Consider the following 110,943-nt stretch of genomic DNA (forward strand, 5'->3'; position numbering starts at 1 on the left):
GGGGCCGGCCGGCTGCCGGGGCGTGGACGACTGGGCGCCCAGGCGCGGGTCGGGCGGGGCGGCAGGCTGCTGCCGCGGCCGATCGGCGGGCGGCCCGCCGTAGGGCGGTGGGCTGTACACCGTCGTCGAGTCGTCGAAGTCGGGGGTGTTGGCGGCAGGGGATCCGGCGCTCGGTCCGAACCGGCGCGGTCCGCGTCGTGGATCCGGGACGTCCGAATTCGCCATGCGACTGCCTTCCTCCAAGGTTGCCCGACAGCCTGTACGGCCGTGCCGGTGTCCGTGACACGCCGATGATTCCGGTCCGCCGCCGGACCGGGTTCACCGCTGCCGGACCGTATTCCCGGTCGAACCGCGTCGACTGCCACTCAGGACGCACACAAGACGCGGTTCGGACATACCCGGTTGCCTGACTCCCGATGCCGACCTCATCGGGGTACCGGAACGCTGCCCAGGGTAGCCGCGGGCCTCCGCCGATCCGGTGACAAAGGGACGGCGTGTACCCCCTTTCCAGCATCTGACCAATGCAAGGGAACCGGTTCGGGTACGGCACAATGGCTACCCATGCGCATTCTCGTGACCGGCGGTGCCGGGTTCATCGGGTCGGTCTTCACCCGACACCTTCTGGCTGACGACTTCCCGGGGCTGGAGGGCGCCGAGGTCACCGTGCTGGACAAATTGACCTACGCCGGCAACCTGGCCAACCTTCGGGAGGTCGAGGACTCCGATCGCTACGACTTCGTCCAGGGCGACATCTGCGACGCGGAGCTGACCAGCAAGCTGGTCGGCCGGGCTGACGCCGTGGTGCACTTCGCCGCCGAGTCGCACGTCGACCGGTCCATCCTCGGCGGTGCCGATTTCGTGCTCACCAACGTCCTGGGGACGCAGACGCTGCTGCAGTCGGCGCTCGACACGAAGCTGACGAAGTTCGTGCACGTCTCCACCGACGAGGTGTACGGGTCCATCGACAGCGGCTCGTGGGACGAGAAGCAGCCGCTGGAGCCGAATTCGCCGTACTCCGCGTCGAAGGCGTCGTCGGATCTGATCGCGCGGGCGTACGCCAGGACGCACGGCGTCCCGGTCGCGATCACCCGCTGCTCGAACAACTACGGGCCGTACCAGTTCCCGGAGAAGGTCATCCCGCTGTTCGTCACCAACCTGATGGACGGCGACACGGTGCCGCTCTACGGCGAGGGTTCGCAGGTTCGCGACTGGCTGCACGTCGACGACCACTGCCGCGGCATCGCGCTCGTGCTGGCGGGCGGCCGGACCGGCGACGTCTACAACATCGGCGGCGGCACCGAACTGACCAACGCCGAACTCACGATGAAGCTCATCGAGGCCACCGGCCGCGACGAGTCGTACATCGAGCGGATCATCGACCCGCGCGGCGGCGGGCACGACCAGCGGTACTCGGTCGACCACAGCAAGATCTCGAAGGAGCTCGGCTACCAGCCGCAGGTTCCGTTCGACAAGGGCCTGGCGGACACCGTCTCCTGGTACCGGGACAACCGCGACTGGTGGGAGCCGCTCAAGGCGCGCTCGGCGATCGACCGCTGACACTGCCGGCGGCCCGCCGGAATGGACCGCGCATCGCCGCCCGAACACCTGCACCAATCGAGGGAGTTGCTCTGTGACGTCGGTGCTCATCACCGGGGCCCGCGGCCAGCTGGGTTCGGACCTGGTCGCGGCGGCCGCGGCGGCCGGAATCCCGGCGCAGGCGTTCGATTCGTCGGGGCTGGACATCACCGATCCGGACGCCGTCGACGCCGTGTTGACCGAGTTCCTGCGCTGGTCGCACGAGGTGGGCACGCGGACCGACGACGTCACGGGGCGGGCCGTCGTGATCAATGCCGCCGCATACACGGCGGTCGATGCGGCGGAGACCGATGTCGACGCCGCATACGCGGTCAACGCGGCGGGCCCGACCCATCTCGCGCAGACGGCGAGCCGGCTGGGTCTGGGCCTGATCCATGTCTCCACCGACTACGTGTTCCCGGGCGACGGCACCCGGCCGTACGAGCCCGACGACGCCACCGGACCGCAGAGCGTGTACGGCGCGTCCAAGCTGGCCGGCGAGCAGGCCGCGTTGGACGCGTGCCCGGAGGCGCACATCGTCCGTACCGCCTGGGTATGGGGCGCCACCGGCTCGAACTTCGTCAAAACGATGGCCAAGCTCGAGGCGACCAAGCCCACGATCACCGTCGTCGACGACCAGCGGGGTACCCCGACCTACTCGGCGGACCTCGCTGCGGGGCTGCTCGAGCTGGCCGCCGCCGACCTTCCCGGCGGGGTGCTGCACGCCACCAACGGCGGGGAGACGACCTGGTTCGGCTTCGCGCGGGCGATCTTCGAGGAACTGGGCGGAGACCCGGAGCGGGTCGAGCCGACCACGTCGGCCGCCTTCCAGCGCCCCGCGCCCAGGCCCGCCTACTCCGTGTTGTCCCCGGCGGCCTGGATGGCGGCCGGGCTGACCCCGTTGCGGCCGTGGCGGGATGCGCTGCACTCCGGCATCTCGGAGAACCGGGGCGCGTTCGCCGCCGAATGACGCCGGAACCCAGGTCCGGCCCGGTATCTCGATGCGCTGATCCGAGGTGCTGACCGCCTCGGCAGCCCAGTCGGTGAGCGAAGCTCACCAACCCCCGGTTTATACTGTCAGTAAGCGTCAGCGACTCACAGTGATATTTCCGTTTCCTCCCCGATGAGTCGCGCTCATCAGCGCCCTCGTCCAGGAGGCTTCATGGTGCTTGACCGCATGTCCACATTCTCTCGTCGCCGGGCCCTGCAACTCGGCACGTTGACGGCGGGCGCGGTCGCCCTCGGCGTGGGCGGCGTGTCTCACGCCGCCCCGAGCGGTGATGCCGGTGCCGACGGTGCGCCGGCGGAAGATCCAAGGTTCGCCGGCAAATTTGCCCAGAGCCTGGAAGCGAACGCCCTGTCAGCCACGTCCTACAACGGGTGGCCGGTCGGATCGCCCGCGTCGGCCATCGGCGTCGGGTCCTACCCGGTGCCGGGGACGTCAATCCGGCTGCAGCTCAAGGGCGGCGACGTGGCGACGGTGCTGACCTACGTCGCGGGCCGCTTCAACGCCGAGGTCGAGAAGCTGATCTCCTACCAGAGCGGCGGCTACAGCTACCGGATGAACGTCAACAATCCCAGCGTGTGGTCGAACCACGCGTCCGGTACGGCGATGGATCTGAACTGGGAGCTGCACCCCAACGGTGCCCCGGTCAGCCGCGGCTTCACCTCCGGCGAGGTGGCGGCGATCCGCAGGATCCTGGCCGACTGCAACGGCGTCGTCTACTGGGGCGGTGACTACCGCGGCACGGTGGACGCCATGCATTTCGAGATCGACGTCCGTCCACCGGATGTCAAGCTCTCCGCGTTGGCCGCGCGCATTCGCGGCGTCAAGACCGGATCGACCCTGCGGTCCCGCGCGAACAACCGGTTGGTGTGTGCCGAGACCCATGGCACTCTGCCGCTCATCGCCAACCGGACCGCGGTCGGGCCGTGGGAGCGATTCGAGGTGATCAATCGCGGTTCAGGTCTCGTCGCGCTGCGCTCCTACGCGAACAACAAGTACGTCTGTGCAGACAGCTACGGCAACAAGCCACTGATTGCCAACCGCGGGGCCATCGGCCCGTGGGAGACATTCACCCTGATCCGAAACACTGACGGGACGGTGAGTCTCCGCGCTGGGGCGAACGGTCGGCTGGTCTGTGCCGACAGCTACGGCAACCGGCCGCTGATTGCGAATCGAACAGTGATCGGTCCCTGGGAGAAGTTCGATCTGGTCGTGAAGTAGGCCTGTCTGCTCTGCGCATCAGCGCAGCGAATCGACTGCCAGATGCCGGCGAAAGTACTCCACAGTCGCCTCCAGCCCCTGCTGCAGTTCGACGGTCGGCACCCAACCCAGCACTTCCTTCGCCCTCGTGATGTCGGGCTGACGCTGGGTGGGATCGTCGGACGGCAGCGGATGGTGTTCCACCGGCACGTCGGATCCGACCAGCGACCGGATCGTCGAGGCCAACTCGGACATCGTGAACTCGTGGGGGTTGCCGAGGTTGATCGGGCCGGTGACCTCGTGCGGGGTGTTCATCAGACGGACCAGACCGTCGACAAGATCGTCGATGTAACAGAATGACCGCGTCTGCGAACCGTCACCGTAGATGGTCAGCGGCTTGCTGGTGAGCGCGGACACGATGAAGTTCGAGACCACCCGTCCGTCATCGGGTCTCATGCCCGGCCCGTAGGTGTTGAAGATGCGCGCGACCTTGATCGACATGTCGTGCTGGCGGTGATAGTCGAAGAAGAGGGTCTCTGCGCAGCGCTTGCCCTCGTCGTAGCACGACCGGATGCCGATCGGGTTGACGTGCCCCCAGTAGGACTCCTCCTGCGGGTGCACCTCCGGATCGCCGTACACCTCGGACGTCGAGGCCAGCAGTATTCGAGCCTTCGTACGCTTGGCGAGACCGAGCATGTTGATGGTCCCGACAACCGATGTCTTGGTGGTCTGGACGGGATCCCGCTGGTAGAAGACGGGTGACGCCGGGCAGGCCAGGTGGTAGATCTCGTCGACCTCGACGTAGAGCGGGAAGGTCACGTCGTGCCGCATCACATCCAGTCGGGGATGCGACAGCAGGTGCGACAGATTGGAGCGGCTTCCGGAGTAGAAGTTGTCGACGATGAGAACCTCGTGTCCCTCGTCGAGCAGGCGCTCCGTGAGGTGGGAGCCGATGAAGCCGGACCCGCCGGTGACCAGGACCCTGCTGCCTACCATCGCTGGCCAACTTTCGCGTTGTGGTTGCAGAACCCGGGGGCGCGCACACCAACGACGGTGCGCGCCGGTGCGGGAGGCACTGTATCCCGATGGGGCGGGAGCCAATCCCGCGCCGTTGGGACCAGAAACCAGAGGACCGGGCGCCACCTGGCTATCGTGATCCGGACCTGTGCATTCAGCACCTGGGAGTCGTGAACGGTCAGGAGGGACGCAAGTGAGCGAACCCCGCGCATCGGCCGCTGATCCCTTGGAGGTGGGTTCCCCCGCATCGTCGGTGCCTCGGTTGCCCAGCGACGCTCTGCTGGCGATCTCGGTCACGGTGGCCGGTGCGGTGATTGCGTGGTTCCGGATGCCCGGTTCGGTCTTGGGCCAGCTGTATGCCGAGGACGGGCGCACCTTTTTCGGGGATTGGCTGACCCACGGCGGCTGGTCTCTGTGGATAGAGCCGTACGCCGGCTACCAGCACCTCGTGCCGCGGGGCATCGCCTGGTTCACCATGACCTTCCTACCTGTCACCTGGTGGGCGACGGCGGTCAACCTGCTGACCTGCCTGGTGGCGGGCGCAGTCGCCGGCCTGGTGTTCGTCTTCAGCCGGGATGTCGTCGTGTTTCTCCCGTCCCGGATGGCGATCGGGCTCGTCGCGGTGTTGACACCGGTCGTCGGCGTCGAGGCGGTGGGAAATCTGGCGAACCTGCATTGGTTCCTGCTCTACCTCGGCCTCTGGGTGCTGCTGACCAGCCCGCGGTCGGCCTTGGGGGCGGTCGGAATGAGCGTGGTGGCGCTGCTCTGCACCGCTACGGAGCCGCAGTGCGCGATGTTCCTGCCGGTCGCGGTCTGGAAGCTGATCGAGTCCCGGCGGAACCTGCCGGTGGTCATCGCTTGGTTGATCGGCGTCATCGCCCAGGTGATGACTACGCTGGTCTCGCCACGGGCCGTTGCCACCGACTACCCGCCGATCGCCTCCACGATCGAGGGGTACGTCCTCAACGTCGGGATGTCCCTGGCTACGAACAGGACTGCGCGTCTAGGCGCTGTGCTCCGGGACATCGGGTGGTGGGTAGGTTTCGTCGGCGTCGCGATCATCCTCGGATTCGCCGTGTACGGGTTCGCACGGGGCCGGCTGAACGCGAAGGTGGCACTCGGTGCCCTGCTCTTCGGGTCCGCGGTCAGCTGGACCGCATCGTTCGTCCTGGGATCCAACCCCGCCTTCTTCTACAGCGAGATGACGCCCGAGCGACTTGCGGATCCACCGCTCGTCCGGTGGGCCACCGCGGCGTCGATCATGCTGGTGGCGACCATCCCGGTGACGGTGGGAATCCTCGCCGACCGGTCGACCCGCTGGCGAGCTCCCGGCCTGGGGATCATCGTCGTGCTGCTCGCCGTCATGGCCTTCAGCATCCGGTCGACCAATCCGGTGAATTCGATCGACTGGGAGTCGACGGTCGACGGCAGCAGCGCGGTGTGTGCGCTCAGCCCTGACGCGGTCGTGAAGGTCACGACACCACCCGATCCCACCTGGGTTGTGCAAGTGCCATGTATCCGGATCACCGGGTAGCCGGATCTAGGAGACCGCCAGCCGATACGCGCGCACGGTGGCCTCGGCGCAGGCACCCCACGTCCAGGCCCTGGCGTAGGCGGTCCTCGCGGCACTCGCGGCTGCGGGATCCGACCCGGCGGCCGCCGCCAGAAGGCCGGCGAGGGCGACCGCGTCGCCGATCGGGAACACCTCCGCCATCCCGCCGGTGACCTCCAGCAGCGCGGGAACGTCGCTCACGATCACCGGCGTTCCGCAGGCCAGGGCTTCCAGTGCGGGAAGCCCGAAACCCTCGTCCCTGGACGGCATCACGAGTGTTCGCGCGCCCGCGGTCACCCACCGGAGGTCCGGCTGCGAAAGATAATCCATGACAACGACGCCCGGTTCCGGCGCTTCCTGCGGTCCCCAGCCCTCCGGACCCACGAGCAGCAGGGCCGGTGCGGCGTCACCGAGGTCCGCGCGCAGCAGCCGGTACGCGGCCAGCAGGGTGGCCAGATCCTTCCGCGGCTCCCGGGTACCGACGAACAGGAAGTAGTCGTCGGGCAGCGGGATCCGGCCGGTCGCGGCCGGGTCCGGTGTGAACCAGTGCTCGTCCACCCCGAGCGGGGTGACGATCAGCTCGGGGACCGACGGGCCGTACGCATCGCGAACCTGTTCGGCGACCACCCGGGTCGGGGTGCAGACCACTGCAGCCCGCCGCAGACCCCGCGGCACGAGGTCGACGAGCGCGCGGCTGGTCCGGTCGACGGTATCGGGATTGGCCAGGTAGGCCAGGTCGTGGATGGTCATCACCCCGCCGGCCCGTCCGGTCGGCGGGAGGACGAAGTTGGTGCCGTGGAAGACGTCGGCCCGGCCGCCGAACAACGTCACCGGCGGTAGCTCGGCATGGCTCCACACGAACCGCAGGGCACGGGCGGGGACCGGCACCGCCCGCGTGCGGACACCCGGCGGAACACTGGAAGGCAGGCTCCGCCAGCCGCGGGCGGTGAAGGCCGTCACCCGTGGTGCGACGTCCGCACGGGCGGCCAGGGCGGCGAGCAGGTTCTCGGTGTACCGGCCGATCCCCGTCCGCCTGCCGAGCAACGGTGTTCCGTCGAGCAGCGCGTCGATCATCGGGTTGTGCGGCCCCGCCCGCTCACGACGCCGCCGCTCATGACGCCGCCGCTCACGACGCGGCCGGACGGCGGAGGCGGGCCCGCAGGCCGGCGGGTAGCAGGCGGGCGATCGGCCGGCCGAGCGCGACAACGGTCCGCCTGGCCCCCACGGTCAGCAGTCGCCCGATGCCGTTCACCCGCAGGTACTCGCGGGCGAAGGCCAGCCGGTCGTCCAGCCGGCTGCCGACCATGCTCAGGCTGCCGACCGGCCGCTGCGGTCCTTCGGTGTCCGCGGCCCGCCACGGGTCGGCGCAGTACCGGACCAGCGGCTCTAGCGTGCGCTCCCAGTGGAACCGCTCGGCGGTCGCCGCCACCGCCTCATGGCATCGGGCCAGCTCTGCCGGGTCGGCCAGCACTGACCTGATCGCCGCCGCGAGGCCGTCCCGGTCGCGTTCCCCGACCACCCGGCCGAGCCGTTCCCGTTCCACGATGCCGGCGAACTCGTCGCCCTCGGTGCAGATGATCGGCAGGCCGGCCCACAGGTAGTCGAGCATCCGGGTGCGGAACGAGAACGCCGTCTCGACATGCAGCACGTGGGTGGACACGCCGATGTCGGCGTCGGCGAGGAAGGCGCCGCGTTCGGCATACGGCACCCAGCCCTCACGGAAGAAGACGTGCGTGCCGAGCAGGCCGCGTTCTTCGGCGCGGGCGACGCCCTGCCTCAGCACCGTCGTCGAAAGGTCATCCAGGGACGGGTGTTTCGTTCCCATGAACAGCAGCCGGAGGTTCGGGAGCTCGTCGGCGAGATCACCGACGGCATCGATCAGGGTCACCGGATCGAACCAGTTGTAGACGCCGCCGGCCCACAGCAGGACGGTGTCGTCGGGCCCGATCCCGTCGATGACGCCTTTGATCGCCCCGCGGGCACCGGGCGGCAGCGGGGGCGCCGGGTCGATGCCGAACGGTGCGAGGTCGATCAGCTTGCGCAGCGTGCTGTCCTGCGCGTAGGTCGCGAAGTTGACCCTGCCCAACGCGGAGAGGTAGCCCAGCCAGAGGTCGCGTTGGCGCTCGGAGGCGCACAGGAAGAAGTCACCGTGCACGAACTGCACCCGCAGTGCCTCCAACCCGCCGGCGAGTTCGCGTTGCCGCTGGGGGTGGCCGGAATCCTGTGCACCCTCGAGGATCTCGAGATGGATGGGGTCGTACATGTCCATCACGAGGTGTGCGCCGAGACCCGCCAGCCACGGGTGGGCGCGCAGCGTGAAGCCCTGCAGGACGATCACGTCCATGCCCCTGGCGAGACCGGCCAGCATTTCCCCGGAGCCGTCGCACACCGCGAACCGCGGGCTGGAGGCCTCCGCCTTACGGGTCGACGCGAGCCGGACGTCGTGGTCGGCGGCGAGCGCCTCGGCGATGTTCCATGCCCTGATCGCGGGCCCGGCCATCCGCTCGCCGAGCGTGTCGTCGGTGACGATCAGGATCTGCTGCCGCCTCATCCGGTCGACCCGGCAACCGCGGCGCTTGCGGCAGTGATCTTCCTGCTGCTGTCGAACGACATGGTCGGGATCCTCCTCGTGGCCGGTGAGCAGCCTATGGGACCGTCCGCGCCCGTCGTGCAACCGCTCGGCGGGTGGCGGCGGTGCCCGGCCGCGCGCCGAGAACCCGCGGGACGCGGCGCAGTGCGGACGCCAGCACCCGCACCCGCAGACCGATGCGGAAGTTTGCATGGTCCGGGACGCCGCGCCCGGCGAGCCGGGTGGCCGCCAGGGAGCCGGTGGTCAGGACGAACCGCAACAGCTGGCCCAGCGCGGTCGGCAGCGGCGCGCAGCGCAGCAGCGTGAGCAGCCGGTTCCGCTCGTTATGAAAGTGGAACATCTCCGAGCGCCGGTCGGAGCTGGCCGCGTGCCGGTGCCGCACCGTGGCCGACGGCACGGCCCTGATCGCCCATCCGGCGAGCTGCAGCCTCCAGGACGTGTCCAGGTCCTCGTAGTACATGAAGTAGTCGGCAGGGAATCCGCCGACCGCCCTGATGGCCGCGGTTCTGAGCAGGGCCGCGCCGCCCGAGAATGCGAAGCTGTCGGTGATCCTTCCGTCGATGTCGGCGGGGGCCGCGCCGGCCGCGACATCGGTTCCGTACCAACGGCTGTCGAGAGCACCGCCCAGGTTGTTGACCCGCCCCGGGTCGTCCGCCAGCAGCATCAGTGAGGTCCATGCGGCGGCGTCCGGGTCGTCGACGGCGGCCGCCGTCAGCTCGGCCAGCCAGCCCGGGGCGGCGATCGCGTCGTCGTTCAGCAGTGCGACGAACCGGGTCGTGACCAGCGGGAGCGCGGCAGCAACACCGCCGGCGAATCCGGCATTGACCGGCAACCGGAGAACCTGCCCCGGGGGCAGCAGGTCGCGGAGCAGTTCTCCGGTGCCGTCCGACGAGGCGTTGTCGATCACCAGCAAACGGTGCGGCAGGGTCTGCGCTGCCAGCGATGACAGGCACTCCGACACCCACTGCGCCCCACGGAACGTCACCACGACGACCGTGACGTCCGGGTGACCGTTCCGCGCTGCGCCGCTGCTCATCCCACCGTCCCTGCGCCGCCGTGTCGTCCACCGTGTCGTCCACCGTGTCGTCCACCGTGTCGTCCACCGTGTCGTCCACCAACGGGAGCGGCACGGGTCCGAGAACCACCGGTGACCTTACGGGTCGCCTCACCGGCCCGGACTGCGCGACCGCGGCGCGGCGCGGCGGGCCGGGTGACGGATAATTCGCGCTCATGCCCGACCAGCAGACCGCCCCGACGCCTCGACCCGCCTCGGCGCGGACCAGTTCCGGCGTGCTGAGTGTGGTGGTCGAACAGTGTCTGGCGCCGGTGCCCGGGGGCACCGGGCGGTACGCATCGGAGATCACCGCGGCGCTGGCCGCCGGCGCGCCTTCCGGGTGGACGGTCCGCACAGTGACGGCCTGGCACCGCGACGTAGCGGCGGCGCACATCGCCGGCGCGAACGGTCCGCACCGGTTGCCCGCCGGCCACCGGGTCCTCAATCGGCTCTGGCGACGCGGTGTGCCGCCGTGGGTGAGCGGAACAGCGGTGCACGCCACCACCCCGCTGGCCCCGCCGGCACTGGGCCGGACGGTGGTCACCGTGCACGATGCTGTCGCCTGGACCCACCCCGAGACGTTGAGCCCGCGGGGAGTCGACTGGCACCGGGCGATGATCGGGCGCGCGATGAAACACGCCAAGGCGGTGGTGGTGCCGTCCTGTGCGGTCGCCGACGACCTGGCCGGCATCTTCCCGGCCGCGTCCGACCGGGTCCACGTCGTGCCGCACGGCGTCACGGCGTTGGTGGCACCGCCGGATGCGCAGGCCAGGCGGGATCGGATGGGCCTCGCCGAGCCCTACTTCCTGAGCGTGGCGACCCTGGAACCGCGGAAGGGTCTGGACGTGCTGATCGATGCGCTGGCGATGCCGGCAGCCCGGCGGGCCCGGCTGGCTGTCGCCGGGCAGCCGGGCTGGGGCGGCGTCGACCTGCCGGCGCTGGCCGCCGCTGCCGGTATCTCTCCGGACCGGCTGGTGCTGCTGGGCCGGCTGCCGGACGAGGATCTGGCCGCAGCGATGCAGGGCGCGACCGCGCTGGTGGCGCCGTCGCGCTCGGAGGGATTCGGGCTCCCCGTGCTGGAGGCGTTCGCAGCCGGGACACCGGTCATCTGCTCGGACGCGCCGGCACTGGTGGAGCTCTCGGGCGGGGCGGCGATCGTGGTCCCGTGCGAGGACAGGGCCGCGCTGGCCGATGCGTTGGAATCGTTCGACGGGGTGGACGGGCCGTCGGCGGAGCTGCGCAGGCGCGGGCTGGAAAGGGCGGCGCTGTTCAGCTGGGCCGCGGCGGCGGACGCGCTGTGGCGCCTGCACACGAGCTGACCCGGAAGGGCCGCGAGCTCACCCGAGGAAGGGCGCGAGCTGAGCTGGGTACAGCAGCCAGGTGCCGAAGCTAACACAGGCGCGAGCTGACCTGGGAAGGCTCGGAGCAGACCCTCTACCGGAGCCGGCCCGCGACCTTCGCCGGCACCCGAGCGGCGACCGTTGCGGCCTTCAGCGCCGTGCCGGCCACCCCCTGGGTGCGGAGGTGGTTCCGTCCGCTATCCACGTAATCCCTGGTGATCCTGCGCAGCGACCGGGCCTCCCCCCCGCGATCGATCCCCTGGGGGGCGCCGTAACCGTCCGGCACCTGCAGGATGTACGCCTCCGACAGCACCTCGGGCTGCCAGTTCTCGAACAGCGGGCGGTGCCCGTTCTCGATCACCGACCGACGGGCACTTTCCAGGATTTCGAGGTAACGATGCCCCTGCTGCGCCGGCGAGAGCGTCAGTAGTGCCTGCTCACGCGCGGTGTAGCCGATCCGGTGGCGCAGCGGGGCGTCGTCGATGAGTTCGAGCAACAACCGGGTCCAGTCGTCGAGGCCCGCCGCGAGCATCCCGGACGACCCGTGCTCGATGGACTCGCGGAACGGCTGCGACGGGCTCGCGACGGTCGGCGTCCTGGTGAGTGCCGCCTCCAGCCACTTGATCGAACTCTTCGCCTCGTTGAAGACCTTGCCCGGTTCCAGTGGTGCCAGGTTGATGTCGAGGTCGCGCAGCACTGCCGGCAGTTGGCTCCACGGCTTGAGCGGCAGCCTGCGGATCCGCCCGGAGAACTCGGCGAGGGCGGGTGACGGCTCCAGCAGCCCACCGATCCACAGCTGGACATCGGGCCGGCTGCGGAGCACCTCCCGGATGGCCGGTTCGACGAAGGCCCAGTCCTCGTTGTGGGTGTTGGTGCCGGACAGGTAGCCGATCCTGACGGGTCCCGCCCGCCGTTTGCGGTGCAGTTCCCGGTCGGAGATGCGCGCCGTTTCCCGGCTCACGCCGTTCGACCACCGGTGCACCGGTATCCCGGTGAGCCGGCTGACCTGATCGCACAGCATGTCCGTGGAGCCGATGTAGGCGTCGGCCGCCTCGAGGGTGGTGCGGTACCGCCGGATTCCCTGCCAGTACAGCTCGAGATCGAGCCCGGCGACCTTCTCGAGCATCGGGTCCAGCTCGGTGCGCAGCCCGGGATCGAAGATCAGGTCGTCGACGTCGAACAGGATCGGGACCGGGTCGGGGCGGCGCCGGATCATCTCGATCAGATCGAGGATCTGCTGGGTCGCCGGCACCCGGTAGAGGACAACCGCATCGGCCTCGCGGGCGTCGTGGAACACCTGCACGTCCCGGTACATGTGCACGTCCGCCTGCACGCCGACGGTGGACAGCGCCTCGCGGGGCAGATGCCCGCGATAGCGGAGCGGCGCACCGGTGATCCCGCTGGCGATCAGCACCCGCCGGATCGGCCGGAGCTCCCGGTCGACGACCGTCATCGCCGGCGCCGAGCGACGGGCGGCGACCAGGTCGGCGTAGCGCTGTTCCAGCCCGTCCAGTTGATCCTCCAGCGAGCGCAGCGGCAGTTCGCCCGGAGTCGGCTGCAGGGACGCCAACAGCCCCGGTTCGGTGACCAGCCGGCGCATCGCGTCGCCGAACGCCTCCGGGTCCCCGCGCGGAACCACCAGGCCGTTCACGCCGTCCTTGACAACCTCTGTGGGACCGGGGTTGTCGCCGGTGATGACGGCGCAGCCCGCGGCCAGCGCCTCCCGGGTGAGCAGCGAGTACGACTCCAGCATCACCGACGACATCAGCAGCACGTCATACCGGCTGAGCACGCGGGCCACCTCGTCCGCCGGGTACGGCGGCAGCGACCTGACGTGCTCTGGGAGGTCGGTCTCCTCGTCGCCGTACAGGTCCAGCGACCATCCGTCGAGCGCGTCCAGCGACCTCGCGGCCTCGACGGCGACCCCGGCGCCCTTGACCGCGTGCTTGCCGCCCGCGAACACGAACCGGACCGTGCCGTCACCGGGCTCCCTGCTGACGGCGGCACGGACCGCGTCGGGGGAGGGGTTCTCGTCGAGGGCCAGTCGCTGCGGGTCGACCCCGTTCGCGGACAGCAGGTCGATCATCGTGGACGACGGGGCGAGCACCAGGTCGGCGTTCTGCAGGTGGCTCGCCAGTCGCTGGTTGCGCTCCACCAGCCAGGTGTTGGTCCGCTCGCAGGGGCAGACGCCGCAGTCGACGACCGTCGAGCAGGGGCGCAGGTTCCGGGTCACCAGGAACTGCCGCGCACACCACCACCACATGTCGTGCATCGTGACGACGACGACCGCCCCGGCCGCCGAGGCCAAGGAGACCAGCGCACCTCCGAACCCCTGCAGGTTGTGGAAGTGCACGACCCGCGGCCGGGTCCGCGCGAGCCAGCGGGCGAATTCCGCCTCGATCTCGTCATTGGCGTAGTTGACCTGGTCGGTCCAGGCCAGCATTCCGGTGATCGTCGTCCACTGGATCGCCACGCCACCCGCGGTCAGTTCCTGACGAACCGTGAGGTCGCGGTGGCCGTCGTCCATCGAGCCGGCGAACACGCTGACCCGGTGACCACGCCGGGCCAGGCCCTCGGCGATGCGTTGCGGGACCAGCGTTCCGCCGGAGACGAAGTTGGGTGGGTAGTGGGCCGACACCAGGGCAATGCGCACCGACAGATACTAGGTGCGGCGGACCACCGACTCGGAATCAACTTCGGACTGCGAGACGGGCACGGGGACAGAGGCGGGGCGGGTAGCGTTAGCCGGGTTGGCGTGGCCACCGGCCGCTTCGGCGGTCGGCAAGCCGCCGCCGGGCGCCGACGTCGCCGGGTCGATCAGTCCGGGTGGTTGCAGGTTCTCCCACGAGCTGTGCATGACGATGACACCGCCGGACTCGCGCGGGACGCCCTGCACAACGTCGAAATGCACCGCCTTCACCCACTGGTCGAAGCTGTGCGAAAGTGATTCATCGACTACGGACGTGTTGATGGTGAAGGTTCCCGGCTGTAACGGCAACGCCGGAATACGGACGTCGATACTGCCCTTGCCGTTCAGCGCGGACGGGATGTACTCGGCGTCCCAGGTGTGATGGGACCACAGATGCTGACCGTCCAGTGAGTGAAGGGAGGCGGCGAACACCGGACGCTCAATCCTCGCAGCGGCCTGATAGTGGAGCCGAAGCGTCACCTCGGCACCGGTGGCAAACTGTCGCGTGTCCTCGCCTTTGCGGTTCAGCATCTCGATCCGTTCGACGAGAATCTCGCCGCTGCCGTGCCGGGTACCACCGGAAGCGACCGGCCGCGCGAGGTGGCCCGCCTCGATGTAGTTGTCGACGATCTGGGCGGCCGGGCCGACCTCGACAAGCTTGCCGTGGTCGAGCCAGGCCGCCTTGTCGCAGAGCGTCCGCATCTCGCCGAGGCCGTGGCTGACAACGATGACGGTCTTGCCTTTGTCCTTGAACTCGGCGAACTTTTCCCGACACTTCTCCTGGAACTGCATGTCGCCGACCGCAAGGATCTCGTCGACTAGCAGGATGTCCGGGTCGACGTGGATGGAGACAGAAAACCCTAAACGGACATACATTCCGGATGAATAATTCTTCACAGGCTGGTCGATGAAATCGCCGACGCCGGCGAATTCCACGATGGTGTCGAACTTCCGATCTATCTCGTTACGGCTCATGCCGAGGATGGAGCCGTTCAGGTAAACATTCTCCTTGCCCGAGAGTTCCGGGTGGAATCCTGATCCGACCTCCAGCATCGCTGCCATCCGCCCCCGAGAAGTGATCGAGCCTTCATTCGGTCTCAGGATCTTGGCAATGCACTTCAGCAGCGTCGATTTGCCAGAGCCGTTGTGGCCCATCAGTCCGAAAGTCTCGCCTTCCGGAATCTCCAGGGACACATCACGCAACGCCCAGAACTCGACGAACTCCGCGCGCTTACGACGCAGGATGGTCGCCTTCAGTGACTGGTTGCGGTCGTGGTAGACCCGGAACGACTTGGAGACGCCTTGAACGGACACAGCCGTGCGTGGAGGCACCTTGGAAGTCGGACGTCCAAAGACAGAGCCGGTCATAGTTCCTCCACCACGCGGGCCGAGAATTTGTTGAAGACTAGCGTTCCAACGCCCAACGCGATGGCCACCCAGACCGACACCACGAGCCAGTCCTGCCAGCTGGGCCACACGTAGTCGTACAGCATCAGCCGAAAGGCTCCGGTGATGCGTGCGGCGGGATTGAGGTTGTACAGGAAGAACAACGGGAACGGCTCGCCGAATAATGTCCAACCTCGCGCCCGGACCTTCTCCTGCATTTGCAGGATGAGCGTCTCCGAATAAATGATTGGAGTCGCGTAGAACCACAGCTGAATGAAGATGTTCATGAAGTGCTGCGTGTCGCGAAAATATACCATTGCGATCGACAGCATCATCGCGATACCGACGCAGAACAACACGGTCAGCGCCATCATGACGATCAGTCCAGGCAAGAATACCAGGACCTTCGGGCCACCGACGAACGCCATGATCACTGTGAGAAGGCCGAGCTCGATGCAGAACGTCACCGTCATTGCGAGGATGGTCGACACCGGCAGGATAAAGCGAGGAAAATAGACCTTGGACAGAAGGCCCGCATTGTTTACAATCGAACCCATCCCGGCCATGATCGCGCCGGAAAGGAAGCTCCAAGGTATCAGCGCTGTCGCGAGGAACAGGGCGAAGTAATGGATGCCGCTGTTCACCCCTGGCGAGATCGGGGACTGGAGGATGTAGCCGAAGACGATCGAGTAGATGGCGATGGTTGCCAGTGGGTTGATGAAAGACCACGCCCGACCCAATGCAGTTCTCTTGAATTGTGACCGCACTTCACGCATGGTCAGGTTTCCCAGCAACTCCCGGGTTCCGGAACCTTTGCGGGTGCCAGCCACCATGGCATCCGGAAAATCCTCTGGCCCTTCCTGGACCGGTACCGCGTAGCTCATCGGTCGGACACGCCTCCAGAGGTCGTTGGTCGCCGCACTAGGCGGACCGGCCCGGTCGCGGGCCAGTGGTCATGGTAAGCCGGGCGGTGATGCTCCGGGGCGCGCTCGACGACCAGGCCGAGCATCTATGATGCTCTCGGCCCGATCCGGGCTGAGAACTGCAGGTGACCGATGGAGGATCGACCACACATGCCCTCGACCAGTCGCCCCGGCAGGGACGCCAGGTGACCGACCACCCCGCAACCGGAGATCCCCTGGTCGTCCTTGCACAAGTGTCACGGGACGCCCAACTGCTGCTCCGCGACTATATTGCCGGCCTCGAGGCACAGGCTGGCGCAGCTCGGGCGGCCGCGGAGCGCGAAGCGCGTCTAAGGAAGGCCAGCACAGATCGGTTGCTGCAGCTATTGGCCGGTGCGCGGGCGGAACGGGACCGGGCCATCGCGGAACGTGACGCTACGTTCGTCAGGCGGATCAGACGGCTGGCGGCAACGGCAACTCACGGCCGCGCCCAATGACGTCGGCGGCGCTGGTGGCGGTGCTGACACCGGCGGCCACGGTCGATGGCCTCGGCAGCACCCTTGAGTCGTTGCAGGCGCAGTACGACGGAAGTTGGCAGTGGTGCATCGCCGTGCCGGCGGACGCGGCGCCCGGAACCTTGGCGGCCGTCAAGGATCTCATTGCCGACGAAACACGCGCCATCGCAATTCCCGGTCCCGCAGACCCAGGGGAGCTGGCCGTCGTGGCTCTCGCACTCGCGAGGGCCAGCCATCTGTGCTGGGTCGACTGCGGTGATCGACTGGACGCCGACACCTTCCGCGTCGTCCGGTCGCGGCTCTCGGAGGCTCCCTGGCTGTACACGGACGAGGCGGTGGCGGGCGACGAGGGGGGCGCGGAAGAGGTCTGGTTCAAACCCGACTTCTCGCCCGAAAGACTCCGGTCACAGCCCTACGCCCTTTTGCTCGCTGTTCTGCCGCTCGATGTGGTTCGCGAGGAAGGTGGTTTCCGGCCGGAGTTCGGTACCGCTGTCTGGTACGACTTGGTCCTGCGCATGGCGAGCCGGCTAGGCGCGCCGTCCCATCTGGCTGGGCCATTCTATCTGCATCGTGAGCGGGGTCACGGCGCGCCGTTCATCCTCGGCGACCCCTTCGATCGTTGCCGCACGGTCGCCCGGGTGATGGCCGAGGCCGGGGAGTCCGCCAGCGTCTCCCCGATAGAGATGGCCGGCCGGCCGGTCGGCCAGCGCGTTCGGCGTCAACTCACCCGGCACCCCAAGGTCAGCCTTGTCATCCCGACCAGAGCGAGCTCGTCGGTAATCCATGGGTTCCCCCGGTGCCACGCGGTCGAATTCATACGCAGCATTTGGAAGCCCAATAGGTATCCGAATCTCGAGATCGTTGTGGTCTACGACACGTCAACACCGGCGGCGGCGCTGCGCGAGATAGAGGAGGTCTCCGGCGGAGAAGTGGTACTCACGCCGTTCTACGGTCCGTTTCATTTCTCCCGGAAGTGCAACGCCGGAGCGGTGGCGGCAACCGGGGAGTACGTCTGCTTCCTGAACGACGACATGGAAGTCGTTACATCGGATTGGCTGCACGAGATGGTCGGACTTCTGAATGACCCTGAGGTCGGTGCCGTCGGCGCCCGACTGCTCTTTGCTGACGGCACTCTGCAACACGCTGGTCACGAATACAACGGAGGTTACGCCGGGCACACGATGTTCCGGTATGCGGCGGACGACGCCAGCGAGGGCGGCGCCGCCATGGTGACCTCGGAGAGGTCGGGAGTCACCGGCGCCTGCATGCTGGTGCGCGCCTCGGATTTTCTCATGGTCGGTGGTTTCTCGGAGGAGTTCCCGCTCAGCTACAACGACGTCGACCTTTCGCTAAAAATCCGAGCAGCGGGCCTGCGCATCCTGTACACGCCGCACGCGACGTTGCTTCACTACGAATCGCAGACCCGTGATCCGCACGTGACCGACGCGGAAATTCGGCGAATCCGCTGGCGGTGGGCAGTGCAGTTGGAGAACGATCCCTACGTCAACGAGCTGCGGCGCACCTCGTTCGACGGGCCTGCTCCCGTATTCGATTGACGGCTTCCAATGACTGAGTTCCAGCACGACGAGAGGACCAGTGTGACCCTGCCCGCGATGGATGCGACGACCTCTTCAGCGGATTATTCGACCGCCTACTTCCACGATTACTCGGGTCCGCCGTACACCTACGAGGAACCTCATTGGCGGAGTTTCTTTGGGGGAATCGCCGACTCGCTGATCGAGCTGTTCGCACCGGAGACGACCTACGACGCAGGGTGCGCGAAGGGCTTCCTTGTACGTGCACTCGCCGAGCGGGGCGTCGACGCCAGGGGTGGCGACATCTCGGAATACGCAACGACGGGCGCGCCTCCGGAGCTAGCGGACCGGCTCGAAGTCAGGGATTTGGTGCAGCCGCTGGACCGGCGCTACGACCTGATCACCTGCATCGAGGTCCTCGAGCATATGTCCATCGAGCAGTCACGGCTTGCAGTGGCGAATCTTTGCGCCGCAACGGATCTCATAGTGTTGTCCACCACCCCAGATGATTTCGACGAGGCGACCCACATCAACATCCGCCAGCCGGCGGCCTGGGCGCAGGACTTCGCAGTGCATGGCTTCTTCCGGCGAACCGACATCGACGCGGGCTTCATCTCGCCGTGGGCCACCGTCTTCGCACGGGCGCGAACGACCGCAACGGAACTCGTCACCCGGTACGAGGCCATGCTCGCGCCGTTGCTCCGTGAGGTGGATTCCAAGCGTCGCGCCCTGCTTCAAGTCCGTCGTGAATTGGACGAGTCGCTGTCGCCGGTGATCGAGGAACGTGACCGGTTGGTCGCGGAGGTGGCGTCCCTGCACGACCGCCTTGCCGCCCAGGGCGAACCCGAACTGAGCGATCGGGCCGCCCGGCTCGCCATGGTTGACGAGCTGATCGTCCTGCGGAGCTCCGTTGCCCGGCTGGAGTCTGAAGCGGAGCGCGGCGCCGCCGCCATCGAACGCGCCGGCCTACAGGCGACGATTGCCTCCCTGGTGGAGGACCTCGCCCAGGCCAGGGAGCGGCTGGCCGGCGGTGCCGGAGACGCAACGGTGGCTCAGGTGATGGCCGAGCGCGACCAGCAGATCGCCGAGTTGAAGCAGGCCACCACTTGGCGGGTCGGGCGTGCAGTGCTCGCTCCTTTTCAGCCCTTCCGGGGGCTGCTGCGCAGGTCGAGGCGGTGACCGCGGCGCCAGCCGAAACCCCTGTCACTCGGCCCGCTGATGCGCCGTTCCTTTCGATCGTGGTGCCGGTCTACCGCACTGCGCCGAACTACCTGGCCGAGATGATCGGCTCGGTCCGCGCCCAAAGTGACCCGGACTGGGAGCTGGTGCTGGTCGATGACGGCTCGGGCGATCCTGACCTCACTGCAGCGCTGACCGGGGCGGCGGCCGCGGACATCCGGATCCGGCATGTCGCTTTGACGACGAACTCCGGCATCGTTCGCGCGTCGAACCGTGGCCTCGAGATCGCCCGTGGAGAATTTGTGGCACTGCTCGATCATGACGACATCGTCGCGCCGGACGCCGTTGCCAGCTGCCGAGCGGTGGTCGAGAGCGACTCCGATGTCGATGTTCTCTATTCGGACGAAATCATCATCGGGCCGGCGGGCGAGGTACTCGGGGAGTTCCGCAAGCCAGCATTTTCCCCGGAGCGCCTTCGCGGACAGATGTACACCGGCCATCTCGGGGTGTACCGACGGTCACACCTCGACGACATCGGCGGTTTCCGCGAGGGGTTTGATGGCAGCCAGGACTACGATCTTGTCCTGCGCGCAACCGAACGCGCACGGGCGGTGCGGAGCATTCCCCAGTCGTTGTACCGGTGGCGCACACTCCCAACGTCGGTCAGCCATTCGGTCGGTAACGAGTATGTCTTCAGCGCGGCTCGGCGCGCCCTGGAGGAGCACCTCCAGCGCACCGGACTAGCGGCGACGGTAACCCAGACCGACGCGACCGGACGGTACCGGATCGACCGCGCCATCCCCGACGACGTCGAGATCTCAGTGATCATGCCAAGCACCGGCGGCCGGCAAATGGTGGGCGGCATAGATCAGGTGGCTCTGACGGCAGCGTTGCGGCGCGTCATTGACGACGCTGGTGACCAGGTGGCCGACATCACAGTGATCGGCGGCAATAGACTGGCTCTAACCGGTGCTGAGGCCGAAGTGGCGGAGATCCTGCGCAATCATGGTCGGCTGGTTCGGCTGCAGGGCGACCCGTGGTCGGTGGACGCCATCAACCGTGCTGTGCTCGCCAGTCGTGCAGATCTCGTGCTGTTGATCGGGGATTCTGTTCGTCCTATGACGCGCTCCTGGCTCGCGGTCCTGATGGGACTGGCCCAGGATCCGACTATCGGCGCAGTCGGACCCAGAGTGCGCCGCTGGGATGGCAGGGTGGCCGCCGCGGGAATGGCGGTGGAAGGTGCGCAGTTCCATCCGATCGGCGCCGGGTCGTGGCCGGACGATGCCGGACCGTTCGGGGCGTGGCAGCTGGATCGCGAAGTGACCGGACTGCCGGCGGAGTGTGTGCTGTTCAAGCGGTCTTTGTTCCTCCGGGCGGGCGGACTGTCGCCGCGGTTGGGAGTGCCGTCTGCCGTCGTCGACGTATGTCTGAAGCTGGCCGAACTAAGTAGTCGCACCGTGGTGTCCGTATCGGCGGACGTCGAGATCCCACGGGACCTGCTCGGACCATCACCCCTTGATCTCGCTCGATTGCGCGAGCGCTGGGGCTCGCGACTCGCCGCTGATATGTATTGGCGCGACATCTGACGTTCCGACCGGTGTCACCGCATCCTCCAGGTTTCGCGGTCGCGTCGCTCGGGTGGACGGCCGGTCACAGTGAGGGGCCCGCCCGTAGCATCGATGGGCAGCTGCCAGCATCGATGGGCAACTGTCGCCGCGCCGGCCGCTATGACAGCCGCCGCCACAGCGAGGCCCCACGGGCCCGCAGCGGCGAATGCCAGGGTTCCCGCGGCAATGAGCTGGACCGCCACGGCCGCCCTGAGCGACCAACGGTCGAACCGGTCGAGAATACGGTGCAGGCGGCGGAGCCCCGCCGGGTCGGTCGCCCCGGCGCTGAGCAGGACGGCCGCGCCGCGGACCGCTCCGAAAACTGCGCCTGCGGTCAGCGCGAAGGCCGGCGAGCCGCTCAGTGCGCCGAGCACCGGGACCAGGTAGACGGCCGCCGTCATGATGTACGTCGCCAGTCCGGCCCCGATCTGGGCGCCGAAGCCGGCCGCGTAGACCCAGCGCCGGTATCGGCCGATCCACCGTTCGTTGACCTGCCGGGGATGCAGCGGAAGCCGGAAGCCGAACGCCCGCACATCACTGGCCGAGGTGACCAGGCAGCAGGCCGCGGCGACGGCGGCGGTGATTCCGGCCGTGGCCGCGAGGTCGCCGGTCGTGAGGTCACCGGTCACGAGGTCGCCGGCCACAAGATCGCCGGTCAGGGGCTTCAGCAACACTGCACCCACCGCACCGACGGCGCCGAACACCAGCCCGCCGAGCACCGACCCGGCGATGAACCAGGCGGCGGTGAGCCAGTAGCGGTGCCCCTGCGCGCGTTCGGTGAACGGGTTGATCGCCGACACCATGGAGAGACCGCACGGCGACCACACGCCGCGGATGGCCGCGGTCACCGCCACCAGCAGGGTGAGCGCGACGAAGGCGGTCATCACGGGACCACCACAGACCCGGTGCCCAGCAACGGGTTTGCCCCCGATGGGCCGACGTTGATGCCGTACACCGCGACGGTGTGCGGGCCCGCGGCGATCCCCGGGATGGAGATGCTGAAGCCGTGGGTGCCGGTGATGCCGTAGATCCTGTTGACGTCCGATCGCAGCACCGTGGTCGGGTAGCGCGAGATGCCCTTGCCGTCCACGTACACGGCGACGTCGATCCGCGCGCCGGGGCTGTCCGGGTCGTAGGCCCAACCGCGCAGCCGGATCGTCCCGCTGCTCGCGCTGACCACGTCCAGGTGCCCGCGCGGGGGTGAGCCGACCACGGTGGTGCCCTGGCCGATCTGCGGGTTGCCGCTGCCGCCGCCCACGTTGATGCCGAACACCGACACGGTGTGCCGTCCGGGCGGCGAGCTGATGGTGATGTCGAACCCGTGGTCGCCGGTGATGCCGAACGCCGTGTTGACGTCGCGGCGGGCCCGGCCGGTCGGGTACCAGCTGACGCCGACGCCGTCCCGGTAGACCGCCACCGAGATCTCGGTCGCCGGCAGGTCCGGGTCGTATGCCCAGCCGCGAAGCCGGATGCCGTTGCTCAGCGGCACGACGCTGTCCAGGTGACCGACCGGACGCCGGCCGACCTTCACCGAGCCGCCGCCGATCACCGGGTTGCCGGACCCGCCGCCGACGTTGATCGCGTACACCTTGATCGCGTGGGTGCCCGGGTTCATCGGGATGGTCAGATCGAACCCGTGATTGCCGGTCGCGCCGAACTTCCGGTTCACGTCGGACCGGGCCCTGGAGGTGGTGAACCGGCCGATGCCCACACCGTCCACGTACACCGACACGGGAATCGAGGTGGCCGGCTGGTCCCGGTCCAGTGCCCAGCCCGCGATCCGGGCGGCATTCCCCTTCGCGGCGATGATGTCCACGCTCCCGATCGGCGGCGAGCCCGTCAGGCACGGCGCGGAGTGGGTCGCGGTGCGGTTGTCCGTGGCGCTGGAGTTGCCACAGACCCCCGCGAACTGCTGCCACGGCGGCGTGCACGAGACCATCCGGCAGACCACCGGCCCGGTCTCTGAGGCCGGGATGTCCGTCCGGCACTGGCCGTAACGGAACTGGTTGCAGGCCACCCGCCGTTGGTCGCAGGTTCCCTCGGCGCACCGGCACTGCCACGGACCGCCCTTGAAGGCGTTGCAGTCGATGTAGTACCGCGCCGCGCCGCCGCAGAAGGAGGAGTTGTCCGCCTTCCACCACCCCCCGATGAACGAATTCGGCGGGCAGGTGTTGCGGCCGTTGTTGATCGTGCAGCAGAACACCGAATAGCCGTCGGCGCAGCCGGCGTCCGTGCCGCAGACCGATGCGTAGGCATTGGCCGGGCGGACCAGATAGCCCCACGGATCGACGGCCAGCGCGGCACCGACGAGTGCGGCGCCGCCGAGGAAACCGCGCCGCGAACTGCCGGTCCGGGCGGCCGCTGGCTTCCTGCTGATCCGGTTCACCAGTCGCTCGGTGAGGGTCGTCGTCATGTCGCATCCACCGTGATTCCGTCGAGGACCTGGTTGACCTTCGCGCTCAGGGCGGCGGCGTCACGGTGCGACCCGATGACGACGTAGAGGCACATCGGACGGTCCTTCTCGGTGAAGAAGAACTGACAGCCGGCCTGTCCGGTGATCCGCCGCTGCAGCCCGTTCGGGTTGAACAGCCGGGCCTCGGTCCGCGGTATGCCCTGCGCCCGGTAGAGCGCGGTCCCCAGACATTCCGGGCCGAACTCCAGGATGGCGACGAAGGTGTTCCGGGACGCCATGCGCTCCACGGCGCCGGATCCGTAATCGCCGCGGTCGGCCGGCAGCGCGAAGTCGGCCAGGTGGACGACGGCCCGGGTCTCTTCGCCTGACAGACCGCGTCCGGTGTCGGTGGCCGATCCGGTGATCCGGCTGTCGGGTGCGAAGGCGGAGCCCGGGGTCGGCCGGCGGTAGATCCGGCCCTCCCAGCTGGCCGGCAGCCGGACCAAGAATCCGTGCCCGTCCAGCGGTGCCGGCGCGGTCACTCCGCCACCCCGCGCGGGGCTGCCGCGGCCTGGGAGTACGGGTGGTCTGCGGCTGAGTCGGTGCGGGAGTCGTGTGTGGTGAGGTCGGAACGGGGTCCGTAGAGGCTCGGATGTCCCGGCCCGATGCCCGCCGCCAGCAGCGCACGATCGACGTCGACCTCGCGTTCCGCGTCGGACCTGGGTTTGTCCACCGGATCGTCGTGATGCCGGGTGCCGCGCCGGCCGTCACCGACGGCCTGGTGGATCAGCCCCGACACCTGACGGAGCGAGGTCCCCGACCCCTCGCCCTTGACCCGGCCGGTCTGCCCGTCGACCACCACGACATACGGCGAGCCCGGCACGTCGTAATCGGCCCACGCCGCGCTGGACATCACCAGGTCGAGCCCGGCCGGCCGGAGCTCGGAGAGCAGCGTGACGCTCTCCTCCCCGGCGTCCTTGGTGATGACCAGGACCCTGCTGCCGCCCAGCGGAGTCGACCCGCCACGCTCGGCGAAGTCCTCCCAGAACCCACCGCAGCCGGCGCACCCGGAGGACAGGAAGACCAGCACGGTGTCGTGCGGGACGGCGACCGTCCGGACGGAGATCACCTCACCGGACAGCCCGACGCCGGTGATGTCGTGCGCAGCGGCCCATTCCTCCCGGCCGGTGATCGGGCCGATGTCCGCCGGGCCGGGGCTGCCGGGGCCGCGGGCGCCCGGTGCGATGACGCCGTCCGCCGTCCGGAACGGTGGGGCCACCGCAGCGGCGGGTCCGCCGTCGAGTTGGTGCAGTCGTTGCAGCACCGTCGCGTAGGCCCGCAGCAGACCGACGACGAGCACGGTCAGGACGAGGAGTACCGCGGTCTCGACGGCGATCAGGATGGTCATCGTGGCGTTGCCACCTTCGCTCGGAGTTGCAGCAGGGCAGGCAGCACCGTCATCAGCAGATAGCACAGCCAGGTCAGCAGGGCGGTGAGCACGACCAGCAGGACACTTTCGGCGCCGCCCAGCGACGTCACCTCGATCACGAACGATGGCTGCGGCCAGATGGCGGCGGCCGCCCCGATCACCACGCCCGCGCCGTTGACCGCGAGATGCGAGCGGCTGATCGGCTCGGAGGCGCGTCCGAAACAACCGCAGTCCTGTTGCGGGGCCACCCGGATCATCCGCCAGGCGACCGCCGTCAGCAGCAGGTAGGCGACGCTGAGCAGGACGGCGGGGATCGACCCACCGAGGACCAGCACCGCGACGGCGATCAGCAGTTCGGCCAGCCCGAGCAATCGGATCATCACCGGTGTGGCGACCGAACCGGCGCCGGGAATCCTCGCGGCAGCCCACGCTTTCGCCGCGGGACGCGGCGCGGCGACCTTGCCCACCCCGGCGACGGCCAGCAACAGCGACATGGCAGCGAGCAGGCCGACCATGGCTCCCCTCCCGGTGTCGCGAGTGGGGGGAGTGTAACCAGGCGGCTGCCCCGGAAGGCCGGTTTTGCGGCGTTCCCGTGCAGATCCGGGCCCGTCGGAGCGCGGCTGAGCCGGCCAGGGCGGCTACGCTCCGACCGGGCGCCGGCGTCCTGGACGGTGTGTTCCGGACGATGCCCGGTCCCGTTGGGCCGTACCCCGGGGAAGTCGCCCCGGGACTGAAACCGGAAGGGCGCCATGGGGAATCCGAGCGGCGCCGGCCGGGCCAGGACGACCGCGGCCGGTGGAATCCGGCGCAGCGCCGTGACGCTGGCCGCTGCGGCGATGATCCTGACGTCGGGCTGCAGCGGCACCGACGACACGGCGGGATCGGCAACGCCGTCTTCTGTCGTCGGGACGGCGAGCGCGGCGGATCGGGAGACGTCGTCGTCGTCCGAGCCGGCCCCGGCGTCGATGACGACAGTGAGGTCGAGTTCGCCGGCACCGTCGACATCGCTGCCGCCGCCCCCGGCGTCGACCGTCCCGCCGGCCAGCGGCTCACCCGAGGCGCCGACCACCGCCGGAAGTCCGGCGGTTCAGCCCCCGGCGTCGACGGCCGAACCGTCGACGGCTGCCGCACTGCCGAACTGCACCCCGGCGACGCTGGCCACCGGAACGCCCGGTGTGCTGATTGTCGCGACTGCCGCGCCGCCGCGGGCGCCGTGGTTCGTCGGCAAACTGCCGGCGGCCGGTGCCTCGGACGGCGGCAGGGGGTACGAGGCAGAGCTGGCCCGGGCCGTCGCGGAGACTCTCGGCTTCGCCGCCGGGCAGCAGACGTGGGTGATCGTCGACCGGGCCGCGGCGCTGCAGGGCACCGCGCGCGGCTTCGACGTCTTCCTCGGCCAGGTCACCGACTCGGAAGGCGCCACCGCGGACGCTGACCTGTCGACCGGATACTTCCCGATCACCGACGCGGTCGTCGTGCGCGAACCGGACGCGGCGACCGGCCCCCCTGACTTCTCCGGCAAGCGGGTGGGCGTTCTCAGCGGCAGTACGGCGCAGGCGGCCATGCTGGAGCGCGGTGTCAGCAACCCGCTGACCTTCGGCTCACCGGCGGCACTGGCGTCCGCGCTGGCCGGCGGGGCCGTCGACGTCGCCGTGCTGCCGACGCCCGATGCGCTGCAGGTGGCGCAGCCGGCCGCCGGTCTCACGGTCCTCGGTCAGTTGCCGAGTGGCCGCTCCCAGCCCGACCAGTTCCATCTGGTGCTGGCCGCCGATTCGCCGCTCACCCCCTGCGTCAGCGCCGCTGTCGACCGGCTGAGAATCCAGGGGACCCTTGATGACCTCGCCGATCAGTGGATCGGCCTGCCGACCCTGCGGTGACCATGAACCCCCGGTGCCCGCCGACGAGTAGTGCTGCGGACAAACTGGTGTGGACAACTGCTGGTGCCGACGACTACTGCTCCGACAACTACTGCGGCACAACAGCTTCCGGATCAGCGAACGCCGAGCAGATGGTTGTAGTCGCCGCCCGTGCCGGCCCGGTCGATCGTCGGTTGGTTGACCGGCGTGAACGGCTGCGGGCCACCGAACGGGTCCCAGGACGGCACGAAGACGGCGACACCGCCCTGCACCCGGTAGGTACGGGTGCCGGGAAGGCCGCGCAGGAACGTCCCATCCGCGGGCGTCATTCGCAGGTGGTTGTATGAGCCACCGGCGCCGGCCCGGGTGGTGGCGGCGTAATCGACATCCACCACGGGCTTTTCGCCGCCGAAAGCCGACCACGACGGCACATAGAGCGGCGCGCCGCCGGCTACCCGGAACACGGCTCCGGTACTGGTCCCGCGCAGGAAGGTCCCATCGAGCGGATAGCGGCGCAGGTGATTCCAGTTGCCACCCGATCCGGCGTGGTTCAGTGCGGCCGCGTCGACATCGGTGGTGGGCTGCCGGCCACCGAACGCCGTCCAGGTGGACACATAGACCGGCGCCTGCCCCGCCACCCGGTACACGGCCCCGCCCTGGAACCCGCGGAGGAACGTGCCCTCTGCCGGGTAGCGGCGCAGATGATCCCAGCCGCCACCGGTTCCGGCATTGTCGATGGCCGCCGAGTCGATGAGCACGAAGGGTTTCGTGCCGCCGACCGCGCTCCATCTCGTGACGACGATCGGTGCCCCGCCGGCCACCCGGAACACGGTGCCGTCGCGGCCCCCGCGGACGAACGTGCCGTCCGCCGGGACAGCGCGCAGGTGGTTCCAGACGCCTCCCGAGCCCGCCCGGCTCAGCGCCGCCGGGTCGACGATGGTCGTCGGCTGTCTGCCGCCGAAGGGATCCCAGGTGGACACCCGGAGCGGTGCGCCGCCGGCGACCCGGTACACGGCGCCGTCGGTGCTCCTGATGAACGTGCCTTCGATCGGGAGGGCGCGCAGGTGCTTCCAGCGACCCGCTGCACCCGCGTTGTCGATGGCCGCCGAGTCGACCGCGAGTGCCGGCTGCTCGCCCCCGTAGACCGCCGAGCTGGAGATGTAGATCGGTGCGCCGCCGGCGACCCGGAACGCAGCGCCGTTGCGGGTGCCCCGGATAAACGTGCCATCGGCCGGGTAGGCGCGCAGATGATTGAAGTTGCCGCCGGACCCGGCCCGGTCGATGGCCGCCGAGTCCACGGTGACGGCGGACTTCTCACCGCCGAAGGCTGCCCAGCTGGACACGTAGATCGGTGCGCCGCCGGCGATGCGGTACACGGCCCCGTTGTGACCCCGGATGAAGGTGCCGTCCCGCGGGTGGTCGGGTAACTGGCCGATGGCCGACGGTGTCATCGTGCGGCACGGCTTCGGTCCGCCCATTGCGCTCCAACTGGAGACGTACACGGGTGTCCCGCCGGCCATCCGGAAGACGGCACCGCTCGCCGAGTCGCAGATGAAGGCGCCGTCGACCAACGGCAGTGTTGATTGCTGGATCAACCGGGCCGATGTCGTCGCGGTCGAGCGCATCGGGTCCGGGTAGCCGCCCAGTTGCAGCACTGCAACGAAGTAGCGATCGGTGTACCCAACGGAGTGCACGGCGCACTGGGGTGTCGTCCAGAAACTGTCGCAGCCCCATCCCTGCTTGGACCCGTGCACGCCGGACAACGCGTTGAGTCCGAAGTACTGGTTGAAACCGGCGTCGTCGGCCGATCCCGTCCTGGCCGTCTGCGCCATCACCGGGATCAGCCACGGACCGATCTTCGGGTCCTTCGAGGCGCGGTACAGGAACCTGGTCATGTCGCTCGCGGTGATCCGGGCGGCACCCCAGTGACCGACCCGGTCGGTGGCGTTTCCGGTGGACCCGAGCCCGTAATTCGCGGCCACCGTGGGGATTGCCGATGCGGTGAACAACGCCGACGCGATGTCGTTGTCGCTGTACCGCAGCATGAAGGAGAGCCGGTCCAGCACCGATTGCGGCGTGCTCGAGTACCCGCCGTAGGACCACAGGTAGTACGTGGCCAGGAACAGCTTCATGATCGACTCGGAGGCGACCTGGGCGCCGGCGTTGGCGGTCTGGCTCAACACCGCTCCGGTCTCCCGGTCCACGACGCTGATGAACGACGTCACCCCGTTGTTGGCCGCGTTCGTGCGTGCGGCGACCACCGCCTGAGACGGTGTCTGCGCGGCCACCGATCCCGCCCCGGGACCCAGCATCGACGCCAGCATGGACGTCGTGACGATCACCAGGAGCCGCGCGGCGCGCGCCGATCGCGATCCGTCCCCGTGCACCGCCCGGCCGCCCACCGGGCAACTCAACCACAGACACCGTTGTTCGGTCGCACGGCGCGATCACTCGAACACGTTCGGCTTATCAGGACGTCGGCGCTGCCGTGTCCTCCGCGGTCGCGACGTGGTGGCCCGCGAGGATCTGCTCCGGGCCGGCAGCGTGCTCCGGGCCGGCAGCGTGCCCCTTGCCCACCTGCTCTGGACCCACCTGCTTCTGGCCTGCCTGCCGGTCGCCTCCCGGTGACGCAACGTTCGTGAACACGAAGCGCCGGTAGGCCCAGAACCTGAACAGCGTGCCGGCTGCCAGCCCGACCACGTTGGCCGCGATGTTGTCGGCCAGCGGCGAGGTGAACCCGAGCACGTAATGGGAGAACCAGAGCACGGACAACGAAATCCCGAGCCCGATGGAACACATCAGCACGAAGATCCCGAACTCCCGCGGTGCATGCGTCCTGCGGGTCTGCGGGAAGGTCCAGTAGCGGTTCCCGAGCCAGGACACGACGGTGGCCACCGCCGAGCTGGCGATCTTCGCGGCGAGTGGCAGGCCATCGAACAGGGGATCGGCCCCGGCGTAGAGCAGGACGTTGAACACGGTGACGTCGACGACGTACGCAACGGCGCCGACGACGCCGAACTTGGCGAACTGCCGGGCCAGGGACATGCCGGCGCCGCGCAACCACGTGATCATTCCGCCTCCTCGCCCATGTGCCGCACTGAGGGTAGCCCGGTCACCGGATTCAACTGGCGCGACCGGGCGACCGAGCGCGCACCGGTCAGCGCAAGCGGGTGGCCGACCGCCGTCCGGCGCGCGGCATTCGCAGCCGCATCCGCAGCACCATGCCGAGCATGCCGAGCCCGAGCCTGATCGTCTTCGGCAGGTCGCCGGTCACCGAGGAGACGCCCACCCTCTGGTGGTAGTTCACCGGGACCTGGACGATCTTCGCCCGGCCGACGACGGCCAGCATCAACATCTCCAGGCCGAACGATGACCCGTCAACCCGCGCCTTCTCGACGATATCGGCCACCCGGCTCCGGCTGACGACCCGGAAGGTACAGCCCACGTCGCTGAGATACGAGGTGTTGAAAAGGATCTCGATGACCTTCGCGACGGCCCAGTTCCCCCACTGCAGGAACCAGCCCATGTTGGCGCCGTCCCAGATGAAGTTGGACACGGTGCGAGATCCGACGACGAAGTCGCATTCCTCGGTGAACGGCAGCAGCTTGTTCAGGTCGCTGGCCTTGAACGTGCCGTCCGGCTCGCAGATGCAGATCAGGTCGGTGTCCACCTCGACCAGCCCACGCCGGATCGCGGCACCGTAGCCCTGCGTGGTTTCAAAGACCTCGCGTGCAGAGGTTCTGGCCACCTCCTCGGAGGTGCCGGGTGCCGCGTTGTTGTTGACGACCAGGATGTCGTCTACGATGCCGAGTTTGTCGAAAGCCCTGATGGTGTCGGCAATGCTGTCCTTCTCGTTGTACGTCGGCAGCACGACTGACAGGGACTTACCGTTCCACATTCTCTGGCTCCGAACTGGCGGGTGGGGCATCGCTCGCAAGCGCGATGGTCGAAGTATGCAGTGCAGGCAGGGCGACGGGCCGCCGGCCAGCGACGACGGTCATCGCACCAAGCCACACCGCCGCGACGGTGGCCATCACGATCCAGGGCCATGAGCCACCGGGCGGCGACCATTCGGCGGTGGTGAGGAACCAGATGGGTCCATTGGTCCCGACTGCATACCGCCGGGCGTTGACCAGCGGCGAGAGCAGCTGAAGGAACGACATCGTCACGCCAACCATTACGGCTAGCCGCCGCGAGAGCGGTGCGGTAGTGGATTCTTGCAGCTGCTCCGCCAGCACGACCCCCGCCAGGAGGGGGACGATCATGAACATCGGGAGCAGATGACGACCCTGCACACTGGCCCCAATGGGAAAGAAAACCGTCGCGTACGTCACGTAAGTGACGACAAGGATGGCTACCGAGGCGCCGATGATGGTCCAACGATCGGCGCGCCTGCCGACAAGGAGCGCTCCGCCGATGACGATCACTGCAGCGATGATCCACATCGCGTAGGCGGGTCCGGGCAGCGACGTATCGAGCCATCCGAAGCGGCCGACTCCCATCAGGACATAGCTCAAGGTGGAACCGACGAATCGCCCAAAGGCGTCCGGCGAATATACCGGTCCGGTCAGTGCGGGATGGTCGTAACGCAGCTCCCACGCGACAACCGCGACTCCGCTCATACCGACCGCAGCCACCGTGGCGATCATCGGCCAGCGGCGATGACGTAGCTCGTCCCACACCACCCTGGCGCCGCCGCGCAGCAGAGCGGTCACCGCGAGCAAGAGCAGCGCAATGGCGCCCAGCTGGCGGGCCAGGACAAGCGCGGACCCGGCAACTGCCACGATCGCGAGCGTGCCCGGGTCGGCAAGAGTCGACGGGCACCTCGTACTCACCACGACCACGCACGCCACCGCTGCCGCCGCCATGATCTCGATGCCGCTGGTGGAGACCGACGCGGAGGCGAAAACCGCCATCGGGGTCACCGCCAGTGCGAGCCCGACCGCGGCGCCCCGATCCAGCCAGCGAGCGAGGTGCCAGACGCCGAGAAACAGAAGTGCGATGGACTGCGCTAGGGCTGCTAGTCGGGCTAGGTAAAAGGCCTGTTCCGGCGTGCCGGCGAGAAGTGCGGCTACTCCGATCGGTAGGTACCCGAAGACCGGGTAGGCGCCGACGGCGGTGGTCACCTTGATCTGCGCCGTCCTGATCTGCGCCGTCTTTCCAGGTGGCGGCAGGTATTGGCACGAAGCGCTGAGGTCCGGGTGGAAGGCGGTGCAGTTGAATTGTGCGCCGGGAGCGATATCGGCCGGGATTTGCACAGTCCGTGATATCGAAGAGTTGCGGATGGTGCCAGGCTTCGTGCCGACCGGCCCGCCATACGGCTCACCGATGTGGAGCTGCCCCGCGGCGATCGCCTTGATCAGATGGTCGGACTCGTCGGGCGCGGCGCCGGGAGGGTTACTGAACACCCACACGATGCCCAACAGCAAGTAGGGCAACACCCACAGCGCGGCCCATCGGGCCGCCCCCGGGTGGCCCCGGAAGCTTCGATGGGCGTCTCCGGTGTCGGCATTCGGTTCTGCAGCCACCGCGTTGGACCGGTCCACATCGGTCATCGCGTCTGGGGCCGAAGTATCGGGCATGTCAACAAGATGTGCCGGGAGTGGCAACGACGACCATCTGCCCGGCCAGTGGCTTGACCGGCGACCGCAGGTACCACGGTACGAGGAAGGTCAGCGCGGAGGTCCTGCTCTTCATCGTCAGCGGCAGGAATCGCGGCTTCACCTCCGTCACCCGCCAGCCTTCGGACGTCAGGTAATCGGGGAGCGAGCGGTCGGTGTAGATCGCGACGTGGGTGTAGTCGTCGAAGTAGCCGCCCGGGTTCAACCGGAAGTTCGGCTGCAGCAGGATCAGCTTCCCGCCCGGCGAGAGGACCCTGGCGGCCTCGGACAGCAGCCGATGGGTCGGCTCCCGCTCGAGGTGCTCCAGCAGGTTCGAGGCGAACACCACATCGAACTCGCCATCGGCGAACCGGGACAGGTCGGTGCAGTCGCCGATCACCGCCTGCACATGGTCGGCGGCGCTCCGGGTGACAGTGGCATCCAGATCCATCGCGACGATCCGCCGGGCCCTGACGTTGTTGGCGAAATCGCACCACCCCGCCCCGAGTTCCAGCACGGCGGCGTCGCCCGGTATCCACCGCTGCATGTAACGGCAGATGTGCTGCCAGACCGCGGTGCGGTGCGGATTGGCCGCCAGCCTGGTCTGGAAGTATCCCGAGACGTCGGGTCCCGCCGCAGCGTCCGGGGCAGGGCCGTTCGACACTCGGCGACTCCTCGGCTCGTGGACTGCGGCGCCTGGAAAACTACCACCGGAACTGCGCGGTCTAGATCCGGCAGAGGACCCGACGGGGACTCGAGAAAGGACCCGGCGGCAGACCCGGCCAGCGACCGTGTCAGTCTTCCGGGACAATGGAGGACCACCACAGCTGCGCTCCGCCGGTGCCCGGATGGCCGGATGGCAGCGATGCCACCCGGCCGGCGCGGTGGTGCCGACGATGTCGGCTACCGGGATGTGCCGCTCGGTCCGCGGTGGACCGGAGGGGATGACGCGGGAGGGGCGGGGTCTTGCGCACCGAACCGCGCGTCCTGCTGGACGCGACGGCCATTCCCGCGGAGCGCGGCGGCGTGGGCCGATATGTCGACAACCTCACCGAAGCGCTGGACGCAGCGGGTGCGGCCCTGTCGGTGGTCTGCCAGCACCGCGACGCAGAGGGCTTCGCGAAGCGGGCGCCGCACAGCAGGATCATCACCACCGCGGAGGAACTGGGCAATCGGCCGGCCAGGCTGGCCTGGGAGCAGACCACGTTGTCCCGGCTGGCCAAACGGCTGCCGGTCGACGTGATCCACTCGCCGCACTACACGATGCCGCTGGCCGCGTCGGTGCCCGTCGTCGTCACCCTGCACGACGCAACGTTCTTCTCCGACCGCGGTCTGCACCTCGGGATGAAGGGCAGCTTCTTCCGGGCCTGGACCCGGACGTCGCTGCGGCGGGCGGCGGTCTGCGTCGTGCCGAGCAAGGCGACGGCCAGAGAGCTGGTCAGGTTCGCACACGCCGACTCCGAGGCGATGGTGGTGGCCTACCACGGCGTCGACCACGGCCTGTTCGGCGTGCCGAGCGCCGAGCAGGTCGCCGCGACGGCGGAGTACCTGCAACTGGGCGAGGAGGGCTGGATCGCGTTCCTTGGCACCCTCGAACCGCGGAAGAACGTGCCGGCCCTGGTTCGCGCCTACATCAGGGCGATGACGCCCAGGACGGACCGCCCCGCGCTGGTGCTGGCCGGCGCGCCTGGCTGGGATTCCGGCGTCGAGCCGGCGGTGGCCGCCGTTCCCGACGGCATGACGGTCCTGCGGCCGGGTCACCTGCCCATCGATCTGCTGCCCGGCCTGCTGGGCGGGGCGCGGATGGTGGTCTACCCGACGCTCGGCGAGGGCTTCGGGCTGCCCGTCCTGGAGGCGATGGCCTGCGGCGCGGCGGTGCTGACCACGAAGAAGCTGTCACTGCCCGAAGTGGGCGGGGACGCGGTCGCCTACACCGGGACCGGGGCGGGAGACATCGCCGCGGCGCTGTCGGAGTTGCTGGACAACCCTGCGCGGCGGGCCGAACTCGGCGCGGCGGCGGCGGCGCGGGCCGCATCGTTCACCTGGGCGGCGAGCGCGCAGGCCCACCAGGTCGCCTACGACCGGGCCGCTGCGATGGCGTCCGAATGACCGCCGGCGACCGGATCGGGCTGGTCACCGTCACGTACTCGCCCGGCGAGACTCTCGATGCCCTGCTTGATTCGCTACCGGCCGCGTCGACCCGGGCCATCGACGTGGTGCTGGCCGACAACGGTTCCACCGACGGCAGTGTCGAGCGGGCGGCGGAGCGGCCGGGGGTCCGGCTCGTTCGTACCGGATCGAATCTGGGGTACGGCGCCGCCGCCAACGCGGGCGTGGCCGTGCTCGACCCGGCCATCGACTGGGTGATGGTCATCAACCCCGACGTCGTGCTCGGTCCCGGGGCCATCGACCGTCTGCTGGAGGTGGCTGACCGGTACCCCACGGCCGGTGCGTTCGGGCCGCTGATCACCACCCCGGACGGCATCGTCTACCCCTCGGCCCGACACCTGCCGTCCATCGGGACGGGCGTCGGGCACGCGCTCTTCGGGTGGTGGTGGCCGAGGAACCCGTGGACGAGGACGTACCGCCAGGACAGCGCCGAACCGGTCGAGCGAACGGCGGGTTGGCTGTCCGGTTCCTGCCTGTTGCTCCGTCGGCCGGCGTTCGAGGCGGTGGACGGCTTCGACCCCGGCTACTTCATGTACTTCGAGGATGTCGACCTCGGTCAACGGCTCGGCGAGGCCGGCTGGTCGAGCATCTACTGCCCGTCGGCGCACGCGGTGCACGTGGGCGGGCATTCGACGGAGCGGTCGCCCGGGGCGATGGCGAAGGCCCACCACCGCAGTGCATACCGGTACCTGTCGCGGCGCTACCCGGCGTGGTGGCAGGCACCGCTGCGTTGGGTGTTACGTGCGGGCCTGGCGGCACGGGCGCAGCTGTCCCGGCGTTCGGCGAAGATGGCGGCCGGTGCGACCCTGCCGGATCGCCGGGTGGGCTGACCGGCGAGGAAGGCTGACCTGACCTCAGTCGACGGTGGCCGGTCCCACGCCTGCGTCGCAGGCCGTGATCAGCGACCGCGGCACGGTGATCGTTCCGTCCGCATCCATCGGCGACGTGGCGTCGCCGGGGCAGATTGCCCGCGAATTGCGTGCCCTGGCACGGTCGATCGCCGCTTGGGCTCGCACAAGTGGACCCATTCGCGGCTCCCCCGCGCTTCCGGCGCCTGGGGTGGCGTGACGTACGTCACGCCACCCCGAAGGGTATGCGGGTGACGGACCCGGCTGCCGGAGGCGCACCGGGTGGCACCTTCGGCGTATCGGGCTCGGGTAGGGTCGGCACACCCAGCCGTGGTCCGCCCGAGCCGTGGGCCGCAGAGCGACGACCGACAGGACTGGAGTGGCCGACAGCCGATGAAGGGCATCATTCTCGCCGGCGGTGCCGGTACCCGCCTGCACCCGATCACCCGCGCGGTGTCCAAGCAACTGCTGCCGGTGTTCGACAAGCCGATGATCTACTACCCGCTCTCGGTGCTGATGCTGGCCAGGATCCGCGAGATCCTGGTGATCACCACCCCGGAGGACAACGCGGGATTCCGCCGTTTGCTCGGGGACGGCAGCGAGTGGGGCCTGCAGATCACCTATGCGGAGCAGGCAGCGCCCAACGGGCTCGCGGAGGCGTTCATCATCGGCGCCGAGCACATCGGCGACGATTCGGTGGCGCTCGTGCTGGGCGACAACATCTTCTACGGGCAGGGCTTCTCCCAGACGCTGCACCGGGCCGTCGACAACGTGGACGGCTGCGTGCTGTTCGGGTACCCGGTCCGCGACCCGGAGCGGTACGGCGTCGGGGAGAAGGACGCGAACGGCAGGCTCGTCTCCATCGAAGAAAAGCCCGCGAAGCCGCGGTCGAACCTTGCCATCACCGGGCTCTACATCTACGACAACGACGTCGTCGGGTACGCGGCTGACCTCCGCCCCAGCGCCCGCGGCGAACTCGAGATCACCGATCTGAACAACATCTATCTCGAGAAGGGCAAGGCCTCGCTGATCGACCTGGGCCGCGGGTTCGCGTGGCTCGATACCGGAACCCACGACTCGCTGCTCGAGGCCGGCGAATTCGTCCAGGTCCTCGAGCACCGGCAGGGCGTCCGTATCTCCTGTCTCGAGGAGATCGCCCTGGTCGCCGGCTTCATAGACGCCGAGCAGTGCCTCACGCTCGGCAAGGCGCTGGCGAAGTCGCCGTACGGCCAATATGTGATCGCCGTGGCCGAAGCCGCCGGCGCCCGCGGCTGACGGCAGCAGCCGGCTCGTCGTCCCAATCCGAGTGCGAACCCCGACGCCCCGGCACGGCCACCGTCGACGACCGGGACGCCGCACCTGCAGGCGGTCCCGTCGGGGCCCGACCGTTAGGAGTGACAACCATGTCCGTACCCAGCTCGTCGGCATCCGACAGGCCGACATCCAGCTCGTCGACATCTGACAGGGCCGACCGGAACGTGGACGCCGTGGTGCTCGTCGGTGGCCACGGCACCCGGCTCCGGCCGTTGACCCTGTCCGCACCCAAGCCCATGCTGCCCACCGCCGGCGTGCCGTTCCTCGAGCACCTGCTGTCCCGCATCCGCGAAGCAGGTATCCGGCATGTGGTGCTCGGCACGTCGTACAAGGCGGAGACCTTCACCGAATACTTCGGTGACGGCGCGGCCTTCGGCCTCGACATCGAGTACATGGTCGAGGACGTCCCGCTCGGCACCGGCGGTGGCATTCGCAACGTCGCCGACCGGCTGCGCGCCGACACCGTGCTGGTGTTCAACGGCGACGTGCTGTCCGGGTGCGATCTCACCGCGCTGCTGGACACCCACGAGCGGCAGGATTCCGACGTGACGCTGCACCTGGTGAAGGTGCCCGACCCGCGCGCGTTCGGCTCGGTCCCGACGGACCAGGACGGCCGGGTGCAGGCGTTCCTGGAGAAGACCGACAACCCACCGACGGATCAGATCAACGCCGGCTGCTATGTCTTCCGCCGCAGCGTGCTGGAGGGCATCCCGGCCGGCCGGGTCGTCTCGGTGGAGCGTGAGACATTCCCCGGCCTGCTCGAATCCGGAGCCCGCGTGCAGGGCCACGTCGACTCCACCTACTGGCTGGACCTGGGCACGCCCGCTGCCTTTGTCCGCGGGTCGGCCGATCTCGTCACCGGCGTCGCTCCGACCGGGGCGCTGCCCGGCCCGACGGGCCCGGCCCTGCTGCTGCCCGGTGCCAATGTCGACGCCACCGCGACGGTGACCGGCGGCAGCACCATCGGCCGGGACGTGACCGTCGGTGCCGGCGCCGTGGTCGACGGGTCCGTCGTCTTCGACGGGGCGCAGATCGGTGAAGGCGCGACGGTGGCCAGGGCGGTCATCGGCACCGGAGTCGTCTTGGGCGCGGGAACGGTCATCATGGATGCGGTGATCGGCGACGATGTCGTCGTCGGCGACAATTGCGAGCTCGTTGCTGGGATCAGGATCTGGCCCGGGTTGCGGCTCCCGGCAGGGAGCGTGCGGTTCTCCGCCTGACCCACCCGCCCGTCGGCAGGGCGGGAGCCCCGCCCGTCGTCGAGGGCTCCCGACGACGGTTTCAGCCTGCTGACGTGCCCGTGGGCCGCCGCCTTCGGCGGGCCAGCGGTGGGATCACCAGCGCGAGCACGGCGACGGCGAGGCTGACCGCGGTGATGACAAGTCCGCGGACGTTCCCCAGACCGTTGTATCGGAACTCCACCTGATGCGCACCCTGCTCCACCCAGACGGCGCCGAACGCGTGGTCGGCGGCGCTGATGGTGGCTTGTTGTCCGTCGACGAGCACCTCCCAGCCCACCTGGATCGGGTCGGCGAGCACGAGATATCCCGCCCCGGCGGCGTCGACGTCGACTGCCACCCGGTCACCCGAGTCTTCGGCGGTGGTCAACACCGCTGCGCCACCCGACGGCACCGGGCCAGGCTTGTCGAGCACCACCGTAGACGATTGCAGGGCAGGGTCGGCCAGCAGGTTCAGCCGGGCACGGGCATCAGGCTCGACGACCGATGCGGACGCCCATCGGATGCGGGGCAGCGCGGAGGGCCGCTCCCACACAGTCGCCGATGCGTCAGCGAACACCTCGCGTAGCCCGTCCTGCTGGCTTGCCATCACTTGTGCCTGAGGCTGCCCGGCGACCTCGGCCAGTTGCGCCGGGACGGGGGCCCCGTCGGGGTCGACGGCGGAGATGGTGAGCGTCACCGGGCCGCGCTGTTTTCCCAGATCCTCGCCGGCAACCGGGATTTGCACCCAGCCCGGACCGTATCCGGCGCTCGTGGTCACCCCGCGGGCAAGCGGCGAACCGTCGCCGTCGGCGATCTCGGCGACCAAGCTGATCCCCTGCCGTTCATCATCCTTCACCTCGGCAACCAGCTGAACCCGGACACCGCGAAGATTCTGCGCGGTCATTGTCAGTGTCTGCGGCAGCGGCAAGGAGGCGGGCTGTCCGACGGCCTGCTGCCACGGGCCCCCCGTGAGGTCGACGATCTGTGCCGGCACCTGGTAGCCCGGCGCCACGGCCACGGTGGAGGCAGCCATTCGATCGAAGAGCGGTGACCTGATGGCTTCGTCGGTCAGGGTGATGTCGGTGCGCGGGTTCGTGCCGCCCGCCTTCTCGGGCGCTGCCCGGCGGAGCAGGTCCTGGAACTCCGGGTTCGGGAATGCATGGCCGGTGACGGTCCGGATCCCATACGCACCGGCCGATGACCCCTGGAAGGTGCGAAGTGTGATGACGCGGTCCGATCCCGCTTGCTCGGCCGTTGCGGTGATGCTCGGATTGAGGGGGTAGAAGTCCTCGGTCGGTGTCAACGGCCAGAAGAGGCTGACCGATTGGAACACCTGGGTGCCGGTGACGCCCACGATGAGCACCGCAAGAACCGACATCGCGATGGCACGCGGGCGGCGACGCCGAGTCCGGACGAACCGTGCCTCCGGATGGGCATCAGGTCGGGATCCAGGATCTGAGCCCGACTCAGACCGGGATTCTGTCTCGGTCTGCGGCTCGCGATCCGAAGGCGTGGCGACGGTGGTTCGCGGGTCGGACGCCCTGGAGAGCGTCATGGCGACCGCGACGAGCAACATAGAGCCCAGGCCCAGGATCACGTCCCTGCGGAACAGTTCGGGGTCGAGGCCGGGGAAGCGGCTCCACACCAGCACGACACCGACGGTGGCAGCCGCGAAGGTCAGCCAACCGCCGAAAAGCAGCCGGATCCGAACCGCACGCGGAACGCCGGTTCGAAGCAGAACATGGAACCCGATACCAGCGAGCGCACACCCGGCGAGCCCCACCAGGTCGCGCAACCGGCCCGAGCTGTTGTTGGCGAATGCCGGAAAGTGCCGTAGCCAGTCCGTCCAGAAGCCGTGCCGCCAGACGAGTGCGGCAGATAGCAGCCCGATGACCACGAGCGCGGGTACCGCTCCCTTGGCGACTCCGCTCCACCGCCCCGCCAGGATGGCTAGGACCGCGAGCGCGATTGTCCCCATCCCGAGGAAGGCGTAGCTCTCGATCACGTTGGTTCGCGGGAACCCCAGTGGATTGATGGATTGCGGAAAGAACACCGTCAGGAACGACTTGAACGGCATCTGCGCTTCAAACGCCGTCGAGCGGCGGCCGATGACAATTTCACCCAGGCGGTTGACCATCGGCAGAACCTGCAAAGCAGACAGTCCGATACCAAGCAGAACAGCAGCGGCGCCGCCGGCCAGCGTCCCGACGTTGCTGCGGCGGGAGTGAGCCGGTAGTTGCACGGCCCAACGGATGATGAAGTAGAGCGCGCCGGCATACAGTGCGTGGCCGGCCACGGCGGGGAACCCGCTGAGCAACAGCAAGGCGACCGCGGCGCTGATCACCAGTCCGGACCGGGTGGTGCGCTGGACCACGAACCGTTCGATTGCCCAGAAGGTCGCTGGCATCAGTGACGCCACTCCGGTCTGTCCCTGCCAACCGGACCAGGCGACGAAGAATCCGGAGCCGCAATAGAGGAGCCCGGCAAGTGCCCCAGCGGCCCAGCTGGTTCCGAGGCGCCGCAGCCAGAGCATCATTCCGCCGACGGCCAGCAGGAGCTGGATCAGCTTCGCCAGGCCCGCCGCCCACCAGGTGGGAAAGAGGAGGAACACGACCGAACTCGGCGTCAGGGTGGGATTGAACGGGGCCGCCATCAACTCGATGCCGGCACCATTCAGGCTCGACCACAACGGCAGGTCACCCGAGAAAAGCCGCTGGTGGATCTGTAGATATGACGGCAACACATGGTCGACGGTGTCGCCGACGTAGGCATTGTGCGGCTCGACAACAGAGGCGTGATCTAACCAAGGGGCCTGAGCGGCGAGGACATCGACGCCGGTGAACGTCTTGGCGCCGATCAATGCCGGGCCTAGCTTGATCCCGATCAGTAAGGCCAGGATGGCCAGCACGACCGCGAGCAGGACGCCGCCACGAACGATCGATCGATCCGCCGTCGTCGACCGTACGGACGCTTCACCGCCGGTCGGGACACCGGCGGCTGGCGGCTGCCGCGACGTGTCGGCGGACGCTCCGTCGTCGACGGTGACCGGACCGCCGGCGCGTTCACCGTCGGCAGTAGTGGTCATCGAGCGCCATCCTTTCGGCTTCCGCACGGCGTTGCGGGTCACCTGCTGTGCTCGCACACAATTTCATTGTCGAGTAATGACGCACCGTCACTGCGTATGGACGGGTGGTGTCAGAGCGGGAGGAGGCCGAAGACAGTGCCGCCCAGGATCAGCACGCCCAGCGTTGCGACCACGATGGTGGTGCGACGCAGGCGCAAGGTATCGGCCACCGTCGCCAGGCAGAAGACAGCGATGGGCACGAGCGATATGCCGTAACGCGCGGAGATGCCGGGAAAGTACTGCGGAACCTCGCCCATCCCGAGCGCCTGCACCTCGACGATCAACGGGAACAATGCGCACCCGGCGAACAACAGGATCGCCGGCCAGCGGCGCCGGTTGCCCCGTCGATGCAACACCAGCGCGAGCAGTGCGGCGGCGATCAGTGGAATCGTGACGGCGGTGTTCCACGCCACCAGGTACCTCGAACGGAGTTCCGGGACCAGGTTGACGTCGGCCAGTAGGTCAAAGCCCTTGACCAGCGAGGTGATCCAGGAGGTGAGAGGGTCACGCACCAGTGTTTCGGTATTGACCCCGATCACTGGATTGACCCAGCCGGGCTGCGCCCGCAGCGCCTGGAAATGGGACCAGACCAGGTACATGGCTGCGGAGGGGCCGACCAGCACCACCGATGCGCGCAGCCGCAGCCAACCGGTCCGCGGCTGTCGGCGGGCGAAGGCGGTGAGCGCGAACCAACCGAGGCCGGCAGCGATCATGAACATCGGCAGGGCGTTGAGCACCTTCGTGGCAGCAAACAACGCGGTGAGGAGCGCGGGAACCAGGAGGTGGACTGAACGGGAAATCCGGAACCGGCCGAGGTAGTACAGCGAGTAGGCGCCGGCCAGCATGGCCGGCGCGTCATCGGTGACGATGGTGGAAGCCGTGATCACCCGCGGCAGGCTCATCAACAGCAGGGGAGCCGCGATGGCGTAGAGCGTGCGGACCCGCCAGACACGGCAGGCGACGTACATCATCACCAGTCCGGCGGACAGCCACAGCGCTCCGGTGAGCTGGGCAAGCGTGACAAAGCGCTGATCTCCCACGAAGAGTTGGCCGAACTCGACCAGGCCGGCGGTGATCAGGTAGTAGAGCGGCAAATGGAATGCGTTGTACTGCTGCCCGCCGTTGGGGAACTGGCCGGCGTCGACCGCCTGGCCGCACGGCGGCAATTGAGCATTCCATTGACCCAAGCAGGCCCAGTCCGCGAGCACCTTGGGGGCGACGGTGTCGCCATCGGCCGGCAGATTGCCGTGCATCAGCTGATAGACCCAGTCGAGGTGGGTGTATTCGTCGATCGCGGATAAGCCACGAACGCGCGCCACGGCGACGATGACGAACAGCACAGCGATCGTGGTCAGCAGCAGCGAAACGACGATCAGCTTCCCCAGGGTGTCGCCGGTGCGGTGGTGCACCGCCCGCTGGATCCGGCGCATGACCGCATGCTCTCTGGCAGCCATCTGCGTGCGCTGGGTGCCGACGCTCGTCGCGTTCATCAAGCCGTCAGTTTCCGGACAAGCCAGCCGGCGTCGACCCGCGGGCGGCGGATCGGAAGAGGATGGACGTCTGATCGGGGTAAGGCAGGGTCGGGGTCAAGCCGGGCAGTCGGCGCTCGACGAGATTGCTCGCTGCGATCGCCTGGCGGTACCGGGCACGGTGAGAATTGTCGAACACGATGAGTCCGTCCGCGGCCAGTCGGTCGGCGGCAATGGCGAGGCAGGCCTCGCGGGCGCGGCCGTCGATCACGATGATGTCGAAGAGGCCGGGCTCGGCATTGATCGCGTGGACATACGCCGCGAAATCCATACCTTGATGTCCGGGCTTCTCCGACCCGATGGCCGGCGATGACGTCATCTCCGGTTCGACGACCCGGAAGGTGATCGACGGGTTCCCGGCGAGCGCGGGGCCGATGACCCCCGCGAACCCGGCGTGGTGCTCGATGGAGATGACCTCGTCGGCCCGTTCGGCCAGCCATAACGTCGACGCACCCGAGCCGTACTCGAAGACCCTGATGGGTTTGGGCCGGTTCACCAGCCACGCGTCCACCACGTCGATCGCGCGGTAAGTCCACCACGGGACGCCGAGTTCGGCGATGGCCAGCGAATCGTGGACCTTGGTAAGGCTGGTCACCCAGTGTTTGAACCTGCGGTCCCGGTCCGGCGGCTCGACGGGGAGCAGGCCGACCTTGGTGAGCACCTGGCCGGCCCCCTTCGCGGTTCGGGCATAGGTCTTCTTCGCCGCCCAGGAGAGCCGTCCCTGCAGATCGGGAGTGTTCGACCCAGCTACCTCGTTATTGGTCACCAACGACAACGCTCCGATCGACTGACGTGGTCGTCCCGGTCGCCCTGATGACCAGCACGCTGACAATTCCGAACACCGCGTCGATGGCGACAAAGGCCAGTCGCGACACCGCGGCCACCGCAACCGCCGGGCCGCCGGCGACACCGCTGGCGACCAGGAACATCAATTCCCGGACGCCGGCCCCGGCCGGGACCGGCACGATCAGAAATCCGACGATCCAGGCGGAGACGGCTGCGAACGCTACGCGAGCCGGCTGCTGCTCAAAACCGAGACCCTTGGTGATCAGTGATGATGATGCCCCGACCAGCAGCCAGGCGGGGGTGGACACGGCGATGAGCCCGATCATCTGCCCCCACCGAGGCGCCTGCACGACGACGCGACCCTTCGAGAGCCGGTCGACCAGCCGCAGCACCCTGCTGAGCACAGCGGGATGGACCAGCACGATCCCGAGCGGGATCAGCAGCAGGATGAGCGACTCCCAGCCGAGCCTGAGCCCGTCACCGGACAGGAACGGCAGGAAGATGACGCAGGCCACAGCGCTGCCGACACACATCAGGCCGAGCGACATCAGGGTGGTCGTATAGGCGAGCGAACGGCTGACACCGCCGCGGTGCGCGAGTTCACCCCGGCCGACGACAGGCCAAATCCCGCCCGGCAGGTACTTGCCGAGTTCTCCCGCGAAGTACCAGGTCGTCGTCCTGCCGAGGCCGGTCCGCACGCCGAAGACCCGCAGACACCGGAACCATTGCAGAGCCAGGAACCACATGCCGAGAGCGGCACACAGCACGCCCGCGCCGATCCAGCGCAGATCGGCCGTGCGCAGGGCCGCGGAGACCTCGGACCATTGGTCGACCAGTGCGCGCACGCACAGGGTGATCGCCGCCACGGCGATCGCGATCCCGAGAATCCGCAGCAGCAGGGCCCGGCGTCGATTCCCGCGGGGCGCGTCGGAATCGGCCTTGACGTCCATCGCCGTCGAACGTAGCAGTCCTGCGGGGCCTCGATTTGCGGGGACGGGCCGGTCCGCATGTTGGGACGGAAGGCGAAAGGTTGATATTTTGGGCACCGGCCTCGCCCGCTTGTGCTGCTTCCGGGCACCAGGTCGCCACCACCGAGTCGACCGTCACGCTCGGTGGTCTCCGAGATTTCCGTCGTACGCCGTCGCTGGAGAGTCATGAAACTGGTCGTGCAGGTCCCCTGTCTCAACGAGGAGGAGACGCTTCCGGCCGTCCTGGGTTCGATTCCACGACAGATCGACGGCATCGATTCGATCGAGCTGGTGGTGATCGACGACGGGTCCACCGACCGCACCGTCGAGGTCGCGCAAAGGTTCGGCGCGCACGTCATCAAGCACGCCCGGACGATGGGCCTGGCCCGCTCGTTCCGGGACGGCGCGGACTACGCGCTGTTCCGCGGGGCGGACATCGTGGTGAACACCGACGGCGACAACCAGTACCCGCAGGCCGCCATCCCGGATCTTGTCGCACCGATCGTGCAGGGCAGGGCCGACATCGTCATCGGCGACCGCCAGACGGACAGCATCGAGCACTTCTCGCCGTTCAAGAAGGTCATGCAGCGGTTCGGCAGCCGCGTGGTCAACAAGGCGGCCAATACCGAACTGCCTGATGCGGCCAGCGGCTTCCGGGCGTACTCCCGGGCTGCGCTCTACCGGCTCAACCTCATCACGCAGTTCAGCTACTGCATGGAGACGATCATTCAGGCGGGCAACCGCCGGCTGGAGATCATCAGCATCCCGGTCGTCACCAACCCGAAGACCCGCGAGTCCCGGCTGTTCAAAAACATCTGGCACCACATGTTCAAGTCGGGGGTGGCCATCACCCGCAGCTATTTGATGTTCCGGCCATTCGTGATCCTGGTGACTCTGGGGACGATTTTCGGCCTGCTGGGTCTCATTCCGTTCGTCCGGTTCGGCTGGCTGTGGCTCACCGAAGACGGCACGGGGCACATCCAGTCGCTGATCTTCGGCACGTCGATGTTCATCGCGTCGTCGCTCTGCTTCGCCCTGCTGATCATCGCCGACCTGCTCAGGACCAACCGCATCGTGCTGGAGGAGACTCTGGAGCGGACCAAGCATCTGCAGTACGACCGGCCGGAGAGCTACCCGCGGTTGATCAGCGCCGAGCCGGTCGAGGGGCGAGTAAGCAGGCTGGATCCGCAGGTCGACGCGATCACCGAAGTGGGTGGCTGGACCGCAAGCGCGGGTCGCGCCATCTGATCTGACCGAGTTTGCCGGTGTCGATGTCGCCCGCCGTCAACTCCCGCCGCTCCCACCCCTGCAGTTCAGGGTCGACAGTCAGTGGGTATTTGGGACAGTGAGCAGTGCCAAGACATCGGGGATGACGTCGGTGCCCATCAGCCCCGCTGCGTCGGTCGCAGCGGCGTATTGCGCCAGTTCATCGCGCCTGGTGTGGTCGTGGATGACCCAGATGCGGCCACTGGCGCCAGGCTGTAGCGCATTCTCCAGGGCGCGTGCCATGACTTCATCGACCGCAGCCGGCGTTCGATCCCAAGCGACCAAGATACTTGGCTGGTCGGGATACACGGCGACGAACTGCTGCAGGTTGCTGCTGACCGGCGCGATTCTGGGTGACCCCGTCGGCCAGTGGTACGCGAAACCCCAGCTGCTCAACATGCCGATGACGATGGTGTCCCCGGGCTGCGCATGCGACGCGATGTACGCAGTGGGAGTGGCCAGGTCCTCATCCGGAATCGAGTGGATGAGGATCCTGCTGGTAACCGCGGGGTTGGTGGCGAAGGCCAGCAAAGACATGACGGCGATGACGGCCGCGAGGGCGACATGCGCCCGCGCGGCGAGGGCGGCAATCCCGGCCGCCCCGATCGCGGCTGTGACCACGATCGCGGTGGACAGGAAGTGTGACGTCCGCACGTCATACAGCGGGTATTGCCGTGCTGCGGACAGAATCACCATCATCACGAGCAGGACGGGCAACAGCAGGGCGCAGGCGATGCGCCGCAGCAGTACCAAAGTGGTCACGCCGATCGCGAGCAGGACAACCACCACGATCAGTGGGCCGAGACCCAAAGCGTCGACCATGCGCCGTTGGGCTTTCTCCAGGAATGTTAACGCTGTCGGCCACCCCTGATCCAGCGGCAGGTAGTAGCGCCGCCAGTACTCGTTTAATTCGGGCGGCGCACCAGGTCTGTAGAGGGTTAGATAGACCCCCGCCAAGACTGCCCCGCACACAGCGCCTACCACCGCTGACTCGGCCAACCTGCGCCACTGACGCCGTATCAGCTCCGCAATGATCAGAGAACCGAACGCCGCAGTGCCGACAAAGACGGCCGCCGCACTGAATAGGAACCCGGTCGCGACGAAAGTGGCGAGATGGAGAAGTCGCCGCCGTGACCAGTCCGATTCCAGTCGGGACACCAACCACAACACGGCAAGGGTGAAACAAGCATCGGCCGTGTACTGTTTGAGATCGTTTCTGATCAATGCCGACGGCACGAGCAGCGCCGCAATACCGGCCATGGTGGCTCCCACCCGTCCGAGCAATACAGTGGGCCACGGCAGGCTCCGAACATAACCATAAGCGGCGATAACCGCCATTGCACTGAAAAGCAATGGAACGATGCGCAGCCCTTCCGGATAGCCGAACGGCACAAACCGCAGCGATAGCGTCCAGCCCGGCGGAGACGAAGCTGTTACTCTGAGCAAGTCTGCCAACGGCAGTTTCGTTGATATTGCCACCCAGGTTTCGTCGTTCCAAAACGGCTGGGTCAGCATGTACTTGACGTCGTGGACGAAAAAAGTTGCGAGCGCGAGGAAAATGGCAACAGCCACGTCAATGCTGCGTCCGACAAACACTTCCCGGCGACGACGACCGAGCAGACCGTGACCCCTGCTGTCTGGCGGCGGATCGAGGTCAGCGCCCGCACTTTCTGTGACCGACATCATTTCACTCGACCGGCTTTCGCAGCCGTTCCTTGCCCAGGATCCAGATGGCTTCGACGCCGTCCTTCCAGGTCAGCTTCTTGCCCTCCTCGCGGGTCCGGGCTTTGTAGCTGATCGGGACCTCGTAGGGCCGGTAACCGCTCCGGAGCAACTTGCCAGTGATCTCCGCTTCCATCCCAAACCCGTCCGACCGGATGTTCATCTTGCGGTAGAGCTTGAGCGGCATCAGCTTGAAGCACGTCTCGAGATCGCTGATGTAGCAGTTGAACAGGATGTTTGCGGCCGTGGTGACTCCTCGATTGCCCAAAACGTACAAGTAGGAGTAGGCGTTGTGGCTGCCGAAGGTGCGGGTTCCGTACACCACGGTCGCCTGCTCCTCGATGATCGGCATGACCAGCGACGGGATCTCTTCGGGTGCGTACTCGAGGTCCGCGTCGCACATGATGAGGTAGTCGCCGTTGGCCAATTCGGCGCCCTTCTTGATGGCCGAGCCCTTACCGCCATTGGCGAGCTTCTCGTGAATGATGACACGCGGCTCGTCGACCCATTGCGAATACAGACTTCGGGTACCGTCGGTGCTGCCGTCATCGACGATCACCAACTCCATCTCGACCGGATAGTCGACGTTCAGGACGCGTTTGACGGCGGATTCGAGCGTGGCGATCTCGTTGTAAACAGGCATCACAATCGAAAGTTTCACGGCGGGAGTATACGGGCGCAGCCCTTGCTATTCGTCATGGTGCGGCCGAGTGTGGGGAAGTCATTGGTCCGACGATCAATCGGGGAGCCGATTTCATGATCAATCCTTGATCCCGGCTCCGGTTCGGTCGCCGGTTGACGCCGGGCGCAACTGCTCCGTCGGTGCCCGCGTGCGCAGCGCTGCGCCGACGGCATTGGTCAGGTCACCGGTCCCCGGCGGCAGTGCGCTGACCGGCCAGAATCGCAGGTCATCGGACTCCGAGGAGATCGCCGGAACCGCACCCGCGGGTGCGATGACCCGGAAGATCACGTCGAAATGACGGGTCGGAATCCCGAGCGAGCAGGTGACCGGGTGGACGTCGAGATGCACCGGGCTCGGGTCGATCACGAGCCCCTCGATGCCCGACTCCTCGGTCGCCTCGCGGAGCGCTGCGGCGGAGATCGAGTCGTCCTTCTTCTCGCAGTGCCCGCCGAGTTGCACCCAGCGCTTGACCCTCGGGTGCAGGGTCAGCAGCGTCTGCGACAGGTCGGCGGAGAGCACCACCGCGCTTGCCGTGACGTGACCCGGCACGCAGGATCGCTTGGTGGCGTCCGGCCGAGCCTCGAGGAACCCGAGGAAGGCCTCCCGCAGTGCACTCTGGCCGAGGTCCGGAGCGGCCCAGCCCCGGAGCATCGCAGTGGCGTCCCGATGGGTCTTCACCGGAGCACCAGCCCACCGGCGGCGGGTGGGCGCGGGGCCAACGGCTCGAGTGGGTGCCCGACCCCGACCGCCCCCAACGGTTCCCAGTCGTCCGGAAGCTGCAGCACCGACCGCACCACGGCCGGGCAGAAGATGGTCGAGGAGATCCAGGCGGATCCGAGGCCCTCGGCGGCCAGCGCCACCAGCAGCGCCTGCACGGCCGCGCCGCCGGCCACCGTGAACATGGTGTGTTCGGCCGCCCGCCGACGGGGGTCGGGGTACTCGTGCCGGCCGTCCCCGGTGATCAGCGGGACGATGATCTCGGTGGCGTCCCGCAGCACCTGGCCGCGCGCAGTCCGGCGGGCGATCCGGTCGGTTGTCCAACCGTCGTCGGCGAGGTCCGCCTCCCAGGCCGCCTGCATCGCCTCCAGCAGTGCCTGACGGTGCTCGCGCACCAGCACGAAGCGAACCGGCCGGGTGTGATGGGGTGCCGGTGCGGTCAACGCGATGTCGGCGCAGCGGGCCAGTACGGCGTCGTCCACCGGTTCCCCGCTGAATGTTCGGACGGTCCTGCGTAACAGCACAGCCTCTCGCCGGCCCTGTTCGACTGCGAGATCGGTGCCGAGCCGGAAGAGGTCCTCGTCCCGATCCCGGATCAGCGACTGTGCACCGCCGGTGGCGGCCGGCCGCGGAACCTGCACACCCCGCGCGACGGCCACCGGAACCGCAGCGAGTTTTCCCTTGACCAGGTCGCCGGCGGCCGCGAGTTCGTCGCCGACGGCGACCTGGGTGACGACCAGTTCGTTGCCGTGCGCGTCGACGTCACCCCGCAGATCGGCGAGCACCTCGACCCCGGCTGCGCCGATGGCCACGTCGGTCACCCCGAGCCGCCAGGCCCGGCCCTGGGTGTCGGTCACGATCACCCCGACATCGAGCCCCCGGCGGGCGAAGTCGGCGCGCAGCCGGGCGGCCGAGGCATCCGGATCGACGGGCAGCAGGGCAATCTCGTCCGCGTGAACGTTGGAGGCGTCGACCCCGGCGGCGGCCGCGACGATGCCGAGCCGGTTCTCCACGATCTTGGTCCGGCCCACCTGTGCGACGAGCCGCACGGACTCGCCGTCGATCAGCGTGCGGCGCAGGGCATCCCGTGCTTCCGGGTCGGTCGGCGACGCCACCAGGCGGCCCTCGGTCTTGGACAGCACCTTGGACGTCACCAGCAGGACGTCGCCGTCGGCCAGCCACGGGGCGGCGGAGGTGATCGCGCCGGCCAGATCATCACCCGGCCGGAACTCCGGCAGACCGGTGACCGGAAGGATCTGCAGGCCGGCCGGAGCGGGAGCGTCCGGTGCGGCCGTGGTTGGTTCGGGGCCGGTCAGGTCAGCGGACACCGGCCACCTCCACGCACGCCGCGACCATCACCGCAGTGGCCTTGGGGTCGGACATCAACAGCGGCCGCGGGACCACCGTCACCCCGGGGATGTCGGCGGTGTCGTCCTCCGCGATCAGGAACGCGTCCAGGATGCCGCCTGCTGACCGTGCGCCGTAATGCCGGCCGATCCCCTCCGCGCTGCATTCGACACCGAGCGCCTGCAAGCATTTGTCGGCGTGCCCGCGGACGGGGCGGCTCCCGATCACCGGCGACACCCCCACCACCGGTGCGGACGTCGCCCGGAGTGCGTCGGCGATCCTTGGGACGGCCAGCACGGTGCCGATCGACACGACGGGGTTGGACGGTGCGACCAGCACGACATCGGCGTCCGCGATGGCGGCCAGCACGCCCGGCCCCGGGACCGCGTCCTCGGCCCCGATCGGTTTGATGGAGAGGGCAGGCAGGGCTGCCTGGTACCGGATCCACCACTCCTGGAAGTGCAGCGCGACCAGCGGGGGAGCGCCGGTGGCCTGCCCGGCCGCGACCGACGCCTGCGACGGCTCGGGGTCGGCGACGACGACGTGCGTCTCGATCCGGCTGTCGGTCATCGGCAGCAGCGTCACGCCCGGCTGCCATCGGTCGCACAGCGCCCGGGTCACCTCGGAGAGCGGGTAGCCGGCGTCGAGCATCCGGGTGCGGATCAGGTGGGTCGCGATGTCCCGGTCGCCGAGCGAGAACCAGGGTGCCTCTGCGCCGTAACCGGCCAGTTCTGCTGACACGGTCCACGTCTCGTCGGCCCGGCCCCAGCCCCGCTGCCGGTCCGAGACGCCGGCCAGGGTGTACATGCAGGAGTCGAGATCGGGACAGATCTGCAGGTTGTGCAAACGGATGTCGTCAGCCGTGTTGACGATCGCGGTGACCTCGCTGGTCGGCCCGGAGGCCGGGTACTCCCAGGGCAGTCCCTCCGGCGGGGCGCCGAACGTTGTCGGAGCCGGCCCGTAGGCCTGCCAGCCGAGGTATTCCTTCACCCCCAGCAGGAACTTGGCTCCGCCGATGCCACCGACCAGGACCGCGATCTTCACAGGCGCCCATCCTTCCAGACGTCCGGGCAGCGTCCTCGCACTCGCGCGGCGATCGACAATCCGCACCGTACGGTCGGCCGATGAAGCCTCACCCCCAGAACCGGAACAACCCACCGCCCACGGCAGCCAGCCGTTCGTTGCCACCCGCCAGGCCCAGCAGCGAGTAACCGGCGTCGAACAGCCAGGCGCCGGCGCCGGGCACCGAGATCAGGATGGCGAACACGCCGAGCGGAAGCCATGGCCGGAGCGGCCTGATGCGCTCCTTGAACCGCGGTGAGAGGTACGGCTCGAGGATTCCGAAGCCGTCGAAGCCGGGAATGGGCAGCAGGTTGAGCACGCCCGCCACGAACTGCAGCAGCGCGAGGTAGGCGAGCGCGGCACCGAGAGCGGAGTTCAGCCCGGCGGACACGATGGCCAGCAGCACCCCACAGACCAGGTTGGTCGCTGGGCCGGCGGCCGAGACGAGACTCGCGTACCAGTACCGGCGCAGCCGGCCGGGCTCGACGAGCACGGCACCGCCGGGCAGTGGGATGCCGCCGACGGCCAGCAGGATGAGCGGGATCATCACGCTGTAGGTGACGTCGGTGTAGCGGGCCGGATTCAGCGTCAGGTAGCCGCGGGCCCGGACGGAGATGTCGCCTCCGGCGAGCGCCACGGCGGCGTGCGCGAACTCGTGCAGGCAGAGGGTGATCACCCAGCCGCCCAGCACCACGAGGAACACCCAGACGCCCACCGGCAGGCCCAGCGGTGATGTCGGTGACTGCGCAGCCACCGCCGCGGCAGCCGTCGCCGCCACCACCGCGGGGAAGATCCAGGTGCCGCCGGTCGTTTTCGCCATACCCCAGTGTGACCGTGCCTCATGGGGAGTGACGGACAGTGACCAACCACTCCGAGGTGTTGCCGGGCGCGGCACGAAAGAAGCAAAGTTCGCCGACCGGGCTGTATAGCACCCTTCCGAGCTTGACGAGGAGCGGGACACACGGGTGTAATCACATCGGTGTTATTCGCCGGTCGAGCGTCGTCGAGATTCGCGGCAGTGCGATACCCGCAGATCCCGAACAACGTCCGGCACAGGGCTTTCGCCCCGGTGAACCGGTCGCCGGCCGCTTCGAACCCGGCACCACGAGAGGACAGCACGTGACCGATCTGGGGGAGCTCTCCCTGCGACAGATTCCAGTGACGCTGGTCGACAGCGCCGAGCCGGAATGGCACGAACGTGCACTGTGCGCCCAGACCGACCCGGAGGCATTCTTCCCCGAGAAGGGGGGATCGACCCGGGAGGCCAAGAAGATCTGCACCGGCTGCGAGGTGCGGTCCGAGTGCCTGTCGTACGCCCTGGCGCATGACGAGCGCTTCGGCATCTGGGGTGGACTGAGCGAGCGCGAACGTCGCCGGCTCAAGCGCGCCGCGGGCTGACCGCACCGGTCGCCCGCAGCACCACCGGCAATCGGGGAGTTCGATGGTGAAGCGCGGAGCAGCGGACAATTCGCCCGTTCCGGCACGCTAGGGTCGGAGTATGCGGCTGATCCTGAACATCATTTGGCTTGTCCTGTGCGGCTTCTGGATGGCGATCGCGTACGTCATCACCGGCATCATCGCCTGCATCCTGATCATCACCATCCCGTTCGGCATCGCGTCGTTCCGCATCGCCGGATTCGCGCTCTGGCCGTTCGGTCGCACCGTCGTGAACAAGCCGGGGGCGGGTGCACCGTCCTTCATCGGCAACGTGATCTGGTTCATCTTCGCCGGCCTCTGGCTGGCCATCGCGCACCTGGTGACAGGCGTCGCGCTGATGATCACCATCATCGGGATCCCGCTGGCGCTGGCCGATTTCAAGCTCATCCCGATCTCACTGGCCCCACTGGGCAAGGACATCGTCCCGCTGGACGACCGGTACCGGCTGCAGACGGTCGCCTGACGGGCAGCGAACAAACTCAGTCGACCGGGCCGCCGTCGCCGGACTCACCGAGAACTGCGCTGACCTGTTCGCCCAGCACCTCGGCAATCAGGTCTCCTAGGTCGAGCGCGTCACTGGACCTGACCTCGAGCGGCCGCCGGTAGACCACGATCCGGGCCTTCGTCGGCCGACCGCGCACGTCGATCCCCGGCGGCTGGAACCGGGTCAGCGGCACCCCGCCGTCCAGGACCACCGCATCCGACGGCAACTCCGGACCGTCCGGGGGCAACGCGGGAACCTCGTCGACCGCGAATTCGAAGGCGTCGAGGCGGCCGGGCCAGCGTTCCTCGAGGTCGGCCACCGCTTCCAGCACCGCTTGGTCGAAACGCTGCGCCCTGGTGCGGGAGGCCGGCACGTCGCCGGGCAGCAGCGGCGCCCGCAGGCCGCGGCCCCGTCGGTCGCGGCGCTGCCGGCCGGGCTCCGCGGCACCCACGGGCGGCCGGCGGGCCAGGAACGGGCGGGGGGCGCGGGCCGGCCGCCCGGGGACGGACGCGCGGGTGCGCCGGGACGGATCTGGTTCGGTGCCGGCCATGACGGGGCCAGTGTAGGACCGGCGTTCGGCGCGCCGCCGCCGCTGCTGCGGACGCGCCGCGTTATCGTGCCGCAGTGGCCAGACTGCGACGGTGTTCGAGGAGCGGTTGCACCAACCCTGCCGTCGCCACCCTGACTTTTGCCTATGCCGACTCGACCGCCGTCGTCGGCCCGTTGGCCACCGCCGCAGAACCGCATTCGTACGACCTGTGTTCCGTGCACGCCCAGGGCCTGACCGCGCCCAAGGGATGGGAGGTCGTCCGGCCGGACGAGGAACTGGCCGACGCCGCCGCCCGCACGGACGATCTCGAGGCGCTGGCCAACGCGGTCCGGGAGGCGGGCCGCGCGGAACGCTCGCCCGAGCCGATTCCGACGGGGACCGGTCGCCGCGGGCACCTCCGCGTGTTGCGCACGCCGGACGAGTGAGCCCGGTCCTATCGCCCTCCACGGGCGATGGGACTGTCGGGCGGCGCAGGTAGGGTCTGGTCGTAGTCGGGACCTCGATCGGGCTCAGCAGCCCCGGCCGTGGGGAGCAAAGGCGCCCGTGCCGGCACGTACCGGCAACGCGTCGCCGGTACTGCAGGACCTGCTGTACCGCAACCGGTTCGCTGCTGGGGGACTACCCTGCTCCGGCCAGGACCGGGCGACATCACCGCGACATCAATCGCCACCCCGGTGGCGATCGGGGTGATGCGCGCACAGCGTGGCTGAGCAGTGCGTCACAGGGCAAGCGTCACAGGAGAGTGCGCCGAACGCTGGCGTCGCGAACGAGAAGGAGTGATCAGTGGGCGAACCGGCCACCACAACCGCAGGCTCGGCAGGTGCGCAGGCGAACGAGGCCGCCCGGTTGACGTCGTTCGTCAAGGCGTACGACGTCCGCGGCCTGGTCGGCAGCCAGCTGACCTCCGATGTCTGCCGGGCGCTCGGTCACTCGTTCGCCCGGTTCGTCGCCGGGAGCAGTTCGGCCGTCGTCATTGCCTACGACATGCGCGAGTCGTCGCCCGAACTGGCCGGTGCCTTCGCGGAGGGCGTCACCGGTGCCGGGCTCGACGTCGTGATGGCGGGCCTCGGATCTACCGACCTGCTGTATTTCGCCTCCGGACTGCTCGACCTGCCGGGCGCGATGTTCACCGCCTCGCACAATCCGGCCACTTACAACGGCATCAAGATGTGCCTGCCCGGCGCGGTGCCGATCAGCGTGGACACCGGGCTCGCAACGGTGCGCGACGAGGCGCAGCAGATGCTGGACGACGGCATGGTCGCGCCCGGCGCGGAGCCCGCGCGTCGCGGCACGGTCAGTGAGCGCAACCTGCTGGTCGAGTACGCCGAATACCTGCGGACCCTCGTCGACCTGCGCGGCATCCGCCCCTTGCACGTCGTGGTCGACGCCGGCAACGGGATGGCCGGTTACACCGTCCCCGCGGTCTTCGAGGGACTGCCGCTGCGGGTGGAGCCGCTGTACTTCGAGCTGGACGGCACCTTCCCCAATCACGAGGCGAATCCGCTGGAGCCGGCCAACCTGGTCGACCTGCAGCAGGAAGTGCGGCGGACCGGCGCGGACATCGGCCTGGCGTTCGACGGCGACGCCGACCGCTGTTTCGTCATCGACGAGCGAGGCGAGCCGGTCTCGCCGAGTGCCATCACGGCGCTGGTCGCCACCCGCGAGCTGGCCAGGCACCCCGGCGCGACCATCCTCTACAACCTCATCTCTTCGCACGCCGTCCCGGAGATCGTCACCGAAGCCGGTGGGGTCCCGATCCGAACCCGGGTCGGGCACTCCTTCATCAAGGCCGAGATGGCCAAGACCGGCGCGGTTTTCGGCGGTGAGCACTCCGCGCACTACTACTTCGCGGACTTCTTCCGCGCCGACACCGGCATGCTCGCCGCCATGCACGTGCTCGCCGCCCTCGGCGGTCAGGATCAGCCGCTCTCCGAGTTCGCCGCGGAGTACGAGCGCTACTCCGACTCGGGCGAGATCAACTCGACGGTCGTCGACGCCCCGGCCAAACTCGATGCCATCAGGGCCTGGGCCGCCGAGCACGGCGCGGACATCGACGAGCTCGACGGCGTGACGGTCACCCTGCCGGACGGGGAGCGCTGGTTCAATGTGCGGTCCAGCAACACCGAACCGTTGCTGCGGCTGAACGTCGAGGCGCCGGACCGGGATCGGATGACAGCGCTGCGGGACGAGATCCTGGCGCTGATCAGATCTTGATCCGGTCCTGATCCGCTGACGATTGCCGCTCGAAGAGGAAGATTGGGACGATGACGACTCCGCACGACCCGTCCACCGGTTGGGGCCTTGATCCTGTGTTGCTCGAAGTGCTCGCCTGCCCGGCCGAGCATCATGCACCGTTGACGGCCGGCACGCCGACCGATCCCACCGCGCCCGCGCTGACCTGCTCAGAATGCGGTCGGGTCTTCCCGATCCGGGACGGCATTCCGGTATTGCTGCTCGACGAGGCGACCGGTGGGCCAGGGGTGCGTGCACTCCCGTGACCGGCCAGCGGACCGTCGACCTGCACGACCAGCAGTCCCTGATCGACGCGGACACCGCCGCCCTGCTGCCATCGGCGGCGCTGGCCGGCGCCCAGGTGCGGTCCGGCGCCGAACAGGTCGCCGGACTCTCCCCGTTCGACCGCCCCAGGGCCCTGGTGGTCGTCGGCGCCGGCGCCAACGTCGATGCTGCGCTGCTGACCGCACTGATCGGTGATCGGTCCGCGGCGCCGGTCGTGGCGTCGCCGACGCTGCCCGGCTGGGTCGGCCCGCTGGACATCGTCGTGGTGTTCGCCGCCGCTGTCGACGACATGGCCGCCGCCGAAGCCGCCGCACAGGCATCCCGACGCGGCGCCCGGCTGATCGTCCGCGGGCCGCAGGAGGGGCCGGTCGCCGCGGCGGCCGGTGCCGCACTGCTCGACCCGCAGCTCTCGGTGACCGAAGCGCTGGCCGCGCCCGGCAGACTCGCCCTGCTGGCCGCCGTCGCGGCGGCCGCCGGCCTCTACGTGCGACCCGACTTCGCCGCCGCCGCAGAACAACTCGACGCGATGGCGATGGCCTGCCATCCGTCGTCCGAGTTCTTCGTCAACCCCGGTCTGACGCTCGCCGAGCACCTGACGACCGGGACGCCGCTGTTCATCGGCACCGACCCCGTCGCGGACGCCATCGCGGCACATGCGACGCGCTCGCTCGCCGGGCTCGCCGGCTTTGCGGCGGGCTGGCTCGGCTCGGGTCAGGCAGCGGGCTCGCCGCCCGTCCTGGCCAGGGCCAGCAGCCGGGGTGGTGCGGCGGCCGGCCGTTCGGGACCCGAGGGTGGCGACCTGTTCTGGGACCCCTACGACGACGATCAGGCGGGTGGAACCGCCGGTCAGCAGATCGCCCCCGTGCTGGTGATCGGACCGGCCGCGGCGTCGCCGGTCCCGGGGAGCCTGGGCGGCGGGCTGATCGGCGCGGGCCTGGCCGGCTCCGCGCCACCGTCCGGCGATTTCCCGTTCGGCTCCGGGCCGCCCGCACCGCGGTCTCCGCTGGCGGCGGCGCTGGAAGCCGCCCTGCCGCGGGCGATGTGCATCGGACCGGACGAGTTGCCGCTGACCGGGGACGCCGGATCGGGATTAGAGCAGCCCGCACCCGGTGTGCCGCAGCGGGATGCCTTCACCTGGACGGTGTCGATGCTCAACCGGATCGACTTCGCGGCGGTGTACCTGGGCCTGCTGACGATGGCCAGGGCGCCGCTCGACTCGCCCGACGGACTCGGCCGCCGTGGCCGTTCCGCGTCCCACCTGCCGGGGGTCGGCCGGGCCGTGACCCCGCGTGACGACGCAACCGAGGAAAGCGAGTTCGGTTCGTGGAGTTGATGCGCAACCGGATCAGGCCGTACGCCTGGGGCTCCCGCACCGCCATCGCCGAGCTGATGGGCGAACCCAGCCCGTCACCGCACCCGCAGGCCGAGCTCTGGCTCGGCGCGCACCCCGGTGATTCCTCGGTGCTGCTCGGTGAGCACGGCGACCGTCCGTTGATCGATGCCATCGCCCAGGATCCGGTGGCGACGCTGGGCCGGCGGGGCCACGACGCGTTCGACTCCCGGCTGCCGTTCCTGCTCAAGGTGCTGGCCGCCGCGGAGCCGCTGTCCCTGCAGGCGCACCCGTCCGCGGACCAGGCCCAGCGTGGGTTCGCCGCCGAGGAGGAGGCGCAGATCCCGCTCACCTCGGCCCGGCGGAACTACCGGGACAGCTCGCACAAGCCGGAGCTGATCTGCGCCCTCACCCCGTTCGATGCGCTCTGCGGCTTCCGCCTGCCGGCCACCACCGTGCGACTGCTGGCCGCGCTGCAGGTGCCGCAGCTCGACCATTACCTGGGCCTGCTGTCCGGGCAGCCGGATGTGCACGGAACCCGCGCGCTGTTCTCCTCGCTCATCACGATCCCGCCGGTGACACTCGGCCCGCTGCTCTCGGCGGTGCTCACCGCGTGCATCGACAAGGTCCGGCGCGGCGACGAGTTCACCCCCGAGTACCGCACGGCGCTGGAACTGGGGGAGCGGTACCCGGGCGATCCCGGTGTTCTGGCGTCGCTGCTGCTCAACCGGGTCACCCTGCAGCCGGGCCAGGCGCTGTACCTGCCGGCCGGGAATCTGCATGCCTACCTGTCCGGGACGGGCATCGAGATCATGGCGAACTCCGACAACGTGCTGCGCGGCGGTCTGACCCCCAAGCACGTCGACGTGCCGGAGTTGATGAAGGTGCTGGACTTCACCCCCGCCGACGTGGAGGTGCTCGACGGCGACCCGGTGGGTGAGCACGAGTGGGTGTACCCGACGCCGGCCGCCGAATTCCGGTTGTCGCGCCTGCAGGTCAACGGGGACCGACTGCAGGTGGGTCATGACGGGCCGCAGGTGCTGTTGACCGTGGACGGCAAGCTGGAGGTCACCGACGACACGGGCCGGCATCTGGCCGTGCCCAAGGGGCACTCGGTGTGGATCGCGGCCGGTGACGGGCCGGTGTGGCTCAGCGGTGACGGTTCCGCCTTCCGGGCCACCGACGGCCTGCCGCACGACCCCGCGGCACAGGTCCACTGACGTCCCAGCAGGGGATTTCGGCCTGCGGAGGGCCGGATTCCCTGCTGAAATGACAGTCGACGCAGTTCATCCCCTTTCGATGATTATCCGGCCACCTCCGGGGTAATGGGGTGGTCGGACGGTAACATTTCCGGCCCTCCAGGCTCCGAAAGGCCAACGCATGAGCGGATTGTGGCGCACGAAATCAGTCGAGCAGTCGATCCAGGACACCGACGAACCGGGGCACAAACTGAAGCGGTCGCTGACCGCCTGGGATCTCACCGTGTTCGGTGTCGCGGTCGTCATCGGCGCTGGCATCTTCACCCTCACCGCGCGGGTTGCCGCAACGACGGCGGGGCCGGCGGTGTCCATCTCGTTCGTCATCGCCGCGATCGCCTGCGGGCTGGCCGCGATGTGCTACGCCGAATTCGCCTCGACCGTGCCAGTCGCCGGGTCGGCGTACACCTTCTCCTACGCGACTCTCGGTGAGCTGGTGGCCTGGATCATCGGCTGGGACCTGGTTCTCGAGCTCGCGCTCGGTGCGTCGGTGGTCTCCAAGGGCTGGTCGCTGTACCTGGGCAACCTGTTCACCCAGTTCGGCGGATCGCTCGAGACCACCATCGAACTCGGGCCGATCGACTTCGACTGGGGCGCCGTGCTGATCGTCGCGGTGATCACCTGGATCCTGGTGCTCGGCACGAAACTGTCCGCCCGCGCCAACCTGGTGATCACCAGCATCAAGGTCGCCGTCGTGCTGCTGGTGATCATCGTCGGCTTCTTCTACTTCAACGCCTCCAACCTCTCGCCGTTCATCCCGCCGAGCGAGCCCGCGCCCGGCGGCGGCGGCGACACCGGGCTCGAGCAACCGCTTCTCCAGCTGGTCACCGGTGCCGAGCCGTCGTCGTTCGGGGTGTTCGGCATTCTCGCCGCCGCCTCGCTGGTGTTCTTCGCCTTCATCGGCTTCGACGTCGTCGCGACCGCAGCGGAGGAGACGAACAACCCCAAGCGGGACCTGCCCCGCGGCATCTTCGGTTCGCTGGCGATCGTCACCGTGCTGTACGTCCTGGTGACGATCGTGCTGACCGCGATGGTGCCGTACAACCAACTGGGGCCGCTGCAGGAGGACGGCACGTACGACGGCGACTCGGCGACGCTGGCGACGGCGTTCACCGCGGTCGGGGTGGACTGGGCGGCGAACGTCATCGCGATCGGCGCGCTGGCCGGCCTGACCACCGTGGTGCTGGTGCTGATGCTCGGCCAGAGCCGCATCATCTTCGCGATGAGCCGGGACGGCCTGCTCCCGCGCGGTCTCGCCTCGGTCGACGAGAAGCGCGGGACCCCGGCGAAGATCACCATCGGCGTCGGTGTCGCCGTCGCGCTGATCGCCGGCTTCTCCGACATCAGCGTGCTGGAGGAGATGGTCAACGTCGGCACGCTCTTCGCGTTCGTGCTGGTTTCCATCGGGGTGATCGTGCTGCGCAGGACCAGGCCCGATCTCGAGCGGTCGTACAAGGTGCCGCTGATGCCCGTGGTGCCGATCCTGTCGGTGCTGGCCTGCCTGTGGCTGATGATCAACCTGACGGCCATCACCTGGGTGCGGTTCCTGATCTGGATGGCGCTCGGCGTCGTCGTGTACTTCCTGTACGGCAAGCGGCACTCGCTCGTGCAACGCCGGGCCGGTGACGGGCTGGAGCTGACCCAGGAGGAGATCAAGGCGACCTGGCGGGCCGAACGCGATTCCGGCTGGGTGGACGGGCACGGTTCCGACCGCGGCGCGTCCGCCGGTTCCGGTGACGGCGGCTCGTCGCCCGCGCCCGACCGCAAGGACCCCCGCAACCCCTGAGCCGACAGCCCCTGACCCGACAGCCCTGACCTGACAGCCTGACCCGAGATGGATCCGGCCGGACGCGATCCGGCGACCCGGAGCCTGTCGTCCACCCTCGGTGGCCCTCGCGCCGGGCCGCCGGCGGCGTTGTGGTTACCTGGCAGCCGACCCGGAGCCCAGCCGGGACGATGCGACCGGCACCGCCGCCGACGCCATGAAAGGACCCGCCATGTTCGACTCTCTGCTGGTGGCCAACCGGGGAGAGATCGCCGGCCGGGTGATCCGGACGGCCAACCGGATGGGCCTGCGGACGATCGCGGTGTACTCCGAGGCGGATGCCTCCCTGCCGTTCGTCGCGGAGGCCGACGAAGCCGTGCTGATCGGTCCGGCGGCCGTGGCGGAGTCCTACAACAACGCCTACGCGATCCTCAAGGCCGCGAAAGCCTCCGGCGCGCAGGCCATCCACCCGGGGTACGGGTTCCTGTCGGAGAACTCGGAGTTCGCCGAAGCAGTCGAGGGTGCCGGGATGGTCTGGGTGGGTCCGTCCGCGCGGGCGATTGTCGCGATGGGCAACAAGGTGGCGGCGCGCAATCTGGTGTCGGCGGCGGGCGTTCCGGTGGCGCCGGGGACCGAAGCCCCGGTGACGACCGCCGAGGCGGCCGCTGAGGCCGCCGGGCAGATTGGTTTCCCGGTGATGATCAAGGCGTCGGCGGGCGGCGGCGGAATGGGCATGGCCGTCGTCGACCGGATGGAGGACCTGGCGGCGGAGTACGAGAAGGTCACCAACTTCGCCGGTCGGCTCTTCGGCGATCCGGCCGTCTTCCTGGAGCGCTACTTCCCCCGGGTGCGGCACGTCGAGGTGCAGATCCTCGGGCTCCCGGACGGCCGCGTGCTGTCGCTGGGCGATCGCGAGTGCTCGGTCCAGCGCCGTAATCAGAAGGTGGTGGAGGAGACCCCGTCACCGGCCCTCGACGACGAGCTGCGCGACCGGATGACGGCAGCCGCCCGGAAGGCCGGCGAGGCCGTGCAGTACCGGGGGGCCGGCACGGTCGAGTTCCTGCTCAGCCCGGCCGAGCCGGCCGGCGAGGGTGGAACGGGCAAACCGGCCGAGTTCTTCTTCCTGGAGATGAACACCCGGCTGCAGGTGGAACACCCGATCACCGAGGCCGTCTTCGGCATCGACCTGGTGGAGGCCCAACTCCGGGTCGCGGCGGGCGAGGACCCCGGCCTCGGCGACCTCACCCGCAGGGGCCACGCCATCGAACTTCGGGTGAACGCCGAGGACCCGAAGCGTTTCCTGCCGTCGGCCGGGGCGATCACCGGCTGGCACGCCCCGTCCGGGCCCGGTGTCCGGGTCGACGCGGGCTACGGGCCGGACACCACCGTCACACCGCACTACGACTCGCTGATGGCCAAGGTGATCGTGCACGGCGCGGACCGGCAGGAGGCGTTGCGGCTCGCGGCCGCCGCCGTGCGGGACTTCAGCATCACCGGGCCGAAATCGAACCTTCCGTTCCTCGCCGAGGTGCTGGAGTACGCGGAGTTCGTTTCGGGAGACTACGACACGGGCATTGTGGGACGGATGAGAAGCTCATGACGCAGGGTCGCATTTCCGGTCCGGTCCGGCATGAGCCCGGTGTTTGCCGGGCGGGGCACCGCTCGGTAGGTTCGCACTCGGACCGCTCATCACAGAACGAGCTATCGATCGAACGACGGGCAGACCCAGCAGGTCGGCCTGGAGTTCACATCCCGACGAAGTGAGGCCGATGTGGCTCTTCCCCAGCTGACCGACGAGCAACGCGCCGCCGCCTTGGAGAAGGCCGCGGCGGCTCGTCGTTCCCGCGCCGAGCTCAAGGAGCGGCTCAAGCGCGGCGGAACAACCTTGAAGCAGGTGCTGGTCGACGCCGAGAGCGATGAGGCGCTGGCGAAGCTCAAGGTGTCGGCCCTCCTCGAGTCGCTCCCCGGCGTGGGCAAGGTCCGTGCCGCCGCGCTGATGGAACAGTTCGAGATCGCCCCGAGCCGGCGCGTCCGGGGCTTGGGCGAGCGGCAGCGGCAGGCACTGCTGAACGAATTCGGCTACTAGACATCAGGTGACCGACGGAACTGCGGGCGGCCCACCGGCAGCCGGAACAGGGCGCCCGCGGGGTCGGCTGTTCGTTCTGTCCGGTCCGTCCGGGGTCGGCAAGTCCACCGTCCTGACCAGGATCCGGGAGCTGCTGCCCGGCCTGTGGTACTCGGTGTCCGCCACCACCCGCAGCCGGCGGCCCGGCGAGCGGGACGGTGTCAACTACCACTTCGTGACCGATGACGAGTTCGCGGACCTGATCGCGAACGGCCGGTTGCTCGAGCACGCGCACTTCGCCGGCCATCATTACGGCACACCACGCGGGCCCGTCGAGGACCGGTTGGCCGCCGGTGACGACGTGCTGCTGGAGATCGAGGTGCAGGGCGCCCGCCAGGTCCGTGCGGCGCCCGGGCTGGGCGCCGAAGCGGTGCTGATCTTCCTGGCGCCGCCGTCCTTCGACGAATTGGCCCGCAGATTGATCGGCCGGGGCACCGAGGACGCCGCGACCCAGGCCGCCCGGCTGGCCGCCGCACGGGACGAACTGGCAGCCGAACCCGAGTTCGATCACACGGTGGTGAACACCGACGTTTCTTCGGCTGCGGCGGGCTTGGTACAGTTGATGGCTGAGTCGCGCCCGGAATCCTCCGTGCGCTGATATCGGCCCGTCATGACGAGGCCCGGGCCGGCCCGATCGGCGCCGGTGCGGTCAGTGCGGGTCCGGGGTAATGCACGTCGCCAGGGCAATGAAGTCGCCCCGTCAACGCAAGTACGAGAACCAGGAGCAATCTTTCATGAGCAGTGCAGACACCGGCGCGCCCACCGCTGCGGCCATCGCGGCCGCCGGCATCACCTACCCGCCGATCGACGAGCTGCTGACCCGGACCAGCTCCAAGTACGGCCTGTCGATCTACGCCGCCAAGCGCGCGCGGCAGATCAACGACTACTACGCCCAGCTGGGCGAGGGTCTGCTCGAGTACGTCGGGCCGCTCGTCGAGCCGCTGCCCAAGGAGAAGCCGCTGTCGATCGCGCTCCGCGAGATCAACGCAGGCCTGCTGACGCACACCGAAGGCGAGTGACCCGGCCCGGTACCGCTGCGGTGCAGGCCGAGCGCACATCCCGTGCACCCCGCGTCGTCCTCGGGGTGTCCGGAGGCATCGCCGCCTACAAGGCGTGTGAGGTGGTCCGCCGGCTCCGCGCCGGCGGGGCCGACGTCACCGTCGTCCCGACGCCCGGCGCCCTGAAGTTCGTCGGTGCGGCGACCTGGGAGGCGCTGTCCGGCCATCCGGTCGCGACCGACGTGTTCACCGACATCCCCAGCGTCGCGCATGTGGCGACCGGCCAGCACGCCGATCTGGTCGTCATCGCGCCCGCAACGGCCGATCTGCTGGCCAGGGCCGCCGCCGGTCGGGCGGACGACCTGCTCACCGCGACGCTGCTCGTCACCCGGGCGCCGGTGTTGATGGCACCCGCGATGCACACCGAGATGTGGACGCACCCGGCCACCGTCGCCAACGTCGCGACACTGCGCTCGCGCGGGGTCGTCGTCATCGACCCCGCCGTCGGCCGGTTGACCGGCGCCGACACGGGCGCGGGCCGACTGCCGGACGCCGAGCACATCGAAGCCCTCGCCGACCTGCTGCTGCGCAACGCCGACGCGCTGCCCCGCGATCTCGCCGGCCGCCGGATCGTCATCAGTGCCGGTGGCACCCGTGAACCGCTGGACCCGGTGCGATATCTGGGCAACCGGTCATCCGGGCGGCAGGGCTACGCGCTCGCGCTGGTCGCCGCCGCCCGCGGAGCCGAGGTCACGCTGGTTTCGGCCAATGTCGGGCTCGCAGACCCGCCGGCCGTCACGGTCATCCCGGTGCAGGATGCCCGGGACCTCGAAGCCGCCATGACGAAGCTCACCCCAGAGGCCGACGCGGTCGTGATGGCGGCCGCCGTTGCCGACTTCCGGCCGGCCAGCACCGGCCCCACCAAGATCAAGAAGCGGGCCGGGCTCGACCCCGAACCGCTCACGCTGACGAAGAACCCCGACATCCTGGCAGGCATCGCAGCGCCCGGTCCCGACCGGCCCGCCGTCGTCGTCGGGTTCGCTGCGGAGACCGGTGACGAGCACGGCTCGGCCCTGGATTACGCCCGGGACAAACTGTCCCGCAAAGGTTGTGACCTCCTGGTGCTGAACCGGGTGGACGGCGGCCGCGCGTTCGAGGTGGCCGACAACGCCGGCGTCCTGCTCGCGGCGGATGGCACCGAACCCGTCCAGATCCCGCTCGGCCCGAAGACCGTGCTGTCCGGTGTGCTGTGCGACGCGATCGCTGCCCGGCTCCATGCCGCCGGGCTCCATGCCGCCCCCGCCGACGCGCGCTCCGAAGGGCCGGAATGACCGGACACCGATGTCGGATCGCGTAAAGTCGTCCCACCCCGCGTGCCTTTCCATGGGCACCGTTCGTCCCGAGAACTGCATCTGAATCGCATTCCCCACCAGCCCGACGCGTCCTTGAACCCGATGTAGGAGACCCCCAGCCGTGAGCTCTCGCCTTTTCACCTCCGAGTCCGTCACCGAAGGTCATCCGGACAAGATCTGTGACGCGATCAGCGACTCGATCCTGGACGAGCTGCTCCGCCAGGACCCGTCCAGCCGGGTCGCCGTCGAGACGATGGTGACCACCGGTCAGGTGCACGTCGCCGGCGAGGTGACAACCTCCGCCTACGCCGACATCCCGGCGATCGTCCGGGACACCGTGCTCGGCATCGGATACGACTCCTCCGCCAAGGGTTTCGACGGTGCGTCCTGCGGGGTGAACGTCGCGATCGGCGCCCAGTCGCCGGACATCGCCCAGGGCGTCGACACCGCGTACGAGGCCCGCACGCACTCGTCGGAAGAGATCGACGACGCCCTCGATCAGCAGGGCGCCGGTGACCAGGGGCTGATGTTCGGGTACGCCTGCACCGACACCCCGGAGCTCATGCCGCTGCCGATCGCGCTGGCCCACCGGCTCGCCCGCGGGCTCACCGCGGTGCGCAAGTCAGGTGCGGTGCCGTACCTGCGCCCGGACGGCAAGACGCAGGTGACGATCGAGTACGTCGGCGACCGGGCGATCCGGCTCGACACCGTCGTGGTGTCCAGCCAGCACGCAGAGAACATCGACCTCGACCAGCTCCTCGCGGTGGACGTCCGTGAGCAGGTCGTCGAGCCAGAGCTGGCGGCGCTGGACATCGACGTCTCCGACTACCGGTTGCTGGTCAACCCGACCGGCCGTTTCGTGATCGGCGGGCCGATGGGCGACGCCGGGCTGACCGGCCGGAAGATCATCGTCGACACCTACGGCGGGATGGCCAGGCACGGCGGCGGCGCGTTCTCCGGCAAGGACCCGTCCAAGGTCGACCGGTCCGCCGCCTACGCGATGCGCTGGGTCGCCAAGAACGCCGTCGCGGCCGGTCTGGCCGACCGGATCGAGGTGCAGGTGGCGTACGCAATCGGCAAGGCATCCCCGGTCGGGCTCTTCGTCGAGACCTTCGGCACCGAGCAGGTCGACCCGGACAAGATTGCCGACGCGATCCGCCAGGTGTTCGACCTGCGGCCGGCCGCGATCATCCGGGACCTCGACCTCAAGCGCCCGATCTACGCGCAGACCGCCGCCTACGGGCACTTCGGTCGCACCGATGTCGATCTGCCGTGGGAGAGCACCGATAGGGCCGCCGAGCTCAAGTCGGTCCTGGGGATCTGATTCGCTGCTCCGTTCGGCAGTTTTGGTGCGCTGACCGGCGGTGCCCGCCGCTGTGGACAGCGGTCCGCCGGTGACGGTGCCGTCTGGTATCCATCAGGACATGACGACGGCCCCCGCACGCGGACGCCCCGCCGGGCGACCGGTGCAGGTGGCCGCCGCCCGTGCTGCGCGCGCCAAGGCGGCCGGGGCACGGGTCGCCGCCGAACTGCTGCCCGTCGCGCGGGTGCTCGTGGACGTCCCGCTCGCCCACCTGGACAGGCCGTACGACTACCTGGTGCCCGAGCAGGACGCAGCGACGGCGCAGCCGGGTGCCCGGGTCAGGGTGCGTTTCGCCGGCCGGCTGGTCGGCGGCTACATCCTCGAACGGCTGGCGGAGTCCGATCACGAGGGCAGGTTGGGTTTCGTCGAGCGGGTGGTGTCGGCCGAGCCGGTGCTGTCGGCGGAGGTCGCCCAGCTCGCCAGGGCGGTCGCCGACCGGTACGCCGGGTCGGCGGCCGATGTGCTGCGGCTCGCGGTTCCGCCGCGTCACGCAAAGGTGGAGGCCGAGCCCGCCGCTGGACCGCCCACTGCGCCGGTCCCGCCCGCCGGTGCGCCGGCCCTGCCCGTCGGTTCACGCCTTACTGCACCGGTCCCGCCCGTCGGTTCACCGCGCACCGCACCGGCCCCGCCCGTCGGTTCACGCCCCACTGCACCGGCCCCGCCCGTCGGTTCACCCCCCACCGCACCGGCCCCGCCAGCCGCAGAGCGGGAGGTGGCGGCGGCCAGGCACCCGCCCGCCGAACCGGGGTGGTCCCGGTACCCAGCGGGTGATGCCTTCCTCTCCGCCGTCGCGGACCGGCGCCCGGCCCGTGCGGTGTGGCAGGCGGTACCGGGGGAGAACTGGCCGGCCCGGTTGGCCGAGCTCGCCGCGGTCGCATCCACCGCCGGTGTCGGCGTGCTGTTGATCGTTCCCGACGCCAGGGAGCTCGCCCGACTGGACGCGGCGTTGCTCGCATCCCTCGGGGCGGGGGTGCATGTGACGCTGGCCGCCGACCTCGGTCCGGCCGAGCGCTACCGGCGGTTCCTGGCCGTCAGCCGCGGGAACGTCCGGGTGGTCGCCGGCACCCGGGCCGCCGTCTTCGCACCGGTGCACGACCTCGGGCTGGTGGCCGTCTTCGACGACGGGAACGACCTGCTCGCCGAACCCCGGGCGCCGTATCCGCATGCCCGCGAGGTGCTGATGATGCGGTCCGCCGCGCGGCCGTGCGCCTTGCTCGTCGCGGGGTTCGCCCGGACCGCCGAGGCGCAGCTGCTCGTCGAGAGTGGTTGGGCGCGGCCGATTGTCGCCCGCAGGCCAGACGTCAGGTCCTGCTCGCCGCGGATCGAGGCCGCCGGTGACGACTACGCGGTCGGCGCCGATTCTGCCGCCGCGCGGGCCCGGTTGTCGCCCGCTGCCTTCAGCGCCGCGCGGGAGGCGCTGAAGGCCGGCGCACCCGTGCTGGTCCAGGTTCCGCGCCGCGGTTACCTTCCGTCGCTGGCCTGCGGCCGCTGTGGCCACCAGGCGCAGTGCCGGCACTGTCGCGGGCCGCTGGCCCAATCCGGTCCCGGCGGTGGACTGCTGGCCTGCCGGTGGTGCGGCAAGCCAGAGGCGCACTTCCACTGTCCCGCATGCGGTTTCGACCGGTTGCGGGCAACCGGTGTCGGAGCCGGCCGGACCGCGGAGGAGATCGGCCGGGCCTTCCCCGGCATTCCGGTGATCACCTCATCGGCACAGCAGGTCAAGTCGACGGTCGCGGACGGGCCGGCGCTGGTGGTCGCCACCCCCGGCGCCGAACCGTTCGTGGTCGGCGGCTACGGCGCGGCGCTGCTGCTGGACGGCGCGGCGATGCTGGGCCGTCCCGACCTGCGCGCGGCGGAGGAAACGGTCCGCCGCTGGATGGCAGCCGCTGCCATGGTCCGGCCGGCGTCGGCCGGCGGCAGGGTGGTCGTCGGTGCCGATGCGTCCCTGCCCGCGGTGCAGGCGCTGATCAGGTGGGACGCGGTGGGTCATGCCGAGGTCGAACTGGCGGCCCGGCGGGAACTCGGCTTCCCGCCGGCGGTCGCGATGGCGTCCATCGAGGGCACCGAACCAGCTGTGCTGGCCGCCCTGGAACGGCTGGAGGTGCCGCCACGCGGGGAGATCCTTGGACCGGTTGCCCTCGAGGATCTGGTTCCGGCCGGTCCGCCGACCGACGGCGAGGACGACGGACCGACACTGCGTGCGCTGGTGCGCACGCGCCAATCCGAACGAAAGGCCCTCGGCGCGGCGCTGCATACGCTCGCCGCCGGAAGGTCTGCCCGCAAGGAGGGCGGCGGGCTGCGGATCCGGGTCGACCCGCTGGACCTGTTCTGATCATCCGCAAGTCCGGCTCGGCTCAAGTCCGGCGCGGCTCAAGTCCGGCTCGGCCCGTTCACTGAACCGCTTCCTCTCACCGGCCCGGCTCAAGTCCGGCTCGGCTCAAGTCCGGCTCGGCGCGTTCACTGAACCGCTGCCGCGCACCGGCCCGGCGAAACGCCCTCCACCGCAAGGCACCGGTTCAACCGAAATCTGTTTGCCGTGCGTGCGCGGGGCGGTTCCTCGTGATGTTGCGCGCCGCTCTTGCGTAGGTCGGTTGCTCACTCTGCAGCATGCGGAAGGCATACGCGGCGAGAGTGACGGGACGTTTCGTGAGCAGCGCAAGCTGGGCGGTGGTGGCCTCACCCGCGCCGATAACCCGACGCGCCCAGCCGGGCCTGCAACCCGTCCCGGACGCCCGGCCACTCGTCCTTCAGGATCGAGTACACGACGGTGTCCCGGAAGGTACCGTCGGCCCGGCGCTGGTGCCTGCGCAGCACCCCCTCGCGGACCGCGCCCAACCGGGCGATCGCCGACTGCGAGCGGGAGTTGATCACGTCGGTCTGGATCTTCACCCGGCCGAAACCGCAGTCGTCGAAGGCATGGCCGAGGAGCAGCAGCTTGCACTCCGGGTTGACGGCGGTGGCCCAGACCGCCGGTGCGTACGCCGTCCAGCCCAGGTGGATCCGCTCGTCGGTCAGCGACTGATCGCCCAGGGACGACGTCCCGACGACGCTGCCGGCGGCGCCGAGCGGCCCGTCCGAGACGAGCCGCACGACGTAGGACGCCGCCTTCCGGGCGTCGGCCACGGCATCGTCCACCCATCGCCGCGCGTCCGTCACCGACGTGGGCCGGCCGGCCGGTCCGCCACCGAAACCGGCCGCGTACACCCGGGCGTCGTCCAGCGCTGTGAACAGCGCCGGCCCGTCCGCCGAGGTCAGCAGCTCGAGCCGGACGGTCCTCCCGATGAGCGGGCGGCCGTCAGGGGAGATCGCCGTCATGGGCGGGGCCCTTTCCTTCGTAGACTCACGGGTGGCCCGGTGCGGCCGATCGGTCGGCGGCCGATCGTCTACCGAGCCATCCCGTCCCTCGAGTCGATCACATCAGGTGGTCCCGACCGGAAGGCAGGACCCCCTGCGCATTGTCTTCGCCGGCACCCCGGCACCGGCCGTGCCATCCCTGGCGGCGTTGCTCTCATCGACCCACGAGGTCGTCGGTGTCGTCACCCGGCCGCCCGCCCGTCGGGGCCGCGGCCGCACGCTGAGCCCGTCACCGGTGGGCGAGCTGGCCGCCGAGGCCGGCGTCCCGGTGCTGACACCGGCCTCGGCGAGGGCTCCGGAGTTCGCGGCCGAACTCTGTGAACTGCGACCGGACGCGGCCGCCGTCGTCGCCTACGGCGCGCTGCTGCCCCGGCCCGTCCTCGACGTGCCGCCGCACGGATGGGTCAACCTGCACTTCTCCCTGCTGCCTGCCTGGCGAGGCGCCAGCCCCGTCCAGGCCGCGATCCGGGCCGGTGACGACATCACCGGCGCCACCACCTTCCGGCTGGAGGAGGGCATGGACACCGGCCCGGTCTACGGCATCGTCACCGAGGAGGTCCGGCCCACCGACACGGCGGGCGACCTGCTCGGCCGGCTGGCCGTCTCCGGCGCCGCGCTGCTGCTGGCGACGCTGGACGGCATCGAGAACGGCACCCTGCAGGCGCGGCCGCAGTCCGGTGACGGCGTGTCGTACGCCGGAAAGGTCACCGCTGCCGACGCCCGCGTGCTGTGGTCAAATCCGGCGGTCGCCATCGATCGGTTGATCCGCTCCGCCACCCCGGAACCCGGCGCATGGGCTGAAACACCTTGGGGCCGGATGGTTCTCGGTCCGGTGCAGGTGACCGACCGCACCGATCTGGCACCGGGGGAACTGGCGGTCGGCAAGGCCGAGGTGCTGGTCGGGACGGTGACGTCCGCGGTGCGGCTCGGCGTCCTGACCCCGCCGGGGCGGCGCGCGATGGCCGCCGCCGACTGGGCCCGCGGCGTCCGGCCGAAACCAGGGACGGTGCTCTCATGACGACTCCCGGCTCGGGGCACGGCGGCGCAGGACACGGCGGCGCGGGGCGCGGCGGCCAGCGGCGCAGACCGGCCGCCGGCCAACCCGACCGCGGTCGCCGGCGGGGTTCCAGCGGACCGCCGCGCCGCCCGCAGACCCAGCGCCCACCGCAGCCCGACGCAGCCCGGCAGGCCGCCCTCGATCTGCTCGGGGCGGTGCGGTCCCGTGGTGCCTACGCCAACCTGACCCTGCCGGGCATCCTCAACGACCGCGGGCTGTCCGGCCGTGACGCCGCGCTGGCGACCGAGCTGTCGTACGGCAGCTGCCGGGCGCTGGGTCAGCTCGATGCCGTCATCTCCGCCTGCGGTGACCGGCCGATCGCCGATCTCGACGGGATCGTCCTGGACGCGTTGAGGCTCGGTGCTTACCAGATCCTGCGCACCAGGATCCCGCCGCACGCCGCCGTCTCGGCCACCGTCGATCTGGTCAGGGCGAGCGAAAAGCCAGGCGGCGCAGGCTATGTCAATGCCGTGCTGCGACGGATCAGCGAGGCCGACCTGGACACCTGGATCGAGCGACTCGCTCCGGACGAGCGGCAGGACCCGCTCGGCCACCTTGCGATGGCGGTCTCCCACCCGCGCTGGATCGTCGCGGCGCTGCAGGAATCGCTCGGCGGATCCGCCGACGGCGGACCGCACCCGGAGCTGATCGACGCCCTGCGCGCCGATGACCAGCCGCCGGCCGTGCACCTGGTCGCACGGCCCGGCCGGATCACCCAGGACGAGCTCGTCGCGGCCTCCGGCGGCCTGCCCGCGCTCTACTCGCCGTACGGCGTCTACCTCGACGGCGGCGACCCCGGCGACATCAGAGCGGTCGCCGAGGGCAGGGCCGCCGTGCAGGACGAGGGCTCACAACTCGTCGCGACGGCGCTGGCGACGGCGCCGTTGACCGGTCCCGATGAGCGCTGGCTGGACCTGGCCGCCGGGCCGGGCGGCAAGGCCGGCCTGCTCGGTGCCATCGCCGCCGAGCGGGCCGCCGTGCTGGACGCGGTGGAGATCACCCCGCACCGGGCCGACCTGGTGCGGCAGACCGTCCGTGGCCTGCCCGTCACGGTGCACACCGCCGACGGCCGGGATCCCGGGCTGCCTCCCGCGTCCTACGACCGGGTGCTCCTGGACGCCCCGTGCACCGGGCTCGGGGCGCTGCGCCGGCGGCCGGAGGCGCGGTGGCGCCGGCAGCCGTCCGACGTCGCACCGTTGGTGAAACTCCAACGGGAGCTTCTCGAGTCGGCCGCGCGGATGGTGCGGCCGGGCGGTGTCGTCGCGTACGTCACGTGCTCGCCGCACCTGGCCGAGACCGTCGGCGTCATCGGTCGGCGCCCCGGCGACCTCGAGCTGATCGACGCCCGCCCATTCCTTCCGGGTGTGCCGGACCTGGGTGACGGCCCGACGGTGCAGCTGTGGCCGCATCGGCACGGCACCGACGGGATGTTCCTGGCTCTGCTGCGCAAGCACGGCTGACCCCGCGCTCAGCCCGTCGTCGCCCGCGCGGCATCGACGATCAGCTCGGCGACGGCGCGGGGCTGCGAAACGGTCACGGCATGGGAGGCATCGATCTCGACGATGCGGGACCCGGCCCGCTCCGCCATGAACCGCATCGAGTCTGCGGGGATGGCGAGGTCTCGCAGGGTGACCATCGTCCACGACAGGATGCTCTTCCAGGCAGTGCGGGTGGCCTTCCCCTCGAGGGCGTCGGCGACGATGGGCCGCTGGGTGACGGCCATCAGGGACGCGACCTCGGGGGCGACGTCGGCGGCGAACACCTGTCGGAACCTGTCCTGCTCGATGAACAGGTCGGCGGCCGTCGCGCCGTCCGCGGCGGTGAAGGGAATCTGGTTCAGGGCCGCCCCGAGCTCTGCTCCCGGGAACTTGGCGGCCAGTTCGGCTGTGCTCTCGCCGGCCTCGAGCAGGAAGCTGGCGACGTACACCAGGGCCTTGACGTTCGGGTTTCCGTCCGCGGCCTCACTCATCACGCTCCCGCCGTAGGAGTGGCCGGCGATCACGATCGGCCCGTCAACGGAGTCGAGAACGGTGCGCAGGTACTCGGCGTCGCGGTCCAGGGCACGGAGCGGGTTCGCGACCGCGATCACCGGATAGCCTTCTTCGCGGAGCGGGGCGATCACGCCGTTCCAGCTGGACGAGTCGGCGAAGGCCCCGTGGACGAGCACCACCGTGGGCTTGGTCGCGTCTGTTGGGGTCGCGTCTGTTGGGGTGGCGTCTGTTGAGGCCAGGGCTGCCGGAGTCGCGTCTGTTGAAGTCGCGTCGGTGGGCCGGGGAGCGATCACCAGTTCGGCGATGAGGTCCCCGTGCATCGTGAAGCGGTAGTCCAGGTCGGCAACGCCGCCCGGGAAATCGCCCGTTAGGCGGTTGGTGGCGACCCAGCGTGCGTCGTCGAGCTGTTCAGCGCTGGTCAGCTCGGTCGTGTAGCTGAACTGGGCTCCGGCCGCCTGCAGGAAGCCGAGGATCTCCACGGTCCCGTGGAAGGAACGGCCCTCGTCGACTACCACGGCGGTGGGCGTGAAGGCGCGGAGCGCGGCGTCTGTCTCTCGGGCCGCGTGCGCGGCGAGGTAGCCGCGGATGGTCGCAAGGAGCTGGGCGGGGTGGATGCCGGTAGGTGTCGTCATTCCTCGACCCTGCGACCTCGTCGAGGGGGAGGGTCAAGCACTGGACTCTCCCGCTGGGGGAGAGTGCACACTGCAGGCGTGCTGGCAATCGGCGAGTTCTCGCGGCTGACTCATCTGAGCGTGCGCACGTTGCGCCGCTACCACGAAGCAGGGCTGCTCGAACCGGCCACGGTGGATCAGTTCACCGGGTACCGCAGCTACACCGTGGACCAGATCCCGACGGCCCAGGTCATCCACCGGTTGCGGGAGCTCGACGTACCGCTGCCCGCCGTCCAGCGCATCGTGAGCTCTCCCGACCCGGGGGTGCGTGCGGCTCTGGTCGCCGATCACCTGCGGCGGCTCGAGTCGGAGTTGGACCGCACCCGGGCCGCGGTGGCGTCGCTGCGCCGTCTGCTGCAACCGGAGCCGGCCCCGCTGGACGTCGAACTGCGCGCCGTACCGGCCGCGACGGTGGCTGCGGTCGACGACGTGGTGGAGCACGACGCGGTCCTCGCCTGGTTCGCGGGCGCGATGGCCGAGCTCGACGCTGTCGTCACCGCGCCGACCGGCGTCCCGGGCGGGTTGTACGACAACTCGCTGTTCGCGGACGGACGCGGGCATGTCCTCGTCTACCTGCCGACGGAGGAATCCCCGCGCACGGGCCGCGTCCACCCGGAGACCCTGCCGGCCGGTGAACTGGCCGTCACCACCCACGTCGGTGAGCACGACGACATCGACGTGACCTACGGCGAGCTCGGCGCCTGGGTGGTGGCAAACGCGCTGTCGGTGGCCGGCCCGGTCCGTGAGCGGTACCTCGTCGGCCCACGGGACATCAACCGCCCGGCGGCCTGGCGCACCGAGATCGGGTGGCCGGTCTTCCGGATGGGCCCGCATGCGGCCGCCGCCGAGCCCGCACGGGACGGCTCGCACCCGGGGCGCCGGTGAGACCGACCGGCAGCAGGTCGTGAGACGCAAGGTGCGTTCGAACGATGCACGGCGCAATCACGGTGCGGTGGCAGCATTGTCGGACGGGCGCACCGGCGCGGCTCCCGATGAGCGGTGCTCGCTACGCTCGACGGGTGAAGCCGTTGATCGCACCCAGCATCCTGTCCGCCGACTTCGCCCGCCTGGCCGACGAGGCGGAGGCCGTCCGGGGTGCCGACTGGCTGCACGTGGATGTCATGGACAACCACTTCGTGCCGAATCTGACGCTGGGTCTGCCGGTCGTGAAGTCGCTGTTGAAGGCCACCGACATCCCGATCGACTGCCACCTCATGATCACCGATCCGGACCGGTGGGCCGTCGGGTACGCCGAGGCTGGTGCGTACAACGTCACGGTGCACGCCGAGGCGGTCGCCGACCCCATCGCGATGGCAGCGGACCTCAGGGCCGCGGGCGCGAAGGCGGGGCTGTCACTGAAACCCGGCACACCCCTCGATGACTGGGTCGAGGTGCTCGAGCACTACGACACCCTGCTGGTCATGACGGTCGAGCCCGGCTTCGGTGGGCAGTCCTTCATGCCAGAGATGATGGACAAGGTCCGGCGGGCCCGGTCACTGGTCGGCACCGGGCACCTGCGGGTGATCGTCCAGGTCGACGGCGGCATCAATTCCGACACCATCGAGCAGGCCGCCGGCGCCGGCGCCGACTGCTTCGTCGCCGGGTCGGCCGTCTACTCCGCGGAGGACCCGGCTCTGGCGGTCGAGCAACTACGGGCCACCGCGGCCGCGCACCAACCCGCGGACTGACGTCTGCCCGGTCACATCCGGCCGCGATGACCCGGCCGGTCCTCTCCGGCGCCTGTGAGATAGGTCGGGTCGCCGGTCCGCCGGAATGGGGGAGGATGGAGAGTGCTGTCGCGCCTCGGGAGCTCGAGGCAGTCAGGCGACAGGGAAGGAATCGAATGTTCACCGGGATTGTCGAGGAACGCGGGACGGTCGTCGACCTGCAGGTCAACGACGCGGACACCGGGTCAGCACGGCTCACCGTCCGCGGGCCGCGGGTGACCGAGGACGCCGGCCACGGAGACTCCATCGCCGTCTCGGGCGTCTGTCTCACGGTCGTCGACCGCACCGCCGACACCTTCACGGTGGATGTCATGGCCGAGACGCTGCGGCGGTCGACCATCGGCGCGCTGTCGGCCGGCGACGAGGTCAACCTCGAGCGCTCCGTCACCCCGTCCACCCGGCTCGGCGGGCACATCGTGCAGGGCCACGTCGACGGCACCGGCGTACTCACCGTTCGCACCCCGCACCCCGCGTACGACGAGATCCGGATCGCGGTCGGCCGCGACCTCGCCCGTTACCTCGCGCCCAAGGGGGCGATCGCGGTGGACGGCGTCTCGCTGACGGTGATCGATGTCGTGGACAACGACGATGGCACCGAGTTCGGGATCGGGGTCATCCCGGAGACGCGGTCCGCGACCACGATTGGTGCCGCACCGGTCGGCACGACCGTCAACCTGGAGGTCGATGTGATGGCCAAGTATGTCGAGCGACTGCTTACCTCCGGGGCGGTCGGAACGCCGGTCGTCCGTGCAGAGCTGGAGAAGGAGTCGGCATGACGGGCACTGTTGGCGGCACCAGGGACGACAGCAGCGGCGCCGTCAAGGCGCCCGCGTCGGTCGGCCCGCTGGGTGCCGGGCCCGCAGCCGTCAGGGACGACCGCGACTACGGCCGGGCCGGCATTCCGTTCGACGCCGACGAGACCGACCAGCCCGCCCGACCCGTGTGGAACCCGGCTCGCGAGAAGACGCCGAGCGGCTTCGACACCATCGAGTTCGCGATCGCCGAGATCGCTGCCGGGCGTGCCGTCGTCGTCGTCGACGACGAGGATCGGGAGAACGAGGGCGATCTGATCTTCGCTGCCGAGTTGACCACCCCGGAGCAGGTGGCGTTCACCATCCGGTACTCCTCGGGCGTCATCTGCGTGGCATTGACCGGCGACATGTGCGACCGGCTGGAACTGCCGCCGATGTACCGGGTCAACGAGGACCGCAAGGGAACCGCCTTCACCGTCACGGTTGACGCGAAGGCCAATGTCACGACGGGAATCTCGGCCGCCGAGCGGACCCGGACGATCAAGGTGCTGGCCGATCCTGCCAGCACCTCCGCCGATCTGACCCGGCCGGGGCACGTGTTTCCGTTGCGTGCCCGGGAGGGTGGGGTGCTGGTCCGCCCTGGGCACACCGAGGCCGCCGTCGACCTGACCACGCTGGCCGGTCTCTCGCCGGCCGGTGCGCTGTGCGAGATCGTCAACGACGACGGGAGCATGGCGCGGCTGCCCGAACTGCGGGTCTTCGCCCGCCGGCACCGGCTGGCGCTGATCTCGATCGCCGACCTGATCGCCTACCGACGGCGCCGGGAAGTGCAGATCCGCAAGGTCGCCCAGGCCCGGCTGCCGTTGCCGCAGGGCGAGTTTCAGGCGGTCGGCTACATCAGCAAGGTCACCAACCGCGAGCTGATCGCGCTGGTCCACGGCGACATCGGCGACGGCGGGGATGTGCTGGTCAGAGTGCATTCGGAATGCCTCACCGGTGACGTCCTGGGTTCGCTGCGGTGTGACTGCGGCCCGCAACTGCACGCCGCCCTTGACGCCGTCACGGCCGAGGGCCGCGGTGTCGTGCTCTACATCCGCGGGCACGAGGGTCGCGGCATCGGCCTGCTGGACAAGCTGCGGGCGTACGAATTGCAGGACCGGGGCGCCGACACTGTCGACGCCAACTTGAATCTCGGGTTGCCGAGCGACGCGCGCGAGTACGGAACCGGCGCGCAGGTGCTCGCCGATCTCGGCATTAAGTCCATGCGACTGCTGACCAACAACCCGGCGAAACGGGCCGGCCTCGAGGGGTACGGGCTGACGATCACCGGCCGGGTCGCGCTGCCGCTTTCGGTCAACCCCGAGAACGTCCGCTACCTGACCACCAAGCGCGACCGGATGGGTCACGAGCTGGAGGGCCTGGACGTGTTGTACGGCGAGGGCCACGCATGACGGCGGGCCTCACCGGAACGTCCGTGGCCGCGGTCCCGATCGGGTCCGCCGCGCCTGGGTCGATATCGATCGGGTCGGTGTCGATCGGGTCAGTCTCGATCGGGTCAGTTTCTGTCGGGGAAGTCCTGACGGGGGAGATCTTGACGGGGGCGGTCGTGCCCCGGGAAGTCCGGACAGGGATGGCGATGACCGCGAACGCGCGGCGGAAAGGGTGGCACCGATGAGCGGCGAGGGCCGGCCGTCACTGACAATTCCTGCGGCGCAGGGACTTCGGGTCGGGGTGGTGGCGACGTCATGGCACTCCGACATCACCGACACCCTGATGGAGCGGGCGGTGGCGTTGGCAACCCAGGCCGGTGCGACGACGCCGACGGTGGTGCGGGTCCCTGGTGCGATCGAGTTGCCGGTGGTGGCACAGGCTTTGGCCACCTCGCACGATGCGGTGGTCGCGCTCGGTGTTGTCATCCGTGGTGGCACACCGCATTTCGAGTACGTCTGTGACTCCGTCACCGCCGGGCTGACGCGGGTCGCGCTGGATTCCGGCGTCCCGGTCGGTAACGGTGTGCTGACCTGCGACACGCTGGAACAGGCCGTCGAGCGCAGCGGGGGCCCGGGATCGAAGGAGGACAAGGGCGCGGACGCGATGATTGCCGCGCTGACCACCGCGCTCGTGCTTCGCGGCCTTCGCGGTCCGAGCGGTCGGATGGGATTCGGTCGATGAGCACCCCCGGTCCGGTCGACCCCATCCCCGGCGACGGGTCGGTGACGGGCGATTCGGCCGCAGCTGCCCCGATGCCCGCCCGCTCGGAGCCTGGTGGTTCGTCGGAGGCTGGTTCGTCGGCTGGTGAGTCGGTTCTGGATGGTTCGGTGTCTGCGAATTCGATGTCTGCGGACTCGGTGTCTTCGGAATCGATGTCTGTGAGTTCGGTGCCTGCGGACTCCGTGCCTCCGGACTCGGTATCCGACGAGTCTCTGACCGGTCGGTCGGAGGACGGTCAGCGGGCGCCGGTGCTGCTTCAAGTGCGGCCCCGCAAGATCACCATCATGGCCAGCATCGCCGCGTCACTCGTGGTCGGCGTGATGATTCTGGTCAGCGCGTTGCTCCTGGACTCGGAGGAGGGCGTCCCCTTCCGCGTCGCCGACCAGATCGGGTTGATCGGGGTCGGGCTGCTGCTCGGCGCGGGGATCATGACGGCGGCCCGGCCGCGGCTGCGCGTCGACCGCAACGGCCTGTGGATCCGGAACGTTCTCGCCGAGCAGTTCACCCCCTGGTCGTTGATCCTGCGGATCGGATATCCGCAGGGTTCGCCGTGGGCCCAGGTGGTGATGCCCGATGACGAGGTCAAGCCGGTGATGGCGATCCAGGCAATGGATCGCGGGCGTGCGGTGACCTCACTCGAGCGGGTCCGCGCGCTGCAGGCGCAATACGGTCCGCCCCCGCCTCGACCCGCGCAGCCGGCCCACCGCCCCGAAGACGACCTCGCCCGCCCGCTGGGCCGGTTGGAGATCATCGACCGCGAGAAGGCCGCCGCCCGCGACCGGGACATCGAGGCGCGCGCGGCGCGTCGCGCCGCCAAGAACCGCGACGCAGGCCAGGTCACCGGCGGCACACCGGGGCTGTAGGTCCGGCAGCTCACCTGCTGCTGAACCCACCGGCTCCCTGACAGCGCGCCGAGTGTCGTTTGTGCAGGGTTTTCGGCGGCGGAGCGGCTGGTTTTCCCTGCTGGTGCGGCACTGGACGACCGGACCGGTTGGCCAGCAGGAGCAACGGCTGTCCCCATCCGTCAACCTGTCCACAAACGGGATGGCTGGGAGCTCCTTCCCGTGGTCGGGTGGCTGTACTCCGTTCATGCAACCGGTGGCGTTCGCCCGCTTGATCGGCCTTGAGGCCCTCCTTCGGGGTCAGCAGGGAGTGATCCGCCGTGATCAGGCTCTTGCCGCCGGCCTGTCACGTGCACGCATCGACGATCTGGTGCGACGACGGAAATGGACCCGGCTGCTCCCCAGCGTCTACGGCGTCGCAGCGAATCCCGCCGATCCGGCTGTCCGACTACGGGCGACCTGGTTGTGGGCCGGCGACGCCTCCGCCATCTCGGGCTCTGCGGCCGCCTGGTGGTGGGGGTTGACCGCGACTCCGCCGACGATAATCACCGTCATCGTGACGCCGCCGGCCCGGCGATCCGATCGCCGGGGCATCACCGTCGTCCGCGGAACTGTTGACCCGCGCGACGCCGACTTCCGGAACTGGGTTCGCGTCACGACTGTCCCTCGCACCTGCCTGGACCTGGCCCGGCAAGGCGAGGCTGACCGTCTGGAAGCCGCGCTGCGCCAGCGCAAAGCGGACCCGCCGCGGCTGACGCAATCACTGGAACGTGGCCGCGGACGCAGGGGTCAAGCGCTTGCGCGCCTGGCAGTCTCGGATGTCTCGACGAACCCGTGGGCGTTCAGCGAGCGCGTCCTGCATCGCCACCTGGTGGAGGCAGGCGTGCAGGGTTGGACGGCCAACCCACCGGTCCGCCTCCGCGGCGGCGTCCGTCATCCCGATGTGGCTGTGGAGGATCTCAAGCTCGCCATCGAGATGGACGGCCGCGAGTTCCATGGTGATGCCGCGGCATTCGAGACCGACCGCGCTCGGCACAACGAGTTCGTCGAGGCGGGCTGGACAGTCCTGCACTTCACCTGGAAGCAGCTCGCCAACCACCCGCAGAACGTCATCTCGACGATCCTCACAACGATCACCGCCCTGCGCCGACGGACGGCCGGCCCACTGCCACAGGAGCAGGGTCCTGAGGCCCCGCAGAGCAGAATTTCCCTGCTGTGACGTCACTCGACGGAGAACCGGTCCCCGGGTCTTGGCCCGGCGGGCGGGGGGTGGGCAGTCCCCGGAGGAACGGCTGCAGCACCCCAGTGACCTCGCGGCCGCGCCCACTGCCACAGGAGCAGGGTCCGGCGGCCCTGCAGAGCAGAATTTCCCTGCTGTGACGTCACTCGACTGAGTACCGGTCCTCGGGTCGGGGCGGTGGTGCTCGAACACGACGGACGGCGTCTTGGCTCAGCGGGCGGAGCGGGCCATCCCCGGTAGGGCGGCTGCAGCACCCCAGTGACCTCGCGGCCGCCCTCGCGGCCGGCCCAGTGCCACAGGAGCAGGGTCCTGAGGCCCCGCAGAGCAGAATTTCCCTGCTGTGACGTCACTCGACGGACGCTGAGCCGGCCAAGCCACGACCGAACCGCCGGGAGGGACGGGAACCCGCCGCTGAAGGGGTTCGATCCGATTACTCCCCAGGCCCGCGCCCGGGCTCGTCCGGATGGATCGAGTACTCGCGGAACGCGCCCTGCAGTCCGGCCAACCCGTCGCGGAAGGCGGCGGCGTGCGGGCCCAGGTCGGGGGCGGATGCCTTGATCAGCCCTGCCAGGGCGGTGATCAGGGTGCGAGCCTGGTCCAGGTCCCGGTGCGCCGGCCGGTCGGGATCCTCGGACGCCAGCCCGAGCTGTTCGGCGGCGGCGCTCATCAGCAGCACGGCCGCGCGACTGATCACCTCGACGGCGGGGATGTCGACCAGATCCCTGGCCCCGAGGTCCGTGTCCACCCTGTCGTCAGAACCAGAACCAGAACCAGAACCAGAACCAGAACCAGAACCAGCCGCAAAGCTGGCATCATCGCTGGTCGGGGAGTCGCCAAACACGTGACTGTGCGGACTGTCGGTCGTCGGTCGTTCGGGAGTACTCACACCGTGTACGCTGTCATGTGCGACTAGCTCTCGCGCAAGCGGGGGAACAAGTGGAGCCCGACTCCCACCCGAGCAGCCTCACGGCAGCCGGGTCCCGGTCCATCGATGGAGACGTCGATGGCGCGCGCCCCTACCCGGGGCACTGTGACGGATCGACAAGGGCCCCGCGAGTTCACTCGCAGGGGCCTTTTTTCGTGGAGCCACACGGAGATCGGGACCTGCGATTGCCGGGAGCGGCACCGTCATCAACCGTCTTCCAGGAGGACTCAATCAGCGTCGAACCACGCATTAACGACAGGATCCGCGTTCCCGAGGTTCGCCTCGTCGGAGCCGAGGGTGAACAGATCGGCATCGTCGCCATCGGCGAAGCCCTGCGACTGGCGCAGGACGCCGATCTCGATCTCGTCGAAGTTGCTCCGGACGCTCGCCCGCCCGTCTGCAAGCTCATGGACTACGGAAAGTTCAAGTACGAGAGCGCGCAGAAGGCCAGGGAGGCCCGGCGGAACCAGGTCCTGACGGTCATCAAGGAAATGAAGCTCCGGCCGAAGATCGATGCGCACGACTACGAGACCAAGAAGGGTCACGTCGTTCGCTTCCTCAACGCCGGGGACAAGGTCAAGGTCACCATCATGTTCCGCGGTCGGGAGCAGTCCCGCCCGGAGCTGGGCTTCCGGCTGCTGCAGCGGTTGTCCGCCGATGTCGCCGAGCTGGGGTTCGTGGAGAGCGCACCCAAGCAGGACGGCAGGAACATGATCATGGTTCTGGCGCCGCACAAGAAGCCCAGCCAGCGGCACGCACAGCCGGCTGCCGCGTCTTCCTGACCGGAGCAGCGCTTCGGCGCCGGTGAGCGCGGTGAGTTCAACCGTGCGGCGACGGTCAGCGCGCGGGGAGTGACCGCCAGGTCACGACCGCCGGCCGGAGTGACGATGGTGGCTGTCCCCGGACCGGGGCAGTACCGCCAAACGCAGGACCAGCCGACGCACGCCCGCCAGACGCAGGACGGCAGGCGAACGACCGGCAGGCGCACGACCGGCAGACGCACGACCGGCAGACGCAGCACCGAGGGCCGCACGAGCACGCAGCACGACCGGCACGAAGCACGACCAGCACCAGACGAAACAAGCACCGATCGAGCACCACGACAGCGAATGTGAGCGAAACACCATGCCGAAGAACAAGACGCACTCCGGAACCAAGAAGCGGGTCAAGGTCACCGGTTCCGGAAAGCTGATGCACGCGGGATCCGGCAAGCGCCACAACCTGGAGAGCAAGCCCACCAGCCGCACGCGTCGCCTGGACGGATCCAAGGAGATCGCCAAGGTCGACGTCCCGCGGATGCGCAAGCTCCTCGGTATCTAGCTCCCACGGGCCCACCGGCCCTTCCCCCGTAGTCAGCAACCCGGCACCACACAATCGCCGGGTCGAAGTAGAAAGTCAGGTGTCCCGTGGCAAGAGTGAAAAGGGCAGTCAACGCCCAGAAGAAGCGCCGCGTCATTCTCGAGCGCGCCAGCGGTTACCGCGGGCAGCGTTCCCGGCTGTACCGCAAGGCGAAGGAGCAGGGTCTCCACTCGCTCACCTACGCCTACAACGATCGTCGCAAGCGGAAGAACGACTTCCGCAAGCTCTGGATCACCCGGATCAACGCGGCCGCCCGCGCGAACGGGATGACGTACAACCGCTTCATGCAGGGCCTCAAGGTCGCCGGTGTCGAGGTCGACCGCAAGGTGCTGGCCGAGCTCGCGGTGTCCGACGAAGCCGCGTTCGCCGCGCTGGTCGTCGTCGCCCGTGACGCGGTGCCCGCCGTCGCCGACGGATCCGATTCGACCCAGGACGCGGCCTGAGCCCCCAGCAGGACCCTCGTCGACGCCCGGCCGGCTCCTCGTCGGCCGGGCGTTCTGCTGTCGTCACCACCAACGCGGACACCCCGGACGGCGTGCACGACGAGGCCGTCCTCACCGAGCGTTCGCCGCGCATTGCCGCCGCACACCGGCTGCTCCGCCGTTCCCGCCGCGCCGAGGTCGGCGAGTTCCTCGCCGAAGGCGCGCCTGCGGTCACCGAGGCGATCGAATACGCCCGGGACCACCCGGGTGAGGTGCTTGAGCTCTTCCTGACCGAGGCGGCCGCGGCGAAGCACCCCACGCTCGCCCGGGCGGCGTTCGGCGCGGGTATCGAGGTCACCCAGGTCACCGAGCGGGCGGCGGCGTCGCTATCCGACGCGGTGCACCCGCAGGGCATCGTCGTCCGCTGCGCGCATCCGCAGGTCACGGTCAGCGACGTTCTCGCCGGCCGGCCGCGGTTGATCGCCGTGCTCGTCGAGGCGGGGGATCCCGGCAACGCCGGGACCGTCATCCGGCTCGCTGACGCCGCGGGCGCGGACGGTGTCATCGTCGCCGGCAACGCCGTCGACCCGTTCAACCCCAAGGCGATCAGGGCGTCGGCGGGCAGCCTTTTCCACCTGCCGATCGCCCAGGCGGCTGACCCGGCGGCACTGCTGGACGAGTTGTCGACGGCCGGTCTGTCGATCCTTGCCACCAGCGGCGCCGCTGAGCTGGATCTCGACGCGGCGGCCGCCGACGGGATCCTCGACCTCCCGACGGCCTGGCTGTTCGGATCCGAGGCACACGGTTTGCCCGAGGACCTGCTGGTGCTCTCCGACGAGGCGGTGCGGGTGCCGATCTATGGTCGCGCGGAATCGCTCAACCTGGCCACAGCGGCGGCCATCTGCCTGTACGCCAGCGCGAGCGCACAACGCCGGGCACGGGCCGGCGACACCGAGTAACGAGTAGCCGAAGGCGGGTCAGCGCCAGCCGTACCGCTCGCGCAGCCTGGCGGACACAACGTCGAAGGGCCGCGCGGGCAGTCCGGCGGTCTCCCGCCGCATGCCGGCGGGGTGCAGCCGGAACACCCGGTCGATGTTGACCCAGGAGGGGCGGCCGGCCGAGTCCCATGCGCCGGATCCGATCGGCACGAACTCGGTGTTGCCCTGGTGCGGCTTGCTGGTCAGCTGCACACCCAGGTAGGTGCCGCCGTTCTCGGCGGCGACCACCAGCACGGGGCGGTCCTTCCCGCGACCGTCGCGCTCCTCGAACGGGACCCAGGTCCAGACGATCTCCCCGGGGTCCGGTGCGCCGTCCCGGCTCGGTGAGTAGGTCATGCGCACGGCTCCGATCCGCTGCGGGTCGATCTCCACGGTCGCCGATGGTCCCGCCTGACCGGGGGACTCGATTGGCGCCGACGGCGCCTGAGTGCCGCCGACGGGCGCAGTGCGCGTGGGCGGCTTCGGCGTAGGTCGCAGGACCGCCCGCACGGCGTCGCCGAGCCGGGAAAAAAGAGACATGCCCGCAGACAGTACCGACGGCGCCACCCCGGTCGCTGTGCTGACCGGCGTTACGCCTGAGAAGGGCTGCTGAACGAGCCGATCACCGCGTGCCATCGGTTTCTGCAGGGCGAGCGGGTGACACCGTCCTCCGCAGCCGTTGCGCGCCGCTGGACCGGACCCGCTCGATCTCTCCGCGCGCCTCGAGATCGACCTTGGTGTAGGTGCAGTAGTTGCGCAGCCGCCCGTTGGGGAATGACGGGTGCTTGCCGTACCGGTCCTGGGCGGCCGCGACGATGTCCTTGGACGAGCGACTGCTGACCACGACACTGACCTCCATCGCGGACGTTTTCGACGATCAACGTGCCAGGCTGGATGCATCATCGGGCGCATGACTTCTGCAGGCCCGCAGGACAGCTCCGCAGCGGGCTGCGTCTTCTGCGCCATCGTGGACGGTCGCGCCGTAGCGAGCCGCTTGTTCGAGGACGACGCGTATCTGGCCTTGCTGGACATCAATCCGGTGACGCCCGGCCACCAGCTCGTCATCCCGAAGAGGCATCACGTCGGTCTGGCGGACCTCCCGGCGGAGGTCGGGGCGGGCATGTTCCGGATCGCCCATCGACTGGCCGCGGCGCTGCGCGCTTCCGGTGTGCGGTGCGACGGCGTCAACCTGTTCCTGGCAGACGGGGAGCCGGCCGGTCAGGAGGTCTTCCATGTGCACCTGCATGTATTTCCGCGTTTCCCCGGGGACGGCTTCGTCCTGAAGGCGAAATGGAAAACGGCCGATCGGGCGGAATTGGACAGCATTGCGGCAAATGTTCTGGGGGTCATCGAGAAAAGTCAGCCGTAACTGGTTTCGTTATGTACTCATTGGTGACGTGGCTCTCAGTACGCGAGACGCTTTCGGAGCGATCACAGCCGATCCCTCGACCACCAGGAGAGCCCATGTCCAGCATGTCGTCCACACCACCGGATCTCGGAAGCGACGTACCGAAGAAGCGGAAAAAGGTCAGCACCCACTGGCTCTACATCGCCGTCATCGTGGCCGTCATCGCCGGCACCGCCGTCGGCCTGATCTTCGGTAAGCAGGCCGCCGGGCTCGCCGTCATCGGCACAGCCTTCGTGAACCTGATCAAGATGATGATCGGCCCGATCATCTTTTGCACGATCGTGTTGGGCATCGGCTCCGTCCGGAAGGCCTCCCAGGTGGGCAAGGTCGGCGGTATCGCGTTGCTCTACTTCATCGTGATGTCCACCTTCGCGCTGGGTCTCGGATTGCTGGTGGGCAACCTGGTCCACCCGGGTGACAGCCTGCAGGCGGCCGCTTCGACGGCGACCTACACGGTTCCGGAGGTGGAATCGTCGGGCAACTTCATCATCGACATCATCCCGACCACGCTCTTCTCCGCGCTCACCATGGGCAGCGTGCTGCAGGCACTGTTCGTCGCACTGCTGGTCGGATTTGCCGTGCAGGCGCTGGGCAGCAAGGGCGAGCCGATCCTGAATGCGATCACCATCCTGCAGCGACTGGTCTTCAAGATCCTGGCCGGCATCATGTGGCTCGCCCCGATCGGCGCATTCGGTGCCATCGCCGGTGTGGTCGGAAATGCCGGTTGGTCCGCCATCGGCGCGCTCAGCCTGTTCGTCGGCGTCTTCTACGCCACCTGCGTCGCCTTCGTCGTCATCATCCTCGGTGCGCTGCTGAAGCTGACCACCGGCTTCTCGATCTTCAAGGTGATGTACTACCTGCGCCAGGAGTACCTGCTGATCGTGGCGACCTCGTCGTCCGAGACGGCGCTGCCCCGGCTGATCGCCAAGATGGAGCACCTCGGGGTTTCCCGGCCCGTCGTCGGCATCGTCGTCCCGACCGGTTACTCGTTCAACCTCGACGGCACCGCCATGTACCTGACGATGGCCTCGCTGTTCATCGGCAACGCGCTCGGCACCCCGCTGTCCTGGTCGGAGCAGCTGTCCCTGCTGATCTTCATGATCGTCGCCTCCAAGGGCGCCGCCGGCGTCACCGGTGCCGGCCTCGCAACCCTCGGCGGTGGCCTTGCCTCGCACCGCCCGGACCTCGTGCCCGGTGTCGGCCTGATCGTCGCCGTCGACCGGTTCATGTCCGAAGCCCGCGCGCTGACGAACTTCTCGGGCAACGCGGTCGCCACCCTGGTCATCGGCCACTGGGTCAAGGAGATCAACCGCGATCAGACCGACCGGGTGTTCTCCGGCGAGGATCCCTTCGACGACACCGACATGCTCGATGAGCACGACGCCGCCGAGCACAGGGCCGATGTCGAGTCCTACAAGCACAAGGTCGCCGTTCACTGATCCGGAGATCCGACCCGGCGCACTGAACGCACCGCCGGGTCGCCGCTCTTCGCTCAAGAGCCACGGATCCCTCCGATCGGCGCACCTCATGCGCCTGGGCGTGGTGGTTTCCCCACCACGCCCGGGCGCTGTTCTATACCGCAACCCCCCCGCACACCACCCACACCGCCCGGAAGGCTTTGAGATGACCGACGGACCTTATGAGCTCGTGCCGACCTCGAACGGGGTCGTCGCCAAGATCAATGCCAGGGGCAGCGCCGTGCTCGCGACGCCGACCATCAACCGGGGTACCGCCTTCACCTACGAGGAGCGGGAAGCGTTGGGACTCAAGGGGTTGCTCCCGACGGGTGTGACGACGCTGGAGGGCCAGCTGCGACGGGTGTACGCCCAGTACGGCGAGCAGGCCAACGACCTGCGCAAGTGGGTGTACCTGGCGAACCTCCGCGATCGCAACGAGGTGCTGTTCTACCGGCTGCTCACCGAGCACATCTCCGAGATGCTGCCGGTCGTCTACACCCCGACCGTCGGGCTGGCCATCGAACGGTTCAGCCACGAGTTCCGCCGCACCCGCGGCGTGTACCTGTCGGTGGACCACCCGGAGGACGTCGAAACCGCCTTGCGCAACACGGGTCTCGGGCCGGACGACCTGGACCTGCTGGTGGCCACCGACTCCGAGGGCATCCTGGGCATCGGCGACCAGGGGGTCGGCGGGATCGAGATCTCCATCGGCAAGCTCGCTGTCTACACCGCCGCCGCGGGCATTCACCCGCGCCGGGTGCTGCCCGTCGTGCTGGACATGGGCACCGACAACCTCAAACTGCTCAACGACGAGCTCTACCTGGGCGAGCGGCATGCCAGGGTCCGCGACGCCCGCTACGACACCCTGATCGACGCCTACGTCACCGCCGTCCAGAAGCTGTTCCCGTCGGCCATGCTGCACTGGGAGGACTTCGGAGCCACCAACGCCCGCCGGATCCTCAACAAGTACGCCGACCAGGTCTGCACGTTCAACGACGACATGCAGGGCACCGCAGCGGTTGTCCTGGCCGCCGCGTTCTCGGCGGTCCGCGCGGCCGGGACGCGGATGCGCGACCAGCGGGTGGTCATCCACGGGGCCGGGACCGCCGGCCTCGGGATCGCCGACATGATGCGCGACCAGATGATCCGCGAGGGTCTTTCCCCGCAGGAGGCCACCCGGCGCTTCTACCCGCTGGGCCGCGCCGGCCTGCTGCTCGACGACGCGCCGAATCTGCTGGACTTCCAGCAGCCCTACGCCCGGCCGCGCGACGAAGTGGCCGACTGGGCACCGCCCGGCGCCACGGTCGGCCTCGCCGAGGTGGTCGCCCGCGCGCATCCGACGATGCTCATTGGCACCTCCACCCAGGCCGGCGCCTTCACCGAGGCGATCGTCCGGGACATGGCCGCACACGTGGAGCGGCCGATCATCATGCCGCTGTCGAACCCGACCTCGAAGGCCGAGGCGCTGCCGGCCGACCTGCTCGCCTGGACCGGTGGCCGGGTGCTCACCGCCACCGGCAGCCCCTTCGAACCGGTGACCCACGACGGCACCAGCTACACGATCGCCCAGGCCAACAACGCACTGGTGTTCCCGGGCCTCGGCCTGGGTGTCGCGGTGGTCAAGGCCACCCGGATCAGCGACCGGATGATCGCCGCGGCGGCGGACGCGGTCGCCGGCCTGTCCGACGCCCGGACCGCCGGCGCCTCGTTGCTGCCGCCGATGACGGACCTGCGCACGGTGTCCGCGGCCGTCGCGATCGCGGTCGCCAGGACGGCTGCCGAGGAGGGCCTGGCGCGCGTGGAGCTGCACGACCCGATCCAGCAGGTGCACGCCGCGATGTGGCGCCCGGAATACCCGCGGATCGCCGTCGAGGTGGGCGCGACCGGCTGACCGGTCGCGAACCGGCCGGGGCGGCCGGACGCCTAGACTGCCTGCTGGCCCTGGCCGCCCCCGCCCGGAAGGTTCGTATGTCCACCCCTGCTCCTGCCAGCGATCACCCGAGCCCGACCGACGCCGCCGGTGTCGAGGCGGCGACGGCTGACGCGCTGGCCGCGGTCGCCGCCGCCGGCGATCTCGACGCGCTGAAGGTGGCTCGGCTCGCCCACGCCGGCGACCGCAGCCCGCTCGCCCTGGCCAACCGGGCAATCGCCGACCTGCCGAAGGCGGACAAGGCCGCCGCCGGGAAAGGAATCGGCCAGGCCAGAGGCCGGGTGAACGCCGCGATCGCGGCCCGGGAGACCACCCTCATCGCCGAGCGTGACGCCAGGGTGCTGGTGGAGGAGACGGTCGACGTCACCCTCCCGTACGACCGGCTGCCGGCCGGGTCGCCGCATCCGATCTCGACGATGATGTCGCGGATCGGGGACGTCTTCGTCGCGATGGGCTGGGAGATCGCCGAGGGGCCCGAACTGGAGACCGAGTGGTTCAACTTCGACGCCCTCAACTTCGCGAAGGACCACCCGGCCCGGGCCATGCAGGATTCGTTCTACGTCGCCGGGCCGGTCGGTGCCGCCCTGCAGGGACCCGGTTCGGCCGCGGACACCGGCCTGGTGCTGCGCACCCACACCTCCCCGGTTCAGGTGCGCACCATGCTCGACCGGGAGCCGCCGATCTACGTCACCTGCCCCGGCCGGGTCTACCGGACCGATGAGCTGGACGCCACCCACACCCCCGTCTTCCACCAGGTCGAGGGCCTGGCCATCGACCGCAACCTGTCGATGGCGCACCTGAAGGGCACCCTGGACCACTTCGCGAAGGCGATGTTCGGCTCCGGTTCGCGGACCAGGCTGCGGCCGTCGTTCTTCCCGTTCACCGAGCCCAGCGCCGAGATGGACGTCTACTTCCCGGACAAGAAGGGCGGCGCAGGCTGGGTCGAATGGGGCGGCTGCGGCATGGTCGACCCGAACGTCCTACGGGCCTGCGGGCTGGATCCGGCGGAGTGGAGCGGCTTCGCGTTCGGGATGGGCATCGAACGCACGCTGCAGTTCCGCAACCAGATCCCGGACATGCGCGACCTCGTCGAGGGCGACGTCCGGTTCACCGCCGCATTCGGATCGGAGGTCTGAGCCGTGCACCTGTCATCACAGTGGCTCGCCGACGCCGTCAGCCTGCCGACCGGCACAACCACCCAAGATCTGACCGATGCCTTGCTGCGGGTCGGTTTCGAGGTGGAGGGTGTTCATGCCGTGCCCGCGACCGAGGGGCCACTCGTCGTGGGCACGGTGCTCACCGTCGAGGAACTGACGGGCCTGAAGAAGCCCATCCGTTTCTGCACCGTCGACGTCGGGCCGGGCAACGGACCGGACGGCAGCGACGAGCCCCGCGGCATCATCTGCGGCGCCACCAACTTCGGCGAGGGTGACACCGTGGTGGTCGCCCTGCCCGGTGCCGTGCTGCCGGGTGGCTTCGAAATCGCCAGCCGCAAGACCTACGGCCGCATCTCCGACGGGATGATCTGCTCCGTCCGCGAACTCGGCATCGGCACCGAGCACGACGGCATCCTGGTGCTCGGTCCCATCGCCGAGCCGGGCACCGATGCCCGCGCGCTGATCGGCGCGGACGACGCCGTCATCGAACTCGCCATCACCCCGGACCGCGGGTACGCGCTGTCCATCCGCGGCCTGGCCAGGGAGATGGCGGCCGCCTTCGATGTGCCCTATTCCGATCCGGCCGACCGCGATCTGCCGGACCGGGCGGAGGGCGGCTGGCCGGTGACGATCGACGACCCAGACGGCTGCGCGCGTTTCGTCACCGTCCGGGTGGAGGGCATCAACCCGTCGGCGCCGAGCCCGTTCTGGTTGCGGCGCAGGCTGTCCGCCGCCGGGATCCGGTCCATCTCGCTCGCCGTCGACGTCACCAACTACGTGATGATCGACCTCGGCCAGCCGCTGCACGCGTTCGACGCCGGCAAGTTGACCGGTGCGATCACCGTGCGGCGGGCCGCGGACGGCGAGAAGCTCGTCACCCTGGATGGTGTCAAGCGAACCCTGGTCGCCGACGACATGGTCGTCAGCGACGAGTCCGGCGCGATCTCGCTGGCCGGTGTGATGGGCGGCGAGTCGACCGAGATCAGTTCCGACACCACTACTGTGGTGATCGAGGCCGCGTACTGGCAGCCGACGATGATCGCCAGGGCAGCGCGCCGTCACCGGCTGCCGAGTGAGGCGTCCCGGCGCTTCGAGCGGTCCGTGGACCCGGCGATCGCGGCGGTGGCCGCCGAGGCCGCGGCCGAACTGCTGGTGCGCTACGGCGGCGGCGGCATCGTCGGGCGCTCGGACGTCCTCGGCAACCCGTTGCCCCGCAACGACATCCAGCTCCCGCTCGGCGAGCCGGAACGCCTGGCGGGCCGCCCGTATCAGCCCGCGACCATCGCTGCCCGGCTGCGCCAGGTCGGCTGTGTCGTCGACGAGAATGCCGCTCTTCCAGGCATTGTCACCGTCACTCCGCCCACCTGGCGGCCCGACCTGACCCGCCCGGCGGACCTGGTCGAGGAGGTCGCCCGGCTGGAGGGCTACGACTCGATTCCCTCCGTTCTGCCGCATGCGCCGGCTGGGCGGGGATTGACCGCACCGCAGCGCCGGAACCGGCTGATCGCCGCGGATCTGGCGTCGGCGGGGCTGACCGAGGTGCTGTCCTTCCCGTTCATCGGGACCGGTGAGCTGGACGGACTCGGGCTGGCGGCCGACGATGTCCGGCGGCGGGCGGTGGCACTGCGCAATCCGCTGGACGCGGACCGCCCCCTGATGCGCACCACCCTGCTGCCCGGATTGCTCGACACCGTGCAGCGCAACCTGTCCCGCGGAAACCGGGACCTGTTGGTGTTCGAGCTGGGATCGGTGTTCCTGCCTCGTACCAACGCGCCCAAGCCGCCGGATCCGCCGGTCGACAGCAAGCCGGACGCCGGCACTCTCGCCACGCTGAACGCTGCACTGCCGAACCAGCCGCTGCACCTCGCCGTGGTGCTCGCGGGTTCGGCCGAGCGCCCGGGATGGTGGGGTCCGGGCCGTCCCGCGGGTTGGGCCGAGGCCATCGAGCTGGTCCGCCGGATCGGTGAAACGGCAGGCATCGAATTGCGTCTGGTGGCCGCCGACCAGGCGCCCTGGCACCCGGGCCGGTGCGCCGGCATCAGGGTCGGGGACTGGCCGATCGGGTACGCAGGCGAGCTTGCCCCTGCGGTGGTCGAGCGACTCGGGCTGCCGCCGCGGACGGCGGCGATCGAGATCGACCTCGATGTGCTGCCGGACCGCCGGCCGCCCGTCGCTCCGGTGATCAGCCCGTATCCGCCGGTGCATCTGGATGTGGCGCTCGTCGTGGACGCCTCGACCAGGGCGGCCGATGTCACCCGCGCGCTGCGGGACGGTGGGGGCGAGCTGCTGGAGTCGGTGCGGTTGTTCGACGTGTACGCCGGCGACCAGGTGGGCGCGGGCTGGAAGTCGTTGGCCTTCGCGATGGTCGTCCGGGCACCGGACCGGACGTTGACGGCGGCGGACGCGACAGCGGTGCGCGATGCCGCGGTGGCCGCGGCGGCGGAGCGGGTCGGGGCCGTGCTGCGCGGCTGACCGCCTCGCCGAGCGGTCGTCAGACCAGCTCCGGCAGTTCCTCGCCGTCCGCGCCGATCACGGCGAGGTGCTGCAGGTCCGGCCCGGCCGGGCACACGAGCACAGCCAGCCGCGCCCCGAGCACTCTTGCGTCGCCGTGCAACCGCAGATCCTCGCGGGTGCCGTCGGTCAGTGTCGCCACCACGGCGCGCACGTCATCGGCGACCCTGACGATCACCAGATGCGCACTCTCCCCCGACCGACCGACGAACGTGGCGCAGCGGTGCCCGGGCGGCAACGCCGGTCCGGTCGACCCGGCGACCCACCGCCTGCCGGTCGGCTCCACCACCTCGACCATCGCCCGCAGCCGACCCGGGCCCGGGGTCGCCGCCAGTGTCCAGCGCTCGCCGCCCGACCCGAAACCGCTGGCGAGCACGCCGTCCTTGCCGTCCGTCACGGCGACCATGATCCCGACCGGGCGGATCACCTGCGCAGGCGACCCCGGCGCTTCCACAGCGGAGTGGATGTCCACACCGGCCGCTCCGGTTCGTGGTCGACGCCGCCGAGGTGCCACGATGTGCCCATGCCGTTGAAGCAACCGACCGACCTGGTCCGCAAGATCGAGAAGGCGGGGTACTACCCGGCGCTCGTCGCAGACGTCCTGGACATCGCGCTGGCCGACGAGGAGGTGCTGGCGCACCTGGTGCACGGCGAGACGACGTTCGATCTTGACACCATCCGCCGGCACCTGTCGGTGGTCGTCCTGACGCCCGGCCGGCTGATCTTCGTGCACGCCGACGATCACGGCGGCGACGAGGAACACGGCGACGAGGCGCACGGCATCGCGACCAGCGAATCGGTGCCGCTGTCCGCGGTGCGGTCGGTGATGGTGGCGCACGTGGTCGCCAACCCGGAGAAGTACCGACCCGGCGCGCTCGGCCGGGAACTCACCCTGACCATCGGCTGGGGTGCGGTGTCCCGGATCGATCTGGAGCCGGCGACCTGCGGTGATCCGCAGTGCGAGGCGGACCACGGGATGACGGGCAGCGTCACGGCCGACGACCTCTCGCTGCGGATCAGTGCCGATGCCGAAGGGGAGACCGCGCTGAGCGACGCGGTCGCGTTTGCGAAGTCCCTGTCAGCGATGACAGCGGCCGCCCATCGGCGGTGACATCGCCGCAACCGGCCGATGTCGGGGCCGAACCTGTTCTTCCCGCGTATGACGAAGGCTCTCTGCTCGGCGTGCTTCCCGGCGTGGCGGCGTCGCTCGGGGTTGACCTCGGCCTCGACGCCGTTGCGTTGCCTGCCGCCCGCCGGGCCTGCGTGGTGCTCGTCGACGGCCTCGGCCACGAGCTGCTGGAGCAGGAAGCCGGAACCGCGCCGTTCCTGGCATCCATGGTGGCCGGCGGACGCACGCTGACGGCAGGGTGCCCGAGCACCACGGCGACGTCGCTGGGCTCCTTCGGAACCGGTCTGCCTCCGGGTCGACACGGCCTGGTCGGGTACGAGGTGATGGACCCCGATCGCGGCGTCCTGCTCAACGAGCTGCGGTGGGACCCGGCAACAGATCCGCTGGCCTGGCAGCCGCACCGCACCGTCTTCCAGGCGATGGTCGACCAGGGTGTCCGGGTCGCCCAGATCGGTAACCCCGAGTTCGGCGGGTCCGGCCTGACCCAGGCAGCACTGCGGGGCGGCGAGTTCATCGGCATCAAGCGACTGCCCGCGCGGGTGGACGCCACCCTCCGGCTGCTCGCCGAGCCGCGGCCGGCGCTGGTGTACCTCTACTGGGGCGAGGTCGACGCGGCGGGACACCTGTACGGGCAGCGGTCAGTGCAGTGGCGGACGGCGCTGCGCCGGGTGGACCGTGAGATCGCCCGGCTGGCCCGGCGGCTGGGTCCCGACACGCTGCTCGTGGTCACCGCCGACCACGGGATGGTCGACGTCCCGCACACCGGCCGACTCGATCTGGCCGACCGTCCCAACCTGACCGCCGGAGTGTCCGTCGTCGGCGGTGAGGCACGGTTCGTGCAGCTGTACTGCCAATCCGGCGCCGTTGAGGATGTCGCCGGCCGGATCTGGGACGCACTGGGCGACCAGGCATGGGTCAGGACGAGGGCGCAGGCGATCGCGGCGGGGTGGTTCGGCCCGGTCGAGGACCGGGTGCTGGGGCGCATCGGCGACGTGCTGGTCGCCGCCCGCGGGTCGTTCGCGCTGGTCGATTCGCGGACCGCGACGCCGCACGTGCTGGCGCTGATCGGCCAGCACGGCTCGCTGACGCCGGCGGAGCAACTGGTTCCGCTGTTGGTCCACGTGACCTGACCGGCTGCGCGATCAGCAGTTCTTGTAGCCGCTCGACGTCCCCTTGGTCCAGCCGCAGGTCGAGACCTGCTTACCTGCCTTGTTTTTCAGCGTCGCGGTGTCGCCGGTGTTGTTCCAGATGTAGTTGCCGGAGTTGTAGAAGCGAGTCGTGGCATTGGCTGTTCCCTTGCCGGTGCGCACGGTGACGGACTTGCGTGCGCCGAGGGTGAAGGCGGGGAACTTGTAGACGTGGTTCTGCTTGTCTGTCAGCGTCCAACCGGTCAGCGACTGGCTCTTGGACGACGTATTCGTGATCACCACGTACTCCAGGTTGTAACGCGCATTGACGCGGGTGTCCTTCCCGGGCGGGTCGTAGAAGACCTTGGTGATACGCACCGGGGCCGCTGCGGCCGCCGCATCTGTCACCGACAGCAGAGGCATCAGCAGCGTGAGGAGGACGGCAACGACGACAGATCTTCCGGGGATGCTCACGGTGAAGACCATAGCTGGGCATCAGCCATTCGGCCTAGTTTTCGTGCGGCTAAGGCTTCGGTTCATCACATCGTGAGACCGGATTGCTCACCACGGTCTCGAGTTCCCTCATTCGGTCCGACTTCGCCGCCTGGCCAACCGCGGTGTCGGCGCCCGCAGCCTCCAGCCCGGGACTTTGTGCTCTGGCCACTGATCAGCCGGCAGGAGCTGAATGGAGGGTGTAGCACCAGCACCGTGAGGAGCGTCCATGAGAAACCCAATGGCGCCGGACGAAGCTGGTGGTCGCGGAAACCCCAGTGAACCGATCGGTGTCCCCGCGTCCGCGGCCTGTGGTGGTCCGAACAGGACCGACAGGCCGGTTCAGCGCATTGTCGTGGCCGTGGACGGATCACCGGCCTCACTGGACGCTCTGCGCTGGGCAGCGCGGCAGGCGGAACTCACCGGCGCGACCCTCGAGGCCGTCACCTGCTGGGAGATACCGATCGGGCTGGGCATCGAGTTCCCGCTGCCGGACACGAACTGGGCTGCCGAAGCCGGTACCGTGCTGCACTCCTCGATCCAGCGGGCCATTCCTGATTCCCGCGCCGCGGTCATTGGGGCGGTCCTGCATGGTCCGGCCCAACAGGCGCTCACCGCCGCAGCGGCGGACGGAGACCTCCTGGTGGTGGGATCGCGCGGCCACGGCTCGGTCTCCAGTGCGGTGCTCGGCTCGGTCAGCGCATACGTCGCGACCCACGCTCCTTGCCCGGTGGTCATCATCCGGCACACCGGCGATCAGGAGCAGTCAGGACTGCGGCACTCGGTCGCCGGGGGTCAGCCGGCTCACCGTTGACGGCCTCGCACAGGGCGGCCCTCCGGTAGCCGGACCGCGTTTCGCTCGGGCCTTCGAGGGTGGGCTCGCGGTGAGGAGTTGGACGGACATGAAGATCGACCCGGTACTGCAGGCCCACCGGTCACTCGTGGTTGCCGTCGCCGCAGTCCTCCCGCTGGCGGCGTGCGCGATCCTGGCGTTGTTCCACGACAGCATCGTGAACACCAACGCGGCTCTCTGCCTGGTGCTGTTGGTCGTCGCCGCTGCCTCCACCGGTATCCGCTGGGCCGGCATCGTGGCGGCCCTCACCAGCGCGGCAGGATTCGACTACTTCCTCACCGATCCGTACAACACGCTGAGCATCTCCGACCGCGGCGACATCGAGACCGCTGCGCTGCTGCTGCTGATCGGCGTCGCGGTCACCGAAGTCGCGCTGTGGGGGCGCCGCGAGCAAGCGCTGGCCAGCACGGAGCAGGGCTACCTGAACGGTGTTCTCGGCACCGCGTCGATGGTCGCGTCCGGCCGATCCTCCACGGCGGAGCTGATCGACCGGGTATGCCAACAGATCGTCGATGTGCTGCACATCGACAGCTGCCGCTTCGACCCCGCCCATCGGTCCGGACTGCCCGCCCTGCATTCCTCGGGAACTCTGACTCGCGCCGGACACGAGATCGACGTGTCGCGCAAGGGCCTGCCGATCGACTCGAAGATGACGTTGATGGTCCAGCGCGGCGGTGTGACCTACGGCCAGTTCGTGCTGACCGCGTCCACCCGGGTTGTCCGACCCTCCAAGGAACAGATCCAGGTCGCGGTCACACTGGCCGATCAGGTGGGCGCCGCATTGGCGACCGGCACCGCCGGTCAAGCTCAGGCCGCGCGGCAGACCTGATCGCGCGGGCGGCCCGCAGCCATCTCGCCGACCCCTGTGTCCCGGAGACTCGTCCCGGCGCCCACTGCCACGCATGCAGGGAATTGCTGGCCCCACAGGCTCTGAAACCCTGCACAGCCGTCACTGGGCGCGGGGGCGCTGGGCGCGCGAACGCGGGGCGCGTGGCGGGGTGGAGCGCGCGGCACGTCCCCTCGCTATCCCACTACCCCCCGGATTGGATAATCATGCGGTCAGTTGTATAGTTCGAGGCCGCCATCGGGAAGGGGAGCACATGACGTACCGCGTTGCGGTGTCCGGCGCCAGCGGGTACGCCGGCGGTGAGTTGCTGCGCCTGTTGCTGGGGCACCCGGACGTCACCATCGGCGCGGTCACTGCGTTCAGCAACGCGGGGGATCGCCTCGGCGCACACCAACCGCACCTGCTGCCGCTGGCGGACCGGATCCTCGAGCCGACCACCGCCGACGTGCTCGCCGGTCACGACGTGGTCTTCCTGGCCCTGCCGCACGGGCAGTCGCACGAACTGGCCGCACAACTGGGCGAGGACACCATCGTCATCGACTGCGGCGCCGACCACCGGCTCACCGACGCCGCTGCGTGGCAACAGTTCTACGGCGGCGACCACCCCGGTTCCTGGCCCTACGGGTTGCCGGAACTGCCGGGCGGCCGTGACACCCTGCGCGACGCCAAGCGCGTCGCCGTGCCCGGCTGCTACCCGACCTCGGCGTCCCTCGCGATGGCCCCGGCGCTCGCCGCCGGCCTGGTGCACCCGGACGTCGTCGTGGTCGCCGCATCCGGTACCTCGGGAGCCGGGAAGTCCCCCAAGGTGAATCTTCTCGGCTCCGAGGTGATGGGCGCGGCGTCCGCGTACGGCGTCGGCGGGGTCCACCGGCACACCCCGGAGATGGTCCAGAACCTGAAGGCCGCCGCCGGGCAACCGGTCACGGTGTCCTTCACACCAGTCCTGGTGCCGATGTCCAGGGGCATCCTGGCCACCGTTTCCGCACGCGCCCGCGACGGCGTGACGATCGCCGACGTCCGCACCGTCTACGAGAAGGCATACGCGGACGAGCCTTTCGTGCACCTGCTGCCCGAGGGTCAATGGCCCAGCACCGCCGCCACGCTCGGCGCGAACACCGCACTTTTGCAGGTCGCCGTCGACGAGGCCGCGGGTCGGGTGGTGGTCGTCGCCGCCCTGGACAACCTGACCAAGGGCACGGCCGGCGCGGCCGTCCAGTGCCTCAACCTCGCGCTCGGCCTGCCGGAGACCAGCGGGCTGCCGACCGTCGGAGTGGCCCCATGAGCACTGCCCCAACAACCGGCACCAGCGCCGACCTCACCAGTCCCGGGGCCACGCCGAGAAGCATCGGAGTCACCGCGCCGCAGGGCTTCCGTGCCGCGGGTGTCGCGGCCGGGCTCAAATCGTCGGGTGCGCCCGACGTGGCCCTGGTCGTCAACGACGGCCCGCGCCGCACCGCCGCCGGCGTGTTCACCAGCAACCGGGTCAAGGCCGCGCCGGTGCGCTGGTGCGAGAGCGTCCTGGCCGGGCCGGGGGCGGAACTGACCGCCGTGGTACTCAACTCGGGCGGCGCCAATGCCTGCACCGGACAGGGCGGCTATGCCGACACCGTTGCCACCGCAGAGCATCTCGCTGCGCTGCTGGACACCGACGCGCAGCGGATCGCGGTCGCGTCAACAGGTTTGATCGGCCTGCCGCTGCCGATGGACAAACTGCTGCCAGGTGTCGACAGCGCGTTCTCCGCCCTCGATGCAGAGGCCGGACTCGCCGCGGCCACCGCCATCATGACCACCGATTCGGTTCCCAAGACGGTGCAGATCGAGGTCGGCGGGTTCACCGTCGGCGGCATGGCGAAGGGCGCCGGTATGCTCGCACCCGGGCTGGCGACCATGCTGGTCGTACTGACCACCGACGCCGTCGCCGACTCCGCGGCCCTGGACACGGCGTTGCGGGCGGCGACCAGAGTGACTTTCGATCGGCTCGACTCGGACGGCGCGATGTCGACCAACGACACCGTCCTGCTGCTGGCCTCCGGGGCCTCCGGTGTCGAGCCCGGACCGGACCTGCTCGGCGCCGCGGTGACCCGGGGCTGCGCCGACCTCGCGGCCCAACTGCTGGCCGACGCCGAGGGTGCCACCAAGGAGATCGCCATCGAGGTGGTGCACGCCGCGACGGAGGACGACGCCGTCACCGTCGGCCGGACGGTGGCCCGGAACAACCTGGTGAAGACCGCGTTCTTCGGCCAGGACGCCAACTGGGGCCGGATCCTCGCCGCCGTCGGCACCGTCGGTCCGGACGTCGAGTTCGACGCGGACGCCATCGATGTGGCGATCAACGGCGTCTGGATCTGCAGGGCCGGTGCCACGGGTGACGACCGGGACGGCGTCGACCTCACCGGCCGCTCCGTCCGCGTCGTCATCGACCTGCACGCGGGCACCGAGACGGCGACCGTGCTGACCAACGACCTCTCGCACGCCTACGTCCACGAGAACTCGGCGTACTCCACATGAGCGCCGCTCTCGATCAACCAGGAAACCAGGCCGTCCGAGCTGCAGTCCAGCCCCGCCGGCTGGCGGAGCTGGAAGGCGCGAAGGACCGCGCCGAGGTGCTGGCCGGCGCACTGCCATGGCTGCGTCGTTTCGCGGGCGCGATCGTCGTCGTCAAGTACGGCGGCAACGCCATGACGGACGACGCGCTGAAACGCGCCTTCGCCGCGGACATGGTGTTCCTGCAGACGGTCGGCCTGCGGCCGGTGGTCGTGCACGGCGGCGGCCCGCAGATCAGCTCGATGCTGGGCAGGCTCGGCATGGAGGGCGAGTTCAGGGGCGGCTTCCGGGTCACCACGCCCGAGACAATGGAGATCGTCCGGATGGTGCTGGTCGGTCAGGTCGGCCGGGAACTGGTCGGGCTGATCAACTCGCACGGCCCGCTCGCGGTCGGGATGTCCGGCGAGGACGCCGGTCTGTTCACCGCGGAACGCCGCACCGTGCTGGTGGACGGCGTCCAGACCGACATCGGGCTGGTCGGCGATGTCGTCGGCGTCAACCCGGCGGCGGTGGTCGACCTGATGGATGCCGGTCGCATCCCGGTGATCTCGACGGTCGCGCCGGACACCAACGGGGTCGTGCACAACATCAATGCCGACACGGCGGCGGCCGCCCTGGCCATCGCCCTGGGCGCCGTCAAACTCGTCATGCTGACCGACGTCGAGGGTCTGTACGCGAACTGGCCGGACCGCGACTCGCTGCTCTCCACCGTGTCCGCGGACGCGCTCGAGGACATGCTGCCGCACCTGCAGGCCGGCATGGTGCCGAAGATGGAGGGCTGCCTGCGCGCCGTCCGCGGAGGTGTCGGAGCGGCTCATGTGATCGACGGCCGCATCCCGCATTCCGTCCTGCTGGAGATCGTCACCAATGAAGGCGTGGGCACCATGATCGTTCCGACGATGGAGGCATCGTGACGACAACGTCAACCGCACAGCAGGTCTCGGCCAACCAGCGGGCGGCCGACCGCTGGTCGCACGCCTTGATGAACAACTTCGGCGTGCCCCCGGTGGAACTGGTCAGCGGCCGCGGCGCGGTCGTCACCGACGCCGACGGCAAGGAATACCTGGACCTGCTCGGTGGCATCGCGGTCAACGCGCTCGGCCACGCGCACCCGGCGATCGTCCGGGCGGTGTCCGACCAGGTCGCGACCCTCGGGCACGTCTCGAACTTCTTCACGCACCCGACCGTGCTCACCCTCGCCGAGCGGCTGCTCGACATCAGCGGCGCCCGCGACACCGGCCGGGTGATCTTCGCCAACTCCGGCGCGGAGGCCAACGAGGCCGCGTTCAAGATCGCCCGCCTCACCGGCCGGCCGCGGATCATCGCCGCGGACGGCGCCTTCCACGGCCGGACCATGGGTGCGCTCGCGCTGACCGGCCAACCCGCCAAGCGAGCACCGTTCGAGCCGATGCCCGGCGGCGTCGAGTTCGTCCCCTACGGGGACATCGATGCGCTGGCAAGTGCCGTCGACACAGACGTCGCCGCAGTCTTTCTCGAACCCATCCTCGGTGAGGCCGGCGTCATCCCCGCCCCGGACGGCTACCTGGCCGCCGCGCGGCAGATCACCGCCGAGAACGGTGCGTTGCTCGTCATCGACGAGGTCCAGACCGGAATCGGCCGGACCGGCAACTGGTTCGCGCACACGGCGGCGGGCATCGTGCCGGACGTCATCACCCTCGCCAAGGGTCTGGGCGGCGGCCTGCCGATCGGCGCCGCGATCGGCATCGGCGACGCCGCGCACCTGCTGCAACCCGGGCAGCACGGATCCACCTTCGCCGGGAACCCGGTGTCCGCCGCCGCGGCGCTCGCTGTCCTGGAGACCATCGAGAGCGCAGGCCTGCTCGATCATGTCGACAGCCTGGGCAAGCACATCGCCGCCGCCGTCGACGACCTCGGTCACCCGAGCATCGAGAAGGTCCGCGGCGCCGGCCTGCTGCTGGGCATCGTGCTGACCGAGAACATCGGCCCGGAAACCGTTCTCGCCGCGCGCGATGCCGGATTCCTGATCAACGCACCCGGGCCGGGCGTGCTCCGGCTGGCCCCGCCGCTGATCCTGTCCACCGAACAGGCCGACTCCTTCGTGGCGGCGCTGCCCGACATCCTGCAGGCCGCCGGCGCTGCAGGGGGAGCATCATGACCTTGAACGCGCTGTCCCTGCGGCATTTCCTGCGCGACGACGACCTGTCGCCGGACGAGCTCACCGCCGTCCTGGACCGGGCGGATGTCTACAAGGCCGACCGCAACGGGTTCCGTCCGCTGGCGGGCAGAGCCGTCGCGGTGGTGTTCGAGAAGAACTCGACCCGGACCAGGCTCTCGTTCGAGGTCGGCATCGCCCAGCTCGGCGGACAGCCGGTCATCGTCGACGGCCGCACCTCGCAGCTCGGCCGCGAGGAGACCATCGAGGACACCTCGCGGGTGCTGTCCCGGTTCGTCGACGCGGTGGCGATCCGCACCTTCGCCCAGCGCCGGATCAACGCGCTGGCGAGCGTCTCGACGGTGCCGGTGATCAACGCGCTGACCGACGAATTCCACCCCTGCCAGGTGCTCGCCGACCTGCAGACGATCCGGGAACGCAAGGGCAGGCTCGCCGGCCTGACGCTGACCTACCTCGGCGACGGTTCCAACAACATGGCGCACTCGCTGATGGTCGGCGGCGCGAACGCGGGTATGGCGGTGCGGGTGTCGTCACCGCACGGCTTCGATCCGCACGGTGACATCCTGCTCGACGCCAAGAAGCGGGCCGGTGTGACGGGCGGGTCGATCGAGCTGATCGGCGATCCCGACGCGGCGGTCGACGGCGCCGACGTGCTGGTCACCGACACCTGGACGTCGATGGGGCAGGAGAACGACGGGCTGGACAGGGTCGGCCCGTTCCGGCCGTACCAGGTCAACGCCGGCCTGCTCGGCCGGGCAGCGGCGGAGGCCATCGTGTTGCACTGCCTGCCGGCGCACCGCGGCTGGGAGATCACCGACGAGGTGCTCGACGGACCGTCGTCGGCTGTCTGGGACGAGGCCGAGAACCGGTTGCACGCCCAGAAGGCGCTGCTGGCATTCCTTTTCGAGCAGTCCGGGATCGAACCGGCCGCGGTCGCAAAGGGCGGACCAGGGTGACCGCCGGGACGGCCCTGGCGACCAAGGCGGCCAGGCACGGGCGGATCACAGAGCTCATCCGGGACCACCCGGTGCGCTCGCAGGGCGAACTGCTGACCCTGCTGTCCGACAGCGGGTTCTCGGTCACCCAGGCCACCCTGTCCCGCGACCTGGAAGAACTCGGGGCGGTCAAGCTGCGCGGCGTCGACGGCGGCGCGACCGTGTACCGGATCCCGGAGGACGGCGGGCCGCGGCCGATGGTCGGCGGCACGTCCAGGCTGGCCAGGCTGCTCGGCGACCTGCTGCTGTCCTATCAGGCCTCCGGCAACCTCGCGGTTCTCCGTACCCCGCCCGGAGCGGCTCAGTTCCTCGCGTCGGCGATCGACAGGGCCAGCCTCGCGGACGTCATCGGCACCATTGCCGGCGACGACACCATCCTGGTCGTCGCGCGGGACGGCCTCACCGGCGCCGACGTCGGCGCGACATTGGCCGGTTACGCCGCAGGGGACGGTGGCTGACACCATGACGACGAATTTCAACGGACCACAGAACCTCAAGAGCACCAGATCAGAAAGCGAGCAGTGAGCGATGAAAGAGCGGATCGTCCTGGCCTATTCGGGCGGGCTGGACACATCGGTGGCGATCGGCTGGATCTCGCACGCCACCGGGGCAGAGGTGATCGCCGTTGCAGGTGACGTCGGGCAGGGCGGCGAGGACATGGAGACCATCCGGCAGCGCGCGCTCGCCTGCGGAGCGGTCGAGGCCGTCGTCGCAGACATGCGCGACGAGTTCGCCGACGACTACTGCCTGCCGGCCCTGCAGGCCAATGCGCTCTACATGGAGCGCTATCCGCTGGTGTCCTCGCTGTCCCGGCCGGTCATCGCCAAGCATCTGGTGCAGGCCGCCCACGACTTCGGTGCCACCACGGTCGCGCACGGCTGCACCGGCAAGGGCAACGACCAGGTCCGCTTCGAGGTGTCCATCATGGCGCTCGGACCCGATTTGAAGATCATCGCGCCGGTCCGGGATTCCGGGATGAGCCGGGACAAGGCGATCATCTTCGCCGAGGAGCGCGACCTGCCGATCCAGACCAGCCGGAGCAACCCGTACTCGATCGACCAGAACGTCTGGGGTCGCGCGGTGGAAACCGGCTTCCTGGAGGACATCTGGAATGCGCCGATCGAAGACCTCTACGAGTACACCGACGATCCCGCGGTGGCTCGCGAGCCCGACGAGGTGCTGATCACCTTCGACCAGGGTCGGCCCGTCGCGATCGACGGCCGCCCGGTGACGATGCTGCAGGCGATCGAGGAACTCAACCGGCGCGCCGGCGCACAGGGCATCGGCCGGATCGACATGGTCGAAGACCGGGTCGTCGGCATCAAGTCGCGGGAGATCTACGAGGCCCCGGGCGCCCTGGCGCTGCTGGTGGCGCACCGCGAGCTGGAGAACGTCACCGTCGAGCGTGAGCAGGCCAGGTTCAAGCAGACCGTAGGCCAGCGGTGGACCGAGCTGGTCTACGACGGCCTGTGGTTCTCGCCGCTCAAGCGCTCGCTTGACGCGTTCATCGCCGACAGCCAGCTGCACGTCTCCGGGGAGATCCGGATGACGCTCGCGCACGGCACCGCGGTCGTCACCGGGCGGCGGAGCGAGGAGTCGCTGTACGACTTCAACCTCGCCACCTACGACGCGCAGGACAGCTTCGACCAGTCGCTGGCCAAGGGCTTCGTCCGGCTGTGGGGCCTCAACACGAAGATGGCCACCGCGCGGGACCTCCGGGTCTCGGGTCGGTGACCCCGACCCCCGGCGACGGTGGCGCTCCGGTCAGCCTGTGGGGCGGCCGGTTCGCCGGCGGCCCGTCGGATGCGCTTGCGGCACTGAGTGTCTCGACGCACTTCGACTGGGTGTTGGCGCCGTACGACATCGCCGGATCGAAGGCGCACGCGCGGGTACTGCACGCCGCGGGCCTGCTCAGCCGGCTCGAGCTGGGCGCGATGCTGTCCGCGCTGGACGACCTCGCCCGCGACGTGGCGTCCGGCGAATTCCTGCCTGTCCCCGGGGACGAGGACGTCCACACCGCGCTGGAACGTGGCCTGCTCGATCGGGCCGGCAAGGACCTGGGCGGCAAGCTCAGGGCGGGCCGGTCCCGCAACGACCAGGTGGCCACGCTGTACCGGATGTTCCTCCGGGACCGGGCGCGCGCCGTCGCCGGATTGGTGACGGACCTGCAGTCCGCCTTTCTCGCCCAGGCCGAGCGGCACCCGGCAGCGGCCATGCCCGGCCGCACGCACTTCCAGCATGCGCAGCCGGTGCTGCTCGCGCATCATCTGGCCGCCCACGCGCAGGCGCTGGTCCGTGACGTCGACCGGATCCGGGACTGGGATCGGCGGGCGGCGGTGTCCCCGTACGGCTCCGGCGCGCTGGCCGGTTCCTCCCTCGGTCTCGACCCGGCCGCCGTCGCCGCCGAGCTCGGCTTCGACGCGCCGTCGGAGAACTCGATCGACGGCACCGCGTCCCGCGACTTCGCCGCCGAGCTGGCCTTCGTGCTGGCCATGCTCGCGGTCGACGTTTCCCGGTGGGCGGAAGAGGTCATCGTCTTCACCACTGCGGAGTTCGGCTACGCCCGGCTCGACGACGCGTTCGCGACCGGGTCGTCGATCATGCCGCAGAAGAAGAATCCGGATATCGCCGAACTGGCGCGGGGCAAGACCGGCCGGCTGATCGGCAATCTCACCGGCCTTCTGGCGACCCTGAAGGGGCTGCCGCTGGCCTACAACCGGGACCTGCAGGAGGACAAGGAGCCGCTGATCGACTCGCTTGCCCAGCTGGAACTGCTCCTTCCCGCGGTGACGGGCATGACGGCGACGTTGACCTTCGACACGCAGCGGCTGGCCGAGATGGCGCCGGCCGGTTTCTCGCTCGCCACCGACATCGCCGAATGGCTTGTGCGCCAGGGTGTTCCGTTCCGCATCGCGCACGAGGCCGCGGGACAGTGTGTGTCGCTTGCGGAGTCGTCCGGCCGGCAGCTGGACGAGCTGACCGACGCCGAGCTGGCAGGCGTCAATCGCGCGCTGACGCCGGCCGTTCGCGAGGTCCTCACCGTGGACGGCTCGCTGGCCTCCCGGGACGGCGTCGGCGGTACCGCGCCGGCCCGGGTGGCCGAACAGCTGGTCGCTCTCCGGGCCAGGGTCGACGCGGACCGCCGGTGGGCCGCCGGCGCCTGAGGGCACACCGACCGGGTGCTCAGCGCACCGTGAAGACGGTCTCCAGGTAGGTCGCGGGCAGCGCGATCGACCCGCCGTCCTGGTGGCTGTCCCACTGCCGGGCGAGTTTGGCGAGGTCGTTGGCCAGCGCTTTCCGCCCCTGCTCGTCGAGGGCCTCGAACGCCTTCAAGGTCGGCCCGTACCACTTCCGGAAGAAGGCGACGAACTCCTCGGCCGAGGTGAACCGGAGGGTGCAGGTGCGGGTCACCGACCGGGGCTCTGTGATCGCGTCACCGAAGATCTCCGACAGGTGGTTCTCGGTTCCCCACTGCAGCGGTGACGCCACACCCGGGGGAGCCGGCACGTGGCTGGTGATGACCCGGAACATCTGGCCGATGAAACCGTCCGGCGTCCACGACGCGAGGCCGACCGTTCCGCCCGGCTTCACGACCCGGATCATCTCCTCCGCAGTGCGCCGGTGATCCGGGGCGAACATGGTGCCGAACACGGACAGCGCCGCGTCGAAGGAGTTTTCCTCGGCGGGCAGGTCCTCGGCGTCGCCGAGCCGGAACTCGACATCAAGACCTTCGGACACGGCCCGGGCGCGGCCGTTCTCCAGCAGAGCCGGGACGTAGTCGACGCCCACGGCGTGGGTACCCGAGCGGGCGGCCGCCAGTGTGGCGTTGCCGTTCCCGCAGGCAACGTCGAGCACCCGCCATCCCGCCCGCAGGTCCGCGGTGTCGGCCAGTTGCTCGCTGACCAATACGATGCGACCCGCCACGACGGCGAAATCGCCACTCGCCCAGGTCTTCTGCTGACGTGCCTTCACCATCGACAGATCCGGATGGACCGTTGTCGTCGTCATTCGCCGTACTCCTCCAGGTCTCGGGGCCACCCGGGTCGGTGACCCTCGGGAACGACAATGCGGGAAACGGCCACCCGGGAACCAGTGCTGTTCCCGTACCACTGCGGGGGCGCGAATGGCCGTCGGAGTGTGGTGTCGAGGGACGCCGTCAGCGGGCAGATGGCCGGAGCTGAGCACGAATCCGCCGGGTCGGCGGTGCAGATTTCGTACTACCCGAACCAGTTCCGTGACGCGATGATGGAGTCATGTCGAGCTACGGCGATTACTGCCCGATCGCGATCGGGGCTGATGTGCTGGGCGACAGGTGGACGCCGCTGATCATCCGGGAGCTGATGGTGGGCTCGAGCGGGTTCAACGAGATCCACCGCGGCATTCCGCGGGTGAGCAGGTCGTTGCTCGCCCAGCGGCTGCGCACCATGGAACGCAACGGTCTCGTGCAGCGCACCCGGAGTGATCGCGGCCACCAGGGCCGTTACCAATTGACGCCGGCCGGCGAGGCGCTCACCCCCATCGTCTGGGCCATCGGTCACTGGGCTGCCGAATGGAATTTCGGCGACCCCACCGACGAGGAATGCGATGGCCTGTCGCTGTTGTGGCGACTGCACCAGCACGCGGTCCCGGCGAAACTGCCGGAACAGCGCACGGTCGTCCATGTCGTGCTGACCGGGCCCGGCAGCGCCGTTGGTTGGCTGTGCATGGAACAGCGCGGGATCACCGTGTGCAGGGACGATCCCGGATACGACGTCGACCTGGCGGTCGAGGCGGACACCCGGCAGATGCAGCGCTGGTTGGTCGGCGTCGCCCCGTTCCGCGACCTGGTGGCCAAGGGCGATGCGCGCCTGCTCGGCCCGAGTCGGCTGGCCCGCGCATTCCCGACATGGTTCGACACCAGCCTGTTCGCTGAGGGTCTGCGGCGTGCTGACCGGCGGCGCTCCACGCACGCGGCGGCGGTCCGACGCGATGCCGTCGGGAGCGCGGCCGAGGCCCTACCGGCATAGCCGACGGGCGATCACCTGCGTCGCGACGCCGGGCTGATCAGTCCGTCGATGCTGTAACGCCCGGCGCCCACGCCGGCCAGCACGAACGCGAGCGCACCGATCACGGCGACGAGTTCATAGCCGCCATCGCCGACGAAGATCCCGTTCTCGGCATGGACGAACAGCAGCGCACCGACCATGTCGAGCGCGACGAGCAGTCCGACAACGGGAACGGCGAAACCGATGATCAACGCGATGCCGCCGACCAGTTCGACGACGGCGGCAAAGGTCGCGCTGGCGGTGGACAGCGGGACCCCCATCTGGTCGAAAGCGGCTGCCGTGCCGGAAATCCCGTTGGTGGCGAACTTCTGCCAGCCGTGTGCGATGAGGACGACGCCGAGGACGACTCTTCCGAGCAGCAGGACGACGTCCTGCCGGGTGGAGACGGTGGAGGTGCGGAAGGCGAGGTTGGTCACGGTGTTCCGTTCTGGTCGATGAACTGGGGTGGTCGATGCGGCGTTGTGTCGATGCCGCGTTGGGTCGATGCGGCGTTGGGTCGATGCGGCGTTGGGTCGATGCGGCGTTCTGACAGATGAGGTTCTGTCCGATCGGGAGCCCCGGATGTGACCCCAGGGTGGTCAGGGTGCGCCGGCACCGGAACGGCCGTGGATACCCGCCCCTGGGCTTTGCCCCGGCAGTAGTAGTTGAACGTTCATGCAAAGGCTAGCGGGTGGTCCGTTCTGCGATCAAGCTCTGCAGGCATGATCGATTTCACAGTCCGTGAGAGCTCTTACACCGACGGTCACTCCGCACCGCGATCCTGCCGGTCGCCGCCTGGGACCGCGTCGCCGCCCGGGAGCGTGGCCGCCCGGGAGCGTGGCCGCCCGGGAGCGTGGCCGCCCGGGAGCGTGGCCGCCTGGGACCGTGGCCGCCTGGGACCGTGGCCGCCTGGGACTGTCTCCGAGCGGCGATCAGCCGGCCCGGCATCGTGACAGCATGTGCCGATGCAATGGTCCGCCGAACGCATCCCGCGGCACGTCCTCGAGGGCGACGTGGAGACGGTGGCCCGCGACCTGTTGGGCAGGGTGGTCGTTTCGGCCCGGGACGGGTCGGACGTCGCTGTTCGGCTGACCGAGGTGGAGGCGTACGCGGGTCTCGACGACCCGGCCTCCCACGCCTACCGGGGCCGAACTCCGCGCACCGCGGTGATGTTCGGGCCGGCCGGACACCTCTACACGTACTTCGTCTACGGAATGCACTGGTGCGCCAACATCGTCACCGGCCCCGGCGGCGAGGCATCCGCCGTTCTGCTGCGGGCCGGGCGGGTGGTCAGCGGGGTGGACGTGGCGGTGCGCCGTCGCGGACGCTCCGGCCGCGCGGCGCCGCCCGAGCATCAACTGGCCCGCGGACCCGCCGGACTGGCCACCGTTCTCGGATTCGACGCCGCATCCAACGGTGCGGATCTCGTTGCGGGGGACGGTGGTCCGGTCCGGTTGCTGGAGGGGCTTCCGCCGGCCACCGGCGAGGTTCGGGTCGGGCCCAGAGTCGGCGTGGCGGCCGCCGCCGACGTGCAGCGGCGGTTCTGGATCGCCGACGACTCCTCGGTCTCCGCCTTCCGTGCGTGGGTGCCGCGCAACCGCGCCCGGTCCGGCGCCTCCTCGCTGTGATCGGCGGCATGGGCGGGCACCGGGCCCGCCCGGTGAAAGGATGGTCGCGTGCCGAATGACGACGTCGATCCCCTCTCAGCCGCTGACCAATCACCGTTCACCGAGGTCCAGGTGAGCGTCGATGAGCTGCCCCCGCTGCTCGCGGATCTGGACGCCCGTGGACTGATCGCCCACAACACCGGTCTCCCGGGATTGGCCGCGGACCTCGCCGCCGGCCCCCTGACGGCCTACGTCGGTTTCGATCCGACGGCGCCCAGCCTGCACATCGGCAACCTGGTGCAGCTGTTGACGATGCGGCGGATCCAGCAGGCCGGCAACCACCCGTTGATGCTCGTCGGCGGGGCGACCGGGCTGATCGGCGATCCGCGGATGTCCGGCGAGCGGGTGCTGAACTCCGCGGACGTCGTCGCGGGCTGGGTGGAGCGGATTCGCGGCCAGGTCGAGCACTACGTGGATTTCGACGGCGCGTTCGCCGCGCGGGTGGTGAACAACCTCGACTGGACTGCCGAACTCGACGCGATCGGATTCCTCCGGGACATCGGGAAGCACTTCCGGATGGGCCGGATGCTGGCGAAGGAGACGGTGTCGGCGCGGCTGAACAGCGAAGAGGGGCTGTCGTTCACCGAGTTCAGCTACCAGATCCTGCAGGGGATGGACTACCTGGAGCTGTACCGCCGGTACGGCTGCACGCTGCAGACCGGCGGCAGTGACCAGTGGGGGAACCTCACCAGCGGCACCGAACTCGTGCGCAAGGTCGAAGGGCGGCCCGTCCACGCGCTCGCCACCCCGTTGATCACCAAGGCCGACGGCACCAAGTTCGGCAAGACGGAGGGCGGCGCTGTCTGGCTGGATCCGGCGATGACCAGCCCTTACGCCTTCTACCAATTCTGGTTCAACACCGACGACCGGGACATCGGTGGCTACCTGCGGGTGTTCTCGCTGCGGCCGTTGCCGGAGCTGGACGAGTTGACGGCGCTGACGGCGTCGCGGCCGCAGGCGCGCGAGGCGCAGCGCGCGCTGGCGGGAGAGCTGACGGCGCTGGTGCACGGGGAGACCGCCAGGCAGGCCGTGGAGCAGGCAAGCGCCGCGCTCTTCGGCCGGGGCGACCTCGCGGCCATCGACGAGCGCACCCTGCACGGCGCGCTCGAAGAGGTGGGGATGACGGAGTTCGACGGGGCGGCGCCCTCGATCGTGGAGCTGCTCAAGAACACCGGCCTCGTCTCATCGCTCTCCGAGGCGAGGCGGGCGATCGCGGAGGGCGGCGCGAACATCAACAACGTGCGGATCACCGACGCCGACCACGTGCCGGACCCGGAGGACCTGCTGCACGGCCGGTATCTGGTGCTGCGCCGTGGGAAGCGCTCCGTGGCGGGGGTCGCGGTCCGTCGCTGACCGTGCGCCGCCGGACACGGCCCGCGACGTGCCTGTGAACGCGATCACCTGCGTGCCGCATCTTGTACAGCTCGCGCCGGGCCGACAACCGATGACCTGCAACCACTGTCGGCAAGATCAACTCGCAGCACGCTGACCTGCGGATTTGACGCGGCGGCAATAGGACCGTAACTTTGCTCTTGCCCCACGGGGAACCGGACAGCCGCCGGATCGATCAGGATCCGCAGTGTTGGACGGCCCAGGGGATACCCCGACGATCACCTCCGCGAACCGGAGGTGGCGAAGCTAGCACTTCGTCACGGGAGTCGGGGGAGGCAGACAGGGACCGGCACCGCGATTTGGTGCTGCGAAGGTCAGCCGGTAGTGTTTACAGGGTTGCCCCCAAGGTGGTCGGAAGGCTGCGGCGGGTGTGTG

Annotated in this window: 101 protein-coding genes and 1 pseudogene; 62 read left to right on the forward strand and 40 right to left on the reverse strand. The window is 69.4% G+C overall.

The annotated features are described in order from the left end of the window. A pseudogene (locus tag ACVBEQ_RS19335) lies at nt 1-225 on the reverse strand (hypothetical protein); the annotation flags it as partial. Nucleotides 226-561: 336 nt separating this feature from the next. Here ACVBEQ_RS19335 and rfbB point away from each other — a divergent pair. From rfbB to ACVBEQ_RS19350, 3 genes are all read left to right on the forward strand, one after another. Beyond that, nucleotides 562-1,557, forward strand: a complete 996-nt coding sequence (gene rfbB, locus ACVBEQ_RS19340; RefSeq protein WP_447154936.1) for a dTDP-glucose 4,6-dehydratase — start codon at nt 562-564, stop codon at nt 1,555-1,557. A 73-nt stretch (nt 1,558-1,630) separates the two neighbouring features. Further along, nucleotides 1,631-2,545, forward strand: a complete 915-nt coding sequence (rfbD, locus tag ACVBEQ_RS19345; RefSeq protein WP_447154937.1) for a dTDP-4-dehydrorhamnose reductase — start codon at nt 1,631-1,633, stop codon at nt 2,543-2,545. Between the two features lie 207 nt (nt 2,546-2,752). After that, nucleotides 2,753-3,802, forward strand: a complete 1,050-nt coding sequence (locus tag ACVBEQ_RS19350) for a M15 family metallopeptidase (RefSeq protein WP_447154938.1) — start codon at nt 2,753-2,755, stop codon at nt 3,800-3,802. Between the two features lie 18 nt (nt 3,803-3,820). Here the strand turns inward: ACVBEQ_RS19350 and ACVBEQ_RS19355 are convergent, their stop codons facing one another. Continuing rightward, nucleotides 3,821-4,777 carry a UDP-glucuronic acid decarboxylase family protein gene (locus tag ACVBEQ_RS19355; RefSeq protein WP_447154939.1) on the reverse strand — a complete coding sequence of 319 codons (957 nt, stop codon included), beginning with the start codon at nt 4,775-4,777 and terminating at the stop codon, nt 3,821-3,823. 214 nt (nt 4,778-4,991) lie between these two features. Here ACVBEQ_RS19355 and ACVBEQ_RS19360 point away from each other — a divergent pair, with 214 nt between their 5' ends. Next, a complete protein-coding gene (locus ACVBEQ_RS19360; RefSeq protein WP_447154940.1) occupies nt 4,992-6,332 on the forward strand; it encodes a hypothetical protein in 1,341 nt (446 codons plus the stop codon). 6 nt (nt 6,333-6,338) lie between these two features. Here ACVBEQ_RS19360 and ACVBEQ_RS19365 read toward each other — a convergent pair whose 3' ends face one another. From ACVBEQ_RS19365 to ACVBEQ_RS19375, 3 genes are all read right to left on the reverse strand, one after another. Continuing rightward, the gene (locus ACVBEQ_RS19365; RefSeq protein ID WP_447154941.1) at nt 6,339-7,424 is read right to left on the reverse strand and encodes a glycosyltransferase family 4 protein; all 1,086 of its coding nucleotides are present in this window, start codon (nt 7,422-7,424) and stop codon (nt 6,339-6,341) included. A 52-nt stretch (nt 7,425-7,476) separates the two neighbouring features. Then, nucleotides 7,477-8,901 (reverse strand): glycosyltransferase family 4 protein, encoded by a 1,425-nt coding sequence (locus ACVBEQ_RS19370; RefSeq protein WP_447154942.1) that lies wholly within the window; start codon nt 8,899-8,901, stop codon nt 7,477-7,479. 94 nt (nt 8,902-8,995) lie between these two features. Further along, nucleotides 8,996-9,976 carry a glycosyltransferase family 2 protein gene (locus tag ACVBEQ_RS19375; RefSeq protein ID WP_447154943.1) on the reverse strand — a complete coding sequence of 327 codons (981 nt, stop codon included), beginning with the start codon at nt 9,974-9,976 and terminating at the stop codon, nt 8,996-8,998. A gap of 194 nt (nt 9,977-10,170) precedes the next feature. Between ACVBEQ_RS19375 and ACVBEQ_RS19380 the strand changes: the two genes are divergently transcribed. Next, nucleotides 10,171-11,313 carry a glycosyltransferase family 4 protein gene (locus ACVBEQ_RS19380; protein WP_447154944.1) on the forward strand — a complete coding sequence of 381 codons (1,143 nt, stop codon included), beginning with the start codon at nt 10,171-10,173 and terminating at the stop codon, nt 11,311-11,313. A 115-nt stretch (nt 11,314-11,428) separates the two neighbouring features. On the opposite strand, the gene ACVBEQ_RS19385 is transcribed toward ACVBEQ_RS19380, so the two are convergent. The 4 genes from ACVBEQ_RS19385 to ACVBEQ_RS19400 all read right to left on the reverse strand — a co-directional run bounded on the left by ACVBEQ_RS19385 (nt 11,429) and on the right by ACVBEQ_RS19400 (nt 16,962). Next, complete coding sequence (locus ACVBEQ_RS19385) at nt 11,429-13,987, reverse strand: glycosyltransferase (protein ID WP_447154945.1); 2,559 nt, start codon at nt 13,985-13,987, stop codon at nt 11,429-11,431. A 9-nt stretch (nt 13,988-13,996) separates the two neighbouring features. Beyond that, nucleotides 13,997-15,391 (reverse strand): ABC transporter ATP-binding protein, encoded by a 1,395-nt coding sequence (locus ACVBEQ_RS19390; RefSeq protein ID WP_447154946.1) that lies wholly within the window; start codon nt 15,389-15,391, stop codon nt 13,997-13,999. Further along, nucleotides 15,388-16,293, reverse strand: a complete 906-nt coding sequence (locus tag ACVBEQ_RS19395; protein ID WP_447154947.1) for an ABC transporter permease — start codon at nt 16,291-16,293, stop codon at nt 15,388-15,390. Before ACVBEQ_RS19395 ends, ACVBEQ_RS19390 begins: the two co-directional genes overlap by 4 nt. Nucleotides 16,294-16,764: 471 nt before the next feature. After that, nucleotides 16,765-16,962 (reverse strand): hypothetical protein, encoded by a 198-nt coding sequence (locus ACVBEQ_RS19400; RefSeq protein WP_473163192.1) that lies wholly within the window; start codon nt 16,960-16,962, stop codon nt 16,765-16,767. Nucleotides 16,963-17,161: 199 nt separating this feature from the next. On the opposite strand from ACVBEQ_RS19400, the gene ACVBEQ_RS19405 reads away from it, so the two are divergent. The 3 genes from ACVBEQ_RS19405 to ACVBEQ_RS19415 are packed head-to-tail and all read left to right on the forward strand — an operon-like array spanning nt 17,162 to nt 21,126. After that, nucleotides 17,162-18,382: a glycosyltransferase family 2 protein gene (locus tag ACVBEQ_RS19405; RefSeq protein ID WP_447154948.1), complete on the forward strand. Its 1,221-nt coding sequence runs from the start codon at nt 17,162-17,164 to the stop codon at nt 18,380-18,382. 57 nt (nt 18,383-18,439) lie between these two features. Continuing rightward, nucleotides 18,440-19,540 carry a methyltransferase domain-containing protein gene (locus tag ACVBEQ_RS19410; protein WP_447154949.1) on the forward strand — a complete coding sequence of 367 codons (1,101 nt, stop codon included), beginning with the start codon at nt 18,440-18,442 and terminating at the stop codon, nt 19,538-19,540. Further along, nucleotides 19,537-21,126 carry a glycosyltransferase family 2 protein gene (locus tag ACVBEQ_RS19415; RefSeq protein ID WP_447154950.1) on the forward strand — a complete coding sequence of 530 codons (1,590 nt, stop codon included), beginning with the start codon at nt 19,537-19,539 and terminating at the stop codon, nt 21,124-21,126. The genes ACVBEQ_RS19410 and ACVBEQ_RS19415 overlap by 4 nt, the downstream gene beginning before the upstream one ends. Nucleotides 21,127-21,140: 14 nt before the next feature. Here the strand turns inward: ACVBEQ_RS19415 and ACVBEQ_RS19420 are convergent, their stop codons facing one another. The 5 genes from ACVBEQ_RS19420 to ACVBEQ_RS19440 are packed head-to-tail and all read right to left on the reverse strand — an operon-like array spanning nt 21,141 to nt 25,483. Next, nucleotides 21,141-22,031, reverse strand: a complete 891-nt coding sequence (locus tag ACVBEQ_RS19420) for a hypothetical protein (RefSeq protein ID WP_447154951.1) — start codon at nt 22,029-22,031, stop codon at nt 21,141-21,143. Then, the gene (locus ACVBEQ_RS19425) at nt 22,031-23,560 is read right to left on the reverse strand and encodes a twin-arginine translocation signal domain-containing protein (protein WP_447154952.1); all 1,530 of its coding nucleotides are present in this window, start codon (nt 23,558-23,560) and stop codon (nt 22,031-22,033) included. Before ACVBEQ_RS19425 ends, ACVBEQ_RS19420 begins: the two co-directional genes overlap by 1 nt. After that, complete coding sequence (locus ACVBEQ_RS19430) at nt 23,557-24,081, reverse strand: hypothetical protein (protein ID WP_447154953.1); 525 nt, start codon at nt 24,079-24,081, stop codon at nt 23,557-23,559. Before ACVBEQ_RS19430 ends, ACVBEQ_RS19425 begins: the two co-directional genes overlap by 4 nt. Next, complete coding sequence (locus tag ACVBEQ_RS19435) at nt 24,078-24,947, reverse strand: hypothetical protein (protein WP_447154954.1); 870 nt, start codon at nt 24,945-24,947, stop codon at nt 24,078-24,080. The genes ACVBEQ_RS19430 and ACVBEQ_RS19435 overlap by 4 nt, the downstream gene beginning before the upstream one ends. Next, complete coding sequence (locus ACVBEQ_RS19440) at nt 24,944-25,483, reverse strand: MauE/DoxX family redox-associated membrane protein (RefSeq protein ID WP_447154955.1); 540 nt, start codon at nt 25,481-25,483, stop codon at nt 24,944-24,946. Before ACVBEQ_RS19440 ends, ACVBEQ_RS19435 begins: the two co-directional genes overlap by 4 nt. Before the next feature lie 234 nt (nt 25,484-25,717). Here ACVBEQ_RS19440 and ACVBEQ_RS19445 point away from each other — a divergent pair, with 234 nt between their 5' ends. Beyond that, nucleotides 25,718-26,842, forward strand: a complete 1,125-nt coding sequence (locus ACVBEQ_RS19445; protein ID WP_447154956.1) for a substrate-binding periplasmic protein — start codon at nt 25,718-25,720, stop codon at nt 26,840-26,842. A 113-nt stretch (nt 26,843-26,955) separates the two neighbouring features. Here ACVBEQ_RS19445 and ACVBEQ_RS19450 read toward each other — a convergent pair whose 3' ends face one another. The 5 genes from ACVBEQ_RS19450 to ACVBEQ_RS19470 all read right to left on the reverse strand — a co-directional run bounded on the left by ACVBEQ_RS19450 (nt 26,956) and on the right by ACVBEQ_RS19470 (nt 33,085). Beyond that, on the reverse strand, nt 26,956-29,235 hold the full coding sequence (locus tag ACVBEQ_RS19450; RefSeq protein ID WP_447154957.1) for a hypothetical protein: 2,280 nt from the start codon (nt 29,233-29,235) through the stop codon (nt 26,956-26,958). A gap of 55 nt (nt 29,236-29,290) precedes the next feature. After that, the gene (locus ACVBEQ_RS19455; protein WP_447154958.1) at nt 29,291-29,893 is read right to left on the reverse strand and encodes a GtrA family protein; all 603 of its coding nucleotides are present in this window, start codon (nt 29,891-29,893) and stop codon (nt 29,291-29,293) included. Between the two features lie 85 nt (nt 29,894-29,978). Next, on the reverse strand, nt 29,979-30,719 hold the full coding sequence (locus ACVBEQ_RS19460; RefSeq protein ID WP_447154959.1) for a glycosyltransferase family 2 protein: 741 nt from the start codon (nt 30,717-30,719) through the stop codon (nt 29,979-29,981). Beyond that, nucleotides 30,706-32,403 (reverse strand): DUF2142 domain-containing protein, encoded by a 1,698-nt coding sequence (locus ACVBEQ_RS19465; RefSeq protein ID WP_447154960.1) that lies wholly within the window; start codon nt 32,401-32,403, stop codon nt 30,706-30,708. The genes ACVBEQ_RS19460 and ACVBEQ_RS19465 overlap by 14 nt, the downstream gene beginning before the upstream one ends. A gap of 1 nt (nt 32,404) precedes the next feature. After that, nucleotides 32,405-33,085, reverse strand: a complete 681-nt coding sequence (locus tag ACVBEQ_RS19470; RefSeq protein WP_447154961.1) for a class I SAM-dependent methyltransferase — start codon at nt 33,083-33,085, stop codon at nt 32,405-32,407. A 302-nt stretch (nt 33,086-33,387) separates the two neighbouring features. Between ACVBEQ_RS19470 and ACVBEQ_RS19475 the strand changes: the two genes are divergently transcribed. Both ACVBEQ_RS19475 and ACVBEQ_RS19480 read left to right on the forward strand, forming a co-directional pair. Continuing rightward, nucleotides 33,388-34,530, forward strand: a complete 1,143-nt coding sequence (locus ACVBEQ_RS19475; protein WP_447154962.1) for a glycosyltransferase family 4 protein — start codon at nt 33,388-33,390, stop codon at nt 34,528-34,530. Then, complete coding sequence (locus ACVBEQ_RS19480) at nt 34,527-35,420, forward strand: glycosyltransferase family 2 protein (RefSeq protein ID WP_447154963.1); 894 nt, start codon at nt 34,527-34,529, stop codon at nt 35,418-35,420. The genes ACVBEQ_RS19475 and ACVBEQ_RS19480 overlap by 4 nt, the downstream gene beginning before the upstream one ends. Before the next feature lie 24 nt (nt 35,421-35,444). Here ACVBEQ_RS19480 and ACVBEQ_RS19485 read toward each other — a convergent pair whose 3' ends face one another. Next, the gene (locus ACVBEQ_RS19485) at nt 35,445-35,618 is read right to left on the reverse strand and encodes a hypothetical protein (protein ID WP_447154964.1); all 174 of its coding nucleotides are present in this window, start codon (nt 35,616-35,618) and stop codon (nt 35,445-35,447) included. A 213-nt stretch (nt 35,619-35,831) separates the two neighbouring features. Between ACVBEQ_RS19485 and rfbA the strand changes: the two genes are divergently transcribed. Together rfbA and manB are read left to right on the forward strand one after the other, a co-directional pair. Then, entirely contained in the window at nt 35,832-36,713 is an 882-nt protein-coding gene (gene rfbA / locus ACVBEQ_RS19490) for a glucose-1-phosphate thymidylyltransferase RfbA (protein ID WP_447154965.1), read from the forward strand. A gap of 128 nt (nt 36,714-36,841) precedes the next feature. Next, nucleotides 36,842-37,972 carry a mannose-1-phosphate guanylyltransferase gene (gene manB / locus ACVBEQ_RS19495; RefSeq protein ID WP_447154966.1) on the forward strand — a complete coding sequence of 377 codons (1,131 nt, stop codon included), beginning with the start codon at nt 36,842-36,844 and terminating at the stop codon, nt 37,970-37,972. 61 nt (nt 37,973-38,033) lie between these two features. On the opposite strand, the gene ACVBEQ_RS19500 is transcribed toward manB, so the two are convergent. From ACVBEQ_RS19500 to ACVBEQ_RS19515, 4 genes are all read right to left on the reverse strand, one after another. Beyond that, complete coding sequence (locus tag ACVBEQ_RS19500) at nt 38,034-41,057, reverse strand: YfhO family protein (RefSeq protein WP_447154967.1); 3,024 nt, start codon at nt 41,055-41,057, stop codon at nt 38,034-38,036. A 110-nt stretch (nt 41,058-41,167) separates the two neighbouring features. Beyond that, nucleotides 41,168-42,586: a hypothetical protein gene (locus ACVBEQ_RS19505; RefSeq protein ID WP_447154968.1), complete on the reverse strand. Its 1,419-nt coding sequence runs from the start codon at nt 42,584-42,586 to the stop codon at nt 41,168-41,170. Between the two features lie 7 nt (nt 42,587-42,593). Then, nucleotides 42,594-43,391: a class I SAM-dependent methyltransferase gene (locus tag ACVBEQ_RS19510; protein ID WP_447154969.1), complete on the reverse strand. Its 798-nt coding sequence runs from the start codon at nt 43,389-43,391 to the stop codon at nt 42,594-42,596. After that, the gene (locus ACVBEQ_RS19515) at nt 43,381-44,361 is read right to left on the reverse strand and encodes a lysylphosphatidylglycerol synthase domain-containing protein (protein WP_447154970.1); all 981 of its coding nucleotides are present in this window, start codon (nt 44,359-44,361) and stop codon (nt 43,381-43,383) included. The genes ACVBEQ_RS19510 and ACVBEQ_RS19515 overlap by 11 nt, the downstream gene beginning before the upstream one ends. Before the next feature lie 204 nt (nt 44,362-44,565). Here ACVBEQ_RS19515 and ACVBEQ_RS19520 point away from each other — a divergent pair, with 204 nt between their 5' ends. Further along, complete coding sequence (locus tag ACVBEQ_RS19520; protein WP_447154971.1) at nt 44,566-45,627, forward strand: glycosyltransferase family 2 protein; 1,062 nt, start codon at nt 44,566-44,568, stop codon at nt 45,625-45,627. A 78-nt stretch (nt 45,628-45,705) separates the two neighbouring features. Here ACVBEQ_RS19520 and ACVBEQ_RS19525 read toward each other — a convergent pair whose 3' ends face one another. From ACVBEQ_RS19525 to ACVBEQ_RS19550, 6 genes are all read right to left on the reverse strand, one after another. Then, nucleotides 45,706-47,328 (reverse strand): hypothetical protein, encoded by a 1,623-nt coding sequence (locus ACVBEQ_RS19525; protein WP_447154972.1) that lies wholly within the window; start codon nt 47,326-47,328, stop codon nt 45,706-45,708. Between the two features lie 4 nt (nt 47,329-47,332). Next, on the reverse strand, nt 47,333-48,028 hold the full coding sequence (locus ACVBEQ_RS19530; protein WP_447154973.1) for a glycosyltransferase family 2 protein: 696 nt from the start codon (nt 48,026-48,028) through the stop codon (nt 47,333-47,335). 99 nt (nt 48,029-48,127) lie between these two features. Further along, a complete protein-coding gene (locus ACVBEQ_RS19535; protein WP_447155027.1) occupies nt 48,128-48,700 on the reverse strand; it encodes an NUDIX hydrolase in 573 nt (190 codons plus the stop codon). Nucleotides 48,701-48,723: 23 nt separating this feature from the next. After that, nucleotides 48,724-50,094 (reverse strand): coenzyme F420-0:L-glutamate ligase, encoded by a 1,371-nt coding sequence (locus ACVBEQ_RS19540; protein WP_447154974.1) that lies wholly within the window; start codon nt 50,092-50,094, stop codon nt 48,724-48,726. Next, nucleotides 50,084-51,157, reverse strand: coding sequence for a 2-phospho-L-lactate transferase (gene cofD, locus ACVBEQ_RS19545; protein ID WP_447154975.1), 1,074 nt, complete (start codon nt 51,155-51,157; stop codon nt 50,084-50,086). Before cofD ends, ACVBEQ_RS19540 begins: the two co-directional genes overlap by 11 nt. 88 nt (nt 51,158-51,245) lie before the next feature. Continuing rightward, nucleotides 51,246-51,995, reverse strand: a complete 750-nt coding sequence (locus tag ACVBEQ_RS19550) for a site-2 protease family protein (protein ID WP_447154976.1) — start codon at nt 51,993-51,995, stop codon at nt 51,246-51,248. A 308-nt stretch (nt 51,996-52,303) separates the two neighbouring features. On the opposite strand from ACVBEQ_RS19550, the gene ACVBEQ_RS19555 reads away from it, so the two are divergent. Together ACVBEQ_RS19555 and ACVBEQ_RS19560 are read left to right on the forward strand one after the other, a co-directional pair. Next, entirely contained in the window at nt 52,304-52,573 is a 270-nt protein-coding gene (locus ACVBEQ_RS19555; RefSeq protein ID WP_447155028.1) for a WhiB family transcriptional regulator, read from the forward strand. 100 nt (nt 52,574-52,673) lie between these two features. Beyond that, complete coding sequence (locus ACVBEQ_RS19560; protein ID WP_447154977.1) at nt 52,674-53,075, forward strand: YccF domain-containing protein; 402 nt, start codon at nt 52,674-52,676, stop codon at nt 53,073-53,075. A gap of 16 nt (nt 53,076-53,091) precedes the next feature. Here ACVBEQ_RS19560 and ACVBEQ_RS19565 read toward each other — a convergent pair whose 3' ends face one another. Beyond that, a complete protein-coding gene (locus ACVBEQ_RS19565) occupies nt 53,092-53,646 on the reverse strand; it encodes a metallopeptidase family protein (protein WP_447154978.1) in 555 nt (184 codons plus the stop codon). Between the two features lie 74 nt (nt 53,647-53,720). On the opposite strand from ACVBEQ_RS19565, the gene ACVBEQ_RS19570 reads away from it, so the two are divergent. The 13 genes from ACVBEQ_RS19570 to ACVBEQ_RS19630 all read left to right on the forward strand — a co-directional run bounded on the left by ACVBEQ_RS19570 (nt 53,721) and on the right by ACVBEQ_RS19630 (nt 68,684). Beyond that, entirely contained in the window at nt 53,721-54,071 is a 351-nt protein-coding gene (locus ACVBEQ_RS19570) for a DUF3499 domain-containing protein (RefSeq protein WP_447154979.1), read from the forward strand. 421 nt (nt 54,072-54,492) lie between these two features. After that, nucleotides 54,493-55,860: a phosphomannomutase/phosphoglucomutase gene (locus ACVBEQ_RS19575; protein WP_447155029.1), complete on the forward strand. Its 1,368-nt coding sequence runs from the start codon at nt 54,493-54,495 to the stop codon at nt 55,858-55,860. A gap of 50 nt (nt 55,861-55,910) precedes the next feature. Beyond that, nucleotides 55,911-56,144, forward strand: coding sequence for a Trm112 family protein (locus tag ACVBEQ_RS19580; protein ID WP_447154980.1), 234 nt, complete (start codon nt 55,911-55,913; stop codon nt 56,142-56,144). After that, nucleotides 56,141-57,496: a hypothetical protein gene (locus ACVBEQ_RS19585; RefSeq protein ID WP_447154981.1), complete on the forward strand. Its 1,356-nt coding sequence runs from the start codon at nt 56,141-56,143 to the stop codon at nt 57,494-57,496. The genes ACVBEQ_RS19580 and ACVBEQ_RS19585 overlap by 4 nt, the downstream gene beginning before the upstream one ends. Further along, nucleotides 57,487-58,713, forward strand: coding sequence for a mannose-6-phosphate isomerase, class I (gene manA / locus ACVBEQ_RS19590; protein WP_447154982.1), 1,227 nt, complete (start codon nt 57,487-57,489; stop codon nt 58,711-58,713). Before ACVBEQ_RS19585 ends, manA begins: the two co-directional genes overlap by 10 nt. A 160-nt stretch (nt 58,714-58,873) precedes the next feature. Continuing rightward, a complete protein-coding gene (locus tag ACVBEQ_RS19595; protein WP_447154983.1) occupies nt 58,874-60,535 on the forward strand; it encodes an amino acid permease in 1,662 nt (553 codons plus the stop codon). Between the two features lie 211 nt (nt 60,536-60,746). After that, a complete protein-coding gene (locus tag ACVBEQ_RS19600; protein ID WP_447154984.1) occupies nt 60,747-62,114 on the forward strand; it encodes an acetyl-CoA carboxylase biotin carboxylase subunit in 1,368 nt (455 codons plus the stop codon). Nucleotides 62,115-62,285: 171 nt separating this feature from the next. Then, nucleotides 62,286-62,600, forward strand: coding sequence for an integration host factor, actinobacterial type (gene mihF / locus ACVBEQ_RS19605; protein ID WP_447154985.1), 315 nt, complete (start codon nt 62,286-62,288; stop codon nt 62,598-62,600). Nucleotides 62,601-62,607: 7 nt separating this feature from the next. Beyond that, a complete protein-coding gene (gene gmk / locus ACVBEQ_RS19610; RefSeq protein ID WP_447154986.1) occupies nt 62,608-63,237 on the forward strand; it encodes a guanylate kinase in 630 nt (209 codons plus the stop codon). Nucleotides 63,238-63,373: 136 nt separating this feature from the next. Further along, nucleotides 63,374-63,658: a DNA-directed RNA polymerase subunit omega gene (gene rpoZ, locus ACVBEQ_RS19615; protein WP_447154987.1), complete on the forward strand. Its 285-nt coding sequence runs from the start codon at nt 63,374-63,376 to the stop codon at nt 63,656-63,658. After that, entirely contained in the window at nt 63,655-64,968 is a 1,314-nt protein-coding gene (gene coaBC, locus ACVBEQ_RS19620) for a bifunctional phosphopantothenoylcysteine decarboxylase/phosphopantothenate--cysteine ligase CoaBC (protein WP_447154988.1), read from the forward strand. Before rpoZ ends, coaBC begins: the two co-directional genes overlap by 4 nt. A 142-nt stretch (nt 64,969-65,110) precedes the next feature. Beyond that, complete coding sequence (metK, locus tag ACVBEQ_RS19625) at nt 65,111-66,313, forward strand: methionine adenosyltransferase (RefSeq protein ID WP_447154989.1); 1,203 nt, start codon at nt 65,111-65,113, stop codon at nt 66,311-66,313. Nucleotides 66,314-66,413: 100 nt separating this feature from the next. Next, nucleotides 66,414-68,684, forward strand: a complete 2,271-nt coding sequence (locus ACVBEQ_RS19630) for a primosomal protein N' (RefSeq protein ID WP_447154990.1) — start codon at nt 66,414-66,416, stop codon at nt 68,682-68,684. Between the two features lie 344 nt (nt 68,685-69,028). Here ACVBEQ_RS19630 and ACVBEQ_RS19635 read toward each other — a convergent pair whose 3' ends face one another. Beyond that, a complete protein-coding gene (locus ACVBEQ_RS19635) occupies nt 69,029-69,667 on the reverse strand; it encodes a GNAT family N-acetyltransferase (protein WP_447154991.1) in 639 nt (212 codons plus the stop codon). Between the two features lie 133 nt (nt 69,668-69,800). Between ACVBEQ_RS19635 and fmt the strand changes: the two genes are divergently transcribed. Together fmt and ACVBEQ_RS19645 are read left to right on the forward strand one after the other, a co-directional pair. Further along, entirely contained in the window at nt 69,801-70,724 is a 924-nt protein-coding gene (gene fmt / locus ACVBEQ_RS19640; RefSeq protein WP_447155030.1) for a methionyl-tRNA formyltransferase, read from the forward strand. Beyond that, on the forward strand, nt 70,721-72,223 hold the full coding sequence (locus ACVBEQ_RS19645) for an RsmB/NOP family class I SAM-dependent RNA methyltransferase (protein WP_447154992.1): 1,503 nt from the start codon (nt 70,721-70,723) through the stop codon (nt 72,221-72,223). Before fmt ends, ACVBEQ_RS19645 begins: the two co-directional genes overlap by 4 nt. An 8-nt stretch (nt 72,224-72,231) precedes the next feature. Here ACVBEQ_RS19645 and ACVBEQ_RS19650 read toward each other — a convergent pair whose 3' ends face one another. After that, the gene (locus ACVBEQ_RS19650) at nt 72,232-73,074 is read right to left on the reverse strand and encodes an alpha/beta fold hydrolase (RefSeq protein WP_447155031.1); all 843 of its coding nucleotides are present in this window, start codon (nt 73,072-73,074) and stop codon (nt 72,232-72,234) included. A 390-nt stretch (nt 73,075-73,464) separates the two neighbouring features. Between ACVBEQ_RS19650 and ACVBEQ_RS19655 the strand changes: the two genes are divergently transcribed. The 7 genes from ACVBEQ_RS19655 to ACVBEQ_RS19685 all read left to right on the forward strand — a co-directional run bounded on the left by ACVBEQ_RS19655 (nt 73,465) and on the right by ACVBEQ_RS19685 (nt 80,176). Beyond that, the gene (locus tag ACVBEQ_RS19655) at nt 73,465-74,310 is read left to right on the forward strand and encodes a MerR family transcriptional regulator (protein ID WP_447154993.1); all 846 of its coding nucleotides are present in this window, start codon (nt 73,465-73,467) and stop codon (nt 74,308-74,310) included. A 143-nt stretch (nt 74,311-74,453) separates the two neighbouring features. Beyond that, nucleotides 74,454-75,113 carry a ribulose-phosphate 3-epimerase gene (gene rpe / locus ACVBEQ_RS19660; protein ID WP_447155032.1) on the forward strand — a complete coding sequence of 220 codons (660 nt, stop codon included), beginning with the start codon at nt 74,454-74,456 and terminating at the stop codon, nt 75,111-75,113. Between the two features lie 155 nt (nt 75,114-75,268). Beyond that, a complete protein-coding gene (locus ACVBEQ_RS19665; RefSeq protein ID WP_447154994.1) occupies nt 75,269-75,928 on the forward strand; it encodes a riboflavin synthase in 660 nt (219 codons plus the stop codon). Beyond that, nucleotides 75,925-77,355, forward strand: a complete 1,431-nt coding sequence (locus ACVBEQ_RS19670) for a bifunctional 3,4-dihydroxy-2-butanone-4-phosphate synthase/GTP cyclohydrolase II (RefSeq protein WP_447154995.1) — start codon at nt 75,925-75,927, stop codon at nt 77,353-77,355. Before ACVBEQ_RS19665 ends, ACVBEQ_RS19670 begins: the two co-directional genes overlap by 4 nt. A 220-nt stretch (nt 77,356-77,575) precedes the next feature. After that, the gene (gene ribH / locus ACVBEQ_RS19675; protein ID WP_447154996.1) at nt 77,576-78,076 is read left to right on the forward strand and encodes a 6,7-dimethyl-8-ribityllumazine synthase; all 501 of its coding nucleotides are present in this window, start codon (nt 77,576-77,578) and stop codon (nt 78,074-78,076) included. Nucleotides 78,077-78,399: 323 nt separating this feature from the next. Then, entirely contained in the window at nt 78,400-78,978 is a 579-nt protein-coding gene (locus ACVBEQ_RS19680) for a PH domain-containing protein (RefSeq protein WP_447154997.1), read from the forward strand. Nucleotides 78,979-79,213: 235 nt separating this feature from the next. Further along, nucleotides 79,214-80,176 (forward strand): DUF559 domain-containing protein, encoded by a 963-nt coding sequence (locus ACVBEQ_RS19685; protein WP_447154998.1) that lies wholly within the window; start codon nt 79,214-79,216, stop codon nt 80,174-80,176. A 451-nt stretch (nt 80,177-80,627) separates the two neighbouring features. Here the strand turns inward: ACVBEQ_RS19685 and ACVBEQ_RS19690 are convergent, their stop codons facing one another. Then, nucleotides 80,628-80,942 carry a DUF1844 domain-containing protein gene (locus tag ACVBEQ_RS19690; RefSeq protein ID WP_447154999.1) on the reverse strand — a complete coding sequence of 105 codons (315 nt, stop codon included), beginning with the start codon at nt 80,940-80,942 and terminating at the stop codon, nt 80,628-80,630. Between the two features lie 410 nt (nt 80,943-81,352). Here ACVBEQ_RS19690 and infC point away from each other — a divergent pair, with 410 nt between their 5' ends. The 4 genes from infC to ACVBEQ_RS19710 all read left to right on the forward strand — a co-directional run bounded on the left by infC (nt 81,353) and on the right by ACVBEQ_RS19710 (nt 83,862). After that, nucleotides 81,353-81,904, forward strand: a complete 552-nt coding sequence (infC, locus tag ACVBEQ_RS19695; RefSeq protein ID WP_447155033.1) for a translation initiation factor IF-3 — start codon at nt 81,353-81,355, stop codon at nt 81,902-81,904. 343 nt (nt 81,905-82,247) lie between these two features. Next, complete coding sequence (gene rpmI, locus ACVBEQ_RS19700) at nt 82,248-82,442, forward strand: 50S ribosomal protein L35 (protein ID WP_447155000.1); 195 nt, start codon at nt 82,248-82,250, stop codon at nt 82,440-82,442. A gap of 86 nt (nt 82,443-82,528) precedes the next feature. Beyond that, nucleotides 82,529-82,924 (forward strand): 50S ribosomal protein L20, encoded by a 396-nt coding sequence (gene rplT / locus ACVBEQ_RS19705; protein WP_447155001.1) that lies wholly within the window; start codon nt 82,529-82,531, stop codon nt 82,922-82,924. 92 nt (nt 82,925-83,016) lie between these two features. Continuing rightward, nucleotides 83,017-83,862, forward strand: a complete 846-nt coding sequence (locus tag ACVBEQ_RS19710) for a TrmH family RNA methyltransferase (protein ID WP_447155002.1) — start codon at nt 83,017-83,019, stop codon at nt 83,860-83,862. A gap of 18 nt (nt 83,863-83,880) precedes the next feature. Here ACVBEQ_RS19710 and ACVBEQ_RS19715 read toward each other — a convergent pair whose 3' ends face one another. Next, on the reverse strand, nt 83,881-84,420 hold the full coding sequence (locus ACVBEQ_RS19715) for a type II toxin-antitoxin system PemK/MazF family toxin (protein ID WP_447155003.1): 540 nt from the start codon (nt 84,418-84,420) through the stop codon (nt 83,881-83,883). Nucleotides 84,421-84,502: 82 nt separating this feature from the next. Next, a complete protein-coding gene (locus ACVBEQ_RS19720) occupies nt 84,503-84,739 on the reverse strand; it encodes a DUF6958 family protein (RefSeq protein ID WP_473163193.1) in 237 nt (78 codons plus the stop codon). 51 nt (nt 84,740-84,790) lie between these two features. On the opposite strand from ACVBEQ_RS19720, the gene ACVBEQ_RS19725 reads away from it, so the two are divergent. The 5 genes from ACVBEQ_RS19725 to pheT all read left to right on the forward strand — a co-directional run bounded on the left by ACVBEQ_RS19725 (nt 84,791) and on the right by pheT (nt 92,304). Beyond that, a complete protein-coding gene (locus ACVBEQ_RS19725) occupies nt 84,791-85,249 on the forward strand; it encodes an HIT family protein (protein ID WP_447155005.1) in 459 nt (152 codons plus the stop codon). Nucleotides 85,250-85,344: 95 nt separating this feature from the next. Continuing rightward, nucleotides 85,345-86,727, forward strand: a complete 1,383-nt coding sequence (locus ACVBEQ_RS19730) for a cation:dicarboxylate symporter family transporter (RefSeq protein ID WP_447155006.1) — start codon at nt 85,345-85,347, stop codon at nt 86,725-86,727. A gap of 184 nt (nt 86,728-86,911) precedes the next feature. Next, complete coding sequence (locus ACVBEQ_RS19735) at nt 86,912-88,636, forward strand: NAD-dependent malic enzyme (protein ID WP_447155007.1); 1,725 nt, start codon at nt 86,912-86,914, stop codon at nt 88,634-88,636. A gap of 77 nt (nt 88,637-88,713) precedes the next feature. Then, a complete protein-coding gene (pheS, locus tag ACVBEQ_RS19740) occupies nt 88,714-89,811 on the forward strand; it encodes a phenylalanine--tRNA ligase subunit alpha (RefSeq protein ID WP_447155008.1) in 1,098 nt (365 codons plus the stop codon). Nucleotides 89,812-89,814: 3 nt separating this feature from the next. Further along, a complete protein-coding gene (pheT, locus tag ACVBEQ_RS19745) occupies nt 89,815-92,304 on the forward strand; it encodes a phenylalanine--tRNA ligase subunit beta (RefSeq protein ID WP_447155009.1) in 2,490 nt (829 codons plus the stop codon). Nucleotides 92,305-92,323: 19 nt separating this feature from the next. Here pheT and ACVBEQ_RS19750 read toward each other — a convergent pair whose 3' ends face one another. Continuing rightward, a complete protein-coding gene (locus ACVBEQ_RS19750; RefSeq protein WP_447155010.1) occupies nt 92,324-92,770 on the reverse strand; it encodes a hypothetical protein in 447 nt (148 codons plus the stop codon). 96 nt (nt 92,771-92,866) lie between these two features. Here ACVBEQ_RS19750 and ACVBEQ_RS19755 point away from each other — a divergent pair, with 96 nt between their 5' ends. Both ACVBEQ_RS19755 and ACVBEQ_RS19760 read left to right on the forward strand, forming a co-directional pair. Then, nucleotides 92,867-93,454 (forward strand): DUF5998 family protein, encoded by a 588-nt coding sequence (locus tag ACVBEQ_RS19755; protein WP_447155011.1) that lies wholly within the window; start codon nt 92,867-92,869, stop codon nt 93,452-93,454. Continuing rightward, nucleotides 93,451-94,602: an alkaline phosphatase family protein gene (locus ACVBEQ_RS19760; protein ID WP_447155012.1), complete on the forward strand. Its 1,152-nt coding sequence runs from the start codon at nt 93,451-93,453 to the stop codon at nt 94,600-94,602. Before ACVBEQ_RS19755 ends, ACVBEQ_RS19760 begins: the two co-directional genes overlap by 4 nt. 12 nt (nt 94,603-94,614) lie before the next feature. Here the strand turns inward: ACVBEQ_RS19760 and ACVBEQ_RS19765 are convergent, their stop codons facing one another. Next, a complete protein-coding gene (locus ACVBEQ_RS19765) occupies nt 94,615-95,073 on the reverse strand; it encodes a lamin tail domain-containing protein (protein ID WP_447155013.1) in 459 nt (152 codons plus the stop codon). 379 nt (nt 95,074-95,452) lie between these two features. On the opposite strand from ACVBEQ_RS19765, the gene ACVBEQ_RS19770 reads away from it, so the two are divergent. The 10 genes from ACVBEQ_RS19770 to argH all read left to right on the forward strand — a co-directional run bounded on the left by ACVBEQ_RS19770 (nt 95,453) and on the right by argH (nt 105,649). Beyond that, entirely contained in the window at nt 95,453-95,905 is a 453-nt protein-coding gene (locus ACVBEQ_RS19770) for a universal stress protein (RefSeq protein WP_447155014.1), read from the forward strand. Between the two features lie 88 nt (nt 95,906-95,993). After that, entirely contained in the window at nt 95,994-96,773 is a 780-nt protein-coding gene (locus tag ACVBEQ_RS19775; RefSeq protein WP_447155015.1) for a DUF4118 domain-containing protein, read from the forward strand. Between the two features lie 271 nt (nt 96,774-97,044). Beyond that, complete coding sequence (argC, locus tag ACVBEQ_RS19780; RefSeq protein WP_447155016.1) at nt 97,045-98,073, forward strand: N-acetyl-gamma-glutamyl-phosphate reductase; 1,029 nt, start codon at nt 97,045-97,047, stop codon at nt 98,071-98,073. 62 nt (nt 98,074-98,135) lie between these two features. After that, on the forward strand, nt 98,136-99,299 hold the full coding sequence (gene argJ, locus ACVBEQ_RS19785; RefSeq protein WP_447155034.1) for a bifunctional glutamate N-acetyltransferase/amino-acid acetyltransferase ArgJ: 1,164 nt from the start codon (nt 98,136-98,138) through the stop codon (nt 99,297-99,299). Then, entirely contained in the window at nt 99,296-100,249 is a 954-nt protein-coding gene (gene argB / locus ACVBEQ_RS19790) for an acetylglutamate kinase (RefSeq protein ID WP_447155017.1), read from the forward strand. Before argJ ends, argB begins: the two co-directional genes overlap by 4 nt. Beyond that, on the forward strand, nt 100,246-101,472 hold the full coding sequence (locus tag ACVBEQ_RS19795) for an acetylornithine transaminase (protein WP_447155018.1): 1,227 nt from the start codon (nt 100,246-100,248) through the stop codon (nt 101,470-101,472). The genes argB and ACVBEQ_RS19795 overlap by 4 nt, the downstream gene beginning before the upstream one ends. Further along, nucleotides 101,469-102,446: an ornithine carbamoyltransferase gene (gene argF / locus ACVBEQ_RS19800; RefSeq protein WP_447155019.1), complete on the forward strand. Its 978-nt coding sequence runs from the start codon at nt 101,469-101,471 to the stop codon at nt 102,444-102,446. Before ACVBEQ_RS19795 ends, argF begins: the two co-directional genes overlap by 4 nt. Beyond that, nucleotides 102,443-102,943, forward strand: a complete 501-nt coding sequence (locus ACVBEQ_RS19805) for an arginine repressor (protein WP_447155020.1) — start codon at nt 102,443-102,445, stop codon at nt 102,941-102,943. The genes argF and ACVBEQ_RS19805 overlap by 4 nt, the downstream gene beginning before the upstream one ends. A gap of 70 nt (nt 102,944-103,013) precedes the next feature. Continuing rightward, nucleotides 103,014-104,219, forward strand: coding sequence for an argininosuccinate synthase (locus tag ACVBEQ_RS19810; RefSeq protein ID WP_447155021.1), 1,206 nt, complete (start codon nt 103,014-103,016; stop codon nt 104,217-104,219). Continuing rightward, the gene (gene argH, locus ACVBEQ_RS19815; RefSeq protein ID WP_447155022.1) at nt 104,216-105,649 is read left to right on the forward strand and encodes an argininosuccinate lyase; all 1,434 of its coding nucleotides are present in this window, start codon (nt 104,216-104,218) and stop codon (nt 105,647-105,649) included. Before ACVBEQ_RS19810 ends, argH begins: the two co-directional genes overlap by 4 nt. 19 nt (nt 105,650-105,668) lie before the next feature. Here argH and ACVBEQ_RS19820 read toward each other — a convergent pair whose 3' ends face one another. Further along, nucleotides 105,669-106,493, reverse strand: a complete 825-nt coding sequence (locus ACVBEQ_RS19820; RefSeq protein WP_447155023.1) for a class I SAM-dependent methyltransferase — start codon at nt 106,491-106,493, stop codon at nt 105,669-105,671. A 245-nt stretch (nt 106,494-106,738) separates the two neighbouring features. On the opposite strand from ACVBEQ_RS19820, the gene ACVBEQ_RS19825 reads away from it, so the two are divergent. Next, complete coding sequence (locus ACVBEQ_RS19825) at nt 106,739-107,491, forward strand: winged helix-turn-helix transcriptional regulator (protein WP_447155024.1); 753 nt, start codon at nt 106,739-106,741, stop codon at nt 107,489-107,491. Nucleotides 107,492-107,502: 11 nt separating this feature from the next. Here ACVBEQ_RS19825 and ACVBEQ_RS19830 read toward each other — a convergent pair whose 3' ends face one another. Beyond that, the gene (locus tag ACVBEQ_RS19830) at nt 107,503-107,946 is read right to left on the reverse strand and encodes a DoxX family protein (RefSeq protein WP_447155025.1); all 444 of its coding nucleotides are present in this window, start codon (nt 107,944-107,946) and stop codon (nt 107,503-107,505) included. A 528-nt stretch (nt 107,947-108,474) separates the two neighbouring features. Between ACVBEQ_RS19830 and ACVBEQ_RS19835 the strand changes: the two genes are divergently transcribed. Both ACVBEQ_RS19835 and tyrS read left to right on the forward strand, forming a co-directional pair. Then, nucleotides 108,475-109,137: a DNA-3-methyladenine glycosylase gene (locus ACVBEQ_RS19835; protein ID WP_447155026.1), complete on the forward strand. Its 663-nt coding sequence runs from the start codon at nt 108,475-108,477 to the stop codon at nt 109,135-109,137. Between the two features lie 126 nt (nt 109,138-109,263). Then, nucleotides 109,264-110,529 carry a tyrosine--tRNA ligase gene (gene tyrS / locus ACVBEQ_RS19840; protein WP_447155035.1) on the forward strand — a complete coding sequence of 422 codons (1,266 nt, stop codon included), beginning with the start codon at nt 109,264-109,266 and terminating at the stop codon, nt 110,527-110,529. Nucleotides 110,530-110,943: the final 414 nt, after the last annotated feature.

It is taken from the genome of Nakamurella sp. GG22, assembly GCF_052976845.2.

Coding starts and splice junctions, on each gene's coding strand:
- ACVBEQ_RS19645 (WP_447154992.1), top strand. CDS start 70,721: ATGACGACTCCCGGCTCGGGGCACGGCGGCGCAGGACACGGCGGCGCG.
- ACVBEQ_RS19535 (WP_447155027.1), bottom strand. CDS start 48,700: ATGCTCCGGGGCTGGGCCGCTCCGGACCTCGGCCAGAGTGCACTGCGG.
- ACVBEQ_RS19835 (WP_447155026.1), top strand. CDS start 108,475: ATGCAATGGTCCGCCGAACGCATCCCGCGGCACGTCCTCGAGGGCGAC.
- ACVBEQ_RS19445 (WP_447154956.1), top strand. CDS start 25,718: ATGGGGAATCCGAGCGGCGCCGGCCGGGCCAGGACGACCGCGGCCGGT.
- ACVBEQ_RS19665 (WP_447154994.1), top strand. CDS start 75,269: ATGTTCACCGGGATTGTCGAGGAACGCGGGACGGTCGTCGACCTGCAG.
- ACVBEQ_RS19465 (WP_447154960.1), bottom strand. CDS start 32,403: ATGCCCGATACTTCGGCCCCAGACGCGATGACCGATGTGGACCGGTCC.
- ACVBEQ_RS19600 (WP_447154984.1), top strand. CDS start 60,747: ATGTTCGACTCTCTGCTGGTGGCCAACCGGGGAGAGATCGCCGGCCGG.
- ACVBEQ_RS19375 (WP_447154943.1), bottom strand. CDS start 9,976: ATGAGCAGCGGCGCAGCGCGGAACGGTCACCCGGACGTCACGGTCGTC.
- ACVBEQ_RS19715 (WP_447155003.1), bottom strand. CDS start 84,420: ATGTCTCTTTTTTCCCGGCTCGGCGACGCCGTGCGGGCGGTCCTGCGA.
- pheS (WP_447155008.1), top strand. CDS start 88,714: ATGTCCACCCCTGCTCCTGCCAGCGATCACCCGAGCCCGACCGACGCC.
- ACVBEQ_RS19565 (WP_447154978.1), bottom strand. CDS start 53,646: ATGGCCGGCACCGAACCAGATCCGTCCCGGCGCACCCGCGCGTCCGTC.
- ACVBEQ_RS19670 (WP_447154995.1), top strand. CDS start 75,925: ATGACGGGCACTGTTGGCGGCACCAGGGACGACAGCAGCGGCGCCGTC.
- ACVBEQ_RS19370 (WP_447154942.1), bottom strand. CDS start 8,901: ATGAGGCGGCAGCAGATCCTGATCGTCACCGACGACACGCTCGGCGAG.
- ACVBEQ_RS19680 (WP_447154997.1), top strand. CDS start 78,400: ATGGCCAGCATCGCCGCGTCACTCGTGGTCGGCGTGATGATTCTGGTC.
- rfbA (WP_447154965.1), top strand. CDS start 35,832: ATGAAGGGCATCATTCTCGCCGGCGGTGCCGGTACCCGCCTGCACCCG.
- ACVBEQ_RS19755 (WP_447155011.1), top strand. CDS start 92,867: ATGCCGTTGAAGCAACCGACCGACCTGGTCCGCAAGATCGAGAAGGCG.
- ACVBEQ_RS19410 (WP_447154949.1), top strand. CDS start 18,440: ATGGATGCGACGACCTCTTCAGCGGATTATTCGACCGCCTACTTCCAC.
- ACVBEQ_RS19560 (WP_447154977.1), top strand. CDS start 52,674: ATGCGGCTGATCCTGAACATCATTTGGCTTGTCCTGTGCGGCTTCTGG.
- ACVBEQ_RS19725 (WP_447155005.1), top strand. CDS start 84,791: ATGACTTCTGCAGGCCCGCAGGACAGCTCCGCAGCGGGCTGCGTCTTC.
- ACVBEQ_RS19735 (WP_447155007.1), top strand. CDS start 86,912: ATGACCGACGGACCTTATGAGCTCGTGCCGACCTCGAACGGGGTCGTC.
- ACVBEQ_RS19650 (WP_447155031.1), bottom strand. CDS start 73,074: ATGCACGGGGACCTCATCGCCGAACTGGTGATCGCTCCCCGGCCCACC.
- ACVBEQ_RS19810 (WP_447155021.1), top strand. CDS start 103,014: ATGAAAGAGCGGATCGTCCTGGCCTATTCGGGCGGGCTGGACACATCG.
- ACVBEQ_RS19550 (WP_447154976.1), bottom strand. CDS start 51,995: ATGGCGAAAACGACCGGCGGCACCTGGATCTTCCCCGCGGTGGTGGCG.
- ACVBEQ_RS19380 (WP_447154944.1), top strand. CDS start 10,171: ATGCCCGACCAGCAGACCGCCCCGACGCCTCGACCCGCCTCGGCGCGG.
- ACVBEQ_RS19455 (WP_447154958.1), bottom strand. CDS start 29,893: ATGATCACGTGGTTGCGCGGCGCCGGCATGTCCCTGGCCCGGCAGTTC.
- ACVBEQ_RS19460 (WP_447154959.1), bottom strand. CDS start 30,719: ATGTGGAACGGTAAGTCCCTGTCAGTCGTGCTGCCGACGTACAACGAG.
- manB (WP_447154966.1), top strand. CDS start 36,842: ATGTCCGTACCCAGCTCGTCGGCATCCGACAGGCCGACATCCAGCTCG.
- ACVBEQ_RS19440 (WP_447154955.1), bottom strand. CDS start 25,483: ATGGTCGGCCTGCTCGCTGCCATGTCGCTGTTGCTGGCCGTCGCCGGG.
- ACVBEQ_RS19395 (WP_447154947.1), bottom strand. CDS start 16,293: ATGAGCTACGCGGTACCGGTCCAGGAAGGGCCAGAGGATTTTCCGGAT.
- ACVBEQ_RS19390 (WP_447154946.1), bottom strand. CDS start 15,391: ATGACCGGCTCTGTCTTTGGACGTCCGACTTCCAAGGTGCCTCCACGC.
- ACVBEQ_RS19425 (WP_447154952.1), bottom strand. CDS start 23,560: ATGACGACGACCCTCACCGAGCGACTGGTGAACCGGATCAGCAGGAAG.
- argB (WP_447155017.1), top strand. CDS start 99,296: ATGAGCGCCGCTCTCGATCAACCAGGAAACCAGGCCGTCCGAGCTGCA.
- argF (WP_447155019.1), top strand. CDS start 101,469: ATGACCTTGAACGCGCTGTCCCTGCGGCATTTCCTGCGCGACGACGAC.
- ACVBEQ_RS19580 (WP_447154980.1), top strand. CDS start 55,911: ATGACGACTCCGCACGACCCGTCCACCGGTTGGGGCCTTGATCCTGTG.
- argC (WP_447155016.1), top strand. CDS start 97,045: ATGACGTACCGCGTTGCGGTGTCCGGCGCCAGCGGGTACGCCGGCGGT.
- ACVBEQ_RS19730 (WP_447155006.1), top strand. CDS start 85,345: ATGTCCAGCATGTCGTCCACACCACCGGATCTCGGAAGCGACGTACCG.
- ACVBEQ_RS19350 (WP_447154938.1), top strand. CDS start 2,753: ATGTCCACATTCTCTCGTCGCCGGGCCCTGCAACTCGGCACGTTGACG.
- ACVBEQ_RS19825 (WP_447155024.1), top strand. CDS start 106,739: ATGTCGAGCTACGGCGATTACTGCCCGATCGCGATCGGGGCTGATGTG.
- ribH (WP_447154996.1), top strand. CDS start 77,576: ATGAGCGGCGAGGGCCGGCCGTCACTGACAATTCCTGCGGCGCAGGGA.
- ACVBEQ_RS19480 (WP_447154963.1), top strand. CDS start 34,527: ATGACCGCCGGCGACCGGATCGGGCTGGTCACCGTCACGTACTCGCCC.
- ACVBEQ_RS19505 (WP_447154968.1), bottom strand. CDS start 42,586: ATGAACGCGACGAGCGTCGGCACCCAGCGCACGCAGATGGCTGCCAGA.
- ACVBEQ_RS19630 (WP_447154990.1), top strand. CDS start 66,414: ATGACGACGGCCCCCGCACGCGGACGCCCCGCCGGGCGACCGGTGCAG.
- ACVBEQ_RS19435 (WP_447154954.1), bottom strand. CDS start 24,947: ATGACCATCCTGATCGCCGTCGAGACCGCGGTACTCCTCGTCCTGACC.
- rpmI (WP_447155000.1), top strand. CDS start 82,248: ATGCCGAAGAACAAGACGCACTCCGGAACCAAGAAGCGGGTCAAGGTC.
- ACVBEQ_RS19515 (WP_447154970.1), bottom strand. CDS start 44,361: ATGGACGTCAAGGCCGATTCCGACGCGCCCCGCGGGAATCGACGCCGG.
- ACVBEQ_RS19720 (WP_473163193.1), bottom strand. CDS start 84,739: ATGGAGGTCAGTGTCGTGGTCAGCAGTCGCTCGTCCAAGGACATCGTC.
- ACVBEQ_RS19355 (WP_447154939.1), bottom strand. CDS start 4,777: ATGGTAGGCAGCAGGGTCCTGGTCACCGGCGGGTCCGGCTTCATCGGC.
- ACVBEQ_RS19485 (WP_447154964.1), bottom strand. CDS start 35,618: ATGGGTCCACTTGTGCGAGCCCAAGCGGCGATCGACCGTGCCAGGGCA.
- rpoZ (WP_447154987.1), top strand. CDS start 63,374: ATGAGCAGTGCAGACACCGGCGCGCCCACCGCTGCGGCCATCGCGGCC.
- ACVBEQ_RS19420 (WP_447154951.1), bottom strand. CDS start 22,031: ATGACCGCCTTCGTCGCGCTCACCCTGCTGGTGGCGGTGACCGCGGCC.
- ACVBEQ_RS19525 (WP_447154972.1), bottom strand. CDS start 47,328: ATGTCGGTCACAGAAAGTGCGGGCGCTGACCTCGATCCGCCGCCAGAC.
- rfbB (WP_447154936.1), top strand. CDS start 562: ATGCGCATTCTCGTGACCGGCGGTGCCGGGTTCATCGGGTCGGTCTTC.
- ACVBEQ_RS19820 (WP_447155023.1), bottom strand. CDS start 106,493: ATGACGACGACAACGGTCCATCCGGATCTGTCGATGGTGAAGGCACGT.
- ACVBEQ_RS19365 (WP_447154941.1), bottom strand. CDS start 7,424: ATGATCGACGCGCTGCTCGACGGAACACCGTTGCTCGGCAGGCGGACG.
- ACVBEQ_RS19635 (WP_447154991.1), bottom strand. CDS start 69,667: ATGACGGCGATCTCCCCTGACGGCCGCCCGCTCATCGGGAGGACCGTC.
- ACVBEQ_RS19520 (WP_447154971.1), top strand. CDS start 44,566: ATGAAACTGGTCGTGCAGGTCCCCTGTCTCAACGAGGAGGAGACGCTT.
- ACVBEQ_RS19775 (WP_447155015.1), top strand. CDS start 95,994: ATGAAGATCGACCCGGTACTGCAGGCCCACCGGTCACTCGTGGTTGCC.
- ACVBEQ_RS19595 (WP_447154983.1), top strand. CDS start 58,874: ATGAGCGGATTGTGGCGCACGAAATCAGTCGAGCAGTCGATCCAGGAC.
- ACVBEQ_RS19500 (WP_447154967.1), bottom strand. CDS start 41,057: ATGACCACTACTGCCGACGGTGAACGCGCCGGCGGTCCGGTCACCGTC.